This is a genomic window from Streptomyces sp. NPDC012637 (assembly GCF_042954805.1).
In the GTDB taxonomy this organism is placed as follows: domain Bacteria; phylum Actinomycetota; class Actinomycetes; order Streptomycetales; family Streptomycetaceae; genus Streptomyces.
Window position 1 is genome coordinate 815354 of the sequence record NZ_JBIBDS010000001.1, and the last position, 115343, is coordinate 930696.

Below are 115343 nucleotides of genomic sequence, written 5' to 3' on the forward strand. Positions count from 1 at the left end.
GGGACCGCCCCGGGCCGAAGGGGCCGGACGGCAGGCGCCCTTCGGAGCCCGCCGACCGGTCAGAGCAGTCCGGTCCAGTCCCCGGTCAGCTCCCCGCTCCAGTCGGGCGTCCAGTCACCGGGCCGGTCGGTCACGAACTCGCACCACACGCACTTGCCGCCGCCGCGCGGCTCCACGCCCCACAGGTCCGAGATCCGGTCCACCAGGAGCAGGCCGCGGCCGGAGACGCCGGACTCGCCGGCCTCCCGGCGGCGCGGCAGCGCGCTGGAGCGGTCCTCCACCTCGACGCGCAGGCGCCGCTCGGGCCCGGCCAGCATGCGCAGGGTCACGATCGCGCCGCCGTCGGTGTGCATCAGGGCGTTGGTCATCAGCTCGTCGGCGACCAGCTCGATCTCGTCGGAGCGCTCGCCCGCGCCCCAGGCGCGCACGGCGGCGCGGATCATGTGGCGGGCGGAGCGGAGCGCCTCGGGATCGTTCTGGCCGACGTGCTGCTGGAGCCTGCCGCCGGTCTGCGGCGGGTGCGCGCCCGCGCGGCGCAGCAGCAGGACGGCGACGTCGTCCTCGCCACCGCGTTCGTCGACGACGTCGCAGAGGTGGTCGGCGAGCTGGTCGAGGTCCCGCGGTCCCCTCTTGACCAGGGATGAGAGCCACTGCAGGCCCTCGTCGAGGTCGGCGCCCGGCTTCTCGACGAGGCCGTCGGTGTAGAGCAGCAGGGTCCGGCCGGGGTCGAGCTCGACGGCGGTGACGGGGTAGTCGAGCCGGCCGAACTCGGCGGAGAGGCCGAGCGGGAGTCCGCCCTCGACGGGCAGCCGGTGCGCGCTGCCGTCCCGGTCCTGGATCATCGGGTCGACGTGGCCGGCCCGCACGATCTGGACGAGCCCGGTGGCCGGGTCGGCCTCGGCGTAGGTGCAGGTGGCGAAGCGGTCGGTGTCGAGCTCGTGGAGGAAGACGGAGGCGCGGGCCATCACGGTGGCGGGCGTGTGGCCCTCGGCGGCGTAGGCGCGCAGCACGATGCGCAGTTGTCCCATGACGGCGGCGGCGTGGGTGTCGTGGCCCTGGACGTCGCCGATGACGGCGCCGACCCGGCCGCCGGGGAGCGGGATGATGTCGTACCAGTCGCCGCCGATGTCGCGGCCGAGCCGTGCGGAGCGGTAGCGGACGGCGATCTGCGCGCCGGGCACCTCGGGGATGCGGCGGGGCAGCATCGCCTGCTGGAGGCCTTCGGCGAGGTCGTGCTCCTGCTCGTACAGCATGGCGCGCTGGAGGCTCTGGGCGATGGAGCTGCCGAGGGCGACGAGCAGGTTGCGCTCGTCGGCGCTGAAGCCGGTGCGGTCGCTGTAGAGCAGGCCGAGGGCACCGATGGGGCGGGCCTGCGCGATGAGCGGGAGGTAGGCGGCGGAGGTGACGCCGAGCCCGCTGATGTGGGGCCACAGGATCGGGTAGGAGGCGGCGAAGTCCTCAGGGGACTCGATGAAGCGGGGCCGCAGCGTGCGGATCACCTCGCTCATCGGGTACGGCTCGTCCACGCGGGTGAACCGGGTGCCGGGCACGAAGGCGCCGTCGGGTCCCTCGGCCACCAGGTGGATGCGTCCGGACTCCAGGAGACCCATGACGAGGCTGGCCGCGCCGAAGTGTTCCAGACCCTGGGAGTCGTTGAGCAGGTCGATGATGTCCTGCACGGTGCGGGCGTGGGCGAGCGCGGCCGTCATGCCCTCGACGACGCTGGTGCGCCGGCGGCGGCCCTCGTCGAGGCCCAGCCGTGCGGCGGATTCGGAGAGCTCCTCGGAGGCGTCCCGGATGATGCCGACGATGCGGACCGGGCGGCCGTCGGGGTCGCGCCTGACGACGCCCTGGGTGTGGGTCCAGCGCTGGACGCCGGCGCGGGTGCGGATGCGGAAGTAGGCGCCGTAGCGCTCGCTGCCGTCCTTGAGCGCCTGGGCGACCAGGGCGTCGAGCCGGCGGCCCTCGTCGGGCAGGACCCGGGAGCCGAGGGTGGCGGGGTCGCCGTCGTATTCGGCGGGGTCCATGTCGAAGACGTTCAGGGCGGCCTCGTCCATGGCCATCCGGCCGGTGACCAGGTCCCAGTCGAAGCCGCCCATGCGGAATTCCTGGCCGAACTCGTGGAGGAAGCAGCAGTCCTGCCCCGACGGTCCCGCCGTGCAGCGGCACCGCTCGGCCGCCTCCCCGCCCCCTCTGCCCGCAGTCATGGGGCCACGCTAGGCGCAGCGCAGCCCGTGCGCACGGCGAAGATCGGCACAGATTCGCAACAACGTTTCGCCCGGACGGCCGGCGGGGCGGACGCCGGGGCCGTCAGCCCTCGAAGGTCTCGGGCTGCTCGGGCACGGTCTCGGCCGGGAACGGGTCCTCGAAGTCGGGCGGCGGCTCCGGTGCGGGCTGTTCGCCGGGGCCGTCGGGCACGACCGGGACGTCCGGCTCCACGGGGGCGTCCGGGGCGGGGACGGTCGTGTCGCCGTCGGGTGCCGGCGGGGCGACGGGCTCCTCGTTCGGAGCGGGTTCCCTGGGCGCGGCCGGGGTGTGCGGCGGGGGCGGGACGGAGGGGCCGGTCGGGCGGCCGGGGCTCGTCGGGGTGGCGGCGGGCGGGTCGGCCGGGGCCGGGCCGTCCGGCAGCGGTGCGGGCGGGTCGGCGACGAGGTCGCAGGAGGCCGGGGCGCAGGGCGGCAGGACGTCGGGCCTGCGGTCCTGTTCGCCGTCGCTGCCCATCCGCCGTTCCAGCCAGGTGTTGTCGGCGGCGCTGGCGATCACCAGGCTGTTGACGACGGTGCGGGTGGGAGTGATGACGACGACCCGGTCCGGACGGTAGCCGGCCCAGGGCTCTCCGGTGTGCCGGGCGTTCTCGGCGGCGGCCGGCGAGCGCAGCGGGTTGCCGCAGGCGCAGCGCACCCGCGGCGTGCCGTACTGGTCGACGAGGACCGCGGTGCCCGCCTGGAGCACGGACTGGAAGGCGGTGGGGCGCCCGTCCTGGTAGCCGTGGCTGGTGACCCGGGTGTCGGCGCGCAGGAGGACGGGCGTGAGGCCGCGCAGCCAGCCGGCCAGGTTGCTCTCGGGGATCCCGGCGGACTCGGCGAAGGCGCGGGCCTTGGCCGGCTCGGCGGTGAGGTAGGCGGCCTGCTGCTCGACGTTGCAGCTGGCGACGGCGCGGGTGCCGCCGTAGAGGCCGGGCGTCGCGCCGGTGAGGGCGCGGCCCGCGGGCGCGGGGTCGGCGACGCCGGTGACGGGCGGTGCGTCCTCCTGTACCGGAGCGCCTTCCTGCGCGGTGGACTGCGTGAAGGGCGCGGGGCCCTGGGCGCCGGCGGGCTGGAGCAGCACTTCCCTGGCGGGCGACGCGGCGGTCTGTTCCGCCCCGGGCTCGCCGGGGTCGGCTGTGGAGCAGCCCGCGAGCAGCACGGCCGTGCCGAGTGCGGCGAGTGCGCACGCGGCGGGCCGCGAGGGCATCCGTCGCGAGGGCCGTCGTCTGGATGCGTCGCGCACTGGATCTCCCACCTGTCGCCCCGGGTCGTTCCTTCATGTCTGCCGCAGGCCTCGGGGGCCCGCAATCCAGGCGCGTCCATCCGGCTCGGCGCCCACGCGCACCCAGCCACTTGAACACGTTCAAGGAAAGCCCTACGCTCACCCCGTGAAGCGTTGAACACGTTCAACAGCCTGATCCAGGGGGTGGCGGTGCCGTGTCCGTACTCGTCGGACTGATCGTGATGCTGGGCATGCTGGTCGTCGTGCCCGCCGGGCTCCGGCTCGTCGACGGACCCCAGCCCGCCACGCTGCGGCTGCTGCGCCGCGCCTGGCCCCTGCTCGCCGTACCGGGCGCGTTCTCACTCTGGCTCCCACGCTCCCCGCTCGCCGTCGCCCTGGCCTGCTGCTACGCCCTCGCCACACTGGCGCTCGCGCTGCACGCCCCGGCCCGGCTCGCCCTCACCCGGTCCGTCGCTCCCGCCGAGATCGCGGTGCTCACCGCCCTCGCCACGCCGTCCGTCGCCGGACTCGCCCTGGTCGCCGAGCGCGCCGGACACGAGCTGTTCGGCTTCGACCTCGACATCCTGGCGCTCACCGTCCCCCACTTCCACTTCGCCGGCTTCGCCGCCGCCCTGGTCGCCGGACTCGTCTGCCGTACGGCCGAGGGCCGGGCCACGCGCTTCGCCGCCCTCAGCGTCCCGCTGGGCACCCTGCTGGTGCTCCTCGGCTACTTCGTCGACGACTGGGCCGAGCTCGCCGGCGCCCTCGTCCTCACCGCCGGAATGTGGGCCGTCGCCCTCGCCGTCTGGCGCGAGCCGCGCACCACCGCGCCCGACCGGGTCACCCGCGCCCTGCTCGGCACCTCGGCCGCCGTGCTGGTCGCCACCATGCTCCTCGCGCTGAGCTGGGCGCTCGGCGAGGCCACCGGAATCCCGCACCCGAGCCTGACCTGGATGGCCGCCACCCACGGCCTCGGCAACGCCCTCGGCTTCGCCCTGTGCTCGCTGCTCGCCTGGCACCGGCTGCGGCCCCCCGCCGCCGGCACACCGGCCGCCGTCAGGCCCGGCGCCGCCACGCCTGCCGCCGCCACCTCGCCCGACCGCACTCCGCCCACCCTGACCTCCGCCGTCACCACCGTCACCGCGCACCGAACGGAGCTCCCGGCATGACCCGTCTCATCCGCAGCCTCTCGGACTCCCCCGCCGGCCCCTCGGGCCGGGCCACCGGACCGAACTACCCCGAGGTCGGCGCCACCCGCACCGGACCGCTGCCGGCCGGATACCACCACCTCCACCACACCGTCCGGATCGGCACCGGCCGGGCGGCCTACAAGGCCGCGGGCGCCGCCGTCACCACCTGGGCCATGCACCGGGCGACGGGCGCCCGGGTGGACAGCGCCGCCGAGCAGGCCGAGCCCGGCGTGACCCTCGAGGTGTCGCTGGGCCTCGGCCCGGTCCGGTTCACCGCGCCCTGCCAGGTGATCTGGACGACGTACACGGAGAAGGAGACCGGCTTCGCGTACGGCACCCGCGGCGGGCACCCCGAGTGCGGCGAGGAGTCCTTCGTCGTCGACCTGCACGACGACGGCTCGGTCTGGTTCACGGTCACCGCGTTCAGCCGCGCCGCCGTCTGGTACACCCGGCTCGGCGGGCCCGTCGTCCGGTCGCTCCAGCACTTCTACGCCCGCCGGCTGGGCCGCTCCCTCGCGGGTCTCGTCGCCGGCCGATGAGAGTTACGCTCCTTCTGTACTCACTCCGCACTCATCCGTGCACCTCTCGAAGGAGGCGGCCATGAGCAGCCCGTACGACGAGTACACCAACCCCTCGCAGGCCGAGGGCGAGCGCCTCGACGAGGACATGGACGCCCAGCAGAAGGCGCATGTCCACCCCCAGGTCACCCGCACCACGCCGTCCCAGGCGGAGGGCGAGCGGACCGCCGAGGACGACACCAAGAGCTGACGACCGCGACGGCCCGCACCACCGGACCCGATGGAGTGGTTCACCGCACCCGACTACTGGCTGAGCCGGATCGTCTTCCAGCGGGGGCTCGCCGGGCTGTACCTCGTCGCGTTCCTCGCGGCCGCGCTGCAGTTCCGGGCGCTCATCGGCGCCCGCGGCATGCTGCCGGTGCCCGACTTCGTACGGGCCGTCCCGGCCCGGCGCGCACCCAGCCTGTTCCAGTGGCGCTATTCCGACCGGCTCTTCGCGGCCGTGGCGTGGGGCGGCGCCGCGCTCGCCCTGGCGATGGCGGCAGGCGCCGGCGACGCGGTGCCGCTGCCGGTGTCGATGCTGCTGTGGCTGCTGCTGTGGGCGGCGTACCTGTCGATCGTGAACGTGGGGCAGACCTGGTACTCCTTCGGCTGGGAGTCGCTGCTCCTGGAGACCGGCGTCCTCGCCGTCCTGCTCGGCAACGACGACACCGGACCGCCGGTCCTGGTCCTGCTGCTGCTCCGCTGGCTGCTGTTCCGGGTCGAGTTCGGCGCCGGACTCATCAAGATCCGCGGTGACCAGTGCTGGCGGGAACTGACCTGCCTCTACCACCACCACGAGACCCAGCCGATGCCCGGCCCGCTCAGCTGGTTCTTCCACCATCTGCCGAGGCCGCTGCACAAGGTCGAGTGCGCCGCCAACCACGTCGTCCAGCTCGGCGTGCCCGTCCTGCTCTTCACCCCTCAGCCCGTGGCCACGATCGCCGCGGGCCTGATGATCGTCACCCAGCTGTGGCTCGTGCTGTCCGGGAACTTCGCCTGGCTGAACTGGATCACCATCGTCCTCGCGCTGTCCGCCGTGGACGGTTCGCTCCTCGTCGGCGACCACCCGCAGCCCGAGGCGCCGCTCTGGTACGTGGTCGTCGTGTGCGCCGCCACCGCCCTGATCCTCTTCCTCAGCCGGAACCCGGTCCGCAACCTGATCTCCCGGCACCAGGCGATGAACCGCTCCTTCGACCCGCTGCACCTCGTCAACACCTACGGCGCCTTCGGCACGGTCGGCCGGGTGCGGGACGAGATCGTGGTCGAGGGCACCGACGACCCGGACCCGCACCCGGGCACCGTGTGGCGCGAGTACGGCTTCAAGGGCAAGCCGGGCGACCCGTGGCGGCTGCCGCGCCAGTTCGCCCCGTACCACCTGCGGCTCGACTGGCTGATGTGGTTCGCCGCCCTCTCCCCCGGCTACGCCCGCGACTGGTTCGGGCCCTTCGTCGAACGGCTCCTCGAAGGGGACCGGGACACGCTGCGGCTGCTGCGGCACAACCCCTTCCCGGACGAGCCGCCCACGCACGTACGGGCCCGGCTCTACCGCTACCGCTTCACGACCTGGGCGGAGCTCCGGGCGACCGGCGCGTGGTGGCACCGCACGCTGGTGCGCGAGTACATGCCGCCGGTGCGGCTGCGGGCGTACGCGGGAGGGCGCCGCTGACACGGCCGTGCCCCCGGCCGATGGGATCGGCCGGGGGCACGGGGGCGAAGCGTCGGCTGCGACTCGGGCTGGGCACTCGCGCACGAGCGCTCACGGACGAGCCGGAACTCAGTCGATGCCCTGCAGGATGTGCGGCTCGGCGAGGTCGTCCTCGTAGCCGGCGAGTCGGATCGGCGCCGAGCGGGCCCACACTTCGAGGCTGCCCAGCTCCCCGGACCGGCGCGTCCGCTCGGTCGGTTCGGCCGGACGGTCTTCCTGCTTGGTCGGTTCTGGTGTCACCGCGCACTCCTTCGTGTCGCGTGTCAATGGGTTCAGGTCCGATCGGTCGCGGTGGCGCCGTTCTGCGGGCGGGACCGCGGCCTTGGTGTCAGGCCTGTCCCCAGGGCGGCCGTGAGGGTTCGGTGAAACCCCCGAGCCGACCGTGGACATCAGACTAACCAGATGAGCGAGCCAGCGCTCTATGGGGCACGAAAGTGTGACGCGATCGAGTGACAGTGGCCCGTTTCCCGAGGTCAACGCGCGATTATCGATCGTTTCGGCTGTCCCGGGAGCACCGGGGACACGGGCGGACTCCAGCGACACCGGCGGCCTCCGGCAACCCGGGCGGGCCCATCGACACCGGCGGGCCCGGCGGGCCCGGCAAACACCGGCCGGCCCGGCGGACCCGACGACACCGGCGGACTACGGCAGCCCCGGCGACACTCGACCGCCGGCAGCCGCCGAGCGTCGACGGCCGACGGCCGACGACCGACGACCGACCGCGGCCGACCGCCGCTGCTACCACCTGCCGGGCGCGTAGTCCTTCATGAAGACGCCGTACAGGTCCTCGCCCTGCTCGCCGCGCACGATCGGGTCGTAGACCCGGGCCGCGCCGTCGACGAGGTCGAGCGGGGCGTGGAAGCCCTCCTCGGCGAGCCGCAGCTTGTCGAAGTGCGGACGCTCGTCGGTGATCCAGCCGGTGTCCACGGAAGTCATGAGGATGCCGTCGGACTGGAACATCTCCTGGGCGCTGGTCCGCGTCACCATGTTGATCGCGGCCTTGGCGGCGTTGGTGTTCGGATGTCCGGCGCCCTTGTAGCCGCGGTCGAAGACGCCCTCCATCGCGGAGACGTTGACGACGTACGCGCGCCCGCTCTTCGCCTTCGCCGCGGCCTCGGCCATCGAGCCGCGCAGCTTGCTGATCAGGATGAACGGCGCCGTGTAGTTGCACAGCTGGGTCTCGAGCAGCTCCACCGGGGAGATCTGCTCGATGGTCTGCACCCAGGTGTTGGTCTCGACGACGTCCGGCACCAGGCCGCCGGCGTCGATGGCGGTGCCGTCCAGGTGACGGGCGACGCTCGCGTTGCCCGCGACCAGGGCGAGGTCGGCGACGGCCTGGGCGTCGAGCCCGCTCACGCCGGCCGGCAGGGCGGCCGGGCCGCCGAGCTCGCCGACGGCGCCGGAGTTGAAGGCGCCGATGACGTGGTGGGCGGGCAGCTCGCCGACGGGCAGCGGAGCGTTCTCGCCCTCGACCAGGGCGGCGTACGCGGAGGGCAGCCGGCGCACGGTCTGCGTCGCGTTGTTGACCAGGATGTCCAGCGGTCCGGCCTCGGCGACCTGGTCCGCGAGGGCCACGGCCTGGGCCGGGTCGCGCAGGTCGATGCCGACGACCTCCAGGCGGTGCATCCAGTCCTCGGAGTCCTCCATCGCCTTGAAGCGGCGGATGGCGTCCTTCGGGAAGCGCGTGGTGATCGTGGTGTGGGCGCCGTCGCGGAGCAGCCGCAGCGCGATGTACATGCCGATCTTGGCGCGGCCGCCGGTGAGCAGCGCGCGCTTGCCGGTGAGGTCGGCGCGGGCCTCGCGGCGCGACCGGTTCAGGGTGGCGCAGGGCTGGCAGAGCTGGTGGTAGAAGTAGTCGACCTCGACGTACCGCGCCTTGCAGGTGTAGCACGAGCGGGGGCGCTGGAGTATGCCGGCGATCTGGCCGGCCTCGGTGACCGAGGAGGGCAGGATGCCCTCGGTCTCGTCGTCGATGCGCTGCGCGGAACCGGTCGCGGTGGCCTCGGTGACCGCCTTGTCGTGCGCGGTCTTCGCGGCGCGGCGCTCCTGGCGGCGACGCTGCTTCACGGTCCGGTAGATGCCGGCGGTCGCACGGCGGACCGCGATCGCGTCCGGGTGGTCGACCTCCAGCTTGTCGAGCTCGTCGAGCACGCTCAGGCAGACGGCCAGGCGCTCGGGGTCGATGCCCGGCCCGTACTCCTGGGTCTCTTCAGTCACCGTCATGGCCTTCGTCGTTCCTCGATCACTCGTGCCGTCGCGGCGGTTGCCGTTTCCAAAGACGCAACTTTACGGAGCGGGAGGCCGCCGCTCCAAACCCGTACGGGGAGGGTGGTCGAACACACAGTCGCCGCACAGTCCTCCGGACCGGCAGCGGTAGTAGAGACAGCAACTGGTGCGGCGCAGGGCCGGGCCCGCGACCGTGCGGGCCAGGTCGGGATGGCCGAACAGGCCCTGGACGAGCGCGGCGGCGCGTCCGGCGGCCTCGGGGCGGTCGTTCGCCCGTGCCCAGCGGGTCAGCTCGCGCAGCGCACCGGCCAGCGCGGAGCCCGCGTTGCCCCACAGCAGCCGCGGCGAGATCCGGCCGTCCCGGGCGAAGGCCGCGTGCAGCGGCACGAGATGGGCCTCGTGGACGGCGGCGCGCAGCTCGGCGACGGTGGCGGGGCGCGTTCCGGGGCCGGCCCACCACAGGTCGTCGGGCGAGGTCAGCGCGCCGTCCCAGTGCAGGGCGTCCGGCGCGAGGTCGGGGAAGCGTCCGTACAGGGCGGCCGGGCCGAGGGCGGTGGACCACAGGCGCGCGGCGAGGCCGAGGTGGGCGACGGAGGCACCGACCCGGCGCTCGGGCGCGCCGAGGCGGACGGCGACCCGGTCGACGCGGGCGCTCAACGGGGCGTCGTCCTCGCCCGCGTACACGCGCGCGAGGGGCACGTGGGCATGGTCCGCCGTCGGGGGCGGGCTGGTGCGCAGGGCGAAGAAGCCGCCGATGCGGGCGCACTCGTCGAGATCAGGTTCCATCCGGTGTCCTCCCCTTCGAGGGGACACGGTACGGGCCAATGTGGACCGGGCCCGCGGCGCACTGGCTCGGAATGAGCGCGGCCGAGGGGGCGGCACGGCCGGCGGCCGGGCCGCCCGGGCACCGGAAAGATCCCATTCCACCCGTCCTGACCTGCGCGGGCTACATCCTGAGGTGTACGAGGGGCCGTCGTACTCCGTCCGCGGTACGCGCGATCGCGTTCCCAGGTACGACGACGCGAACGCCCGGAAGAGAGATCGTGGAGTCATGAGCCCCCTCCTGCTGTCCGTGCTCCTCGCCCTGGTCTCCGCGGTGGCCTACGCCGCCGCGGCGATCGTGCAGGAGCGGGTCGCGGCCTCGGCCGACGGCCCTCGTTACGCGCCGCTGCGCCGCCCGGCGTGGTGGGGCGCCGTGCTGCTCAACGGCCTCGGCGCGGCGCTGCACGTCGCGGCGCTGGCGTACGGCCCGCTGAGCCTGGTCCAGCCGCTGGGCGCCCTCACCATCGTGTTCGCGCTGCCGATGGCGGCGCTGTTCGTGGGCCGGCGGGTGGGCCGTACCGCCTGGCGCGGCGCGGTCATGGCGACGGTGGGCCTGGCCGGGCTGCTGAGCCTGACGGACGGCACCGGGACCCGGGTGCTCTCGGACTCCGACCGGCACCTGCTGGCGGCCGCGACCTTCGGGGCGGTGGTCCTGCTGTTCTTCCTGGCGCGGGTGGTGGGCCGCTCGGTGCTGCGCAGCGTGATCCTGGCCGCGGCGGCCGGGGTGGCCTTCGGCATCGCCTCGGTCTTCACCAAGGCGGTGGCGGAGGAGTGGACGGCGAGCGCGCCGCTGGCCGAGTGGACCAGCCTGCTGACCCTTTCGGCGCTCGCGGTCACCGGGCTGCTGCTCTCGCAGGCCTCGTACCGGGGTGCCGGGCTCGCCGCGCCGCTGGCCACGGTCACCGTGGTCAACCCGGTGATAGCCGCCGCCGTCGGCCTCACCCTGTTCGGCGAGTCCTTCCGCTACGGGGCGGCCGGCACCGTCGCGGCCCTGATCTGCGGCGCGGTCGCGGCGGGCGGCCTGGTGCAGCTGACCCTGGACCGGCTGACGCGGCCCGAGGACTCCCCTGCGGTGTCATCCGGGGAGCCCGGATCGGTGCCGGCCGGAGAGCGATCCGTGCCGGACGGGCAGCCGCAGGGCGGGGCGGACCGGCCGGGCCTGCTGGAAGCGTCGCCTCGATCGGACCGGTCGTCCCGGTCGGACCTGACGGACCGGTCGTCCCGGTCGGACCTGCCGGACCGCGGTTCAGATCGAGACGCCGCGGGCCCGCAGGTACGCCAGGGGGTCGATGTCGGACCCGTACCCGGGACCCGTGCGCACCTCGAAGTGGAGGTGCGGCCCCGAACTGTTGCCGGTCGATCCTGACCGCGCGATCCGCTGGCCGGCGTTGACCCGCTGGCCCTCGCGGACCGTGAGCGCCGAGAGGTGGGCGTACTGGCTGTAACGGCCGTCCTCGTGCCGGATGACGACCTGGTAGCCGTAGGCACCGCCCCAGCCGGCGGAGACGACCTTCCCGTCGGACACGGCCCGGACCGAGGTGCCGGTGGGGACGGGGAAGTCGACGCCTGTGTGGTAGCCGCTGGACCAGGAGGAGCCGGCCTTGCGGTAGCGGGTGCCGATGTCGGTGTCGGCGACGGGCGAGCTGTAGCTGTCCCGCTCGGCAGCCGGCTTCGGTGCCGGCTTGTGCGCGGGTGCCGGCTTCTGCACCGGCCTGGTGACGGGCCTGGCGGCGACCGGCTTGGTGACGGGCTTCGGCGCGGGACGCGTGGTCGGCTTCGCCGCGGAGGGCGTCGGGGCGGGCCTGGCCGGCGCCTTGGTCGCGGGCGGCTTGACCGGGGTCTTCGCGGTCGGCGGCTTCGGTGCGGGGGGCTTCGTCGACGGCCTGGTCCCGGGCTTCGTCGCGGGCTTCGGATTCGCCTGCTGCGGCGGGGCGGCGGGGGCCGTGATGCGGAGGGTGAGGCGCTGGCCGGGGAGGATGAGGTCCGGGTCGTCGCCGACGACGGCGCGGTTCGCCGCGTAGAGGCGCGGCCAGCCGCCCCGGACGTGCTCTTCACGGGCGATCTTCGACAGCGAGTCGCCGGGCGCGACCGTGTACATCTCGCGGACCGTCGGCACGGTGGTCGGGCTCGCCTGCGCGGCCTCGGCCGGGCGGGTCCGCTGGGCGGGTAACGCGGCCTTCCGGGCCTGCGGCGCCTCGGACACCGGGCGGGTGCGCGCCGTCTGGGGCGAGACCGCCGGTGCCTCGCCGTCGCGCTCGAGACCGGCGCGGGGCGCGCAGCCGGGCCAGGCGCCCGGGCCCTGGCCCTTGAGCACGCGTTCGGCGACGGCGATCTGCTGGTCCTTGGATGCGAGGTCGGCGCGCGGCGCGAAGTGCGTCCCGCCGTACCGCTCCCAGGTGGCCTGGGTGAACTGGAGGCCGCCGAAGTAGCCGTTGCCGGTGTTGATCTGCCAGTTCGACGAGGACTCGCAGGACGCGAGCTTCTCCCAGACGTCGAGCGAGGCGGCCTCCGCCGTGCCCGCGCCGATGAGCGGCAGCGCCATGCCGGCGCCGCCGACGGTGACGGTGAGCGAGGCACGGTTGATCCGGCTCGGCTGGTGGCGACGGTGTTTCCCGCGTGTTCCGCGCACGGACATGGGCCCCCCTCGAACGCATCGGCAGTCGCCCACGGTAGGGGCTGGCAACCGTGCGTGACAAGGGCTTCGGGCCGATCCCCCTGCTCGTCCGTCACACCGTCGCGCCGTCGGGCCGACGCACGGCCGGACCGCCCCACCCGCGGCCGGGCCGTCACGCGGTCACAGGCCCGCGGGTCCCGGCTGGGGCTGCGGCTCGGGCCCGGGCGGCACGGGCGCGGGGTTGGGCGGCGGAACGGGACTGGGCGGAGGCACCGGCGGAGGCACCGGCGTCGGGGCGGGGGGCGGGAGCGGATCGGGGATGGGCGGCTGGGTCATGGCTGACTCCGGGGAGGCGAAGGGCACCTGGAAGGGCGGACGGGACCCGGGTCCGGTCGTCCGTCCCGGGACCAATGTCCCTCCGTCCGTGTGCCCTCGCTCGTGGTGCCCATTCATTCGGGTGGCGAAGGAGCCCTCGCGCCGTCGCCCCCACCACCCGGGCCGCCGGGCCCGGCCGGTGTCACCAGAGTTCCGGCGTGGCCTTGAGCTGCCGCTTCGCGGCCCGTACGACGTTCTCCGGCGGCGCCGGGGCCTCCTCGGGATGCCCTGCGGCCCACCTGGCCGCGTACGGGCACAGCGGCACGACGGGCACGCCCTCGGCGGCGGCCGTGCGGTAGAACTCCCGGACCAGTGCCCCGGCGACGCCCTGGCCCTCGTGCGTGGCCTCCACGACGGTGTGGACGGCGACGAGGGCGTGCGGTTCGACGTCGAGGACGAAGTAGACGACGACACCGGCGTAGTCGCCGTCGTCGAACGCCTCCAGGCGTCCCTTCTGACGGTCGTCGCGGATGGTCGGCTCTGCCATGCTGCGGACCTCCCTCGTCACGTACGGCCGCGGCGCGGCCGCCGCCGCAGTTCAGACCTGCGCGGGCACGGCGTGCGGCGCGCGCACGGTGTCGCTCCCCGGCACCGGTGCCGACGCGTCGCCGCCGAGCTCCACGATGCGGTTGTCCGCGTCGACGTGCACGACGCTCGGCACGAGCGCACGGGCCTCGGCGTCCGTGACCTGGGCGTAGCTGATGAGGATCACCAGGTCCCCGGGGTGCACCAGATGGGCGGCGGCCCCGTTGATGCCGATCACACCCGAGCCTCGCTCGCCCTCGATGACGTACGTCTCCAGGCGGGCCCCGTTGTCGATGTCGACGATGTGGACGAGCTCGCCGGGCAGCAGATCGGCGGCGTCCATCAGGTCGGCGTCGATCGTGACGGATCCGACGTAGTGGAGGTCGGCCTGGGTCACGGTGGCACGGTGGATCTTGGACTTGAACATTGTACGCATCATCGAGGTACTCCTGGACATAGGCTCCCTGCCTGCGTTTTTGCAGGTCAAGGGCGGTTTCCCTACCCTACAACGAGTCGCATGTTCGGGCAGCATTCCCCAGGTTTTTCAGGACTCATGCTGACCACTTGCTGACTTTTCTGACGCATCATCAGGTGTTGCAGGGGAGTTCCGTCCGCTCTCCTGGACCCCACCGCGACGACCGCACAAGCCTACGCAGCACCCTCCGAAGGGTGTCCGTGATCACCGTCACTCTGGCGGCTTGGGAGGCCACTACGAGGACGGTCGCGCCAGGGACCCTGGCTGCGCACGCCATGGGTCAGTCGGCCCAGGCCCCCTCATTCCGCCTCAAGGGAGGAGGCACCCATGGTTCAACGAGAATCCGAGGGGCCGAAGCGGCGCGGCAACATAGCCGCGGATCGCCGGTTAGCCAAACCGGCGATTCTCACGACCATGGCTACAGCTCGTCCGGTGACTCCTGGCGGTGGCACAGGGCGGCCGTCACGACGTTTGGAATTAGGCCACAGCAGAGCGCGAGTCGATGCCGCGATCCGGCTCAGGCCAGCATCAAGGAGCCATCTTGCCCATGGAACCGCAGTCGCACTCCGACGAGACCCGCACCGATATCAACTCGTCGAACAGGCGCCGTAGCGTCGAGCCCGTCCTTATGGACACTTCGGAGGTCGCCACGATGCTCAACATGTCGACGAGCTGGGTCTATAGGGAGGCATCAAAACTGGGGTTGAAGGGCTACAAGCTCGGCCGAGGCAGGAACGCCAAGGTGCTGTACAAGAGGGCCGAGATCTTCAAGTGGCTGGAGCAGCAGAAGATCCATTAGAAGTGGGCGCCGGGGCCAACAGCACGGTGACTGCCTCCACGAGCCCCTCACGGCCGATTTCGGCCAGCATCCCGCCGGCCAGTGTCCTGATCAGGCCGAAAGCCCCTCTGGCTGCCCTCCTGGCCAATTAGAGTGGTGGCCGGCAAGAGCGCTGATCGGGTGAGGCGCGGTGGAAAGGTGAGTCGGTACGGATGAGCGGGGTGCCCACGCGGATCGGCCGGTACACGGTGGCGCGGGAGCTCGGCTCGGGCGGGATGGGTGAGGTCTATCTCGCCTACACGCCGGCAGGTGATCCAGTCGCGGTGAAGGTCATCCGCAACGACAAGCTCGATCCGCTGACGCGTGCGCGCTTCGAGAAGGAGGCGTTGATCGCACGTACCGTGATCGGCACGAACCGGGTGGCCCGCTTCCTGGACGCGGACCCTTACGCGGACCGACCGTGGCTGGCGATCGAGTACGTGGCCGGTCGCACGCTGTTGGCCTGTGTGGACAGCGGCGGTGTGCTTCCGCTGCCACTGGCGGCCAGCCTCGGGGCGTTGCTCGCGGAGGGCTTGTCGGCAGTCCACGCCGCGGGGCTGCTTCATCGAGACCTGAAGCCGCAGAACGTCATTCTGGGCGATGACGGCCCGATGATCATCGACTTCGGGCTGGGCGCGTTCATGGATGCCTCGCAGGAGACGCTGTCGCATAGCGGCATGATCATCGGCACCGTCCGGTGCATGCCGCCGGAGCAGGCCGGCGGCCATCCTCAGGTGTCACCTGCGGCGGACGTGTATGCGCTGGGCACGGTTCTGCTGTACGCGGCGGCTCGCCACTATCCGTACGACGGAACACGCTGGGAGGCGATCGCGGCCCAGGTCACCAATCCCGAGATCGCTCCCGATCTCTCTGGTGTGCCTGCGCCGCTGGTGCCCCTTTTGGAGTCGATGCTCGCCCACTCGCCGGAGAAACGGCCGACTCTACAAGCGGTCTCCGATGCATGCGCGAAGGTCCTCTCCGACTCCGGGGTCACACCGGCGGCCGCCCGGCTCGCTCTGATCGCCCACACCAGGGCGAGCGAGGCTCCGTCGCCCCCTGGTGAGCCGCTGACGGCGTCGTTCGAGAAGCTCATCCACGAACAGGCTGACCGTATAGAGCACGACGAACCGGCGAGCCCACTAGACGATCCTGCGCGGGCGTCACAGGCCGAAGCCGACGAGCCGGAGCCAGAGTCGGAAGAGCCTGAGGTTCTCCTGCCCGATCCCACCCCAATTTCTGCGAGGCGGAACGCCTCACCGAAGGCAGGCGCGGCCAGGGGACGCCCTCCGGCGTCGAAGCGGATCGCGGACGAGCTGCGCGCGTTGTACGCCGCCGATCCGGCTCTGTGACTGATGCGTTGACAGTGCCGGGTGAGAGTCTTTGTCGGAATGGCGCGTGGACGGCGTAGTCCGTTGTTTGAAGGCGCGTGGGGTGTGTGCGGCCGTCGGTGGCCGTTGATGATGGATCGGAGCGGACGTTGAGCGTCGAGGCGGAAGCCGTGGGCGGCCAGGGCGATGCGGTGTGGGACGCCTGGGAGCCGGAGCATGCTCCGGCCTCACGGCGGACCACCGGGTCCGCCGGCTACGCCCCGGGCTCGCAGGTCCTGATCCGCGACGAGCTGTGGCTCGTCCGTAACTCCAAGGACGTCGGCGAAGACGGGTGGATGGTGGAGGTCACCGGCATCTCGTCCTTCGTCCGAGGCACGGACGCGGTCTTCTACAGCCGACTCGACGCGATCCAGGTGCTGGACCCGCGGGAGACACGGCTCGTCCCGGACGACTCACCCAACCACCGGCGAGGCCGTCTGTTCCTTGAAGCGGTGATGCGCAAGACCTTCCTGCCGCAGACCGAGCATGGGCTCGCGCTTGCCGACGGGTTCCTCATGGACCAGCAGGTGCACCAGCTGCGGCCCGCCGAGTTGGCGCTTTCGTTGGAGAAGAACCCCCAGCCGCGGATCCTGATCGCCGATGTGGTGGGCCTGGGCAAGACCCTGGAGATCGGGGTGCTGCTGGCCGAGCTGATCCGGCGCGGACGGGGCGAGCGGATCCTGGTCGTGACCCCGCAGCATGTGCTGGAGCAGTTCCAGCGGGAGCTGTGGACCCGGTTCGCGATCCCGCTGGTCCGCCTGGACTCCACCGGTATCCAGCGCATCCAGCAGGACATCCCGGCCGGCCGGAACCCGTTCGCGTACTTCAAGCGCGCGATCATCTCTGTGGACACGCTCAAGAGCGACGTCTACGCACACCACCTGGAGCACACCAACTGGGACGCCGTCGTCATCGACGAGTCCCACAATCTGGTCAACCGGGGCACCAAGAACAACGAGCTCGCCCGCCTCCTGGCCCGGAAGACCGATGCGCTGGTGCTGGCGTCGGCCACGCCCCACAACGGTCGTGCCGAGTCGTTCGCCGAGTTGATCAAGATGCTGGACGAGGCGGCCATCGCCAACCCGTCCAAGTACGAGGTGAAGGATCTTGAGCACCTCTACATCCGGCGTACAAAGACGACAGCGGAGGTCCGAGACTCGTTGAAGGGCGCCTGGGCGGACCGTGGACCGTCCCAGCCGATCCACGTACCGGCCGGCGACAAGGAGCTCGCCGTCTTCCAGGAGCTCGCCACACGCTGGATTCCGGCCGATCCCGACCAGCCATCGGTCAGTCGGCACCAACTGGTGCCCTACCAGCTGCTGAAGTCCTTCCTGTCCTCGCACAAGGCGCTGCTAGAGACCGTGAAGACGCGGCTGGCGACGCTGGACAAGCAGCCGGCCGCCGAGTCCGCGAGAGGCGGGCAGCGGACGGCAAGTCCGGTCGACCCGACGGTCCGGGAGGCGGCCAGGCAGGCGGAGCAAGCGGCCTTGCTGGACCTTCGGGACGTGGCCGAGCGGATCCAGGACGAGGACTCGGCGAAGCTGACGGCCCTCCTGAACGAGCTGCGCACCATGGGTGTCGGACCCGGATCTGATACCCGCGTGGTGGTGTTCTCCGAGCGCATCCCCACGCTGAAGTGGCTCGCGAAGGCAGTCCCGGCAGCGCTCGGCTTCCCGCGCGGTGCCAGCCCCGACGAGAACAAGCCCTGGCTGGCCTTCGGCGGCGCGGTGCAGGTCATGCACGGGGACGCCACCAGCGACGAGGAGCAGCAGGCCATCGTCGAGAAGTTCGGGCTGCGCGACGATCCCGTACGCATCCTGTTCACCGGCGACGTCGCCTCCGAAGGCGTCAACCTCCACCAGCAGTGCCACCGGCTGATCCACTTCGACCTGCCGTGGTCCCTGATCCGTATCGAGCAGCGCAACGGCCGTATCGACCGCTACGGCCAGGAGCACCGGCCTGAGTTCCGGGCTCTGATCCTCACCAGCGACATCCCGTGGCGGACGGACGAGACGACCGGGGAGCCTCGTACGCTGGACGACCGCCTCGTGGGCGAGAAACTGCTGAAGCGCGAGGAGGAAGCGCACAAGATCGAGGGCTCGGTGGAAGCGGTCACTGGCCTGTACCGGGCCAAGGAGGAGGAGAACCGCCTCACCCAGGACCTGATCGCCGGCCGGACCGTCGAGGAGTCCATCAAGCAGTCCCAGCAAGGCGGTGCCGCGTTCCTCTCCGGACTGCTCGGCCAGGTGGGCGCCGTTCCGGAGCACCCCGAGGTCCGGCGGGCGTACGTGCCACGCCTGTTCTCGTCCACCGCTGACTACTTCGACGAGGCACTGCGTCAGGTCTGCCGCCCCAACCCCGAGGACCAGCTCTCAATGCGCCGCGACGACGACGGCACGATCGCCTTCGAACCCCCGCGCGACCTGCTGTACCGGCTGAAGGCGCTGCCGAAGTCGTACCTCGACGAGCAGCGGATCATGCCCCGGAAGGCCGAACCGGGGCGGATGCGCATCACCTTCTCCAAGGACCTCGCAGACCGACGTCTCAAGGCGGCCCGCGAGTCGTCCAAGTCGCAGTGGCCGAACGTCTCCTACGTCACCGACGTCCACCCGGTCCTGGACTGGCTGACCGACAAGGTGCTCGTCGAGGTCGGCCGCCACCAGGCCCCCGTCCTCGCCGCCTCCGTGGACTCACCGACCTTCCTGGTCCAAGGCATCTGCTCCAACGCACTGGGCCGGCCCACCATCGTCGAGTGGATGGCCGTCCACGGCGACCCGAACGACCTTCAGGTGACGCCTCTGACCCCGGAGGTCCTGGAGGACTATGGCGTGGGTCCGACAATGCCCGGCCGCGCCGCGCCGCACGACCTCGGCGGCCTGACGGAGCTCGTGCCCGCAGCCATCGACAGGGCGGAGCAGCACCTCCGGGACCTGAGGGAGGCGTACGGCGAGGAGATCGAGGTGATCCTGGCCCCGTCCCGCAAGCGCGTCGTGCACTGGCAACAGGAAGCCTTGTTCTCGTCCGACGGGATGGGCAAGCGCGGAGTGAACCTCAGCGCCAGCAGGCGGCTGAGCCTGCTCAAGTCCCTGCAGACCACGGGCGAGCCGATGCTGCGCCTGCTCGCCGTTCTGGAACCGCTCAACGCCGCTGAGGGAGGCACCGACCGATGAGCACCGACTTCGACTCCTTCAGCAACCGCGGCGAGTACTTCGCCGCGCACTACTTCGCCGAGCAACTCGGAACCGACCTGAAGAAGGGCCTGTTCGCCACCTGGACTCTGCGCGAAGGCGATGAGAACGACCCGCGGAAGACCCCTCGGGAGCTGCTCCGCTCGCTACGCGGCGCTTACCTCTCCGAGGACGTACGTGGCTACTTCGCTGACGCCGCCGAGCGTGACGCCGGGGACGAGGTCCGACCGAACACCCACAACAACCCCGAGTGGGGCAAGCGCCTCGCCGAGTGGCACCAGACGATCCTGCACGCCCTCGGCTTCGAGACCACTCCCACCGAGATCACCGTCCACCGCGCCGGACGCGACCACTCCCTGACGGTGGCCTACCACGGCCACGGGATCATCGCCCTGGACTGCGGCTGGGCCGCCGACAACGACGCCGCCCTCGACGCGACCGGAGCGGGCCGGCTGCTGCACCCACTCCAGGTCAGCGCGAGCGAGGCGTACGAGACCGGCCCAACCCTGGCGGCCTGGCTGTTCCAGAGTGAGCTCGGCGAGGCCGGCGGGCCCCGCCCCCGCTTCGTCCTTCTGTTGTGCGGCGGAGTGCTCGTCCTCGCCGACCGCCAATCCTGGAACGAGGGCCGCTATCTCGCCGTCAACCTCGATGCGGCCCTGGAACGCAACGACCGCACCCAGCAGGGCGAACTCGCCACCATCGCCGCACTGTTCAGCCTGGACATGCTCCGACCCGGCGAGAACGACCAGAGCCGGGCCATCGACGCCCTGCTGAAGTCCTCCAGCGCCAACGCCGCTGGCGTCTCCGGCGAACTGCGCCACGGGCTCCAGCGCTCGGTAGAGATCATCGCCAACGAAGTCCTCGCTCGGATGGCCGAGCCGAAGAACAACGTCACCCCGGCCGACATCGAAAGCCCCAAGATCCCGTTCGCCCGGGAACTCACCCGCGAATCCCTCCGCTACCTCTACCGCATCCTGTTCCTTCTCTACGCCGAGGCCCGCCCCGAGCTCGGCATCCTCCCCGCAGACGACGGAAGCTACGAGGCCGGCTACTCCATGGCCCGCCTGCGCGAGCTCGTCGAACGCGACGAGGAACTCGTCGAGGAGGAGGCCCGCAACGGCTTCCACCTGCACGAATCCCTGGACGTCCTCTTCAATAAGGTCAACTTCGGCCACCGCCCGTACGGCACCGAGGACGACGACGACCAGCCCGGCGACGACGAGGAGACCCGCAAGGCCAAGGCCGCCCGCCGAAGCGAGGACCGCGGCCTGCGCTTCGAACCCCTGCGCAGCGAACTCTTCGAGCCCAGTTCGGTACGCCTCATCGGCAGGGGCGTTCTCGATCCCCGCAGCGACGAGGACGACGCCCCGCGCTGGCTGGACCTGCGGCTACGCAACGCCGCTCTGCACGAGGTGCTGCGCCTGCTCACCATGAAGAAGGGCAAGCGCGGCGAGCGGGGCGGTTTCATCTCCTACCGCAACCTCGGCATCAACCAGCTCGGCGCTGTGTACGAGGGCCTGATGTCGTACACCGGCATCATCGCCGAGGAGGAGCTGTGCGAGGTCGCCAAGGGCGGCGACCCGGAGAAGGGCTCCTGGCTCATCCCCTCACACAAGCAGGACCAGTACCCCGACAAGACCCTCGTCCACTACGACGAGGACGACGCCCGCAAGGGCCTGCGCGGCGTCAAGAAGTACGAGAAGGGCTCCTTCGTCTACCGCCTCGCCGGCCGCGACCGCGAGACCTCCGCTTCGTACTACACGCCCGAGTCGCTGACCCAGGTCACGGTCGAGCTCACCCTCAAGCACCGCCTGGACCAGGAGCGCGACGCCGACGGCAACGTCATCAAGACCCGCGCGTCCGAACTGCTCAAGTACAAGATCTGCGAGCCGGCCCTCGGCTCCGGCGCCTTCCTCAACGAGGCGATCAACCAGGTCGCCGAGGAGTACCTGCGCCGCCGGCAGGACGAGCGGGGCGTCACCATCCCGACCGCGGACGCCCTTACTGAGAAGCAGAAGGCCAAGGCTTACATCGCCCTGCACAACGCGTATGGCGTCGACCTCAACGCCACAGGCGTCGAGCTCGCCGAGGTGTCCCTTTGGCTCAACACCATGCACCCGGGCATGCGCGCCCCCTGGTTCGGCCTGCACCTGCGCCGAGGCAACAGCCTCATCGGCGCCCGCCGCGCGGTCTACGCGGCCGACGACGTCACCGGCAAGGAATGGCTCAAGGCCAAGGGCGCCCTTGCTCCGACCCCGCTGCCCTTCCTCAAGAACGGCGAGCCCCAGCCGCTCCCCCAGGACGCGGTCCACCAGTTCCTCCTGCCGAGCCCCGGGTGGGCCGCGATCGCAGGCTCGAAGGAGGCCAAGGAACTGGCGAAGGAGGGTGTCGAACAGCTCGCCGCCTGGAAAAAGGGCATCCTCCAGCGCCCCAAGCGCAGCAAAGCCGGCCGGGCGAAGAAGGAGCCGGTGTCTCAGTTCACCAGCCTCCGGGACGCCGCCCGCCGAGTTGAATTCCTCTGGTCGCTTGTCGCCAAGCGTATGGAGCTCTCCGAGCAGGCAATCGCCCGTCGGATCGACGTCTGGGGCGCCGACCCGACTGACCCCGAGTACGCCTTTCTCCACCGCCCTGACCAGGCGGTTACAAAGGAGCAGGTCCTCGAAGACCTCTTCAACGCCGCGGACACCCCGTACTGGCGCCTGAAGAAAATCATGGACGCCTGGTGCGCGTTGTGGTTCTGGCCCGTCGACAAGGCCGGGCTGCTCGACGGCACGGCCGGGGAGTACGCGGCGCGACCGGAGGTGACTGGAGCAGACAGCCTCAGCCGCCTGCTGGATGGCGCGCCGCTGGTGTTGGAGTCTCCCGCTGCCCCAGTCGAACCGGAACCGGCCGCAGTGCCCACCCTTACACCTCTGCCGCAGTTCGTCGAGGCGACGGCCCTGTTCGCTTTCGGCCCCGAGCAGACCAGCTTCGAGGACCTCGAACTGAACGCCGACGACTCTGTGGTGGAAGTCAAGCAGATCAGGCCGCGGGGAAGGACCCAGACCTCAGCACCGAAGCCGAAGGCGCCGGAGCGTCGGCCAGTAGTCCCGCTCAAGGACTTGGACGACTGGCTGGAATTCCTGGAGGCCATGCTCGGCACGGCCGACGTGCCCGAGGGCACCCTCATCGACAGCTTCAAGGACCTCGAAGCCCTCAAGAGCTTCGAGGAGACGCTGCCCAGCTTCATGGGCATGGACGCCGGCAACCCGGAAGACCGCTTCCCGTGGCTCCGGGAGGTACACGACATCGCGGGGGACCAGGGCTTCCTTCACTGGGAGCTGGAATTCGCCCTCGTCTTCGCCCGGAACGGTGGCTTCGACCTCCAGGTAGGCAACCCACCGTGGGTACGACCCCGCTGGAACGAGTCGGCTGTGCTGGCGGAGCGCGAGCCATGGTTTGAGCTGGAAGACAAGGTCTCGGAGAATAAGAAGGATCTTCGGCGTCGGAAGGTACTGGCGTCTGAGGACGCGCATCGATACGTGCTCGGCGAGCTAACAAATACGACTGCCCAGGTTGCCGTTTTTGGCTCACCGCAGGTTTACCCGCTGCTCACCAGGACCCAGCCAGACCTGTACCGAGCGTTCATGTCCCAGGTGTGGGCGCACGCCTCATACGATGGGACTGTGGGGATGGTGCATCCTGACACCCACTTCACGGGCGACAAGGAGGGTGCCCTTCGGGAGGCGGCGTACCAGCGCCTTCGCATTCACGGTGACTTCGTTAACGCTGGGCAGAGGTTCTTCCCCGAACCGGTCGGCCACACCGCGCACTTCGGGGTGCACATCTACGGGCAGCCGACGGACCTCTCATTCGATCACCTCTCCTGGCTCGTCTCAACGGATGCGCTCCGGCACTCCGCCGAGCACGACGGTGCCGGTGAAGTACCAGGAGTCCGATACCGCAACGGCGAATTCGATGAACGTCCGCACCGAGCGCGCGTCGTCAGGGTTGATAAGCAGCAGCTTGCTATCTGGCAGCGCCTGTTGGACGAGACCGACCAGCCCGTCGAACAGGCACGACTACTGTTCCCTGTTAGTACCGGCGAAGCCTCAGCGATCGCAGCTCTGGCGAACTATCCGCTGCGGCTCGGTTTCCTCTCTCCACAAATCTCAGCGGGGTACCACGAAAGCGGTGCCAAGAAGGACAACCTAGTCGACTACAACCGGCCGGATTCAGCTACGGGTAACGCATATCAGCCAGATCGCTGGCGTCACGTCATTGTCAAGGGCACCCAACTGGGCGTCGCCAACCCCGTGTTCAAGCGCTACGACGCGAACAGCAACGATCCTTATGGGCGGGATCTCGTCAACCTGGCACCCGATTTCGTGCCCGATACCGCATACGTGCGTGCGCCAGGGAGGACCCAGTCCTTCCTGGCCGAGCAGGATCGCTGGATCGACCATCGCGCTCTGGCCCGATTGCGCGCAGATGGCAACGCAGTCGCCCGAGCCCGTGCGCAGGTCGCCGAGCGAGATAGGCTCGTCGAGCAGGCAGTTGATCCAGCGAAGGTCGACGCTTTGCTTGAGGAGCGGGCGCGCCGACGGTATGCCGTGTTTCCCCGCCTCGCCTGGCGCCGTCAGGTGGCGCCCAACACTGAGCGTGCACTATACGCAGCCCTGATCCCGCCCGGCTGTACCCATGTGCATGCGGTTCACAGCCTCGCCATGCCCGATCTTCGGCTAACGGCCCTGGTAGCCGGCTTCTGGGCTTCGTTGCCCTTGGACTACTTCTTGCGTGCCACTGGCCGCAGCGATCTTCAGGTCAACGGGGCAAAGGCCATGCCAGCGCCGGCCCTCCTCCACCCCCTCGCCTCCGCCCTCCTTCTCCGCACCCTCCGCCTCAACTGCCTCACCGACGCCTACGCCGACCTCTGGGCGGAGCTGTACGACCCGACCTGGCCCGCCTACGAGCCATGGGCCTACGACTGGCCCAGTCTCCAACCGCTCCACGACGTGACCCCGGACTGGCGTCCCGACACGCCCCTCCGCACCGAGCGTGCCCGTCGCTCCGCGCTGGTCGAGATCGACGCACTGGTCGCCGTGTGGCTCGGCATGGACGCGGACGCGCTCATCGCCGCGTACCGGGGCCGCTTCCCCGTGCTGCAGAAGTACGAGGCCGTGACCTGGTTCGACGCCGACGGTTGGAAGATCGCGGGCAACGCCCGCACGATCGGTCAGCGGCAGACGAAGGAGAGCTGGGCACAGTTCGAGGCGTACCGGGCCGACCCCGCCAACGCGCCCGTGCCGGAGGGGTACACCGCGCCGTTCTACAAGGCTGATCGTGAGGCGGAGATGCGTGCGGCGCACGCTCACTTCCAGAAGCGGCTCGACGAAGCCGTCGCCCGTGGCGAGTGGGATCCGGTGAAGCAGGAGGTGCCGAAGCCGTGAGGCCGACGCTTCAGGCACGCGGGCTCAAGGAGAGCCTGCTGCAGTATCTGTCGACGACGTACGCGCTCACAGACGAGGGTGCGCGTGAGGCTCTGCACCGGTTCCTCGGGGACGAGACGTCGGGGATGTTCCGTGGCCCGTATTTGCGGATCCGGACCCCGTTCACCGTGGCCGGCGAGGAGTGGCGCAAGCACCTGGAGTGGCAGCGGGAGGGCTTTAGGCCGTACGTGCATCAGGCGGTCGCCTTCGCGCGGCTGACCTCGGCGCACGGCCACATCCCGCAGCCGACGCTGGTCACCACCGGTACCGGTTCCGGTAAGACCGAGTCGTTCCTGTACCCGGTGCTGGACCACTGCCGTCGGGAGCGGGCCGCGGGCAAGACCGGGGTGAAGGCAGTCTTCCTCTACCCGATGAACGCCCTGGCCACCGATCAGGCGCAGCGCATCAACGAGCTCCTCACGGAGAACGCTGAGCTGGGGAAGCTGTCGGCCGGCCTGTACATCGGTGAGCGCGCGGCGACGCAGTACGAGAAGGTGCGAACGCGCCGCTCGGATATGCAGATGTCCCCGCCGGACATCCTGATAACGAACTACAAGATGCTGGACCTGCTCCTCCAGCGTGCGGACGACGCTCCCCTGTGGCGGGAGTCGGACATCCGTTACGTCGTCGTGGACGAGTTCCACACGTACGACGGTGCTCAGGGCACGGATGTCGGGATGCTGCTGCGTCGGCTGGCCGCTGCCGTGGGTGCGGCTAAGGACGGCCGTCCGCTGGGGAAGATCTGTCCGGTGGCGACGTCGGCGACCCTCGCTTCCGGTACGGACGAGGACGGCACGGCGCAGCTGCTGGAGGTGGCAGCCCACGTCTTCGGCACGGAGTTCACCAAGGACTCCATCGTCGGGGAGAACCGGCTCACGGTCGAGGAGTTCATCCCGCTCGGCGAGGTGACCATGCAGCCGATGCCGACGCCCGACGAGCTGCTGGCGCTGCCCGATCCGGCGATCGGCGACGAGGCGCTGCTGGATCTGATCGAGAAGGTGACGGACGTCCGTGACCTTGATCCCTTCCTCCTCGGTGAGAACCTCAAGCGGCATCTGTTCACTCGCGCGGTGATGCAGGCCCTCGGCGGCGGCGTGAAGACCAGCGCCGAGGTGCTGGACGTGATGTGGCGGGCGGGCGCGGCCGGCTGGTCCCAGGCCGTGGCGCGGCAACCCGAGAAGGCGGCCGAGGCGCTGGCGCGCTTCGTCGCGCTGCTGTCGTACGCGCGTGACCCGAAGTCCTCCCCCGCCGAGCCCCGGCCCTTCGTGCACGTCGAGGTGCATCAGTGGGCGCGTTCGGTGTCGCGACTGCTGCGCGGCGTACTGCCTTGGCCGAAGGCGGAGTTTCGCTGGGACGTGGCCGGCGCGGCCGACGCGAGCGCGGCCGACGGCGGCCGTACGGCCCCGGTGACGACGGCGACGTCGGGGCAGAGCGCGAATCTGTTCCTGCCGGCGATCTACTGTCGTGACTGCGGGCGGTCGGGGTGGGCGGTGTTCTCCCCGGAGAGTGACGACCACGACGTCCAGTTCGACACGTACAAGATCCGGCGGGCGTCACTCGGCCAGGACAAGGCCCGGGTCCGGAACCTGATCGCCGCGACAGACCGGGAGGCCCGGGAAGGTTCCGGGGCTGCACTGCTGACGGCGACGAGCGGCAAGGGAGGCTCGGCCGCGTCGCAGGGTGCCGGTGGGCTGCTGATGGTGCTGGACGGCACCCGCAAGCGGCTGCGGCTGCCCGATCCGCTCAACGACTACGACCGGGATACCAAGGAGCCCCGGTTGACGGCCCGTGACTCGGCGTTCGTGCTGGTGAACTTCGGGGAGACCGCGAACACGGCGGCCAAGGAGGACTGGTGTCCGGCGTGCGGTGAGCGCAACGCGATCCGCTACCTCGGTACGGGCGCCGCCGCGATGGCCGCAGCATCCATCACCCAGTTGTTCACTGGCGGGGAGCTCAACAAGGAGCTCCACGAGGACAAGACGCTGATGTTCAACGACTCAGTGCAGGATGCCGCGCACCGGGCCGGGTTCGTCGCCAACCGCTCGTACACCTTCTCGCTCCGTGCCCTCCTCACCGATCATTTGCGGCACGACGAGCCGATCGCGCTGAACGATCTGATCGCGAACGTCGTCACGGCCACGACGGACAAGGACACCCTCTCTGCGGTGGTGCCACCGGACCTGCACGGCTTCAAGGGCGTGGACCGACTGCTGTCCGGCCAGGGCCGCGGTGGAGACCTAAAGACGTGGCGGCTGATCGGTCAGCGGCTGGCCTTCGAGGCGCTGATGGAGTTCGGCTTCCGGTCCCGCAATGGCCGTACGCTCGAGCTGACACGGACAGCCGCTGCACAGGTCCGCATCGACGACCCGGCGGCCGTGATCGCACTGGTCAAGCGGCTGCACGAGGAGTGCGTACGGGACGGGCTGCCGCTGGTGGCACAGGACGACGCCCGCTATCTGGCGTTCGTGCGGATCTTCCTGGAGCGGCTGCGAACCCGTGGTGCGGTCGCACACCGGTGGCTGGACAAGTACATCGACGAGGCGGGCACCAGCCGGTACTACATCTGGGGCAAGCGGGCTCCGGGCATGCGGGCCTTCCCGAAGGGCATCGCCGCCCCCGTGTTCCTGCTCGGGCAGCCCAAGAACGGCAGCGAGTTCGACTTCGCGACCGGTCGGCTGTCCTGGTACGAGCGGTGGGCCGGGCGGTGCCTGGAGCTGCCGCGTGAGCTGGCGCCCGAGCTGTGGAGCCGGTTGCTGCCCGAGCTCGCCTCGATGGGGCTCCTGTCGGTGCGCACCCCGAACGACACCTCGGTGCGGGTCTACGGGCTCAAGCCCGGCAACATCGAGGCCCGGCTGCTGGACGACGAGCAGGTGCGGGTCTCGTACGTGCGGTGCCCGGTGTGCTTCTGGGAGCAGACGGTCCACCCGTCCCTGCTGGACCAGTGGCACGACCAGCCCTGCCCGTCCTACCGGTGCCGCCGCGGTCGCCTGGTGGCCGGAGACCGGCCCGAGGGCCTGGGGATACACCACCGCGACCGCGACTACAGGAACGACTACTACCGTCGGCTCTACCTCGGCGCCGGTACCTACCAGGTGGTCACCGCCGAGCACACGGGCATGCTGACGCGTCACCAGCGCGAGAAGGTCGAGGAGGCGTTCAAGCGCGGCGGCGGGTTCAAGGATCCCAACGTGCTGTCCTGCACGCCCACGCTGGAGATGGGTATCGACATCGGTGACCTGTCCGCCGTCGTGCTAGCCGCGCTGCCGCGCCGCCCCGCCTCGTACGCGCAGCAGGTCGGCCGTGCCGGCCGTCGCACCGGCAATGCGTTCCTGCTGACCATCCCCGACCGGCGGCGCCGTGACCTGTACTTCCTCGAGCGGCCGAAGGACCTGATCGCGGGCACGATCGTGCCGCCCGGGTGTTACCTGTCAGCCGTCGAGATCCTTCGGCGCCAGTACCTGGCGCACCTGCTCGACCTAGCTGCGGCCGGCCGTCTCGTCCGCGCGGACGGCATCGTGCTGCGCGCACTGCCGCACAAGGCGCCTCGCCTGTTCGGCCCGTCCGGCTATCTGACCGATCTGGTGGAGCTGGCCCTCGACCAGGGCGAGGAGCTGGTCAAGGGGTTCCTGCGGCTGTTCCCGACGGGCGTCAGCGAGGAGGCCAAGGCCGATCTGGTGGCCTTCGCCACGCACGGCCTGCGCAGCACCGCGGAGAAGGCGGAACGCGAGTGGCGGCGTGCCGAGGACGCGCTGCGGGCGCGGCTGCGCGAGATTGACGAGGCCCACGGCGAGCTACACGACAGCGACCCCGACCAGGCTCGCCAGAAGGCGGAGCTGGATGCCGAGCGGCGCGGGGTGGGCAGGCAGCTCCTCCACCTGGGCGACACCTCGGCGCAAAGCGCCCTGTGCGACCTGGGTCTGCTTCCGAACTACGCCCTCATCGACTCAACGACGACCCTGTCAGCAACCTTGTACGGCGAGGACGGCATCGACCCGAAGACGGACAAGGTGGTGTTCACGTCCGAGACTCTCTCCTACGAGCGTCCCCGCCGCCTCGCGATCCAGGAACTGGCGCCGGGCAACACCTTCTATGTCAACGGCTATCGGCACGAGATCACCGGCCTGGAGCTGTCGACGGGCGGGCGCCAGGAGTGGCGGACTTGGCGGGTGTGCCCGGGCTGCGGGTACGTGCGTACCGAGAACGCCACCGACGATCGCTCGCCTTGCCCTCGGTGCAAGACGAGCCAGATCGCCGACGACGGTTCCTGCCTGTTCCAGGTCGTGGAGCCGGCCACCGTGACGTCGCGAGACAAGCGTGAGGATGCTCGGATCCGCGACGACAAGGACGATCGCGATCGCCGCTCGTACACCGTCGTGGATGCGGTGGACATTCCTGTGGAGAGGATCGAGCGGGGCAAATCCTGGCGGCACGACCGCGAAACCTTCGGCGTGGACTACTGCCGCACGGCGATGATCCGCCGGATCAACGTCGGGCCGGTCCGCTACGACGCTCCCGCCCGTGACGACTTCGCCGGCCATCTGGTCCGGCTGAACCCGTTCCATGTGTGCACCGCCTGCGGGGCCGCGAGCGCGGACGGCCGTCCCGTCTTCGATCACGACGCCGATGCACTGGAGTCGGCAGCGGCCCGTGCCCCGCAGCTCAAGCACCACCGCCCGTGGTGCCCGCTGCGCCGCGGCAAGAAGGACGGCGTCACGCAGGAGCAGGTGCTGCTCGCCCATCAGCTGCAGACCGAGGCTCTGCGCATTCTCATCCCGGCCGCGACGGCCGACGTGGACGCGCGGGTGCATTCCTTCCGCGCCGCCCTGCGGCTCGGTGTCGACCTGCACTTCGGCGGAGACCCGCAGCACCTGGACACCACGGTGGCCTCCATGCCGGACATCGACAGCGGCGAGCGGCGCTGGTTCCTGGTGCTCTTCGACTCACTCCCGGGCGGCACCGGCTACCTGGACCGGCTCACCGATCGCCATGCCTTCCGGGACACCCTTGCTCGCGCGTACGAACAGCTCAAGGCATGTCCATGCGCGGAAGAACAGCGGCGCGCCTGCCACCGCTGCCTGCACCGCTACACTCCCGAGCAGTTCCAGGACCTCGTGTCCCGACAGGCGGCGCTCAGCATGCTGGAGTCGCTGCTGTTCAAGGGGGACGGCGAGGACGGCTGGGACGTCAGCGATGTGGAGCACACCGGCCTGGTCGGGCTGGACGCCCAGGTCGAATCCGACCTGGAGGCACGCTTCCTGGCCGCCCTGCGCGACTGGGTGAAGGTCACCGACAACGCGGCCCTGGACGAGGACGGCCACGCCAGCGGGCATCTGCGGTTCACCGACGGCTCGGACGTGATGCACTGGAGGCTGACCGCCCAGCGGCAGCTCGAAGGCACCCGCACGGACTTCACCTTCACCCGTGTCGGCGGTCCGGTGCAGAGCGTGCACGTCTATCTGGAGGGTTTCCGCTTCCACGCAAGCCGGGAGCACAACCTCATCGCCAAGAACGCGTCCCAGCGCACCGTGCTCCGCGCCGACGGAAAGACCGTCTTCCAGATCACCTGGGCCGACATCGACCTGTTCGAACAGCGTCCGGGGCGCACCAAGCCCGTCTGGCCGCCGTACCGGGGCACCGCCCAGGAGCAGGCCAAGGCCGCGTACGAGCAGTACGGCGGCAACCGTGCCCACTTCGGCGAAGCGATCTTCGCCAACCCGATCGACACGCTCATCGCCTATCTGCGGGACCCTGATGCGACCCGCTGGGCCCGGCGAGCCCGCGCCCTGGTCACCGGACTCACCGCCGTTCCCACCACGGCCCCCGTGGCCGCCACCGGCAAGCGCAGTGAGCTCGTCGCCGCGCTGCGCGAACAGCTCAGCGCCTTCGGAGCCGGCCGACGGGACGACAAGCCGGTCGTACCCGACAGTGGCGGCATCGGTCCGGTCCACGTGTTCCGCACCCAGGACGAGCACGGCCTTCCGATCGTGTTCGCGCTGGATGCCGCAGACCCCGACAACCTGCGGTGGACCGCCCTGACGGTCCTCGACGACAGCGACGCCGTCCTCGACACGGACGAACACAAGCTGCGGTGGCGGTCCTGGCTGTACTGGACGAACATCACCCAGTTCCTGTCCCTCGCCGGTGGGGACGGAGTACAGCTCGCCGCCAGTCGCGCCGCAGACTTCGAGGTCGAGGTCCTCGCCGTCTGCGGTGGCCTGGGCGAACTCGACTCACTCTCCGCCGCCCTCGCACCTGCATCCACGCCCACGCCTGCCGTACGGTCTGTGGTCTCGGAACCGAGCATCGACTCGCCAGCCGAAGCCGCCCTTCGTCAGATCATCCGGGACGCGGTCTGGGACGAGGACATCCTGGAGATCCTGCGCGAGGAACCCGACGAGGCACCAGACCTCCTTCGCCTCGCCGAGACACTCGCCGAGCACGGCAAGCAGGCTCCGGTCTTCGGATTCGAACTCGGCAACAGCCGCTGGCAGGCGGACTTCGCCTGGCAGACTCCCGACCTCAAGATCGCCGTCGTCGCCGCCCACCAAGGCGACGAGGACATCGAAGCACAGCGGCGCGACGCCGCCTACGCCGAGGACGGCTGGACGGTCCGGACCGCCGCTGCATGGATCGACCACCTCGACACCCTGCTAGAACAGCTCCCCGACACGGAAGGCACCACCCGATGACCGCCCGGCTCAGCCTGTACCGCAAAGCCGAACAGGAGCTGTACAAGCTCGACCGCTCGGTCAAGGCCCAGTTCTACGACTTCTGCCACGTCTTCCGGAACAACCCGAACCAGCCGGGCCTAAAGCTGAAGAAGCTCAAGGGCGACTCGCGCATCCGGTCCGCGCGGGTCAACGACTCCTACCGCGCCCTGCTCACACCGACCGGGGTCGACACGGACGGCACCGAGAGCTGGCTGGTCATCGCCGTCCGCCACCGCAAGGACGTCTACGAAGAGCTCCAGGTCGCGGTCAACCGCGTCACCGGCGAGATCGAGTTCGTCGACCTCGCGGTCGTCGGCGACAGCGCCCTGCGCCGCGCCGGCATCACCCTGACCCCGGCCGAACCGGACCGGACCGCGGTGCCAGCCGAGCCCGAGCCGACGCCGCAGCCTCTGCCCACGGCGGAGACCGAGGCTTCTCCCTTGCTCGCCGCGTACGGCGCCGATCAGCTGCGTGAGCTGGGTGTCGCGGACCAGCTGATCGAGCTGGCCCTCGCTGTCACCGACAGCGCCGAGCTGGACCAGCTCGTCGAGGGCGCCCCGCTGCTGTCCAAGGACGTCCTCTACGGCCTCGCCGCCGGTATGTCCATCGACGAGGTCCGCAAGGAGATCACCCAGCCCGTCGAGCTCGGCCACGAGCCCGATCTCGGTGACTTCGCCGCGGCCCTGAGCCGTACCAAGGTCACCGCCGTCGACGATGCCGTGCAGGCGGCCATCGACGAGGGAGACTTCCGGGCCTGGAAGGTGTTCCTCCACCCCACGCAGGAGCGCATCGTCCACCGCCACTACAAGGGCCCTGCCCGCGTCTCCGGCGGGCCCGGCACCGGAAAGACGATCGTCGCCCTGCACCGGGTCAAGCACCTGGCCGAGCAGCTTCCCCCCGGCAGCAACAAGGCGATCCTGCTGACCACATTCACCAAGAACCTGACCACGGACCTGCGCCTGCGCCTGGCGTCGCTCATCGAGCCCGAACTCCTCGCCCGGGTCGAGATCGCTCACATCGACCAGCTCGCCGCCCGCGTGCTGGGAGAGAACACCGCACCCGGCCGAGGCCGACAGCGTGTCTACGACCACGTGGCGCTGAACGAGATGCGCCAGCTCCTCGCCGAACTCGACGACCGCCGCTGGGAGCCCGAATTCCTCCTGGAGGAGTGGGAGCAGGTCATCCTCGGCCAGTCCGTCCCCACCCGCTCCGCCTACTTCCAGGCCCGCCGTGCCGGGCGGGGCCGCTCCCTGACCCGGCCCGAACGCAACCACATCTGGAAGCTGATCGAGCAGTTCACCGCCCGCCTCGACAAGCTCGGCGTGGAGACCTGGGGTCAGGCATCGGAACGCGCTGCCCGCTTCGAGATGGAGCGCGCCGCGAAGATCAGGGCCCGGCGCGAGTACAAGGAAGAGGTCGGCGGCAAGGACCTCATCCACCGCGACAACAGCTCCGGCATGCGCTACCTCAACCACCGCTACCGGCACATCGTCGTCGACGAGGCCCAGGACCTCAGCCCCGCGCACTGGAAGATGCTCCGTGCCATGGCCGACCCCGACCAGCCCAACGACATGTTCATCGCCGGCGACACCCACCAGCGCATCTACGACCACCAGGTCGCCCTCGGCGCCCTCGGCATCAACATCCGCGGCCGCTCCTCCCGCCTGACCCTCAGCTACCGCACCACCAAGGAGATCCTCACCGAGGCCCTCCGTGTGGTCGACCCCGTGAAGCCCGGGCAGAAGGTGAGCTACGACGACCTGGACGACGGCACCGACAACCTCGCCGGATACCGTTCCGTCCTCCACGGCCCCGCCCCAGCCTTCACCCCGTACGACACCTGGGACGACGAGCTCGCCGGCCTCGCCGCCACCCTGACCACATGGCGCAAGGAACTCTCCACCGACGAGAACGGATCGCCCAGAGACCCGAGCGGCCACATCGCCGTCTGCGTCGCCGACCGTGACATGGTCAGCCAGACCATGTACTACCTCGTCACCAAGGTCGGCATCACCTGCGCCGAACTCACCAAGGAAGGTCCCAAGGGCGACGGCGAGGTCCACGTCGGCACCATGCACCGCTTCAAGGGCCTCGAGTACCAGCGCCTCGCCATCGTGGGCGCCAGTGACGGCATCATCCCCCGCACCCACGTCATCGACCGCTACCGCACCGAGGACCCGCCCCGCTACGAACGCGAGCAGCGCAAGGCCCGCTCCCTGCTGTTCGTGGCGACTACGCGGGCCCGGGACGCACTGAACATCAGCTGGCACGGCAAGCCCAGCCCCTACCTGCCCGTCTGACACAGATGTCGGCCTCCCCTGTCCACGGGGAGGCCGACATTCTGCTGCTCGGGGATCAGAACTGCGAGAGGGAACTCGCCTCGTACCGCAGCTGATAGGCCCGCACGCCACCGCCGTTCATCCGGTAGATCGTGATCGCGGAGAGGAACTGCTCCTTCACCTCCGAGGTGCGTCGCCGCTCCTTCCCATCGATGTCACTGATCCAGTCCTCCACGTGATTCGGCAGTTTGAAGGCAAGCTCGTAAGCACCTTCCTCCCCCAGCGGCGACAGCGTCCACTCCGCCGAACCGCCACTGCCGCGTCGACGAATGCGCACCGCATGGTCCGGCTGGGCATCCGCATACGTCGTGAACGCCAGATGATCGCTGACGGCCAGCGGCAAGATGAACGGCGCCGACGGGAAGCCCAGCAGCAACTCGGCACCGCTGTTCTGCTGGAGCGCGGCCGCGAAGCCGGCGATCGCCGCCGCAGCCTCATCCCTGAACCTGCCAGTCGTCGGCGCCGCCGTCGGCAGCAGCCCCGCAGACGCAGTCCAGGTCCCCAGCTCCTTGCGCAGCTCCGTACGCACCCACGTCACCGGGAATGTCCCTGACGCCCCGAGGTGGAACTGTGCCTGCTCCAGCGTCCACGCAGTGGTTCCGATCGCCCCGAGCAGCCACGCGAACGACGCACCCGACAGATCCACCAACGAGATCTGGTGCGCCAAGGCGTATTTCTGGGCGTCCGCCGTGAACCCACTCGTCGAGAACAGCGCGTACGCGTACTGATACCGCTGCCGCGGCCTTCTGCCGGCGTGCACCATGAAGTTCTCGTTCACGTCGTGCAGCACACCGTGAGCGTTACGCACGATCTCCAGTCCGCAGCGCTCCTGGTAGAACTTCGCCTCCAGAAACAGCCGCACCGGCATCGAGAACGCCGGCGTGAACGCGAACTCCCCCAGCGCGTCCACCTGATGGAGCGCGCCCCGGCCCCGCACCCGAAGTGTGTTCCCGTCGGTCACCAGCTCCTCGGGATCCTGGCTCTCATGCACCAGCAGGCGGTAGCCGGAGGAGCGCAGGAGCCACGCCAGTGCCTCCTCCAACAAGTACCCACGCAGCGCGGCACCCTTGACCACAGTCAACCCCCTACATCGCCAAGCAAGCTCCCCCTTGATCATCTCACTGGTTCACTCGCCGTCCGTAGGGTCACTGAACCCGCCTCTGGGGCAACATGCCTCTCATCGGCAACGCGCACGTCGTGCAGTGCACCGCGGCGGCCGCGCGGCGAGGGCCCTGTGCTGTGCTGCGCCGGCACAGGTAGCACGGCAGGGGTGCACAGGGCCTCCAGGATCTTGCCGAGCTCGTCGACGGTGGGCCGGTTGGCGGGGTCGTCGAGGAGGACGGGCAGGAGGGTTTCCTGGAGGTCGGCCCAGGGTCGTTCGGCGCTGACGGGGACGCGGCCGGAGGCAATGTGTGCGCGGAGCTCGGACGGGGTGCACGCCTGGCGGTCGATCCCCGCGGCCGTGTAGTCCAGGGGCCACGTTCCGGTGGCGCAGGTCCAGTTGGCACCCCTGCGAGCACGTACACGAGGCCCATCCCCCACACCCAGCCGGTCAGCTGAGCCGGGCGCGCGACGGACTCAGCACCTACTCGCCGAGCTGCTCGATCCACGGGTGCGGCCCGTACGTGCTGCCGATCGACTGCACGAGCCATGCCCGCTCCCTGGCATCGAGGAGCGGCAGCACCGCGGCGAAGTCGACCGCGTCCTTGGGCCGCGGCTGCTTCGCCTTGTAGTAGAGCTGGACCTCCGGCCGCAGGTAGGGGATGCCGGCCTCGGAGACTGCCCCCAGGTCCGCGAGGCTGTACCGCACGTGGCGGTCCCGCCGCGACACCCACTCGTCGCCCTCGGCCTCGTCGAGCATCACTTGAATCCGCCACGGCGCCGACACAGTGGGTCGGCACCAGACGTCATGCACGCCGACCGGCAGCAGCTCGCCGGGCTGCCACGGCCGCATGTTCCCGGGCGGGTCAGCAGCCCACCACTGCCACCCGGCGAGTACCTCCTGAACGGCGAGCTGGTCTCGGCGCAGCACAAGGACGTCGATGTCATGGTGCTCGCGGAACGACAGGCCCGTGGCGAGCTCGATGGCATGACCGCCCGCGATCCACCACGGGGCAGCCGTCTTCGAGAACAGTGCGGCAACCTCACCCAGCGGTGCGGGCTGCCAGTCCTGCCCAGGGGCCTGGCCCGTCACCATTCGCGGCTCGCGCTCGGTGCGCGCCAGATCATCGCGACATCGGGCCGGACAACGAAGCCCATCGTGTCGTACAGGGGGCGGCCGTCCGTCGAGGCGTACAGATCAATGACTGTGCAGCCCTGCCCGGCTAGCCAATCACGCGCGGCCGTGACGCAGGCCCGGCCGTACCCACGGCGGCGGTGCGCCGGGTCGGTTGCCACTGACCCGATGTGCCCGGCATAGGGAGCACTGTTCCCCGGGCTGGGGAGTCGGGGAGTGCAGGTTCCTGCGGCGCACGCGGCCAGGCCGCCTCTCCCGATGTCAACGACGAAGATGGCGAACAGTGGGTCGCCGAGTCGCTGGGCGAATGCCGCTGTGCACTCCGCCGCCCATCGCGGAGCGGGCTCTGTACCAGGCGACCCGAACATGATCCATCGCAGCCTGACCAGCTCGGGCGCATCGGCGACCACGGCACGACGGGCTAACTCCCGGGCCGGCATGCGTTCTTCCCTTCACGGTGGCGTCAGCAGTGCGCGGCTGGTGCCCGGTACTGCGCACCGGCCGCATCCACATGTCGCTGGCACTCATGCGGAGGGCCAGGCGTATTCGCTGTACGTGACGCCGTCGGCGATGTGCTGCAGGGCGACCGCGAGGTACGGAGGCAGAGGCGCGGGGAGGCTGCTGGGTTTGTGCCACTGCCAGCCCTCGCATTTGTCCGGCTCGGGGTTCTCGATCTGGCCGTGCCAGCGCTCGACTTCGAAGAAGAAGGCGATCCGCCGTGACCCGGCGTGCGTGGAGACGTGGTGCATCAGGTGCACGAACCGCACGTCGGAGGGGTCGGCGGTGGCGCCAGTCTCCTCGGTGAACTCCCGGGCGGCTGCCAGCTTGGCGGGCTCGTGGTCCTCCATCAGCCCGGCCGGTACCTGGTACATGCCAGGGAACACAGGCTGATTGCGGCGTCGCCCCATCAGGATCTCGTCGCCCTGGCGGACGATCAGGTGAACGTCGGCGTAGTGAGCGGCGTACGTACGGCCGGACTCTGCGGTCTTCTCAGGCATGGCTCTCCTCCGATCGTCAAGGCCGGTCACGCTACAGGGCATTTCCGTGACCGGCGGCCGATTTCGGACGCCGGCACCGTCGCCTCATGGACGGGGGGCGATAAGGGCTTCGGTGCGGATGTGCCCCTCGGAGGGCGGACGGCGCGATACGCGCGACACCGCCACCCGTTCGCCGCCCCGTGCTCAGGCAGCGGCTTGGAGCGAGGCCCGGGCGTCGGCGAAGGCCCGGAGCTGGGCGGCCAGGTCAGCGGGACCGAGGTGGGCCAAGGCCCACAGGGCGGTGACGCGCTGGGCGGAGGACCAGATGCCAGCGGCCGGGGGCAGGAACGGTGCGACGGTGATGCCGCGGGCGGCGAACAGGGCGGGGTCGAGATAGGTCATCCCGCCGGTCCCGCACAGATAGGTGCCGGCCCTGGCCTCGTTAGTGAGGTCAGCGAGCCGCTGTGATCGGCCCGGCCGGGCGGGCAGCCGGCTGGCGGTCAGGACGCGACCTTGCCAGCCGAGGAGGTCCAGCAGGACACGGGTGGACGTCTCGGCGACGGCAGCGGTCCGGCCGCTGTCGAACGCGGCCAAGACCGGCTCCAGAACCGTCTGGAGAGCAGCCCAGTGAGGGCTGGTCCGGTATTCCTGCCGGATCATCGCCGCGGTTCGTCGCCTGGCCAGGGCGGGATCGGCGATCAGAGCGTCCCGGATGGAAGTCTGGCGGCCCTGGGGCAGGTGAGTGGGGATGGACAGCCACCTCCATCGGTCCGCGTCCTCCAGGGCCGCCAAGCGGGTGCGGTGCTGGTAGTCGCGGCGGGAGAACTGGACGTCGTCGAGGACAATCCAGGTGTCCGCCGCGAACAGTTTGGCCAGGGTCGTCAGCCTCGGGAACAGATTGGGCTGGTGGATCGCACACGGCCCGCCCCCGGGCCGGTCAGGTTCTGATGAGGCGGCTGGTGAAGCCGTCACGGATGAGGGACTCGTATGCGGCATGCACGTCCTCCGGGACATCCTGGGCGATGGCGAAGCCCTGCTTCGGATACTCGATCACCCGCTGGAGATCGCCGACGAGCATGTCCACCACGAGCTTCTCGTCGCCGATGCTCTTGAAGTAGTCGTCCAGCTCCAGCGGTTCCGACGCGCACACGATCTCGACGTCGGGCCACAGCTTGCGGGCGGTAGCGAAGGACCGCCTCTCCATATAGGGCTTGGAGACCAGCAGCACCGTCGCCGGGACGATGCCGGCCGACGCCAGCAGATCGCGGGTGAAGGTGATGTTCTGGCCGGTGTTCGCGGCGTTCGGCTCAACGAGGATCGCCTCGTCGGGGACACCGAGTTCGAGAGCGTGCTCACGGAAGTGGACGGCCTCTCCTCGGGGGAACCGGGCCCGGGTGGTGGGGCTGTTGCCGCCGGTGAACACCAGCGTCGGGAACAGGCCGCGGTGATAGAGGTCTGCGGAGGCCGCGGCAACGCCGAGGTCGTGGCTGCCCAGGCCGATCGCCACGTCGGTGGGCCGCAGCTGGTGGCCCATGAGGTGGTAGTCCCAGATCAGCTTGGTCCGGCGCCACTGGTCCTCGGTGATGGTCTGCTGGTTCTCACCCACGCTGGTCTCTCCCTGGTCACCGGATGGCGGGGCCGGACGGCCCCGTGCTCATGGCCTTGATGTTCTCGATGCTGGCCAGCTGGTGGGACAGCCCGAAGCGGGCGGCCATGGTCGCGGCCTTGTCGAGAACGTGAAGACCATCATCGCGGGTCGCGGGGTCGCTCAGCAGGATGTGTCCGTGGGCGGTGTCCAGGCGGACCTTCTGCATGGGGGCGTCGGTGGTGGCGGTGCCGCGGGCGACGGTGATGAAGTGCAGGGCGGAGGAGAGGTCGCCGGCGCCTCGGTGGGCCAGAGCGATCTTCTGGTGGGCCACCGACCAGTCCTCCGGCTCGGCGAGGTCCTCGAAGTCGCGGGTCGCGGCCAGCATCACGCGGGTCGCATAGTCGTGCTGGCCGTCCTTGCTCAGCGCGGTCCCCACCCACAGCCGGGACCGGGCCCGGTCGCGGCGGGAGAGCCGGTCGTCGACCGCGAGATGCTCGTAGTGGCGGGCGGCGTACTCCAGCTTCCCGGACATCTCGGCGACCACGGCCAGGGACAAGTCGAGCTGGGCGATGCGGCGGGGGATGTCGAGCTGGGTGAACAGCGACTTGGCGGTGACATAGGAACGCTGGGCGGACAGAGGTCCGACCACACTGCCCTGGTCACGCCGGAGGTCGCCCAGGAGGGCGGTCGAGCGTGCGAACAGATACAGGCCCCGGTCATCGAGCCCGAGCGGGGTGAAGCGGCTGGTCCACCTGCTGATGAGGCTCTCGGCGAAGGTGAAGTCCTGCCGGGACAGAGCGACCACGGCCCGGTCGAGGTCGTCGGTCCACGACTCGTACTCCCAGGCCAGTGGCCCGGCAGGCGTCACCCGCCGGCCTGCAGCCTCGGTCCCGGGGCGTCCGGCTTCGGACAGGAACGTCTCGAACCGCAGATGCGCGGCGGCGTCCGCGCGCGCCAGGGCCGTGTCGAGGATCGCCTGGGTGTCCGGGCGGGGCTCGGTTAACGCCTGGAGCTTCTCCCACTTGGAGACCGTCCTCACGCCGACACCGAGGTGTTGGGCGAAGGCGCGGACGCTCAGCCGCAGCGCGAGCCGGAGTGCCTTGGCCTCCAGCCCGGTCCAGTGGTGCACGGTCGCCACACGTCGCTCCCTTCCCACCGTCATCGAAGCACGTCGGGCCGAGCCGGGGGGACGCAAGTGCAGCGGAAGTGCAACAGGCGGTCATTCCACAGTGGTTGGGGACAGGGCCAGGCTGTCCGGTGACACCAGTTGCCGGACCTTTGGATGGTTGCGAAAGATGGAGCCCCTCACCGAGCATCGCGGCGTAAGCGGCCCGGTCGTCTATGGCTTCCTGAGGCTGGTGCGGGTCTCCGCGGCCCGCCAGGACGCCCTGCACGGCGCTTTGGCCGAGTACTGCCGCCGGCACGAGCTCGCCCTGCAGGGGATCTTCACCGAACGGACGGCGGGAACCGAGCGGTCGGCCGCGTTCACCGGTCTGCTGGACGTCCTGGAACTGCACGGCACCTACGGCGTCCTCCTGCCCGCCCTCTCCCACCTTGGGCCGAAGGCGATAGCCGCCCCCCGGCACGCCCGGATCGCCGCCTCTGGCGCCCGGCTGCTGCTCGTCCGCGGCCCCCGCACCGCGCACTCGGCCGCCACCAGCCCCGCCAGGGCTCCGTCCGAGCGAGCCCGCCGCCGCAGTGCCGGCCCCACTACCGCCCTGGACCACGACACGTGAGGCCCCCATGCCTGAAGCGACGCAGAGGTTCTTCGACCACCAGCCCGAATCAGTCAAAGCAGCACGTGACTTCGCCACCCGAACCCTGACGGCCTGGGGCCTTGACGACACCAGCGACATCCGCCTGGTCGTCTCGGAACTCGCCACGAACGCGCTCGCCCACGGCAGTGATGCCGAGCACGGATTCCTTGTCCGTCTTGAGCCCGACGCCGACGGGATCCGCCTGGAAGTCCACGACAGCCGCAACCCGCTCCAGCCCCAGCCCGAACCCGTCATCTCGGCTCCGGCGGACGAGACCGGCCGGGGCCTGGTGATCGTCACCGAACTCGCCGGCCGCTGGGGCATCGAACCCCGTCAGCCACGCGGGAAGATCGTCTGGACCCACTTCCCCACCACCCCACCGGCCTTGCCATCCGAGCCGTTCAGGGCCTGCGAGCCCACCACGCCCGCATCATCTCGCCCGGAGCGCCCATGAGCCCATGGGAGCGCAGCAGTCTCGCACTCCGGTCAAGGACACTCGTCGGCAGCCGTCCGCCTGCTCCCAGTATCAGCTCGGGAACGCGGTGCGTCTCAGGGGCGCTCGCCGGCATCCTTCCAGTAGTTCTGCAGCATGTCGGTGGGCCATTCGGGCTGGTGGACGGGCCCGCGGGGCAGCATCTCGCGGAAGACCGGCGCCAAGTCGATGACCGGAGTGCCGTCGTCGGCGTCGAGGTCCGTGACGTGCAGGTCTCGGCCTTCCACTCGCAGCAGCCGGGGGTACGAAGTGCCGATGCGGGCCGGCCGACGGTGGTTTCGATGTACGAGTCCGCCGGTGGCCGGCCAGTCCGGGTTTCCTCGCGGGCTTCGCGGTTCGAACTCGATGTCGCTGTCCGAGCCCAGGCTGAAGTGCCAGATCACTTCGAGGTGGCTGAACTCGTCGATGCCTTCCAGGGCACTCTCAGGGATGCTCGGGACGAGACGGATGATCGACTCGACGCCACCTTTGTAGTCGTCGAGGCGGCCGGTCTGGCCTCCAACGACGGTGGCGATCACGGGCACCTGAATGTACTCGTTGAACACGCGTTGCCTCTCCTGAGATGGCTGCAGTTCGGGGGCGGATACTCCCTGAACCAGGCTTCCTTACCGTACGGGTCAGCTGACTTGGAGCACTGCTCGGGCCCTTGCGTCGAGTTCGGCCCTCGGGCTTCCGCCCCGGTTGCGGAACGGGCTCAGGGCACGTGGCATCTGCACGACGGTCTCCCGAGCGCGGCCGGACTGTACTCCGGTCATCGCATCAAGCGCAGATCTCGTAGACCGGGTACGGCACGATGACTCGGTACTTGCCGGGCAGGTCGACGGTGCCGGATCGGGCGAACCCGGCCTTGGAGAGGACGCGGCCGGAGGCTGGGTTATGGGGATGGTGCTTGGCCTCCAGGCGTTCCAGGCCGGCGGCAGTGAACGCAAAGGCGACGATCTGGGTCACGGCTTCGGTGGCGTAGCCGTTGCCCCATGTGTCTTCGCGGAGGATGTAACTCAGCGTGCCGATGCCCCGCTGGGGGACACGCAAGGAGACGAGGCCCACGAGGTCCTGCGCGTGCAGGATGCCGAAGTCCCAGCGGGAGCGAGGCTCCTCGCGGGCCGCCGTCAGGGCGCGGTCGACGCGCTCGCGCGCCTGCACGGCAGAATACGGACGAGTGTGGGTGAAGCGGATGGACGCGCCGCTGTAGATGCGCTGGACGGCCAGGGCGTCGTCCAGCGTCAATTCTCGGAGGGTGATCACCTGCTGGCGAGCATGTCGGCGACGACAGCGGCCGTCGGGCGGTCTTCTGGGGCGGGGGCAAGGCAGGCGGTGACCACTTCCTCGAACTCGGGGAACGGCCACGGCCGGAACTCGGGGACCGGGAGCGTGCTGCCCTTAGCTACGGCCCGCAGCTTCTCCGACCGGTCCACGGTGTCGTCGTAGGCGACCGGACGGTGGCCGGTCCAGCACCAGAACAGGGACGCGCCCAGGCCCCAAACGTCCGCGGGCGGCTCGGCCTGGACGTGGGTGTCGGCCGGGGTGGCGAGGACGGCGGCGGCGATCTCCGGGGCGGTGGTGTGGGTGAGGGCGCCCCGGTACGGGAGGCGGGCGTCGTCACCGGGGCCGCACGCGAGGGCATAGTCAATGAGTACGGCGCGGCCGTCCGCCACGAGGGTGTTGGTGGGCTGGACATCGGCGTGGGCCCAGCCGGCAGCGTGCATCCGAGCAAGGCTGGCGGCCCAGGTGCGGGCAATTCCGAGCAGCCATGGACGCACGGAGCGCCGGTCGCCTTCGGGTCCGCGGGCGGGGGCGAGCGTGCGCCACAGCGGGGTGCCGTCACACCACCGGACGGCGATCCACCGGCCGCCGTCCCAGATGCCGGCGTCGATCCGGTAGCCGGGGCTGAGCGCGCCCGCGGCGATGAGGCGGGTGAGGTGGTTGTCCTCCTGGGCGATCTCGGCGGCCTTGTCGCGGGCGGTCTCGTCGTCGGGGTTGTTCGCCTTGAGGGCGACGGCGCCGCGCGGGCCGTGGACCTCCCAGGCGCGAGAGCCGCGTCGGTCGCTCAGGAGCCGGGTCGTATAGGGCTGACCCACGTGGTCCTGGAGGTGGGCGAGGGCTTCGCCGGGGGGAGGTGGCGTTTCGACCATGAGCGGATTTCCGTCCAGTCGTAGGAGAGGTGCTGAAAGACGTCGCGGCCATCGTCGTCAGCCACCGCGAGCGCGGCGGCCAGCTCGGGTGTCGTGTGGAGGAACTGCGGGTCGCGCCGGCGGACCGCGGCCCGTACCGGGAGGAACGAGACCGGAGAGACGGGGGTACGCTCGCCGGACCGGGCACGCTCATCCTCCCCCGCGTAGAACTTGCCGAACATGATCCCGACGGGCGCGTAAAGGTGCCGAAGGGCCCAGTACGGCCACGCCATCAGGTCCCGATGCCGCACTCCCGGAACGTCGCCCAGGAGGACGATGTTCTCGCAACGCAGGGCGCCTTGGGGGCGGCGGATCAGGGGCCGCAGCCACTCGGCCGCCTGTCCTCCCGCGTGGAAGAGCTCGGCCTCGACGGCGTCGGCGTCGGCGTCGGCGCGGTAGACGGTCCAGGTGGTGAGGCCGCGCTGCAGCGAGGGGGCCAGGTAGGGGCAATGCGCGGTCATCCGCTCGGCGTACTCGGCGATGTTCACGGTGGCCGGCCGGGTGGAGCTGGCCTCGACGAGGCGGAGCGCCCCGGCGGTCGGCCGGGGCGCTCCGTCGATGCGGATGAGGGTCACCGAGTGGCCGGTACGGCTTCGTCGTCGCCGTCTCCGCTGGTCGGGGAGCAGTCCCACTCGGCCACGACAGTGCCGGTGTCCCGGTATCGGGCGAGCGCGGCCTCGTCGAGTACGCCCTCGGCGTCGGTGAACCAGATCTCGGGCAGCGGCCCGTACGCCTCCTTGTAGGCGGCCACCCAGGCGATCGGGCCGGAGCCCTTCACCTCGCGGTGGCCCAGGACGATCCCGGCGTGCTCGGTGCTGAAGGTGGCGTACTCGGGGGTGGCGAGCAGCTTGTGCCACTCGGCGTCCACGGCCGGGGAGAACATCTCGGCGGGGCTCTCGCCGGTGTCGTACCGCTGCTTGGCGACAGCCAGGAAGCGGCCGAGCTCTCGGCGTTCGACGCTGGTCGTGCTCACGGTGGTGCTCCTCTCGATCGTGCTTCGAGTGGTGCTCGGTGGTCCCGCTGCCGGTGCCGGTGTACTGGGCACGCCGGGGCGGAAGTCCTTGAACGGGCCGACGAACCGGCCCCGGCGTCACTGCGGTTGGATGGGGCTCGGGGAAGGCGCGAGCCGGATGTTGTCGACGGCCGCCGTCCACTCGACGCCGGAGACCGGGCGGATATGCGCGACCCGCACCGTCCCCCCGCTGCTCTCCTCGTGAACGATCGCGGTCAACGTGCCCTCGGCTCCTCTGGCCACGTCCCGGACCCTCATGGTCAGCCACGGGTGGCCGTCCTCGTGGAAGAACGACCCGACCGTCGCGCTCGTGCTGGGAGCTCCGCACGGCGCGGAGTCGGCGGCCGGACTGGGCCCCGAAGCGCTTCGGGGGCGGGGCGCGGTCATCGGCTCCTCCTCAGTGGACGCAGCGGGCCGCGGTGCGTCGGGCGGGACGCGGCCCGGCCCGCTGCTCGGGGGCTACCCAGCAGCCCTTCGGCCTCGGGTGGCGACCACCACGCTAGGAACGGCCCGGGCGCGGGCTCAACGAAGTTGCCAGTTCTTGCCGAGATTCATCCGAGCGCGTCGATCGCGCCCAAAATCAGGGCGCGAGCCTCCGGACCGTGGACTGCCATGGCCGCCAGTTGAGCGAAGGCGCGGTTGTAGTCGGAGATCTCGCTGGGTTGGGTGATCCGCAGATAGCCGGAGGTCAGCTCGACAGCCACCTCGGCCTCGTCGAACATGTAGAAGTCCTCCGCGGGCAGCGTCGTGCGGCCGGCCCCGATCGGAATGATGCCGAGGCTGACGTACGGCCTGGCGCTGACAGAGATCAGGCGGTCGAGCTGCGCGGCCATCGCCTCGGCGTCACACACAGCGGCCCGCAGGACGTACTCCTCGATCACCAGTCCGAACTCGTGGCGCCCGGAGAACAGGGCCCTCTGCCTCGCCACGCGGGCCTGCACGGCCTCGTCCACGTCGTCCACGGCAACGCTTCGGTCGCGCTGGATCGAGCGCAGGACGGCAGCGGTGTACTGGCGGGTCTGCACCATCCCGGGCAGCACCCGGCTCGCGTACACCCGGAACAACCGGGTGCGCTCATAGAGTGTGGCGACGGAATCCTGGGCGGCCCGGAGCCCGTTGCCTTCCATCTGCCGCCACTCGGTGTACATCGACTCGACGGCCCGGGCGGCGGCAATCAAGTCAGGAATCTGCTCCTCGGCCCCGCACGCGGTGCACCACGCCCTGATGTCGGCCTCGGACGGGGGCCGCGACGCGCTCTGGATGCGGCTGGTCTTGGACGCACCCCATCCGCACCGGACGGACAACCCCTCCCCTGACAGCCCAGCATCCTTCCGGATGTTCATCAGGCGGCGGGCAAGGGCCTTGCGCGCCTCGGTGACGCTGGACGACGGAGACGACATGCTGACTGTCCGGTGACGTGGGGCTGACGAGCTAGACCGTGTACTCCTTGTGCGGGATGGCTCGCTCCCAGACGGCCTCGAAGGCCGTGACCACCATCTTTACGGTGTCGGGGTCCTCGGTGAACTCGTGGCCCGCCCATTCGCCGGCGCCGGTGAACCAGTGGAACAGGACACGCTCACCGTCGATCAGCCACAGGTCGTTGCCCGGCAGAGCGAGGTCGGAGGCGAGCCGGCGCGGCAGCCAGCGGACGGATTCACCGGAGGCGATGTTGTGCGGGCCGGTCAGCGCGTGCTCCCACCGGATGTAGTCGGTCACCGGCTCCGAGACGACCCGCGCCCGGCGCACGGTCACCCCGCGGGCGACGGTCTCCTCGACGAGCGCACGCCACTCCCCGTACGCGGCGGGTAGCTCGATCTCGCGGCCTTCCCGCCATGCCGCGAAAGCCTCGTCCTCCATGTAGGAGTCGCGCATCTCCAGGTGGACCGCCGAGCGCTCAGCGCTCCTCAGCAGCGCGGTGAAGTCCGGCACGTCGTTCTGCGGCATCGCACGCCTCCCTCAGGAACGGGATCATCCGGGACGGGATACGCACCACGCCCTCGTGATCGGGTATACCGATGGGCCCACCGGGCACCCATTCGGTTTCGCCGATCTCGACCTTCATCTCAGGGTCCGGGAGCCAGCCCTGGATGACGATCTCGTCCTTCTCGGTCTCGACCCACACCGTCGGGGAGCCCCCGTTGGGCGAGTTCGGATCTTTTCCGACGAACTCTAGAGCCATGATTCCCTCCCGCAGCAAGCCAGTTGCCAACTCTTGCGCACACTTCCGCTGCGAGGAGACGTGGTCAAGGCCGATCGGCACGATTGGCGCGATCACGCTCGCAGCTCTGCGAGATCCGTGGCACGGCGACCGTAGCAAGAACGCGTGCAGTCGACACCGCTAGAGGATGTTCCAACGGAGCTGCCCATCCCGCCTTCTGAGCCCAGCGACTCGACGCTGGATCTCGCTCAAGGACCCGGGAGCTGACCGGACTTTTCTGGCGTTCGTGGTGATCATACGGAGTTCTCGGATATCACGCAGAACAGGGTAGCTAGGGCATTCCGTAACGTCCCACCCGTAGGCGTTCGCGAAGGCTCCGTAGTGGGCTTGGCCGTAACCGAATCTCCGACAGTGGACCTCGACTGTGACAAGGTCCCACTCAGGCTGGCCTTGGGCAATCGTGTCCCAGTCACACAGCACGGCGGACCCGTTGGTCGTGTGCAGCGCGTTGCGGTGCTGCGGGTCCCCCTGTATCAGTCCAGCGGCAAGGGAGAAGCGGACATCCCGCAGTTCGCCTTCAAGGCGGTCCACTTCATCCTCCATGTAGCGGATCTCCTCTGCGGGGAGGCATGTGATCGAAGCCAGGGAGCGGCGGATTGCACGGATGTTGTCGTGCTCGGCAAGGGCAATCGGGGGTGCGGGCAGCGCGTGGAGCGCCTTGAGGGGCCCGGCAAGCTGCTCGGCCGCCACAGGGTGCTCAGGCTGCGGCAGGTAGGTCCAGAAGGTGACCGCGTGTCCGTCCACGACGAGCGGCTGGTCGCACGGGTGAAGTGGAACCGTGGGAAAGCCTGCTTCGATGAGCCACCGCACGAAGGTGACCGTGCGCGCCACACTCTCGACGGCGGTGCCCTTTCGGGCGATCTTGGCCACCACCTGCTCCTTCTCGAGGAGAAGGACCGCATTTGTGTGCCCGCGAAGGAGACGGGCGTCACGGCCGTCAAGGCCGGCCTTCGCACATGCGCCTTCCAGTACCTGGTACATCTCGAACTCGTCGAACCCACCGGGGGCCGGCGTGATTGTCATGTGGCACAGGCTCCCCGACAAGTGCCCGTCCTGTCACATCCGGCCTGGCGGAAGCTCGATAATCTCAAGAAGCTCGCGTGCTGCTCGGCTTGTCCGTATCGACGACGGAAGGACCTCCACGACCTCGCGGGCTCTTTCCTCCACGATGGGTGTGCGGTGGGCGGGGTCCATCCGCAGGAAGGTGGCGCCGGCCAGCTGGCACGCTTCGCCAGGGCTTCGGTCCCGCGCGTAGCAGATAGCCGCTTCGAGTCGGAGGAGAGCAGGATCGATACCGGTTTTGTCCCGGTAGAGAACGAGCGCTTGCTCCTGGACTTGACGTGCTTCGCGCGTGTGCCCGAGAGCCGTCAGCGTCCCGCTCTTATAGAGCAGGTAGCGGCGCTCCGGAAATGCGAAGGCATCGTCCGCCGAGTCCCCGCCGAACTGTTCGAACACCTTCGTCGCGTAGCGCAATGCGGCTTCGGCCTCGGCATCGGCGCCCAGCTTGGCCAGGGCCCGAGCCTCTGCTGCGGCCGCGAAGGCGTGGGTGGCGCTGGTTCGTGCTCGGCTGCTGATCGCCCTGGCCTCCCGGCACAGATTCACCGCGTTGGCGATCGGACCATAGTAGAAGGGCAGCATCGCGGCCTGAGCCCTGACGCGCGCTCGAAGCTCTGCGTTTCCGCTGTCGTCCGCAGCGGTACGCGCTGTGGCGTACCAAGATCGCGACCGCGTGAGGTCTCCGAGCTTCATGAGCGCGTCGGCAGTCAGAGTGGAGAGCATCGCCGTCAGCTCCGAGAGCCGAACCTGGACGGCAGCGGGCTGTCGGCATGCGGCCAACCCCTCGACCTCGGCAAGGAGGTCCAGAAGGCGGGTGAGCATCAGGGCCGGCGGGGTGGAGATGTACTCCTGGCTGGCCCAAAGGACCATCTCGTCGATGTGGTCCAGCTGGCTGGAGTTGACCGTCGCGGAGGCGAGGGTCCGGTCTACCGCACGACGCGCGGCGTCGACCCTGTCCGAGAGGTGCTCGGCAGCCGTCGGGATCCGCTCGCCGATGACGGACATGGGGATGACCTCGGCTCGGTGCCCATGCCTGGGCTCCGCCCGGAGGATGACTCCGGCGACCGCCTCGGTCTCGTCCAGACCTAGATCACGGGGAGAGCAGCCGTAGAAGGCGGCCAGCACGAGCACGGTGGTGCGGAGCGGTTGATGTCCTCCCGTCTCCCAGAGCCGCAGCTGTTCCACGGTGACCCGGGGGGCCCTGTCCCGGTCAGAGACGAGCTGGCGAATCTGGTCCGCTGCCTCGGCAAGGGTGAGGCCCCTGGCCAGACGCTGCGCGCGCAAGAGGGAGACGGAACAGTGCGCTTGAATCGTGCGGGCGATCTCGTCGGTTGAGTGTCCACGTTCGGCACCGCTCTCGCGTAACCGCTTTGCACAGGACGGACCATGAGGTGCAGGACCACGTCGCATGAAGTCGATTCCCTTCGAACTCGCCCATCAGCGTAGTGACATGCTGTCCGCTCCGTGTCAAGAAAACGTGGCTCCGTCGAACACGGCGCTGGAAATACGTGAAGCGTCACGCAAGCTCGTCACGTTTACGTGAGCCGTCACGGTTGCCGCCCCTGGTCCACGAGGGCAACTCTTGCCCTCCTCGGGCTTCCCGAGAACACACGCCGCTCGCCGGCCACGACACCTGACGGTTCTGGCCCGTGAGCCCGCGGGTGCCGCCGCGCTCCGCACATCGGCCGACGGCACCCGCCATCCAGGATTGGGGGTGCGCTCAATGACAACGACTCGGAGGACAGGGCAGTTCCTCTCTGCCCTGGCGCACGGTGTCGAGGCGGAACTGACTACGATCCGGCTCGCGAACTCGGAACAGGCCGTGCCCCTGTCGCGGCACTTCCTCCAGCACCAGCTGAACGCCTGGGGGTTCACCCGTAAAGACGAGCTGACGGACCGCGTCCTCCTCGCGGCCAGCGAGCTGGTTACAAACTCCGTGCTTCATGGCCGCACGCGGCCCGTCGGCGAACCCGAGATGATCGGGCTCGTGCTCTCCGTCAAGCCTAGTGCGGCCCTCGGCATCCTGGTGACCGACAACTCGCCGGACGTCCCAATACAGATCATCCGGCCCACCGCCACGGGGGACGGACATAGTCTCCGGCTCGTCTCCGCGATCGCCGACCACTGGACGGCCGCCCCGGCGACGCGCAACGGCACGGTCGTCGGCAAGGGCGTATGGGCCTTCTTCGGCTGGCCCGACGAGGCAGACCGTGAGCACGAGGCCCTTCGCTGCACCCCCTTGGAGGTGCGGTGATCGTCGCCATCGGCGGTCGTCCGCAGTCGGGGAAGTCGAAACTGGCGGGGCATCTCGCGGTTGCTCTCGACGGCGTCCTGCTCGACCTCGCCCAACTTCGAACCGCGCTGTTCCCGACGGCCCTCACCGCGTCGCGTGAGCAGGCCGCCCGACTCTACGAGTGGTTGTTGCAGGCTGCTGTGTGGAATCTCCACCAGCGCCCCGCTGCCCCCGTGGTCCTCGACGCTCACCCACTCACGCACGCCCGCGATGTGCGAGCGCTCCGGCATCTCGCCGCCGGAATAGGTCACCGCCTGCACGTCATCGAATGTGTGCGCGCAGCCCACCAAGCCGATCACGAGCCGCCCGGGGATACCCACAGCGCGGTTCTGGATCCGAAGATCGTGGTGGACACCCGCAAGCCCCTGGCTGACTGCATCACCGAGATTCTTCACGACCTCGCCCGTTCACCTGCAACTGAGCGGGTCTCGCACGTGCCGCCCTTCCCCGCCGCCGAGCCCATCCGTCACGGCTCGCACCTACCGCTGCTCGCCACACGGCGAACCGAATAGCGGTCCCCCGTCGGCCGCCAGACCGCGGCCAAGGACTGAGCCGTGCCCACCCTGCTCACGACGACCACTGCCGTCGCCTCGTACGCCTGAGGAGCCCCCTATGGCACATGAGCACTTCCCCCGGACCCCCGGACGTCCGCCGTCGCACGCCGAACCGCTGTGGAACACCGTCGAGGTGTTCTTGCCCAGCTCGCCACCGTACATCGGAATGTCGCGCCGGATCGCGGCTGGCGCCATGGAGCGTTGGGACGGCATCCCCCCGGAGGTGGCGGCCGACACGGTCCTCATCGTGTCGGAGCTGATGACGAACGCCGTCCAGCACGGGGGCGGAACCGACACCCCGCAGGCCGTGGGCCTGCGCATCGAGCACAGCGATGGCCAGTTGCTGGTCGAGGTCACCGACAGCAGCTCGAAGCCGGCCAGGCTCAAGAGCGCAGGGGTGCAGGCGACGAACGGCAGAGGTCTTCAGCTCGTGGAGAAGTTGGCCACCGCCTGGGGCACCAGCAACACGAACCGCACCACCTGGGCCCGTGTCGCGACAGAGCCGCAGGAGCTGGCGTGCTGATCGCCCGTGGCGACCAGGCCACCTTGGAAAGGCTCCAGGGTTCCCTCGCAAGATCCGTAGCACACGAGGGCATCGACGACGGGCTGATCTCCGTCCTCAACGAGATCCTGGACGGCACGCTTCCGTCGTCGCCGCCGAGCGGACGCGGTGTTCGGCCCGTCCGCTGGCTGCTCCGATCCCGTCGGCCCCCGTGCGACATGGAACCCATGCCGATCTCTGGCGAGGACGCGGCTCGGCTGGTCGTCCGGCTGCAGCGCGCCACGCCGCAGGTGATCGCCCTAACCTCGTTGCGTTCGGCCCCCGCCGCCGACATCGCTCGTCTGCGTGCCCTGCACGAAGCGAAGCCGAAAGGCATGGAACTGCTTCGGTACCTGCGGCTGTTCGCCTTGGCTCTGCTCACCGTGCTCGACGTGGTGTGCGAGGACGACGCATGACGCCTCCTTCGCACCGCTCCTTGCCCACAAGCCGTCCTCCCCGCCGCCGTACTCAAGGCGTGGCCGGGAGGACTACCAACCACAACCGGCCCACGACCGCCGCCTGAGGCGCTGCCTGGCGACTTGCTGCCGATCCGCCCTCGCGGACGGCCGGCTCTTCCGTCCCAAGTCCCCTCCGCCGGGCCCACCCGGAGAAGCGATCCCCCGTGCGAATCCGGCACCCCTCGGCGGAGGGCCATCAACTGCGAAGGAGGTTCACAGGTGAACCCGATCTCTCTGCTGATCGGGCACGGCGGCCTGGAACGCCAGGGCAGCAGATGGCGAATCGACCGCGTCTACGTGAGCCCGGAGCTCGCCCCGACGATCACGGACGTCCAGGTGGGCGACGCCGACACCGTCGGAGCACTCTCCGACCACCTCCGGGTGCTGCTCACCCTGGACCCGGACAAGGTACGGGCGCTGGTCCGGCCGCGGCTCAGTCACGGCCGGGGCGAGCTGACCATGCCCACACCCCGGACCACCGCCGAAGAGGCGGTGACCCGCGACCGACGCGCGGGTCGTGTTCCTGCCGGGCGGGCGGCTTCCTGACCGTCTTCCTGGCTCTTGCCTGCTCCTTGTCCCCATCGCCGCGGGTCATTTCCGCTTGCCCCGCCTTCTCCAAGGACCTCTCCATGTGTAAACACCGCCCGACGTGCCCGAGTTCTGTGTCTCCTGACCGTGAGGCCGCTCGCCTCACCGTTCACCACCCCGAGCAGGGGTGGAGCCTGCTGTGCAACGGGGTGCTGCTCTTCGAGGACACCGGTGAGCTGCTTCCCAACGGCGAGATCGTCGCCCCGCATCGCGTCCTGCCGCTGGCGGTGGCTGCGTGATCGGCATCCCTTCCCCGCGTACCTCCGCGCAAGGCATCCGCGCCCTATCGCAGGTTGGCCGCATCGAGGACCTCGCCTACGTCTCCGACCTGCGTTCGGGCGCGCTGGTCGACCAGGACGGCAGCATCAGCTGGATGTGCTGGCCGCGCTTCGACTCGTCGGCGCACTTTGCCTCGCTGCTGGGCACGGAGAAGCACGGCGTTTGGCGTGTCGGCCCCGCCGGGCCGAGCGGGCGGCCGTCGGCGCCGGCCGACCGGCGGCGCTACACCGATGGCACCCTCATCTTGGAGTCCTCCTGGATCACCCCCGACGGCACTGCTCAGCTCGTGGACTTCATGCCGGTAACGGGCGACGACGACGTCCTGCGTCTGGTCCGGATCGTCCGGGGTGTCAGCGGCAGGGTGCCGATACGGTCCACGCTGCGGGCACGCCCCGGCTACGGCCGACCCCGGCAGGCCCCCGGCCGGTCGCAGGTTCACGCGTCCGGCCGGCTCTCCGTCGCCGACCAGGGCGACGGACGGCTGTGGCTCGACACACAGGCCCCGAACCGGATGGACGGCTCCGACATCGTGTCCGAGTTCACCGTGTCGGAAGGCGAGGAAGTGACCTTCGTCCTGTCGTGGCAGCGCGGGCGCGACGAACCGCCGCCGACGCCGACCCCGACCGGACTGCTGAAGGCCACCCGGGACTTCTGGGTGGCCTGGGCTGGCCGGTCCACATACTCGGGCCCTCACTGGGACGCGGTCGAGCAGTCGCTGATCACGCTGAAGGCCCTCCAGTACCAGCCGACCGGAGCCTTCGTGGCCGCGGCGACGACGTCGCTGCCCGAGGAGATCGGCGGCAGCAGGCAGTGGGACTACCGGTTCTGCTGGCCTCGCGACTCCGCCATGACCATCGAAGCCCTCATGTCCTGCGGATACAAGGAAGAGGCGCGGGCCTGGGTCCGCTGGCTAAGCTCGGCGATCGCAGGCCGGCCGGAGACCATGCAGGCCATCTACCGGGTCGACGGCGCCAGGGAGATGCCCGAGACCGAACTCTGCTGGCTGCCGGGCTTCGAGGGCTCCGCCCCCGTCCGTACGGGGAACGGCGCGGCCGGACAACTCCAGCTGGACGTGTACGGCGAGATCGTCGGCGCCCTGTACGCGGCGCAGGAGCACGATCCCGAGCTCACGCCGGTCGTGGCCCCTCTCATCGTCGACCTGGTCGCGTGCCTGGAGCAGCTGTGGGAGCAGCCGGACGAGGGGATCTGGGAGGTTCGCGGGCCACGCCGGCACTTCACACACTCCAAGGTGATGGCGTGGCTCGCGGTCGACCGGGCCGTCCGGCTCATCGAGGCCGGCCGCGCCGAGGGACCCGTGAAGCGTTGGCGCGAGCTGCGCGACGCGATCCACCGGCAGGTCTGCGAGCGCGGGTACGACGAGGAGCGCAACACCTTCACCCAGTCGTACGGCTCAACGGAGCTGGACGCCTCCCTACTCCAGATCGTTACCTCCGGCTTCCTCCCTCCAGAGGACAAGCGGATCGTCGGCACGGTGGAGGCGGTCCAGCGCGAGCTGTCCACGCAGGGAGGCTTCCTGCTGCGCTACCGCACCGACGGCCAGAAGCCAGGCGTCGACGGACTGACGGGCGACGAGGGCACCTTCATCATCTGCCTTGCCTGGCTGATCGCCGCGCTCGCCGCGATCGGCCGCGTAGACGAAGCCGAGATCCACCTGGGCGTCCTGATGGGCATCCGCAGCGACCTCGGCCTCCTCGCCGAGGAGTGGGACCCCTACGCCTGCCGCCAGCTCGGCAACACCCCCCAGGCGTTCTCCCACGTCGGAATCATTCAGGCCGTTCTGGCCGTCACCGCAGCCCGTACCACGGGCAACAGCCAGCTCACCGGCAAGGCGGCCAGGGCATGACGCGCGCCGAGCAGAACCGCCACCTGGGCCACACCGCCGTCCGCCGGCACACGACCCGCCCGCCCGTCCCCCGGGCCGGGGCCCGCGATCCGCTCGTCCCGGCCGAGTGGCAGGTCGAGGTACTTGTCCGCTGGCTGGCCGACGAAGTACACGCCGGGGTCTACGCCTCGGAGGGCGGCTTGCCCGAGACCGGCGTGGTGGCACGCCTCTTCGAGATCGACTACCCGCTCGCCGACGAGGCCATCCGTCACCTCGCCGAGCAGGGCTACATCTCCACCGACCGCCGGGTCGCCTCAACCGTGTCCCCTTGGTACAGCGACATGCCCGTGGCTGCCCCACTTGAGGAAGCCCTCGACCGCGCACTGGTCGTGGCCGCCGCAGCGGACGCACTGATGAGCTGGCGCCGGCACGAGGCCCGTACCCCCCGTGCACTCGACGCGCAGCTGGCCCAACTGCGCACGATCCTACGAACCTTGACCGCAGCGCTCTCGGGCGAACCGTCACAGCACCCGACCCTGGCCCTTGCCCGAGCCCGGTTCCTTGCCGTGGTTCCCAGCCCGTTTCCCGCCTGGGCCCGGCCCTGGCACATCGCCTGGCTAGGGCTGGCCACCCTGGTCCTGCTGGAAGCCCACCCCGAGCTGCTCGCCCACCTGGAGCCCAAGGAGGGATTCGCCTTCGCGAGTCCACCGCCCGAGTGCCTGACCTCCGGACGGCGCCTTACCGACTCCGCCAAACGCGAGGCGGCCGGCACATGGCTGGCCACGCACTACCAGGCCGGCGCCTCCATCCCCGCCCTCGCCAAGGCCGCTCGGCGCTCCTACGGCCTCATTCACGCCCTCCTGGCCGAGGCCGGAACCGACTTCCGCCCTCGTGGCGGCCCGAACCGCCGCCGGCAGAGCGCCGACCTCACCGACAGGCAGCTGGAATCCTCATGACCGAGACATCCAAGACATCCCTTCTGATCCCCTCGCTCCGCCGCGTCGCCGAGCACCTCGTGCGCAACGCCGCCAACGCGGACATCGCCGTCGCCGAGGGGCTGTCGGCCTCGACGGTCCACGCGTACGCGAAGGACATCCGCCAGCACCTCGGCCTGCCGCCCAGAGCGAGCCGGGCCGTCATCGCGCACGCCTTGCTGGGACGCGGCGAGGCTACGGCGCCCGAGCCCGGAAGGCCGGCACCGGTGCTCACCGCGGACGACGAGCTGCTCCTTCGGGCCATCGGCACGCGGTCCCGGCAGGCCGACATCGCGCTCGCTGCGAGGATCGCCCCCGCCGACCTGCGCACCAAGACGGAGTCGCTCCTGTCCACGACCGGTGCCACCGACCCGGTGCATCTGATCGGTCTCGCCCACGCCTGGGGGCTCCTGGAGCCTTCGGGCGGGGACCGGGCCGAAGCCGACCACGACCAACTCGCGCCGCCTGGCGAGGCAGAACAATCCCCCGCCCGACCCGACGGCCGCACCCACACCGCCCGTACGCCTCAGCCGGGGCTGGCAGCGCGGCATCTGAGCCGCAGCCCACGGAGGACCTCCCCGTGAGAGGCCAGCCAACTCCGGTCCCTGGGTTCGCGATGGCCCGCCCGGATCATCTGTCCGCCGAAGAGCAGCCGTCGATCGCGACAGCCAACGCCACGGCCGCAGCTGATCCCGCTGTCCACGCACCGACCGCCCCCAGCGGTTCCGGCACTGCCACGTTGCGTACAGCCCCCATCACTTTCGCCTCACATCGCCCCGAAGGATGGCCCCGTGAAACCCCTGCTCGCGCCTCCCGGCGCCGTCGGCAGGTCGGGCGAGGCCCGGCCGCCAACCCACCCCGACATCGCCCAGGACCTGGTCAGCCGCGTGACCGACGCGCAAAGGACCTGGAGAGCCCCCGCACATCAGCGTGGCGTCCTGGACGACGCCAAGCCCGCCGCCCAGGACGCGCAGGCCCTGCGCCGGATCATCGAACGGCTGGGCGGATGGCCCGGACGGTCCCTGGTCGGCGACGCCGCGTGCGAGGCCGCACTGGTGATCGCCCTGAACAGCGACCACGACCTGAACTTCCAGATCACCCTGCTCCGTTCGCTCCACGCCGCCGTGCGTATGGGCGATGCCACCACCGCGCAATGGGCCCGCCTGTACGACCGGTGCCTGGTGAGAAGCGGCCAGCCGCAGCAGTACGGCACGCAGTACCAGCTGCACGATGAGCAGATCGAGATGTGCCCGGTGGCCGACCCCGAGGCTCTCGACACGCGCCGGGCCCATGTCGGACTGCCTCCCCACCATGATCGGCGCGCCGCCCTGGAGCGCCGCCACTGCCTGCCTGACGCACCGACCGTGGTCCTGAGTAGCAGTCGCGCAGCTTGAGGGACGGGTCCGCTGCGGCGCCCCAGCGGTGGCATACGGCCGGGCGCCCGTCACCCGCGGTCGTGCGCGCCGAGCTCGTCCCCCGGAGGCCGCCAGCCTCCATCCCATCGACCACCTCCTGTCTCCCGGAGCACCCTCTATGACAGCGGTACCCGAGATCCACACCCGTCCGCCCGGTCTCTTAGGCGGCCGGGTAGTGAGGTGGTCCCCCGTTCGCCGCCCGACCGCCATGGACGGGGGCGCGACGGTCACCCAGATCCCGGAGGCAGCCGCATGAACGGGTCGCCGTCAGTTCGCGGCGCCTCACAGCGGAACAGGGACCTCGAGCAGATCGTGCTGGATGAGCTCAAGTGGTCGATGTCGGGGTTCGCCAAGCGGATCCGCGAGCATTGCGCGGCCTCCGGCCATCCCCGGTCGGTGAGCACGAGCACGGTGTCGCGGTGGTGCGCGGGGGCGCAGCCGGGCCCGGAACTGGCGGCTGCGGCGTGCCACGTACTGAGCCGGGCGTGCAAGCGCCAGGTGACCCCTGAGAGCCTGGGATGGTCGTCCGAGGACACGGATGTCGCCGAGCAAGCGCTCCAGTACGGCGACCTGAGACACGCGGTGCGGATGCTGCGGCGGCTGTGGCAGATGGACGCCGTGCCCAGGAGCGCGGCGGTGCGGAGGTTGCCGTTTGCCTCGACGCCCTCCGCGGTCGAGGCCCTGGTCATGCTGCCCGACACGGAGATCGCCGGGCGCGGACAGCGGCGGGTGACCGTGGCGGACATCGAGCTGCTGGACGCGCACACCGACCTGTACGGCAGGACGGACGCCCGGCACGGAGGCGGGCAGTTCCGCTCCGTGTTCGCCGCCTTCCTCGCCGCCCACGCCGTTCCGCTTCTCGAAGGGGGTTTCAACGCCGGGCGTGGCCGGCTGCTGTACGGCAGCGTCGCCGACGCGGTGCTCGCGCTGGCGAGCATGGCCTACGACGACCAGCTTCCGGGCCTGGCTCAGCGCTACGACCTGCAGGCGATGCGGCTGGCGCAGGCGATCGGGGATCGCGGCCGACTGGCGCGCGGCTGCATTCATCAGGCCCGGCTGGCGGCGGTACGGGGCGACGGCCGGGAGGTGCTGACCCACGCCCGCAGCGCGGTGGTCGCGGCGACAGGCGCGCCGGCGCTGGTGCGGGCCTACGTCGCGGTGACGGAGGCGAGGGCGTGGGCCTACAACGGTGACGGCGCGCAGTGCCAGGCGGCGGTGGAGCGGGCGCGTGCCGCGTTCGACCGGGCAGGGCGCGGGTCGGACCCGAGGTGGCTGGCGTGGCTGGACCGCCCGGAGTTGGAGGGGCAGGCCGCGTGGGCGCTGGCCATGGCCGGGCTGGCCGACGAGGGCGAGCAGGCTCTGAAGGTGGCGATGGGCCTGTCGCCGGAGCGTACGCGCGACAGTGTGGAGCTGTTGATCACCGGTGCGGAGCTGGCGCGGCTGCGTGGTGACCGGGCGGAGTTGGAGGAGTCGCTGGCGAAGGCGAAGACGGCTGCTCAGCACCTCAAGAGTCGGCGCTTGGCGCGGCGCCTGGCCGACGCCGCCGAGGGGGGACCGCTCCGCGCCTTCTGACCCCGGGCAGGCCGGACCGGCGGGGTGAACCGGAAACCGACGGGTTCCTGAATTCTGGAAGGACTCACGCGGCGAACCCGTAGGGTTGTCCGGGGTCAGGAGCCTATAGGCCCTCGGGTTCAGAGGTCAGGAGTTGGTCGATGCCGACAGCTTTCGGGACTGCTCACCGGAGTCTTCTCGATGAGGCGGTTCCTGATATCGAGCGCTTGATCGAGTTCCATGAGAAGGAGACGGGGTCGGCCAGAGGCCGGCGGCGCCCGGAAATCCAAGTGGTTAGCCGATCGGCTGTGGTCTTGGCGTGCGCCTCGTGGGAGGCGTTCTGCGAGGACCTGGCCGCAGAGGCGTTGAACCACCTGGCAGAGCACGCGACGACAGCCGCCGACCTGCCCACCGAGGTGAAGAAGACCCTCAAGAAGTCTCTCCTAGGTGAGCCTCACGAGCTCGCCATTTGGAATCTGGCTGACGATGGGTGGCGGGCCGCCCTGCGTGACCGAGCAGTCCAGTTGGCCAAGGACGACGACCGCAGCTTGAACACCCCGAAGCCAGACCCGGTCAAGGGGTTCTTCCTCCAGAACGTCGGGATCGACGACATCACCGCAACATGGAAGTGGCACAAGAACTCGCCTGAACGAACCCGCCAGTTGCTGCTCGACTTCGTCGTGTTGCGGGGGTCGATCGCTCATCGCCGTTCGCCGAAGGGAGGCGTCCTCAAGACGGACGCGACCAAGGGGCTGAACCTGATTCAGAGGCTGGCCGAGAAGAGCGCCGAGGCCGTGAGCGCGCATCTGAAGAAGCACACAGGAGTGGCACTTCCCGAACTCCAGGAACCCGGGCTATGACCGGCCCGGTTCCGCCGCTCGTCATGGGCTGATGGGGTCGGCCCGATTGGCGGGGTGGGCCGCGTAGACGTATCTGGTCGCGGTCTCGTTGGAGAGTCCGAAGACGCGCACCATCGGACAGGGTCGGTCAGGGAGAAGGTCAGCTGCCGCGGGCGTCCCGGCGGCAGGTGGCCGCGCTTAGCCTCGGACCACATCCACTCCTCGTCCTGGCCCGCGCGATCTGTGCCCCCTGACCGCCCTGCGCCCAACGGGAGGCACCGCGGGTGCCTCCCGAACTCGGGTTCTGGCGTACAAAGCCACACGTTCGTGTGGATCGTCCTCGCAGAGCTACAACCAGCACGAACAGCGTGTATGTACGCGCGAGGTCTGTACAGGCACCCGTCGGATCTCCAGTGGTCAGTGGATCACGGAGGCGGGGGTCAGAGGGCAGTGTCGCCGAGCCAGCTGAGCTTGGAGCGGACATCGGCAGCGGCACGGGGTTGGGGCGCCTCGCCGGGAACGGGGGTGCCGACGTACAGGTATCCCAGCAGTTGTTCGCCGTCGCCAATGCCGAGCTGCTTGCGAACCTGTGGCGCGTCCGGGCAGGGCCCGCCGAACCAGACACCGCCCCAGCCGCGGGCGTCGAGAAGCAGCAGCAGGGTGGTGGCCATCGCGGACGTCGCAGCCAGCTGCTCCCAGCGTGGGATGGTCGGATGGTCACGGGGCTGGAAGACGACGGCAAGCATCAGCGGCGCGCGCAGGTGCTTGGCGGCGACCCTCTCGGCAAGGCCGGCGGTGGGCGCGGCCGCAGCGGCGGCTTCACCGAGCCGGGCTCGGGCGTCGCCGCAGATCGCGATTACCCGCCAGGGGCGCAGCTGGCCGTGGTCGGGCGCGGTGGCCGCGGCCGCCAGCAGGTCGAGGAGTTCGTCCGGGCCCGGGGCGGGCTCGGTGAGGCGGATGGTGCTGCGCCGGGCGCGGATCGCCGTCTCGACGATGCCCGCGGCGGCCCGTGCGGCGGGGACAGTGGTCATCGGGCCGCTCCCGGGTTTCCGGGCAGGACGGCGACCGGCTTGCCGGCAGGGGCCGTGGCGGTGAGGTCGGGGGCGTTGCGGGTGAGACGGTCGAGCAGCGGCGCGGTGGCGGCGGTGGTCACGACGGCCATGACGACCATCATCGTGAACAGGTTCGTGGAGATGACGCCGAGCTGGAGGCCGATGCCGAGGACGACGATCTCGGTGATTCCGCGGCAGTTCATCAAGGTGCCCATCAGCGCCGACCACCGCCAGTCACAGCCGGCGAGCCGGGCTGCCCCGGCGGCGCCGACCCACTTACCCGTCACGGCGACGGCCAGAACGAGCGCGGCCCACCCCCACTGGCCGGCCGGGAGTGCAGCGAGGTCCGTGTGCAGGCCGATGTCGACGAAGAAGAGCGGCAGCAGCACGGGGACGACCACCGCCTGGAGGCGGGCGGCGCTGCGTTCGACGGCCGGTACCCCGCGCGGCACGGTCGCGCCCACCAGGAACGCGCCGATCGCGGGGTGGACACCGATCCGGTCGGTGGCATATGCGGCCAGGAGCAGCCCGGTGACCAGCAGCACCGTCACCAAGTCGTCGGAGGTGCGGGCGGCGCGCTCCAGCGTCCGCCTCGCGACGGGGCGCGCCGCTGCGAGGGCGGCCATGAGCGCGACCGCCAGGGCGAGGGCAGTGAGCGCATCCAGTGGGGAACCGGCGGTGGCCAGGGAGGTGACGGCGATGAGCAGGCACCAGGCGAGGGCGTCGTCTGCGGCGGCGCACGCGAGCGCGAAGGTGCCCAGGCGGGTGGTGGCCAGGCCCCTGTCGGTGAGGATCCGCGCGAGGACGGGGAAGGCGGTGATGGACAGCGCGGTGCCGACGAACAACACGAACGGCAGCTGCTGCACTCCGGGCGGTGCGAGGGCCGGGTACATGGCGAGCGCGAGAGCGGCCCCGAGCGCGAGGGGCAGCAGGATGCTGCCCGCAGCGACGGAGGCGACGGCGCGGCGGGTGGCGCGCAAGGAGCCCAGGTCGAGTTCGAGGCCGATGAGGAACAGGAAGACGAGCAGGGCGAGGTTGCCGAGCAGGGAGGTGTAGGGCAAGACGGCGGGCGGCAGCAGGAAGTGCTGGAGGCCGGGGGCGAGCCAGCCGAGAAAGGAGGGGCCGAGGAGGATGCCGACGGCCATCTCGCCGATGACGGGCGGCTGGCCGAGGCGGCGGGCGGCCCAGCCGCCGGCCTGACAGGCCAGCACCACGGCGGGGACGGCGACAAGGACAAGTGAGAGGGGACTGGACAACGCAGGGATCCTCTGGGGAGGGCGGCGAAGTGCCGGCGGGCGTGCGCGAGGCCCGGCAGCCCGGAGTGGCCGAGTCGGGCGCGGGCAGCTTCGAGAAGGCGAGCTTGGTCAGGTGCGCAGCAGGGGCAGCGTGGTGCAGCGCAGGGAGCCGGGGATGCGGGTGACCTCGCCGTAGTCGACGGTCAGCACTTCGAGCCCGCGGGCGGCCAGGGCGGCAGCGATCCGGTCGCTGCCGGCGGCGACCACGATCGTCGTGGGGGCGATGGCCAGGAGGTTGACCTGGACCGCGCGGGCCTCGGCGTCGGTGACCGGGAGGAGGTCATCGAAGTGGGCGTCGAACCAGCGGTTCTGGTCGGCGGTAAACACCTCACGGTGGATGAGGGCGGTGCCGGGCGCGACCACGGCGAGGTGGTCGTCGAGGTGGACGATCCCCGTGACCGCGAAGTGCACGGAGACGACCTCGCGGTCGACGCCGTGCTGGGCGAGGGCCTCCTGGAGGGCTGTGGCACCAGCGGTGCTGGTCTCCTCGCTCAGGCCGACGAGGACGCGGCCTGTGTCGGGGAGCAGGACGTCTCCGCCCTCGATCGTGCCGCGTGCGAGGTCGACGGGCCGCAGTCCGAGCGCGGGGTCGGTGAGGGCCTCGGTCTCGCGAAGGCGGTGCGTGGAGTTCAGGCGGGCCCGGAACAGGACATGGTCGACGGCGAAGGCGATGTCGCGGGGGTAATGCTGGACGGAGCAGCCCTGCGCCGGAGGGAGCAGGACCACGTCGGCGCCGCGTTCGCGTAGCAGGCCGATCAGCTGGTCCTGCTGGGCGCGGACGGCGGCGGGGTCGTAGGGGGCCCAAGTGCTGGTGGCCTGCTGGCGGGCGAGGACCGGGTGGACGTTGGGGCCGGTCAGAGGGCGGGTGAAGTCGCTGGCGTGTCGCATGGCGACGCGGCGGAGCGTTCCGTACTCGGTGGCGACATGGGTGGTGGTGGGCACGGGTCCTCCGGGCGGTCGGTGCGGGCGCGTGGTGGTGCGGGGTGGAGGTGGCCCCAGCACGGCCCGTAGGCGGGGTGCCTGCGGGGGCGGGCGCTGTCAGGTACGCCTGCCCCCGCAGGGGTCAGGGGTCAGCCGGCCGCCGCGTGCCTGTCGGACTGGGCGAGCCAGGGGGCGGCCTCGGCGAGCCGGTTCAGGTTGGTGGGCACCAGGGCCAGGTCGGTGGCGTGGTCGTCGAGGGCGGTGGCGAGGATGCCGATGATCGTGTCGTCGCCGTAGTCGCGGGCGGCGATGTGGCTGCCGCACGCGCCGCAGAAGCCGCGAGCGGTCTTGCCGGGGTAGGTGTCGAACCAGGTCGGCTCGGCACCGGTCCACTCCAGCCCGGCCATCGGGAAGCCGACCCACCACTGGAACGGCGCGCCGGAGCGCTTGGCGCAGTGCTCGCAGGCGCAGATGTGCGGGTCATCCACCGGGCCGGTGACGGTGAAGCGAACCTTCCCGCACAGGCAGCCGCCGGAGCGGTCCTCGGGGCCAGAGCCGTTGGCGGCGACAGTCTCGGACACTAGTTCAATTCCCTTGAGCGGTAGGCCAGTTGGGTCCACCAGTGTGCCATCGCGTTGAAGATCTGCAGGAAGCCCTCCACGGCCTGCGGCAGGTCGAGGTGGAAGAGCTCACTCTGACGAATGAAGCGGGCCAGGCCCTCGATGTGCGCCTCTTCCACGCTCATGCCGCCGACCTTCGCGGCCTCGTGACCCTCGTCCAGGTGGAGCCGGTAGTAGTTGTCCAGGTTCTCCAGCTCCGCGCCGCTGGCCTGGATGGTCAGCTCGCCGTACCGGTCGGTGATCTCCCTGAGGATCTCGGTCTCGGCGACGGCGACGCCTTCGGTGGCGTAGTAGCCGCCGGCGATGAGGGAGGTCATGTGGGAGTTCACGAGGACCTGGTGCTGGAGGACCAGCTTGGCGGTCTCGTCGGCGGGAACGTGGCCGTTGACGAGCAGGCCGAGGTCGGCGAGGAGCGCGCGGGTATAGAGGATGTAGTGCGCGGGGACCTTGCCGGGCTCGCCTCCCTCCTCCAGGAAGTTCCGGTCGAACTCGTGCCCGAGGGCCGGGCAGGATCCGAAGACCTGGGCGGCGGCCAGGCGCAGGAACTGCGCGTTGTGCCGGGCGAAGACGGCGAGCTCGGCGATGTACATGCGGGCCTGGGCGGCGGTGAGGGTGCCGGGGTCGACCAGGGTGCGGATCTGCCGGTAGACCGTGTCGATCATGGGCTTGAGGTGCTTGTCGACGAGGTCGTCACCGCTGTCGCGGGTGCCCTGGAGGGTGGCGTGGATGTAGCCGCGGGTCTCCGGGTTCGCCTTCAGGTACGCCTCGACGAGGCTGGTGCCGCGCAGGGTGTCGAGCGTGGGAGTGCGTGCGGTGGTGGTCACTCGGCCTCCTCGTTCGTGGTGGTGACGGTCAGGCCGCCGGTGGCGCCGAGCGTGCGGATCGCGGCGATCACCTTCGGGTCGTCGGGAAGGGTGGTCGGGCCGTTGTTGAGGCGCTCGACCAGATCGGGGGTGAGGACGGCGGGGTCGGTCGCCGTCTCGCAGCCACGGAGGAACGCCTGCTCGCCGGTGACCATCAGCCGGTAGGGGGCGGAGACCGCGACGTTCGTGCCGGACGCGAGGCTGGCGGCGGCGAACGCGGCAGCGGCCTCGTCGCGGGCGAGGTCGTTCTCGGTCTGCTGCCAGCCGCCGTTGCTGAGGACGGTGTACCAGCGCTGGTGGGCGTGCGCCTCGGCGGCGGACGGCGCCTGCTCGGCGGCGGTGGTGAACGCAGCGGTGGTCACCGTGCTCAGGCGGCGGGCGAGCTCATCGGGGCCGGCGGTCAGCGGCTGCATCGGGGACGGCCTGCCCGCGTCGGTGTCCGGCTCGCTGACCAGCAGGGCGCCGAGCAGGTCCGGCGCGATCCAGGCCCGGGCGATCGCGGCATCGGGGAAGGTGTAGAGGGGGATGGCGACGGAGACGGAGAACTCGCTCTGCCGCCCGACGTGGAAGACCCGCTCGGGCAGGAACAGCGCGTCGCCGGGCTCCAGGGCGAAGTGCTCGCCGTGCTCCAGCAGCCACGTGTAGTCGCCGTACAGTGGGTCGCTGCCGCCGGTGAGCTTCTTGTACTCCTCGGCCGGCCAGCAGTAGAAGTGCTTGGTGCCGGGCCCGTAGTGGGTGAGGAACGCGTTCTCGTAGCCCTCGTGGACGCCGAACGCGGTCCCGCTGTAGTTGCCGACGAAGGCGACCAGCTCGGCGCCGCCGGCCGGGAGGCCCCAGCCGTCGATGAGCGCGCCGATGAACTCGCCCAGGCCCGCGGCGAGCGGCTCGCTGACGCTCTCCAGGGTGTTGAGGACCAGGCTGAACCGCTCGGCGCCGACCTGCTCCTGCATCCACGCAGTAAAGCCGCCGTCCGGCCAGCCGTCGGCGGCCAGCACCTTGGCCACGAGGTCGGGGCGGTGCTCCTCGCCCACGTACACCCGGGCGTTCGCGGTGATCTCCCGCCCGGCGGCGTGGGCGCGACGGATGGCGGCGAAGCCGTCCAGGACGGTGTCCGCGTTCGCCGCCGAGGCGGGGATGACGCCCTTGAACAGGTACGGGCGAGTCATGCCCGCGGTCTTGTCGGGCAGGGTCTCGGTCCAGAAGGCGCGGGGCGGGGGCCACGCTCCGGTGCTGCTGCTCATGGCCGGGGTACTCCTTGGGGTTCGGGCCGCGCGGGCGGCCAGACGGGCTTGAAACGGGGCGGGACAGCGCTCAGGCCGCGAGGTAGTCCTCGAGGCCGCCGTCGCGGACGGTGTCGAGGGTGAAGCAGTGGTGCCCGCCGCCGAACAGACGCCGGTGGCGGTGGCGAACCGGGACGACGGTGAAGCCGCGCTGCTCCAGCACCTCGACCAGCTCCGGGTAGAGGGAGTTGACGACCACCGTGTTCTCGTCGATCGACAGGACGTTGATGTCGATGTACCGGGACGCGGTGGGGATCACGAACCCGAACTCGTCGTAGTCCTGCTCGGGCACGGCGCTCGGCGGCGGGTAGATCGCCTCCCAGCCGCGCATCGCCTCCGGCAGGTCCTGCAGGTAGTTCGGGTCGCGCAGCAGCATCAGGCCCGGGCGCAGCGGGACGACGATGGAGTCGACGTGGTTGTCGGCGATCCCCGGCAGCCGGTGCCAGCGCAGGCCGGGGAAGTTGCGGGCGAGCCACCGGTAGGCGAGCTCGTGGTTGTGGTTGGCGACGTTGACGAGCACGTCGCGGCCCAGGCGGACGCACTGCGCGCCGTCGAAGACCATCTCCAGGCCCAGGCCGTCGATCGGCAGGGCATCCTCGCTGGCCATCGCCGCGGTGACGTCGATGTCCTTCTGGTCGAAGTAGGCGGTGTCCAGGGAGCCGGCGGCGAGCGCGGGGCGCGGCATGGACAGCCAGTTCGCGCCCTGCTCGAAGTAGCGGGCGAAGTGGGGCTTGAGGTGGTCGTTCTCGAAGATCCGGCCGCGGATGTGCGGCGCGGTCTCCACGATCGTCTCCCCGAGGATGATGGCGTTGTCGCGGACGTTCAGCGGCGGTGTCGCTCCGCTGCTCCACCACGGGGAGGACACCTTGACGTCCTTGCCGGGGGCGGAGGGGCGCAGCACGCGCACCCCGCAGCCGGCCAGGGCGTCGGCGAAGCCGGCGACGTCCTCGTTCAGCTCGTCGACGATCTGCTGTGGTATGGACAACTGCCGCTGTCCATCGGCCAGGTGCGGTGCGACGTTCTCGAAGTAGAACAGCCGCCAGCTGATGTCGGCGTCGTGCGAGGTGTAGTGGTCGGCGCGGCCGACGACGACCTCGCGCAAGCGGGAGAAGTCGTCGTAGCTGTGCACACCCTTGGCGGGCGGGTTGAGCTGGGGCTGAGTCATGGTGGCCGCCTCCTCGGCGGCGGGGTGCAGGCACGGCCCGGGCGGACATGGGGTGTCGCCCGGACAGAACTGCGGCGGGCCGGTCGTGGACAGGACGAAAGGGATCGGTCAGGCGGCCGTTCGCTCGGCGGCCACTGCCTGCCGGGGCGCGGGCTTGGCGGTGAGGCGGGCGATGATGTCCTCGATCACGCACAGCACCTCGGGGGTGGAGCGGCGGCGGAAGAAGTAGCCGGAGCACCACGGCACCTCGTCCCAGCGCTCCAGGCGCTCGGAGAGGAGGCCAGTGGCCTCGGGCAGGCGCCGCCAGGGGATCTTGGGGCACCAGTGGTGCACAGGGTGGAACATGTCGTCGAGGTGGCCGCCGAGAAGGTGCCGGGTGAGCCAGTGCGAGGACCAGCCGCGGGTCTGCAGCAACACGTCGTCGTCCTCGATCAGCCCGGCGTGGTTTCCTAGGTCGGTGATCCAGGTGACCACCGGCCGCACGAACACCAGCGGGACCAGCCAGTACAGCAGCAGGTCACCGAGGACGCCGAACGACCAGCACGTGACCGCGATGCCCAGCCACAGCACCGCACGAGCAGCCAGCGCCCACCAGCTCTCCCGCGGGCCGCGGGTCACCAGCACCCGCACCGCCGACGTCGGCAGCCGCCAGAGCGCAGCCTTGACGATCACCCGCAGCACGAACCCGCTCCGGCTCATCGGCGCCCGGACGGTATGAAGGCGCCCGGCCTGGTACGACTGGAACATCGGATCGCCCGCGCTGCCCAGCTGCGCGTGGTGGACCCCGTGGGTGGCCCGGTAGGGCCGAAGCCCCTCACCGAGCATCCCGGTCAGCAGGTACCCCACCAGGCGGTTGCCGCGCGCCGTGACCAGCAACTTCGCGTGCACACATTCGTGCGCCAGGTTCGACAGGTGCCGCTGGCGCACCCCGATGTACAGCACAGCGAGCAGCGGCCCGACGGCGTACCCGACCTGGGAGCCAACAAGCGCCGCCACCACGATCGCGCCGACATCACACGCGACGTCCCGCAAGCCGACACTCGGAGCGCCGCACAGGCCCTCCAGCTCGCCGATCAGCTCCGGCCCCAGCGCCTGCCGGACCGGACCGGACGCGCCGGTCGAGTGCCGGGTGCGCCGCGGTGTCCTCTCGCGCCGGCGTACCGGCCACCGGCTGGGCCTGCCCATCTGCTCTCCTCCGGACATCACTGCACTGGAACTGGACATTGGCCTTCCGTGAACCGCTGCCGGTGGGCGGGGCGCCCCGCCCACCGGCAGCAGTCGCACGTCAGCCGATCAGGACGATCGCGGTCAGGCGGCGCCGCCGGGGCGCATACCGAGCTTGATGCCCGGGCGCATGCCGAGCTTCACGGCGACCGCGCCGGGCCGCATGCCGAGCTTGACGCCCGCGCCCGGGCGCATGCCGAGCTTCAGGTTCTGGTCCATGTGCTCTCCTCTCGGGCCGCGGGCATGCCGCGGCCACGCGTGGTGAATCGGATGGTCGAGCCAGAGATGAGCGCGGCTCGAAGAAGCCGGCCGGGCGCTGCGCCGAGGGCGCTGGTGAAGCCGTCGCGCCGAGTGGCCGTGCCAGCACGCTAGGGCCGCACCAGGGGCACCGGCAACGGTTCGTGACGTTGCGCCAGGTGCGCCGGGGCGTTGCGTACCCGTTGCGTCCGCCTTGCCGCTGACCTGGGAATACGCATCTGCGAGCCGCTGGAATCGTGGCCACGTGCCGCGCATCGACCGCTCGGCCGGTGTGCGCGGGTCTTCTGTGCGTCGGCGGCGTGCGGCTAGCTTGAGGCGCTCCGAGGGGGCCGCGCCGCCCAGGCCGCACCCCGGTTCACCAACTCCCTTCCTATGTAGATGAGTTGAGAGGACACATGTATGTCCGCACTGTCCGGTCCCATCCGCGCCAAGGCCCACGTCCTGCGCGGCCTGCGGGCCGTGCTGCACGACGAGGGCTTCACCGAGGTTGTCACCCCCGTCGCGCGCCGCGCCGACCTTGGGCCTGGCCGCCGCGCACCCGCCGGCCTCCACGAAGGCCGGTACCTGCGCGCGATGATCGGCCCGGCTCTGCGCGTCAACGTGAGCACCGACCTCCCGCGGGTGTACGAGATCGGCCCGTGCTTCCGGCCCGAGCCCCCGGACGCCCTCCACGCCGCCGAGTTCACGATGCTCGACCTGTACGCCGCGCACCTCGGCTTCGAGGACCTGATGGGCCTCGCCTGGCGCCTGGTCGGGCCGCACCTGCCCTCCTACGCGCCGGAGCGGCTCTCGATCGCCGACCACGTCCTCAACGAGTTCGGCCTAGACCTGCGCAACGAGCCCATCGGCGACCTGCTCCCGCGCATGGCCGCCCGGATCGGCGCCGACGCGGGCGAGCCGTTCCGCGACGTCCTCGGCCGCTACATCGCTCTCGAACTGGAGGCTGGCGCCGTCGGCCGCGCGGTGTTCCTGACCGAATACCCAACCGGCGGGGACGAGCCGTGCGCCCGCCTGGCTCCCGGCACCACCGCAGTCCTGGAGCGGTTCGAGCTCATCGTCGACGGCATCGAGCTCGTCCACGGGTACACCGACGAGACGGACCGGCATGCCTTCACCGAACGTGCGAAGGCCGTCGGCCTCTACGACGACGAGCAGCAGCTCGCCCAGGAAGCCGTCGAGGCAGGGGCCGTACCCGCGGACACCGCCGGCCTCGGCATCGGCATCGAGCGGCTGTGCGCCGCCTCCGCCGGGCTGCGCGACATCACGCCATTCCTCCAGTCCCCGCAGTTCTAACCGTCTGCTCCTCGGCCCCGGAGGCACGATGGACCTTGCGATCACCCCGCTGCCCGGCGGTTTCGGCGCCCGTGTCGAGACCGACCTCGCCCGCACGACCGGATCCGCCGCATCACGCGCTCTCACCAACGCCCTGCACCGCCACCGCGTGCTGGTCCTGCCCGACCAGCACCTCAACCACGCCGACCTGCTCGACGCCGCCTCTCTGTTCGGCACCGTCGACACCGCCACCGACCGCCGCTACACCGTCCCCGGCTTCCCCGGCCTCACCGTCGTCTCCAACATCCACCAGGACGGCACGCCGATCGGCATCTACGACGGCGACGAGGAGGAGGAGTGGCACGCCGACAACTCCTTCAAGCCGCAGCTGACCGCCGCCACGCTGCTGTACTCGGTCGTCACCCCGCAACGGGGCGGAGCCACCAGGTTCGCCGATGCCACGCGGGCCTACGACGACCTGCCCGAGGAGCTCAAGCAGCGCCTGCAGGGCCTGCGCGCCGTCCACTCGATCCGCCAGCTCATCACCCTGCAGGCCCAGGCCAACAGCGGGCAGTCCTCCACCGCGGCCGGCACTCTCGCGACCGTGCCCGACGTGGAGCACTCCCTCGTCCTCACCCACCCCATCACCGGCGCCAGCTCCCTTCTGCTCGGCAGCATGGTCATCAAGAGCATCACCGGCCTGGACCAGAACGAGGGCCGGAAGCTGCTCGACAATCTGCTCGCCCACACCACCAGCCCCGGGTACGTCCACACCCACCAGTGGACCCAGGGGGACCTGGTGGTCTGGGACAACCTCGCCGTCCTCCACACCGCTTCCGCCTGCGACAGCACCCGCCACCAGCGGCTGCTGTACCGCACGTCCATCCGCTAGCTCCGCGCCCAAACCGCCCCGCCCGGCCCGCCACACGCGGCCGAATCGCGCGGGTCGGCGGCGCGCCGTCACTAGGGTTCCCGCATGGCCGAGAAGGAACAGGCAATTAGCCCCCAGCGCATCGCCAGAATCGCCGCGGAGGTGAAGGCCGTCTGCCCCACCTTCGACGATGACGCCTTCACCCGCGAGGTCTGCGCCGACCTGCCCGGCCTCAAGCTCAAGGAACGCATCGCACACACCAGCGAAGCCCTCCGGCACCACCTGCCCGGCTCGCCCATGGAGGCGCTGGAGGTTCTGCTGCGCTCCCTGCCGCCCACACCGGAGGCGGCCGGCATCACCAACGGCTCCGGCCTGCACATCTACTCCCCCCACACCGACTTCGTCGCCCGCTACTGCCGTCACGGCGGAGACCTGGAGCACTCCCTGGATGCGCTCCGGCGCCTCACCCAGTACTTCACCGCCGAGGACGCCGTCCGCTACTTCCTCAGCGACTTCCCCGAAGAGACGCTCAAGGCGGTCGACAGATGGGCCCGCAACCCGGAGTTCCGTGTCCGCCGGCTGGCGAGCGAATCCACACGCCCGCGGCTACCCGGATCGATCAACATCCCGCTCGACGTTGAGGTGGCCCTTCCCGTTCTCGACCAGCTCTACGCCGACCCCCACCGGTACGTGACCACGTCGGTGGCCAACCACCTGCACGACATCGCCACCACACGGCTGGACCTGGTCCTCCAGACCCTGGGCCGGTGGATGTCGGAGGGCCGCGCCCGTGACACGGAGCTCGCCTTCATCATGCGCGGAGCCCTGCGCAGCCGACTGAAGGACGGCGACACGAAAGCGTTCACGTTCCTCGGCTACCCGGCCGAGCCACCGGTCGAGCTCAGCTCCCTACGGCTCGAGGCGGCCACCCTGCGCGACGGCGACCACCTGTTGTTCGCCGCCGCTCTTACGGCCTCCGCCCCGGCTCGGCTCCGCATCAGCTACGTCCTCACTTCGCCTACCGCCCGGGGCAGCACACGGCGCAAGGTGTACGAGCTCAAGGACGTATCGGTCGACGCCGGCCAGGTCCTAGATCTGGTCAAGGCTCACCCCTTCCGGTCCACAGCCACCCACACCATCCGCCCTGGCACGCACTCGCTCGAGATCCAGGTCAACGGCCGACGGTTCCCCGCCGTCACCTTTACCGTCGTCGAGAGCGCTCCGTAGGGCCGCCGCTGCCTTGATGACAGCAGTCCGCCAGACCGCGCGCTCGTCATGCTGCGCCCGGGCCTGCCGGCCGCCTGGTGCTATGTCAGGCATCAGCTGCGAGCTCCTGCTGACCGCGCAGATTCGCAATGCCTCAGCATCGGCGTTTCGGCCAACCCACCTCCGTCCGCATGCTCTTGCGAGGCAAGGGTCGGTGCACTGCCCACCTTCGAAGAACCGCTGAATCGCAGGGTGCGCAACCCGACCGAAAGACACGTGTTCGAAATCGCGGCGGCGTCGTTGGACACGCCGACACCACCACCACGCCCCCGAGAGGGAACACATTGACGCGAGTCGAACCAGGCAGCGAGGAGACCACGAACCCGGTGAAGGCCGCGGCAACGACCAGGGCCAGCGTCTCGGACGCCGAGCGGGAGCTCTTCGGCGGCCGACTGCGCTACGACCAGTCCTACGTCCGGCACGAAGGGCCGCTCACCCGGCTGGGCTTCGGGCACATGGCGGCGGCGCTGCCCCGGATGGTGGGCATGGTGCTGCGCACCGGCTGGGAGACGGACCCGCGGGCGCTCACCGGCGTCGTTGTGGCGCAGCTCGGGCAGGGTGTGACGGCGGGCTGGGGGCTGGTGGCGGTCAACAGCGTCCTCACCGAGCTGTTCGCCGACGGTCCGACCGGGGACAAGCTCCACGATGCTCTGCCGTCGCTGGTGGTGCTCGCGGTCGCGGCGGTGGCAACGGCGGTGCTGTCGGCATGGTCGACGGCGATGTCCGGCCAGCTGGAGCCGCAGGTGGAGCGGGCGGTCTCCGCCCGGTACTACACGGCCGTCACCCACGTCGAGGTGGAGGCGACGGAACGTCCGGAGGTCCAGCGGGTCTTGGAGGCGGGGAAGTTCGGTACGGACTCGGCCCGCAGCATGCTGCGGCTGTCGGTGGGCGTGGGCAGCGTGGTGATCGGCATGGTGGCAGCCGCGGTGGTGCTGGCGTCGCTGCACTGGGCGCTGCTGCCGATGCTGCTGGCCGTCGCCCTGCCCAAGGGCTGGGGGGCGGTCCGATCCGCACGCCGTGAGTACGTCTCCCGCCTGAACTGGGTCGACCACCGGCGGGCGATCGCGTCCCTGCTGGCCTACCTGACCCGCCCGCACGCCGCCGGAGAGATCCGCGTGCACGCTGCCGGCACGAAGCTGCTGTCCAGCTACGAGGAGATGTCGCGGCAGACGGAGGCGGAGCAGCGGCGCCTCGCCCGGGCGCAGGCTTCCACGGATCTGGTCGCCGGCGGTTTCGCGGGGCTCGCGTCGCTGGCCTGCTACGGGTTGCTGTGGTGGCTGCTGGCGTCCGGTGGTCTGCCGCTCGCCGTGGGCGGCACGGCGGTGCTCGCCATCCGCACTTCGACGGCACGGCTCACGTCGCTGGTGCAGCAGGTCAACCGGTTGTACGAGGAGCTGCTGTTCCTCACCGACACCGAGGACGCCATCAAGGTGGCGGGCGAGAACGCCATCCCGACCTCCGGCACGCCGCTGCCCACCCCTACCCGGGAGGTGCGGACGGAGGCGGTGTCGTTCACCTATCCGGGAGCAGACGGCCCGTCCCTGAAGGGCGTGAGCGTGCGGGTGCCCCGGGGGAAGGTGACGGCCCTGGTGGGTGCGAACGGCTCGGGGAAGACCACGCTCACGAAGGTGCTGGCCGGGTTGCTGATGCCCTCCGAAGGGGACGTGTGGTGGGTGGGTGAGTCGGGCGAACGGGTCGAGCTCCGCGAGGCCGACCGCGCCCAGGTTTTCAGCGCTGTCGGGCTGCTTGCGCAGGACTTCCCGCGCTGGGAGATGACGGCCGCCGCCAACGTGGCCATCGGCGCCGGAGACCGTCCCCGGGACATGGACCGCGTCCGCAAAGCCGCCCAGGACGCGGGCGTGCTCGACCTGATCGAGAGCCTGCCGCACGGCTGGGACTCGATCGTATTCAAGGGCTACGAGCGAGGTGTCCAGCTCTCGGGCGGACAGTGGCAGAACCTCGGGTCCGCTCGGTTCCGGTACCGGCAAGCACCGTTCCTGCTGGTCGACGAGCCCACCAGCGCCCTGGACCCCCACGCCGAGATCGCCGCCTTCCAGGGGCTCTGGTCCCTGGCCGAGGAAGGGCACGCGGTCGTCCTCGTCACCCACCGGCTCGCCGCGACCATGCGCGCCGACCACATCTACGTCCTCGACCAGGGACGCGTCGTCGAGGACGGCACCCACGACGAGCTCATGGCCCACACGGGCGGCCTGTACCAGGGCATGTTCATCGCTCAAGCCGCCCAGTACGGGCTCGCGCCCGCGACCGACACGCTTCCCGGCCCCCGCGGCATCCAGCCGTCCGACCACGAGACGGCGAACTGACCCACCAGCGCGACCTCCACAGCCCCACCCCAGCACCCGCCCCCTACGTCGAAGGCGAAACGACGCTCATGCCCCCCAGCTCCTCCTCGATCCGCGAGACCATCACCGCATATCTCGGCCGCCACCCTGACGAGCGTGACGTCCTCGCCGCCGTGCTCGCCGCGCTGGACCGGCCCGTCGACGTCACCGCCCGGACGACGCTGCCCGGACACGTCACCTGCAGTGCCGTCGTAGTCGACCGCCGCTGCCGGGTCCTGCACATCCGGCACCGAGCCACCGGCGGCCTGATGCTCACCCCCGGCGGCCACATCGAGCCCGAGGACCGCACGCTGCTCGCCGCGGCGCTGCGCGAGGTGGCGGAGGAGGCCGGGATCGAGCCCGGGGTCCTGTGCCTGACCCGGCAGACGCTCGGCTCACCGATCGATATCGACGTCCACGACATCGACGCCAACCCCTCGAAGGGAGAACCGGCACACCGGCACTACGACTTCCGCTACGTGTTCTACGTCGTCGGCGACGAGCCGCCGGCGATCACCCTGCAGAACGAGGAGGTGTCCGGCGCTCGGTGGCTCGCCATGCCGGAGGTCACCTCGCCGACACTGCGCGCGAAGCTCCTCCAAGCCCAGTTGGACGGGCAGCCGGAGCCGGTGAACGCATCCGCCCTGATCCATGACGGGGGTGGCAGGTACCTGCTCCATCTACGCGACCACAAGCCCGGCGTCATCTGGCAGCCGGGGGCGTTCGCCCTGCTCGGCGGCGGCCGCACGCACGACGACCAAGACCTTGAAGGCACGCTGCTGCGGGAGCTGTCCGAGGAGGTCCCCGACCTCCTCCTGGAGGACGTAAAGCCGTACGCCGTGGAGACGGCCACCAGCGTCGACGGCCTCAGCGTCCCGATCCAGGTGTTCACCGGCATCTGGCGTGGCGACCCCGACCGGCTCCGGCTGCACGAGGGCGTGCTGCTGCGCTGGGTCACCCCCGACGTACTGGACCGGCTCCGTCTGAGCCCCGCGACGCGGGACCTCATCCGCCGGCACGCGGCCGAGAATCCTCCGGGCGGCACGCCCGGCGCCGCCACTCCGTTGCAGGAGGGGGGCAGCCGGCCCGTGCTCAACGGCATCGGCGTCCACCTCCACCTGGAGGACGACGACGGACGGGTGCTCCTGGGCCTGCGCCACCCCGACTCGGCTTTCGCGGGGAACACCTGGCACTACCTGGCCGGAAAGTGCGAACAGGAGTCCGCGGTCGCGTGCCTGGTGCGGGAGGCGCGGGAGGAAGCCGGGCTGGTCATCGACCCCGCGGACGTGGATCTCGCGCACATCGTGCACGTCGTCGACGCCCCGGGCGGACCGCCGTTGATGCAGCTCGTGTTCCGCGCCCGGCGCTGGAAGGGAGAGCCGAAGGTCCTGGAGACCGACAAGTGCCTGGCCTGGAAGTGGTGGCCGCCTCACGAGCTCCCGGACCGGCTCGTCTCCTACACCCGGACGGCCCTGGCCGGCATCGCCGAAGGCCGCGTCTACTCCCAGTTGGGCTGGTGAACGGCGTGAGCACGCCCACCGGGAGCGGGGCGCGCCCTGTCTGTGCGCGGGCCGGGACCGCTGGGGGTGCCGGGATGAGTGCCGAGTCCGATGTCACGGCCGTGGCCGGGGTCCTGGCGCTGCTGTATCGAATCACGCCGGCCGCGGTTGTCGAGGGCCCGGCGGGAACGGCGACCCGTAACTACCTGGCCGAGGATCGCGAAGGCGGGCGGTGGTTCGTGAAGGCGTACCCCCGTGGGACCGACCTGGCCGAGGAGCGGCAGGCGCTGGCCCTGGGTGAGGCGGCCAGGGCGGCCGGGGTTCCGGTGCCGGCCGTGCGGCGGTCGGTGTCCGGGGAGGTGATCGCGTCGGCCGGTGGGCCGTCGGTGTCCGTGGCGAAGTACGTCGCGGACGCGGAGACGGCCGAGGGCGGGTTATCCGGTGGCCGGTGGGATGCGGTGGGCGAGGCCGTGGGCCGTCTGCACCGGGCCCTGGCCCGCCACCCCGCCGGGCCACCGCGCCCTGTTCCGGCCCGCGAGGTCTGCGACGTCGCGCGGGCCGGACGGCGGCTGGAGGAACTGCTCGCCCGCTGGTCCGCCGCACCGCCTGCTCCGGGAGGGTTCGCCGCCTGGTGCGCGCAGACCGCAAAACAGCGGCTTGCCGCTCTTCCCGAGGTGGCGGCCCGACTTGAGAAGCTGCCGGTGACGCTGACGGCGCAGGTCGTGCACGGGGACCTGGCCTCACCGAACCTGCTGCTGCGCGGTGAGAGGGTCGCAGCGGTGATCGACTTCCGGCCCCCGGGGCATCGAAGTGCCGCCTGGGAGCTCGGCCGGATCGTGCTGGACCCGCGCACCGTGCTGGCCCGCCCGGACGAATGGATCCCGGGCCTGGCCCGCGCGGTTGGCGCCTACCGGGCGGCGAACTCGCAGCTTCCGGCCCAGGACCTCCTCGCCGTGCCGCGCGTCGCCGCCGGGTACCTGGCCTGCTCCGTCTATCCCCTGTCCGAGCCGCTGAACGACCCGGACGCGCTCACCCCGGCGCTGGAGGCGTACGGGCGCGCCCGGCACGAGGCCGCAGGCGTGCTGTGGGAGCGCCTGGACGAAGCCGAGGAGGCGCTGCGTGACGTCCTGCGCTGAGCCCCCCGCCCCACCTGCTCCCTCCGGCGCTTCGCTGTGGCGGCACCGGGACTTCCGCCGGTACCTGACCGGCCAGACCGCGAGCGTGGCCGGCAGCTCGATCACTCAGATGGCGCTGCCGGTGCTGGCCGTGCTCCACCTGGACGCCACTACCGCCCAGGTCGCGTGGCTGGCGTGCCTCGGGCAACTACCGCCCGCGCTGCTCGCCCTGCACGCCGGCGCGCTCGCCGACCGGTACTCCAAGGGCCGGCAAATGATCACCGGTGACCTGGTCAGCGCCGCTGTGCTCACCACGGTGCCGGTGGCGGCCGCGCTGGGCACGCTGACCCTGACGCAGCTCATGATCGTCGCGGTGGTGCAGGGAGCGGCGAGCGTGCTGCACGACGCGGCGGCCATCAGCCTCCTTCCCAGCCTCGTCGACCGGTCCTTGATCCAGCGGAGCAACAGCCGCGTGGGTGCGCTGTTCGCGATCGCCGCGACCGCCGGAAGCCACCTCGGCGCCGTGCTGACCGCGGTGCTGGGCCCCGCCCGGGCCCTGCTCGGCGACGTCGTCTCCTTCCTGATCAGCGCCGGATGCACCGCCCGCATCCAGGCCCGAGAACCCGCCCGGGCTCGCCCGAAGTCCCGTCGGCTGCGTGAGGAGATCGGCGAGGGCCTGCGGTACGTGCACGGCGATGAGCGGCTGCGGGCCCTGACGCTGGTCAACGCCACCACCTCCTTCGCACTCGGGCTGCTCAACACCCTGTGGGCGCTGTACCTGCTGCGGACTCTCGCGGTGAGCGCGACCGCCTTCGGAGTCGTTCTCGGTCTGGGCGCCCTGGGCGCGGCCGCCGGGGCACTGACCGCCCCGGCCCTCGCCCGCCGGTGGGGACCGGGGCCGATGATGCTGACCGCGCTCGCAATCACGCCGCTGACCCAGATCCCGCTGCTGCTCGCCTCCCCCGAGCTCGGCTGGCAGGTCGCGATCGCAGTGGCGCTGTTCCTGCAGCTGGCCTGCGCCGGTGCCGCGGGCACCACCCAGCGATCGATCCGTCAGATCATCACCACGGCCGGGATGCAGGCGCGGATGCAGGCCGTGAGCACGTGGCTGACGGCCGGCGCCCGCCCCGTTGCCGCGCTGCTCGCTGGCGGCCTGGGTACATGCATCGGGGTGCGGCCCACGCTGACCGCCGGGACCTTCTTGCTGTTCGTCCCCCTCGTGGTCCTCGCCCGCTCCCCGCTGCGCGCGCTGCGGCACATGCCCGGCTCGCCTCCCGCCCCGCCGGGGACGGGCGACGCTCCCGTGCCGTCGCCGCACGCGCCGCGGACGGCTCCTCCGGCCGTGCCCACGCCCGCTCGGGCGGAAGACGACCGTCCCGACCGCTCGCCCGGAGGAGATGCCACGTGAACAAGGTGCCGCACGCCACGGCGGTGACGGCTGCCGTGCCCGCCCCAGCCGAGCCCCTCGGATGCGACGGGCGCCGTGACTCCGCCCCGCCCGCCGGACCCTTCGTGCCGCCGCACTCCGCCGGTGACACACCCGGGGCCGCAGACGCCCGGGCGGCGATGGTCGCCCGGCTCGAGAAGACCGGAGAGCTGCGCTCCGGCCCGGTGCGTGAGGCCCTGCTCGCGCTGCCGCGCCAAGTCCTGATGCCCCAGGCGTACGTGCGGCGCAGCGCCCCGGACGAGATGCCGCCGCGCTGGGGTCTGCTGGACTGGTCCCGCCCGGGCGACCGGGACGAGCTGCTGGAGCGGCTGCACAGCGGGGAAAGCGTCGCGATCCAGCACGACGGGGAGCCGATCCTCGGCCGTACTGGCGAATCGCGCCGCGGGGGCGCCATGACCGCGATGTCGAGCACGATGGGCATGACCGCGGACCTGCTCCAGCTCCTGGACCTGCGGCCCGGGCAGCGCGTGCTGGACGTCGGGACCGGCGCCGGGGTGACCGCGGCGGCGGCGTGCTTCGTGTGCGGCGACGCAGGCGTCGTCACCCTCGACATCGACCCGCACGTCACCGCGGCCGCCCGCGAGCGCCTGCCCGCGCTCGGCTACCAGCCGACCGCGGTGACCGGGGATGGCACCACGGGCTGGCCCGAAGTGGGCCCGTACGACCGGGTCTTCGTCTCCTTCGCCGTCCCCCGCGTGCCCAAGGCTCTTGTGGAGCAGCTGGCGCCGGGCGGGCGCGCGCTGATGACGCTTGGGACGTCGTCACCGTCGTGGCCGGGCCTGGCCGTGATCGACAAGCGGCCGGACGGGACTGTGGAGGCGGAGCTGCGCGCGGTCGAGTTCGGGCACCGCGCCGGTGCCGGGTTCGACCGGCTGTTCCTGTCCGCCTCCTTCCGCGACAGGATCACCACGGCCGACGGGCCGACGCGGCGCACCCGGCTCGCGCCGCCGGCGGACACGGCGCGCGGCATGTGGCTGGCCCTGGACGCGCTGTACCCGGGGCTGGTGCGCCACTTCGGCGCCAAGGACCTTGCGATCGGGGCGCCCGAGTGCGGGTCGTGGATGCGCGTGCGAGCCGCCGGCCACCGCTGGTGGGACGTGACGACCTGCGGCCCCCGGGACATCTGGGCGGAGATCCAGGATGCCGCCGCCCGCTGGCGGGCGGCCGGCGAACCGGCCGCCTACCGGCTCCACCTCAAGGCCGACGACGTCCAGCGGGCCACCAGCCCGAACGGCGCTCTGACCTGGCAGTTTCCGCACACTCCTGGAGATTCACAATGACCCGCCCCGACCAGCCAGCCGCTGCGGCAGCTTCGGACGATGCCCTGTTCGGGTCCGAGGCCGCCGACTACGCCCGCTACCGTCCCGGTCTGCCGGACGCGGCAGTCCACCTCCTGGCTGCCACCCAGCACGGCGTACCCGACCCCGTCCTGCTGGACCTCGGCACCGGCACCGGACTGGTGCCCCGCGCGCTGCTGCCCGTCCTGCACCGACTGGTTCACATCGATCTGGTCGACGTGAACCAGCACATGCTTGAGACGGCCCTCACCGCGCTCGAACCGGTCCGCGGGGCCTGCACGGTGAGCGCCTTCACCGGCGAAGCGCACACCTTCACCCCTACCGAGCCCGGCCGAGCACCCAGCTTGATCACCTGCTGCCGGTCCTTCCACTGGATGTCCCGCCGGGAGGTCCTGTCCATGGCGGACCGGGTGGCCGCGCCGCACGCCGTCGTGGCGATCATGGGAGACGGCAGCCTATGGACCCACGAATCGGACTGGACCGCCGGCCTTCGGAGGCTAATCCAGACCTACCTCGGAGACGACCGGCGCGCGGGCACCCGCGGCACGTACGCCGGGCCCGGCCGCTCCTACGAGGACGACCTCGCCGACTCGGCGTTCAGCAACGTGGCTGAGCACCACTTCCCCGTCGCCCGCGCCTGGACACCCGAGGACGTCCTCGGCTACCTGCGCACCACGAGCTTCGCCCGTCCCGCCCTGTTCGCCGGACGTCACCACGAGTTCGAGGCCGAGGCGCTCGGTCTCCTGAAGGCCCATGCGCGCGGCGGGGTCCTGAAGGAGGACGCAGAGTTCACGGTGCTGCTCGCCCGCCGCCCCGGCGGTGACGCGTGACCGGCCCCCGGCGGCACACCGAGCCGCTCGACGTCCACCTCATCGCCCTGCGCGAAGGCCCGGCGGGGCCCGAGGTGCTGCTGTCCCGGCGGGCCGGCGACGTGTACGCGGCGGGATGCTGGCATCTGGTCAGCGGGCACCTGGACGGTCCGTGGGAGGACATGGTCACGGCCCTGGTGCGCGAAACCCTGGAAGAGGCCGGCATCGTCGTCGATCCGGCCGACGTCCGCGCGGCCGTCACCGTGCACCACCGCTCACCCGCAGGGGCTGCCCGACTTGGGGTGTTCTTCGAGGTCCGGCGCTGGGACGGCACCCCGCAGGTCATGGAGCCCCAGGTGTGCGACTCGATGGACTGGTTCGCCCTCGACAAGCTTCCGGAGCCGATGGTCGCGTACTGCCGGGCCGGACTGGATGGCTACCGGGCCGGTGCGCGGATGGCCGTGCACTTCCAGGAGCCCGGCGACCCGATCGCCTACACCCCGGCCGCCGACCGGCTGGTCCTGGTCCCCGAACCCGGCAGCCCCGGCGCGGTCCCGGAGGAGGAGGTACGTGCCTTCGCCGAGCGAGCGGTGGGCCGAATCACCGCCTGGACGGATGTCTCCTGGGCCCGTGAGGAGAGCCGCGTATGGCGGGCGCGCGGCGCCGAGGGCGGCGAGTGGTACGTCAAGATCCACCAGAACGACCGCTTCCACCAGCGTGAAGTCGCCGCGCTCCGCGGCTGGGTGCCCGGTCTGGGTCCTGCCGCGCCCCGCCTCGTGGCCGCCGACGCGCAGCTGCGGGCGGTCGTGCTCACCGCGGTGGGCGGCCGGTCCCTGCACGGCGCCACCTACTCGCCCGAGCAGCAACGTCGGATCTTCCACCGCATCGGGCAGCTCGCGGCGGCCATCCACACCAGCGCCCCACCGCGCCCGGCCGCCGGCGCCCTTCCCCTGGGGAAGCTGGAGCGGCACCTGGACGGAGCCCGGCTCCACCTCGCGCCCGGGGACGAGGAGTTCATCCGCGCCACCGCCGAGAAGGCCGCCCACCTGCCCGCCTCGGACGTGGTGCCCACCCACGGCGACTTCCAGCTCCGCAATCTGCGATGGGACGAAGACGCCGATGTCCTGTACGTGATCGACTTCGAGCGGTCGGAAGAGGGCCCGGCGATCAGGGACTTCGTGCGCCTGTCCGACGCATGGCATGGCCGCCCCGACCTTCTGCAGGCCGTGATGGACGGCTACGGCCGCCCCTTCACCCCGGAGGAAGAAGCCCAGCTCACGGTCCTGTCCGTCCTGGATTCCGTCTCCGGCATCTCCTACGGCACCGCCCACGGCGACCCCGAGCTCGTCGAGCGCGGCCGGCGCACACTGGCCCGCCTCCGCGCCGCATAACGCCCCTGAGCACGACCGCACCTACATACGAGGAGCAGCACGTTGACGTACACCGCCCGCGACCAGTGGGAAAAGCACTACAGCGACGGCAAGAACTTCCGGCAGCTCGGCGAACGCGAGCGGGAACTCCTCGCCGAGCACACCCCCGCCCCCGAAGCCGGCGGGCGGGCGCTTGACGTGGGCTGCGGTACCGGGGAGCTTGCCGCCTACCTCACCTGTCTCGGCTACCGCGTGGACGCCTGCGACTTCGCGGACAGCGCGATCGCCCGGGCCCGCGAGGAGCACGCCGCCATCGAGGGCGTGCGCTGGCTCCACCTGGACATCGAGCGCGACGACCCGGCCCCGCTGCACGAGGCGGAGTACGACCTGATCACGCTCCGGCTCATGTACCCCTTCGTGCAGGACAGGGGGCGCGTGGTTCACACGCTGGGCGAGCGGCTGCGGGACGGCGGCGCGCTCGTCATCATCACCCCGGTGGCCGAGCACACGCCCGAAGAGCGGCGCGGCATCGCGCTGGCACAGGACGAAATCGCCCTGGTCGGCACCGGATGGGAGACGGTGGAGCGGCTGGACGCGGACGGCCTGGCGTTCCTGGTCCTGCGCGGCCCCTGCCACACCGACACCCGGGCCGCCGAGAAGAGGCCACCCACCGCCCACGCCCTGACCGGCGCGCTGGCCGTCGTCACCGACGACGCCGGGCGGGTCCTGCTCGGCCGCTCCCGGCGCGGCATGCTCGAACTGCCCGGCGGCAAGACCCGTGGCCCGGAGGACTTCGCCGCCGCGGCGGTCCGCGAACTCGCCGAGGAGACCGGCCTGCTCGCCGACCCGGGCGATGCACACGTGGTGACGATCCTGGTCGACGACAGCCACGGCATCCCGCGGCTCACGGCAGTCGTGCGCATCTCCGCGTGGACGGGCACCCTGACCAACCAGGAACCGGAGCTGTTCGACCGATGGGAGTTCTTCGACCTGCACGCTCTGGCCTGCGTCGGCCCCGTCTTCGTCCCCGCCGCGTCCGCGCTGGACGCCGTATGGCCCGGCGTCATTCCGGCCCTGCCGCCCGTGGTCTCCTACCCCCTCGCCGTCGAGCAGCCGCCCGTGCCGGGTGAGCCGGCCGAGGCGTTCCGGCTGCGTCAGGCGATGGCCCAGACGGTGATCGACGGCGGCTGGGCCCCGTCCGAGGCGATCCAGCAGGCGCTGCGGACCGTGCCCCGCCACCGCTTCGCCCCGGAGGTGAACCTCGCGGCCGCGTACGACGGCGGGGACCGGGCCGTCATCACCCGCCGCGACGAGACCGGAGCGGCGATCAGCTCGGTGTCCGCGGCCTGGCTCCAGGCCGACATGATCGAGCACCTGCGTCTGAAGCCGGGCGCGATCGTGTTCGAGGCGGGGTCCGGTGGCTACAACGCCGAGCTGATTGCCCACGTCACCGCCCCTGACAGTCGTGTGGTGACCGTCGACATCGACCCGTGGGTCGTACGCCGCACCCGCGCCTTCCTCACGGAGGCCGGCAGCGGACGCGTCACCGCCGTCGAAGCCGACGCCGCCCTCGGCGCCCCCGCCCACCTCGTGCCCCGCGGCGGCTTCGACGGCAGCATGATCACCTACAACTGCTGGGACATCGCACCGGCCTGGCGGGACCAGCTGGCCGAGGGCGGACGCCTGGCGTTGCCCCTGGAGATCGGCGGCTACACCAGGGCGGTCACCTTCGAGCGGCGCGGGCAGGTGCTGGAGGCCCGGCACTTCACCTATTGCGGCTTCGTGCGGGACCAAGGACAGCAGGCCCGCACCATTCCCGTCACCGGTCTCCTCGACGGTGAGCTCACGCTCCGCTTCGAGCACGGCACCGCCGCCGAGACCGCGGGCCTGCGCCTGGAGGAGGCGTTGCGCGGGCCGCGGCACGAGATCACCACCGGCGTGACCATGGGGACGGGCGCCTACTTCGGCTCCCTGCAGCTGTACGCGGCCACCACCCTGCCTGACTTCTGCCGGCTGGCCGCCCACCGGGACACGGGCGTCACCGCCATCGCGAAGGACCGGGACGCACCGGCCGTCGTCGCCGACGCCTCGCTCGCCTACCTGACGCACGTCCAGACCCGGCACGGCGAGCTCCCCGAGGACAAGGAATGGGAATGGGTCGTCCACGCCTTCGGCGAGCAGGGACTGCAGCTCGCCGAGCAGTTGGCGGCCACGGTGCGGGCCTGGGACCGCCACGTACGCGCCGACGACAACGACAAGCACGCTGACCCCCTCCTGACCGTCCACCCGGCCGGCACACCCGACGATCTGCTGCCCGCCGGTCACGTCCTGGACAAGGAGCACTGCCGCCTGGTGTTCCAGTGGCCAGACCGAGACGGGCACCTGCCAGGTCCGGCTCGGCACCACCGGGTGGCCCCCGTCCCCGCACCGGTGCTGGAAGAGAGGTGACCAGGCCGCGCGATACCGCCTGATCGACATTGCTTCCCGACCACATCTCACCGCCGTACCGCAACGCGCACGCCTCACCACACGGAGACCAGCACCCGTCATGACCGCCGACCCCTCCCCCCGCTCCCTCCGGCTCGGCACCCGCCCGAGCCCGATGGCCATGGAGCAGACCGACCGGTTCGCCCACGCCTTCCGCACCCGGTACCCGCACATCCCCCTCGACATCGTCACCATCACCTCCGAAGGGGACCAGCACCGCGGCCCGCTCGCCCAGATCGGCGGCAAGGGCGCCTTCACCCGGCGCGCCGACGAACACCTCCTCGACGGCCGCGTCGAGGCCACCATCGCCTGCGCGAAGGACCTGCCAGGCCCCCACGACCGCAAGCCGGGAATCTCGACCTGCGCGGTCCTGCCCCGGGAAGACGTCCGCGACGCCCTGGTGCTGCCCGCCGGATACCCCCCGGCCACGCTCGCCGCACTGCCGCCCGGCACCCGGGTCGGCACCAGCGCTCCCCGCCGCGCCGCCCTCCTCAAAGCCCTCCACCCCAAGCTGGTCGCGGTGCCGATCCGGGGGAACGCCGACAGCCGCCTCCGCGACCTGGATTCCGGCGTCCTGGGCGCCGACGTGATGATCGCCGCCCTCGCCGGTCTGCGCCGCCTCAACCTCGCCGACCGTGCCAGCGAGATCCTCGACCCCACCGTGTGGCTACCCGCCTCCGGCGCCGGGATCGTCGTCATCGAGCACCGCACGGACGACCACGCCACCGGCAACGTCCTCGCCCCGCTCACCCACGCCCCCACCCGGATCCTCCTCGACGCCGAACGCGCCACCCTCGCCGCCCTCCACGGCAACTGCCTGACCGCAGCCTCCGCCCACGCCACCCTCAATCCGACAGCCGACCTCGTCACCGTGCACGCGGTCGTCCTCGACCCGGAAGGCGGCACCCCGATCCGCACGACCACCACCGGCCCCGCCAACCACCCCGCCGCCGTCGGCCAACGGGCCGCCCAGCACCTGCTCGACGCGGGAGCCGCCCAACTCCTGGGAGCCCGGCCATGAACCGCAGCGCACCACCCACCCACCAGGTGGTGTTCACGCCGCCCAGCGAAAAGGCCGACCAGCAACGGATGCGTACGGCACACCGAGCCGCGGCCCGGGCGTTCGCGGTGAGGGCGGACGGGCCGGAGGCATGGGGCTGGCAGGGCCGCACTCTCAGCCGTCGGGCCGGCCGCTGGTGGCTACGTCTGGTCTGCGCGCCCGAGGACAAACGCGGAAGCCGGCTATGGGAGGGAAACGCCTCTGCCGACGCGTCCCTTCCCCGCACTGTGCCGCGGCCCCGCCTCCATCAGGTCAGCGAGTGGACCCGTGGCGGCCACGCCTACCGCGCCGAGCTGTCCGAGTACATCGCTCAACCGGCCCTCCAGACCGACGGCCCCGTCCTCACGTCCGAGGCCAACCTGCCGAACTCATGGTGGGGTGACCTACGCACCGCCCTCGCCACCACCGCGACGGTCCCTACCGACCGCCAAGCCGTACGCCGGCAGTGGATCGACCGCAACTTCGCCCGCTTCCTTGGCATCCCCACACCCGCAGCCATCTCCTGGACCACCGGCCACGGCGACCTGCACTGGGCCAACCTCACCGGCCCACCGCTGGTCATCCTCGACTGGGAGGGATGGGGCCTGGTGCCTGTCGGCTTCGACGTCGGGCTGCTCCACGCGTACAGCCTCGCCCGGCCGGCCACGGCCGCCCGGATCCGCGCCGAGTTCGCTCACGTCCTGGACACTCCCGCCGGGCGGGCCGGTGAACTCGTCGCGCTCGCTCAGCTCCTCCAGGTCGCCGGTCGTGGCGGCCACCCGGACCTCGCTCCCCACCTCGCCCGCCACGCCGAGCACCTCACCGGCAACCCCGTCCCCGTACCGTGACTGTCCCGGAGATCCCCGTGCTGCCCAGCCTGCTTGCCGTCTTCGCACACCCGGACGACGAGTCCCTCCTCGCCGGGGGCGTCCTCGCCCAGCATGCCGCGGCCGGGGCCCGAACGGCGGTCGTCACCGCCACCTGGGCGCCAGACAGCCGCCGGGCTCCCGAACTCGCCGACGCCCTAACCGTCTTGGGTGCCGGCACCCCACGCCTCCTCGGCTACAACGACGCCCGCAACCCCGAGGCGGCCCCCAACCAGCCCCGCCTCGTCGATGCTCCCCTCGACGAAGCAGTCGGCCACCTCGTCGCCCACATCCGTGACTTCAAGCCCGACGTGGTCATCGGCCACGACGCGGTAGGCCAGCTGACCGGCCACCCCGACCACGTACGCACGCACCAGATCACACTGCTCGCCGTCGAGGCAGCCGGCCTCGCCCACCTGCATCCCGAAGCGGGCCCGCCCTGGCAGCCGGCCGCGCTGTACGCCGCCACGCACCCCGAGTCCGGCGTCGGCCTGCTCGGCCCGCTGCTGGAAGGGGTAGGCAAGGCCGTCTTCGCGGTGCCGGACTCGTACGTGACCACGAGCATCGACGTCACGCCCTGGGCCGACGTGAAGTGGCGCGCGATCCTCGCACACCGCGGCGAGGTCGCACGCGAGCGGCCCCTGCCCGGCATCCTCGCCCGCCTCCCCGAAGCCGACCGCAACCAGATCATCCAGACCGAACACTTCACCCGCCTCACCCCAGGCCCCGTGAAGGGCGACCCAGACCGGCTGACCATCTGAAACCCCGGCCCCGTGCCAGCCACCCCTTCACCGCCAACCAGCAAGCACTCACCGATCGGAGAGAAATGACGCCGACTTCTGCGCCCGACGAACCTCCCAGCGTGGCGATGAACGAGGCGGCGTACGGGGCGTTGCGCGCCTCGGCCGCCCTGTGGGCAGGAACCTCCGTGCTGATCACCAACCAGCGCGGGCAGGTCCTGATCCAGCGCGTCGGCTACCGCCCCACGCGCCTGCTGCCGGGCGGCGCCGTCGACAAAGGCGAGTCCCCCGCCCAGGGCGCTGCCCGCGAACTGAAGGAGGAACTCGGCATCACGGCGACGATCAACCGCGGGCTCGCTGTCGACTGGGTCTCCCCCGCCGGTCGCACAACACCCCCCGCCATGAAGTTCCCCGGCGAGCTCCTGCACGTCTTCGACGGCGGCGTCTGGGACAAGGATCAGATCGCGGAGATCCGGCCCGCGCCGGGCGAGATCGAGGCCGTCGAGTTCGTCGAGCCCGCCGACCTGCCCTCTCTGATGGCTCCGGGCGACGCTCGCCGTGCCCTGTCCGCGCTCCGCGCCCGCATCGCCGGCGCCGGTCCCGCCTTCCTTGAGGACGGACTCCCGACGGCCCCCACCGTGCTTGACCGGGCCGGCGTCCTGCGCACCGCCCGAGCCCGTCACCACTTCCCCTTCCACCCCAGCCCCGTCCCCGACGGCCTCACGGTCCGCCAGTCCTGGGCGTGGACCTTCGCCCCGGACGGGCGCGTCCTCGTCCTCCTCGACCCCGACACCGGCGCGGCCTGCCTGCCCGGCGGCACTCCGGAACCCGCGGACCACGCAGATTCCGAGACCACGTTGATCCGTGAAGCCCGCGAGGAGGCCGCCGCCGAACTCGCCGGAACCCGGTATCTCGGATACCTGTCCGACACCGACGAACCCTGTGCGCGCGTCCGCTACACCGCCGCCCTCACGAGCCTCGGCCCGGGCCCTGTCGATCCGGCCACGGGCCGCACCTATGTCCGGATCCTGGCCACCCCGGAGCAGGCCCTGGAACTCTTCGACTGGGGGCCATCCGCGGCCGAGCAGCTCCAGGCGGTCCACCAGGCCCGCGTCCTCCTCGGCATTCCCCAGGCCGGTAGCCAGCCCGTCACCGAACTCAGCGCCCCAACCGCCTGGTAACTCAGCACCGCCCGAAGAGACACCAGCCGAATCGAGGAATCCCATGCCCGACGCCGCGCCCTCGGCCAACCAGCCATCTGCGCACCTGCGCCCGCTAACGAAGAGACGCTCCCATCGGGGCACCGCTCCCGGCCGGCGCGGCCGACAGCACCACCCGCCCCGCCGGGCGAGGAGACACGCCCCACGAGGCGTGCGGGTCCGCACGCTGCCGACGAATCGAGGAGCCCTGTTGAACACGAACCCGCGGGATGCCGCCGGTCCACTCATCCTGATGAGCGACCCACGCGTGGCCGCCATCCTCGTCGCGGACTGCGGCGAACCGCTCGTCGACGTCCGCGGGAACCTGCTGGTCGACGACCGCAGGTCCGACCCGGCGGACGCCTTCGCTCAACTCCGCCAGGGAGTTCTTGACCGGCTCCTTCACGCCCAGTCGCTCCTGCCCGACGGCCTGCGCCTGCTGTTCATCGAGGGCTACCGCCCGCCTGACCTGCAACTGCGCTACTTCGAGGAGTACGCGGACGAGCTCCGTGCGGCCAACCCGGCCTGGACACAGGACCAGATACACGAGGCCGCCAGCCGATACGTGTCCCCTCCGGAGATCGCGCCGCACAGCGCCGGCGCCGCCGTCGACCTCACCCTCGTGAACGCCGACGGGATCGAGCTGGACATGGGCACGCGACTGAACGCCAGCCCGGAGGAGTCCGACGGCGCGTGTTACACGCACGCGGCCTCGATCAGCAGCCAGGCCCGAACAAACCGGACCACTCTGGCCACGGCTCTGTCCGCCGCCGGCCTTGTGAACTACGCGACGGAGTGGTGGCACTGGTCTTACGGCGACCGGTACTGGGCGCTGATGACGGACCAGCCGACCGCCCTGTACGCCCGCCACCCCTAACCGTCAGAGAGCCCCCCTCAGGAGTTCCCATGAGCACCATACGCATCGTCACCTTCAACACCCTGTTCGGCGGTCACACCGACTTCGGCTCCGGCACGGCAGACCGATGGGACGGGCAGGTCGAGTTCCTTCGCGCGCTACGCCCGGACATCCTGGCGCTCCAGGAGTGCAACTTCTGGGACCAACTCGGTGGGCGGCGCCTGCACCGCATGGTGAACGACGTCGGCCTGGCGCAGGGCTTCCTCGCCGAAGCCAACCCGACGACGGCAGGACACCGCTTCCACTCGGCGATCCTCCTCAGCGACCACATCCGGGTCGATGCGGCGGGTTCCGATCACACCCGCTACCACCACGTCATGGGCTGGGCCCACCTGATCCTGCCGGGCATCAAGCAGCTGTTGGAGGTGCGCAACCTGCACCTGGATCCGTTCGACCCCCGGAATCGCGCCCGCGAGGTGGCACCGCTGGAGGTTCTGGCAGCACCGGACCGCCTCTCCCTCCTGCTGGGAGACATCAACGCGATCGGCGTGGGCTTTCCCGAGCCCGACTGGTCCCGGCTGCCGGCCCACCTGCTGAACGGGCACCTGCGCTCGCCCGGCGAAGAACCGCGCTCCGACCGTGAAGCCGTCGAGCTCCTGGCCCGCGCCGGCTTCGTCGACGCGAGCGCCTCCGCCGGGAAGGAGGACGTGCCGACGGCGGCGTTCGCCGACGGCGACGTCCCCCGCCGCCAGGACCTCATCCTCGCGAGCCCGGCTCTCGCCCCTGCGGTGACCGGCTACGAGGTGCATATGGAGCCGGTCGACAAGGACCTGTCCGACCACGCCGCCGTCAGCATCGACCTCGACCTGACCCGGATCGGCTGAACAGGATCAGCCGCCGGCCGAGGCGGCACCGAGGTGATGGTGGGTCAGCGAGTGCGCGGCCCACCTCGCCGCCGCGCCCATCAGGGTGCCGCCCGGCCAGCTTTCCATTGAGGGCAGCTCCAGACCTCCCGCCGAGTAGGCCATCGGCTCCCGGTATTCGGTCAGCCATCGCACCAAGCTGCTGAGCTGAGAATCGTCGTCGAGGTCGTGCCGACGATCGGTCAGCCCGTGCCGGATCACGTCCTCGAGCGCTGGCTCGCGCGTCGTCAGCGCCTCGACGATCCGCTCCACGGGGAAGTCACGGGGTTCGTCGTCGGTGGGCCGCGTGTAGAGCAGCAGCGCCACCGTGGGCAAGGCGTACGTGAATGGCCCGCCGCTGTACTCCTTCGGCCAGGCCGGTTCGAGCAGCGATGCCGACCGCCGCAGGGAGACGTGCCATCGAGCGTTCATCCAGTCCGTCGACGACACGTCGTAGGCCAACCGCCCCGCCGCCCACCAAAGATCACGTATATCTGGCATGCCCATCAATCTACGGACCGCCCTGCTCCCCGTCCGCCGAACGCGTGCTCTCGGCCTCTCCGGGTGACACAGACCCATCAAGCTGACGCGACCTGGGCCCAAGCGGCAGATCGGCATCTCAACCGCGAGTGCACTCCGTTGGCGCACACGGCGCGAGCGTGGAGGAGTCCGGTCCTCGCCCCCGTTGAGTTCCGTTCCTGAGCCGCGGTGCCAGCGGGTACGTAGACAAGGCCGTTCCAGCAGGCGGCGAGCGGGTCGTCGGTCGATGCTCGGGGACGGCGCGGGACGCCTGGTCCGGCGGTCATGGACGGGCGTGCTTGCTTGCATGGTCCGGCCGCGGGACTGCCCTCTCCGGCAGCTGCCCGAAGGTCGCCCTGCGGGCCCGGCATTCACAGGATCGGAAAGCGTGTGCCTGTCAGGTCAGCTTCGTGCCGTTCCCGCTCAGGAACTCACGGGCGCCGCGGAGCCGGGTACGCAGCTTCTGCTGGGATGTGCGGCTGTCGAGGCGTACGTCGAGCCCGCCGGGCAGTCTCGTTTCGGAGCGGCGTGCGGAAGGCAGTCGGGCGGGGTCGAGTCCGTCGCGGCGGGCGATGAGTTTGCCCAGCTCGTGGCGACTGAGGGCGTCCGGGCCAGCGAGGTGGAAGACGCCGGCGGCGTCGGACCGGGTGATCTCCCACAGGGCGGCAGCCAGATCCTCGAGGTGGACGGGGCAGCGGATGTCGTCTGTGAACAAGGCGCCCTGCTGGGTGCCGTCGGCCAGCGCGTGCACCAGCCGCTCGTGCTCGGATCGGCCGTTGCCGATGATCAGGGAGGTGCGGGCGACGGCCGCGTCGGGGCACAGGAGACGTACGGCGGTCTCAGCAGCCGCCTTCGCGGCCCCGTACGGGGTAAGCGGGTCCGGAAGACAGGACTCGTCATAGCGGTTGCGGCCCGTGCCGGAGAAGACGGCGTCGCTGGAGACGTGCACCAGGCGGATACGGCGCTCGGCCGCGGTTAGGGCGAGGCGGATGCCGCCTTCGGCGGTGACAGTCCAGTCCGCTCCGCCGCTCGTCGTGTTGATAACCGCGTCCGGAGCCACCGAGGTAACCACCTCCTCCAGGTGGAGGGGATCGCGAAGGTCGAGACGATGCCATGCCGTCCCGTCGCAGTCGCCGGGGCGGGAATGGAACGTGGCGGCCGGGTGGTGGCCCGCAGATACCGCCTGGCGTACCAGCTCGGTCCCTAAGAAGCCGCTGCCGCCGATGATCAGCACGGTCATGGCAACTCACGCTACGGCCGAGCGCCACCGCACAGAGCCGTTTCAGCAAACCTCACGCGCAATGCAGAAGAGAGCGGTCTCCTGCCTGTTGCCTGCCGCCCCTGACCTTGCCTTACCCGACGCTGGCCGCGACCTGCTCGATGTACCTCTCCAGCGGCTGGAACCCCCAGGCGGCCCGCAACGCCTCGACCTCGTCCGGGTTCGCAACAGGGTACGGGACGAGCGTGCCGTCGGGACCCTCTGTCAGCTGGGTGCCGAAGATCTGCTGCTGTCCTCGGGCGATCCGTACCCGGTCTTCCAGCAGGGCGCCGTGCTGCGGGTCGGCATCGCCCGCGGTCACGGCGGCCGAGAGCAGCTCCAGACACCCCTGCTGGAAGTCGGGCTGCCGGTCGGCATGCTGCGCGAGCAGCCAGGCGGCCCCGGCGGCCTGACGACCGACCATCGCCTCGCCTGGCCACCCGCGCTCGGCGATCAGCTCGCGCAACCAGCCCGTGTTCTCCTCGTCCACGGCCAGCCACCGCTCCATCAGATCCGGCGTTCGCTCGGCCACCGGAACCAGCCGTACGGCCTGGTCTTCCTCCTGCCGCCGCAGCAGCTCTGCGGCCAGGCCCTCGTCGACCGCAGGTCGAGGCCGCACAGCAGCAACGCGGTCGATCATCTCGAACAGCTCGCCGGCCAGCACCCGCGTGTCCTCGGGAAGGCTGAGCCGGTCGAGCGCGCTGCGCTCCACCCAGTGGACCGTGTGCTCAGGCGTCCCGTACAGGGCGAACGGTCGGTCGACCACACCGACGGCGATGTGGTCCCGGTGCACGTGGCGCTGATCGCAGCGGCTGTCCGCGGCGGCCGGCATCGACACCACATGCCACACCGACGGGGTCGCCGGATGCGGATACCGCTCAGGAAGCGGCGGCGGCAACAGGCGCACTCGGTGCCCCGTCTCCTCCAACACTTCGCGCACCGCGGTCGCAAGCGCGTCCTCACCAGCCTCGGCGTGCCCGCCGGGGACGAGTTCACCCCCGAGGCGCGGATGCTCGGTCACGCACAATCGCCACCGCCGGCCGAACCGCGCGAAGGCGTAGCAGCTCGCCGTGTCATGCACCACCAGATCACACATGCGCCCGATTCTCAGGCCCAGGGGGCACCAGCCGAACCGCTTCTGAACAAGCCCCGTCGGTTCAACACGGTTCCTTCGGGCCCGCGGAGAAGCCTTCCCAGGCACCGGTGCTACGGGTCGAGCGGTGAAGGTGGCGACTCTGGTCACCACGCGGCACGCGCAGGCGGACCGATCTCACCTTAGAACCATTCAAAGATCTCTCTTGGCACAACCGCCAATTCTCGATCTTGGAATCCATATTGTGAGACATTTTCCCTTGGGTGACCTTCACAACACCCCATCTCGCATGGGCCAGGCTTTCCACCTTGTACGATCAGAGGGAAAGGCGTGCCGGCCGAGTGCCGCACGCCTCAAGCGCAAGCTCCTGGCCACTAGCGCCCCGCATGTGAGTATCGGGATGGGGCTGGCAGTGAAAACCTAGCGGCATTTTTCAATGGAGCGACCATGCGTTGGCGTAGGGACCCGTCACGGCGCGCACTCATGAAGGAATGCGAGCGACTGCTCGCCGATCTCCCCATCCCCGCTCCTTTCAGCGTCGAGGCACTGGTGCGGAATATGGAGAGCGCGCTGGGTCGCCAGATTCGGCTGGTGCCACTGGATGATCCCGACGGGGGCCTGGGCACAGCATGCGGCCTTCGGGTCAAAGCGCCAGAGTTCACGATCATTCTCTATCGCCGCCGTTCCAGTCGGAATCAGACTGAACACATCATTCTCCATGAGCTCGCGCATGAATGGCTGAACCACGGGACGTCCCTAACGGATACCGAGATCGAACAGTATGTCCCTGAGCGCATACGTCGGGATGTCCTTCGACGTTTCCCGTCGACCGTGGTCCAAGGGCGCGTAGATTTTGGCAGTCCCGAGGAAAAGCAGGCCGAGCTTTCGGCCTCATTGATAAAGCGGCTGGCGCGCCGTAATTCGTTCACGGGAGATGACATGGTCAGTCTCCTGGAGCATTCACTCGCTCACCCAGTCGCTGCTCCCCCACGGCGCCGACACTAGCCGCGATCGACTGGCGACTACCGAGGCACAGTTCCCGGCCGTACGACTTCCGCCACATCGCGCAGTGCACCTATTGGCAATTCAGGCTGCGACCGGCTGACCTTCCGGGCCGGCGAAACGTGCAGCCGACGCAGATACCCATTGGTTCCGTGTTCGACTACATTAAATACCTTACTGCGGCCGTGATGACCCTCATCGCCGTATGGCGATTCCCTGCAGTTCGGTACGCCGATGCTCACCGCCGGGCGCTCTGGGGCGGTTATGCAGGATTCGCCATAGCCCTGTGGCTCTACACGCCAGCAGCAATGGATGCGGTGGATCGCATTCCTGTAGTGGACCTGAGCGCCCTACTCAGGCACTTTGCCAGTACCGCGGCGATCATCGCGGCCCTGACCTACGTCGCCACCAGCTACGGGAAGAGCTCGGAGTCAGTCGTACCCCGGCACGTAGCGGTCTCCCGCTGGATCGCCCGCGCGTCCTACAGGGCAGGAGCGATAGGCGTCATTCTGCTCACGGTCCTATTTTTCACCGTGGTGGACCGCGACAGGCCGAGCGAAAACTTCCTCATCGACCATGCTGGGCAATGGGGGGTCGCGGTCTACATGACCGTGTTCTACTTCTTCCCGCTCATCACGACCGCAGTTTGCGGCTACCAGTGGACGAGGGCGGCGCGACGGGTCGAGAACACGAGCATGCGTGTTGGGCTGGGCTTGATGGGGATTTCAATGTGGATGGGGCTGACCCACACATTGGCGCGTATCACCATCCTTTGGGCTGCGGTCGCATTCCCTCTAAGACCCTCCACAGTCCAGCTCCTTGTAGACGCCACAGCGATATGGATGAACCTGCTCTTCCTGATCGTTGCCGTAGGTGCGAGCATTCCCACCACTCGCGCTGCGGCGGCCCGGTGGAGAACTTGGCGCACCCTGTATAGGACTTACCCGCTCTGGTTTGACCTGGTGGATGCTTTTCCCGGGACGAGTCTGTATCCACCAGGGCGGCGCCTCTCGGAACTCAGGCACATAAGCGTCCCCATCGATGTTCGCCTGGACCGATGGACTCAGGACATTGCTGACGCTTGCGAGAAGCTGCGCTATTACGCTCCACGAGACTTGATGTTCGCCGCCGAGGACATCACCGCCTCGCACCCCGACCCTGAGCCGGCCGCGGAAGCGTACTGGATTAAGGCCGCGCTCCAGGTCGCTGACACCTCGCAGGCCAACCCGTGCGCCCCTGCCCCTCTGAGAGAGAAACCGTTCGTTGACACCGATTGTGAAGCGGCGTGGCTTGCGCGAGTCAGCACGGCTTACTCGCACATCACCACGGATCAAGCCCGGGAGCTTCTCCTGCACTCCATAGAGGTGGAATCCGAACCGGGTCGCTAGCCTGCGCTTCACAGTCTGATTTCTCGGTTAAGGCCCTATTTACCGAGATCGGAACGAGGCTGCATAGCGATCTTGACTAGCGGGCTGGTGCGTGAGATTCGGCACCATCTACCGCATGAACTGGGCTGGTACCGTGGTCATGCGGACTGATAGGTCTTGCTCCGCCTCGTAAGTGCACCCCGGCCTGCGACGCACCTCTACGCCCGTCGCCACATGTAGCCGGGCAGTGACGCTATCCGGTCTGGATGGGCGTCCGAAATCTCAGCAATCTGGAGTTCCCGCATGTCCAACCGCCGCACCGGCCTCATCCTCGATTTCGGAGGCGTTCTCACAACTCCGCTGCTGCCCGCAGTGCTTGCCTTCGAGCAGCGCGAGGGCCTCCCGCAGGGCGCCTGCCTCACGGCCCTGTACAAGCACGAGGAGGGCGTCCGGATCACCAGCGACCTCGAGCGCGGAACGGTCTCCCAGACTGAGTGGAACGAGTTCGCCGGCAAGATGCTGGGCGTGCCGGCTGACAACTTGATGGGCCGCATCTTCGGCGAACTTCGCCCCGAGCCGCTGATGATCAATGCGGCAGCCGCAGCGAGGCGAGCCGGGATCAAGGTGGGCATCCTGTCCAACAGCGTGGGACTCGCCCCTTGGGACCTGTACGACGGCTACGAGCTTGAGCGGCTGTACGACGTCGTGGTGATCTCCGAGCAGCACCTGCTGCGCAAGCCCGACCCGGAGCTCTTCGAGATCACGCTCAAGCTCATGGATCTGCCGGCCGAGGAGTGCGTCTTCGTCGACGACACCGAAGCGTACGTCCAGGCAGCAGAACAGCTCGGCCTCGCAGGGGTCCACAACCAGGACCCCCGGCAGACGGTGGCCACTGTCTCCGAGCTGCTCGGCGTGGACCTCACGGCGTCGTAGCCCGGCGCCAGACGCGCGGCGGTCCAACCGGTCTCGATGCCGAGCCGAGCCAAGCCGCCGATCCTGCTCTCCCACACCTCGGTACAGCAAACTCGCCCAGGACGTCGACGCTCGCCCGCCGCAGCAGGCGGTCAGGGGGGCAGTCGGCGCGGAGGGTGAGCGAGCTTCCACCCTCGGCGTTGGAGCGCCAGGAACACGAACAGCGAAGGGACTGCGGCGATACCCGTTACCGGGGTATCGCCGCAGTCCCTTTCGCTGCTGTCGGCCACTGACACGGCTGCCGAAACGCTTGTACTGGCCTGCTCCACGCAGGGCCGACGATCCTCGTCAGACGCCAAGACGGCAGACCGAAAACACCTCAGACAACCAAACCCCGAAGAGCACTCGCCGACGGCGTCACTGCCCGTCCTGCACCTCTGGCAGCTTGTGCTTCAGCTCTCCGACGAGCTCGTTGATGTGGGCCATCATTTCGGCTGACAGGCCCTTGCTGTTGCCGCGCGCCGCCAGACCGAGGATCTGCCCTCGGTGAATCGAGGTGAGGAAGCGGAGCCCCTCCATGAATTCGCGGGCCTTGGGGTCGACCTGGGCGTCGTCCTGGAAGAGGGCCGCGTCGACCTGGAGGGCATGGGCGAGGCCGGCACGCACCACGTCTGAAGCCTCCGTCGTGGCACCCGTGCGAAGAGCAGCGATGTCGTCGGCGGTGACGGCCGCCACGCCCGCACGCTCGTTGACGAGGCGTGCGATTTCCTTATCGGAGGGCGCTTCCTGGCCGACGTACCCGTACTCCAGGAGATAGTTGATCTTTTCTCCGACCGTGCGGGGTGCGGACGACTGCTGGTCGCGCGAGGGCCGGGAGCGAAGCCCGAACGAGCAGTCCTGGGCGTCCAGCAGCTCCTGCTCGGTCACACCGTACGCCTGCGCGAGCGGATGCACGTAAGCATCGCTGAGCCGACGCCGGCCGGATTCGGCGTTGCTCACCGGCACGCGGCTCGCGCCGATGATCGCAGCGGCCTGCGCGACGCTGAGGCCGGCGTCGCAGCGCAGGAGCTGGAGGTCCGGCGGACCGTCGTGGGGGAAAAGGACCTCGAGCGACTGACCGAGCGCCGCTGCAATTGCGGGGAGCTTCTCACCCTTGGGGAAGTCCTGGCCGCTCTCCCATCGCGCGACCGTGGGGGCGCTGACGCCCACCTTCTCGGCCAATTCCTTCTGATGGAGGTCCTTGGCCCGCCGGACAGCACGTACGCGGCTGCCGTCGAACTGACGTGGCACATGAACTCCTGCAGGGTGGCGATCGGGCCGGTGGTGGCGGCCTCTGGAGAGCACTGTAGCCCAGGCTTGATGCGTTTGCGCAACTGACGTACGTTTCCGTATCGTGCCTGTTGGCCGGGCTCCGGTTCTCTATGGTGCCAGCCTCAGGAAGGACCCCTCCATGCATGTTGCGTCGTTGACGCCGCTTGCCCAACGCGCCGCCGGATTCAGTACCTGGCTGAGAGCGGCAACTCTCAGGCGGACCCGGTGCGAGTCGGCACTACGGGGCCCAAGCGCAAAGGCAGGGGTTCCTTCGTGACTCTCTGCAACCAGTACAGAGTTTAAGAACCAACTCTGGATCTTGACACGGGTTCGTGCGTATGTTTCGTCGCCCCCGGGCACACAGCCTGGCACCACTGACGCAAGGAGCGCAGCAGACATCGACTTGTAGGTCCGTATACAGCGACGGCGCCCGGGAGCGGGAACTCCCAGACGCCGAACGCTAAATGGCATGTCCGCCCCGGCAAGGGCGGATGTTGCCCACCATCACCACGCTGAGTCCTTCCGAGGGGCGCGTCAGCGTGGCAATACTGCAACGAGGAGTATCGCATGCCTCCTGCCCTGCGCAAAAGGCACTTCTGCCTGGCCTGCGCGGCAGTCGCCTCCGTCTCTGCGCCTCAGCGCCCCGAGCGGGAGCACACCCTCCCGGCCTCGGCGGGCCGCCAGAGCCGTTCCGTGATCAGGAGCGGCCGATGAGCAGCGAAGCCCGCGAGTGGGTGTGGGAGAACAGCTCCAGCCGGGGGACCGCGCGCCTGGTCCTGCTGTCGATCGCCGACCGGGTGGCCGACGAGCAGTGCGTCTCCTGGGCCTCGCTGTCCAGCCTGGCCCAGCGCACACGCGCATCCGTCTCCACGGTGCGCGAGGCCATCGACCGTCTGGTCCACGCCGGTGAGCTGGAGCAGCTCGACGACCTCACCGGCCCGCAGCGCAGCACGGTCTACCGCCTGCCCCTCGCCGCCCAGGCCCTGGCAGAGACCGCGGAGGACACCGACCAGGCGCCGGCGGGCAAGCCCGAGGCCGCCCCCACCCTCCGGATCTCGGCCCTGCGGCGGTACGGAATCCGCCCGCGCGAGGTGCCGGAATCCCCCACAGGGGTCCGGAAACCGGCAGTACCGGAAACCGGCAGGTTGCGGCGGAAACCGGCACCTCGACGTACCGGAAACCGGCAGAGCGATGTACCGGAATCCGGCATACAGAACCGTAGTGAACCGGATTTGAACCGCAGGTACAGCAGTGGTGCTGCCGTCATCTCGGCTGCCGGGTGGCAGGTCGACCCAGCCACCCACACCTGGGCCCGCCAGCAGGGACACCTCGACCGCCTCGGCGAACAGGGCCTGCAGGCGGCCGACGCGAAGTGGCGTGCGCACCGCGCCGACTTCAAGCCCCGGCCGGCAAGTGCCTGGGCTGCCGACTGGCGCTCCTGGATCGCCCGAGAGCATGCCCCGGGCCGACCGAACCTCTACGCGGTGCCCGGCAACGGCACCGCCTCGAAGGGCGGCATGACCCGCGCCGAGGCCCACACCGCAGCCCTTCTCGCCGCCCTCGACGAGCCGACCGGAACGGAGTAGCCACCCCGTGGATCGCCGCGAAATCGCCGCCCTGCTGGCCTACATCGGCCGACTCGACCCCCGCACCATCCGCACCGACCAGGGCGAGGCCCGTGACCAGCTCGCCCAGTGGCACGAGCTGCTCGGCGACGTGCCGATGGCCACGCCGTACGGCTGGGACGCCCGTGTCGCCGCCCGGCAGCACATCAGGATCTCCCCGTACCAGATCCTGCCCGCGGATATCGCCCGCCCGTGGGAGACCTACCGGCGCGACCGTCTGGGCCGGCACACCGACCCGACCCCGTCCGTCGACCCGGACGACCAGGCAGCCTGGACCGCCGAGCTGGCCGGCACCCGGCGCGCCGTAGCCGCCGGCACCGCTCAGCCCGCGCAGTACCGGGCCATCACCAGCGGCCGGATCGACCCGGCACTGAAGGCGCGACTGAGGGAGGTCGGCTCCTGCATACCACCGGAGGCCCGGGCCGCCCTCGCCCCCTACCGACCCGCGCGCGCCGCACGCGAGGCGGCCGTCGCCCAGGGCCAGCCCGACGCCCTTGGCGTCCGATGCGACTGGTGTCAGGCCCAGGTCGGCGAGCCGTGCCGCCGCCGGCGGATCGACCGCGACGGCTTCACGCGCGGCAACGCCCCGCGCGCCACGCCGCACCCGGGCCGCCTCGACCTCGCCGCCGCCCTGCGGGCCCAGGAGCTCGAGCAGCTCCGACAGCCCGCAGCGGCCTGAGGTCCGCCCCGTCGGTGCACCCCGTCCGCTGCACCGCCACCAGACCACCGTCCCCCGCCCCGGCTGCGGCGCCCGCCTCTGCGCCGCGGTCGGCACCCGACGCCGCGTCCGTCCACCGCCTGGCCTCGACCGGCCGGCGCGGCAGCACACCGGAGACCACCTTGCGCCACATCACCACCCACGACGCGCCGGCCACCGGCCTGCGCGGCATCGGCGACACCAGCTGGCAAACCCGCGGCGTGTGTCATGGCATGGACCCCGAGGACGCCGACGCTGTGTTCTTCCCGCTGCCCCGGGATCACGAGGCCATCGCCGAGGCGAAGGAGCTGTGCGGCTGGTGCCCGGTCCGCCGCGACTGCCTCAATTACGCCCTGGAGAACGTCCTCAAGGAGGGCATCTGGGGCGGCCTCACCGAGGCTGAGCGGCGCCCCTGGCACGACGGGCTGCACCAGCGCCTCGACTACAGCCGCGTGATCGCGTTCTTCACCGGACGCGACGTGCATCTGACCGAGGCCGAGCGACAGGTCGTCATCGACCACGCCTACGTCCGGGGCTGGCGCCCCAGCCGACTCGCCGCCGCCCTGCAGATCAGCCACAAGCACGCCCGTGACCTGCTGCGGCAGGCCGCCAACAAGGTCTCCGACAGGGACCGGACCTTCGGCGTGCCGAGGCAGAAGAAGAGGACGCGGACGGCCCCGGCTAAGGGCCGGCCCGCGACCGCCAGACCCGGCACGACTCAGCCGGCAGTCCGTTCGGTGACGTCGATCTCGGCGCACGCTCGTCTCGGAAAGGCAGCATGACCCACCCCGTCCTGTCCCTCGGTGCCGCCCCGGACCTGTCCCTTCTCCTCGCCCTCGGCGTCCCCGCCGCCCTGCTCGCCCTGGGCCTTACTGGCTGGGCGCTCCGCCGCCGGGAAGCCGGTTTGCAGAAACGTCTCGGCAGCCCGGCGGTCAAGGTCGCCGCACTCGCCGCGCTCGGCTGCACCGCCTACAGCGCGGACACCAGCTGGCGGTTCGCGGCCGACTACCTCGACATGGCCGGCACCGCCGAGCGGGTCGGTATGTTCGCCGCCGCTGAACTTGCACTCTTCGCGACCGCGCTGATGGCCCGCCAGAACCTGGCCACGCAGGGGGCGCCCGGACTGCCGGGCACCCTGGTCTGGGTCATCACCGGCGTACAGGTGATCCCCGCCTACGCCGAGAGCGGCCCGGTCGGTGGCACGGTCCGCGCCTTCGTCGGCCCGATCATGGCGGCGATGCTCTGGCACCTCGCCATGGGCATCGAACTGCGCCTGCGCACTCCAGGTGCCGCCTCCCGCGGCCTGATCGCCACCCTTGGGCGGGAAGTACGCGAGCGTCTACTCTCCCGCCTCGGTATCGCCGCACGCGACCGCGACGCCGCGCAGATCACCCGCGACCGCGCCACCACCCGCGCCGTCACCCTCGCAGCCCGCCTCGCCGAGCGCACCCCCGAACAGCGAACGGGCTGGCGCGGCAGACGACTCGCGCGGCGGCTGTCGAAGGCGATCGGCAGGGCCTCGGTCGGTACCGACCCCGCCCAGCGCCGCGTGCTGCTCGACCAGCTCGCCGCCCGTCGGCACGCACTCACGCTCGCCACGGTCCCCCTGCCCTCCCCATGGTTCCCCCTCCACGAAAGCGTCACGACCGCCACGGTCCCGTCGCGGACCGCCGAGGGAACCATGGTCCCCGACACCCCACACACTGACACCGGAGCGATCGGGGACCGGGGACCGTGCGAGGAATGGGGACCGGTCCCCGGAGAACAGGACCGTGACGCGTGGACCGGGGACCGTGGCCCGGGCACAGAGCCCGTCAAACCAGACCCCGACGAGGGGACCGCCGGCGGCGCTGGGACCGAGTGCCCTGCTCTTGAAGTGCCTGCTCAGGCGCGTGATTCGCACCCGGGACCGAGGGGCGCCGAGTCGGGGACCGAGCCCACCGGGGACCGGGGACCGAACGACCCCGACACGGGGACCGAGCCCACCGGGGACCGGGGACCGAACGACCCCGACACGGGGACCGAGCCCACCGGGGACCGGGGACACATGGTCCCCCTCCGGCGGAAGCCGACGGCGAAGGCCAAGGGCAAGCGGGGCGGCCGGTCCCGCAGCCCGCAGCCGCAGCGTCCGCCCCGGGAGCCGGAGCAGTCCGTGGAGCACCTGGTCCAGCAGGTCCTCCCCCACGTACCCGCCCTACTCGCGCGGGATGGCAACGAGGCCATCACCCGGGTCCAGCTGCGGGAGATCCTGCGGCGCGAGGGCCTCAAAGGCGGCCGGAACGACCGGCTGAGCCTCGTCCTCCAGCAACTGCGGGACGACACCCACAGCACGAAGGCAAGGAGCGCCTCCCGATGAAGACCTGTCCCGAACTCGCGTCCCTCCGTCGGGAATACGAACGGGAGATCGGCTTCATGACCGCTCACTCCCAACTGCACGCAGGCAAGCCGGCCGCGAAGGTCAGCGCGACGCAGGCCGCTTCGACGAAGCAGCGGATGGCCCGGGCTCTCAGCAGGCACGTCGGGCGCTGCCCCAAGTGCGACACACGAAGCAGCAGGTCATAGCGCCTGTCGCCCTCGGTGGCCCGGCTACGTAGCGGGCCACCGCCCCGCTTCAGGAGGCCCCGTGCAACCCCGTACTCGCTCGTCCGCTCCCACAGTCGCCGAGGCTGGCGCATGGGCGGACGTCCTGGTCCGCCGAGGGCTGCTGCACCGCGCGGTCCTCGTCCCGAGCGGCCAGTGGCTCGTCCAGTACGAACCCGAAGGCCCCGTCCGCGTCGTCGCGGGGCCAGCCGAAATCGTCGAGCTGGCCGCAGCCATCCAGTACCGAATCCGCTCCAAGGAGCCCAGAACCCGATGACGAACCCGAGCTCGAACGGCAACGCCCTGGGGCCAGCCGCGTCCTCCAACTCGGTCTCAGGGCGAGCAAGTTATCCCCTTGGATACTCCGCCTTGAGCGGAGTATCCAAGGGTTCCCCTACCCCCTCGGGGCAGGGGCTCGTCCGGCGCCGGGGGACGCCTGACGAGGAGGCCGCGACCGAGGGCGGATCGCAGCCACAGGGACAAGAGGGGAAACCTGAGCTCGCCACGCCAGATCCTGCCGTCCCGCCACCTCGTACGCGACGCCGCAAGTACCAGCGCCGCCAGCGCCCCCATGTCCGCAACACCCGCTTCAGCGACGACGAACTCGCCAGCGTAACTGCCGGCGCCCAAGCCGCCGGCCTCACCGTCGCCGGGTTCCTCGCCCGCGCCGCCCTCAGCGCCGCCCGTGACCTCGATCGGACCGCCAGCGCGGTTGCCGGAGAGCGCGAGGTGATCGCCGAGTTCTTCGCCGCCCGCCGACACCTCGGTCACGTCGGCAACAACCTCAACCAGATCACCCGAGCGATCAACGCCGGAGCCCACCCGCCCGAACTCGCCGCCGTCATCGCCGCCACCGACCGAGCCGTCCAGCGCGTCCAGCACGCCACCGACCAACTGCTCCACCAGAACTAGGAACCACCACCGGCATGATCCCCAGGATCCAGAAGCGCGGGCAGCGCACCCTCGGCCTCCTCTACTACCTGTACGGGCCGGGCAAGTACGAGGAGCACACCAACCCGCACCTGGTCGCTTCCTGGGACAACAACGCTCCCGACCCCGGCCGCGACGAGACCGCCACCCTCAAGCAGCTCCAGCAGCTCCTCGACCAGCCCGTCGAGAACATCGACGCCTCAGAGCGGCCGAAGAAGCACGTCTGGCACCTGTCCGTCCGCAACGCCGCCGAGGACCGCACTCTCACCGATGAGGAGTGGGGCGACATCGCCCGCCGCATGGTCGCCGCCGCCGGTATCGACGATCCCAAGCAGGGTGCGGGCTGCCGCTGGGCGGCCGTACGCCACGCCGACGACCACATCCATATCGTCGCCACGCTCGTCCGCGAGGACGGCTACAAACCCGACCTCGACCACGACGCCGCCCACGTCCAGGCCCAGGCCCGCGCCCTCGAAGCGGAGCTGGGCCTGCGCCGCCTCAACAAGGGTGACGGCACCGCCGCCCAGCGGCCGACCAGCGCCGAGCGGCACAAGGCCCAGCGTCAGGGCCGCGAGCGCACCGCACGGGAGGAGCTGCGCGAGACCGTACGCCGCGCGGTGGCCGGCGCGACAAGCGAGGAAGAGTTCTTCGACCGGCTGGCCGCCTCCGGCCTGCTGATCCGCAAGCGCGTGGCACCGTCCGGCGACCTGCTCGGCTATAAGGTCGCCCTGCCCGACGACCGCAACAAGGACGACGAGCCCGTGTTCTACCCCGGCGCGCGTCTCGCGCCGGACCTGTCCCTGCCCCGGATCCGGGAGCGCTGGACCACCGACGCTGCCCCCGATCCGGACCCCGCTGCGACAGAGCCGTCTTCGCGTCCGGTGAGGGAGGGCCCGGCCGCCGCCCGCCGACGGGCCGCGTCGGCCGCGTGGACTGCGGTGCTGGTCGTCGAGCACGGCGACGAAGCGGTCGCCGCCGCGTACATCGCCGCCACCGGCGAGGTCCTGGACGCTCTCGCGAAGACCTCCGCCGCCCACACCCGCCGCGAACTTCGTGACGCCGCCTTCGCGTTCGAGCGGGCATCGCGTTCCCATGTCCGGGCCGAGCGCGGACACGACCGCGCCCTGCGGCAGGCCGCCCGCGACCTCGTCCACGGCGGTCCTGCCCTCGGCCGGGGTGAAGACGGCGCGTCGACCGCCATGGCGATCGATATGCTGCTCTTCCTGATCACCGCTGCGGTCCACTGGCACGCGAAGAAGGGCCACGCCCAGCAGGCCGCGGCAGCCCGCCAGGCCGCCGAGCACCTACGCGCCGCCTACCAGGCCGCCGCCGCCCAGCCCCTCGGGGCCCTCTACCAGCGGGGACGACACCTTGGTCGGCCCCTGCTCCAACGGCAGACTGCGATGCTGCGCGAGGCGCTGCCCGAACTGGCTGTGCGGATCTTCGCCGAGCCCGGCTGGTACGCGCTCGCCGCCACTCTCGCCGACGCCGAAGCCGCCGGCCACGATCCTGCCGCGCTTCTGGCCGACGCCGCTGGGCGGCGAGAACTCGACACGGCAGAGTCCGTTAGCGACGTCCTGGTGTGGCGACTGCGCCGGACCGCGGAGCTGCCGGCAGACACGGGCGACATGGTGAGCGGCGGCCCGGCAGCAAGGCCGTCCGCACGCCGTACGGGCCAGCAGGCACCACGGCAGTCCCGGCCCGGGCGCGGAGGGCCGCAACTGTGAACTTCGTGAATTGAAGCAGGTCAGCAACCTTAGGCACGATCATGACGCGAGCAGGACGGACGAAGGAGGACGCCAGGGTGTTTCACCGGATACGCCGCCGCCGAGAGGCGGAGATCAGCGAGATGCGCCACCGACACGACATGATGTGGGCGGACCTGGAGGGCAGGGTGCCGCCGAAGGCAGAGCAGACGCAGGCTGCGGCGCAGCCCTCCGAGCCGGTGCTCGTGGTGGATGACTTCCTTCCACCGGACCTGCGCGTGCCGAGCCACGACCAGCTCGACGGCCGGATGATGCCCTGGACGCAGCCGATCGTCCTCGACGGCGAGCTCGTCGCCTGCGCCGGCTGCGGCGCGTACCGAGACTGGCTCATCATGTCCACGCGCGATCAGATCTGGTTGCGCTGTCGCCACGGGCACCAGCAGCCCGAGACGCGTCTCGACACCGCCTGGTACAACCGGCACGCCGGCCCGGCGGACGCGACGCACGCCACGTTCGAGGACTGCCTGCGGCACCTCGGTCACTGACCCCTCATCCCTACGACCCCACCGGGCTACGGCCCGCACTGACCAACCGTCGCCAAGCACCAAGGGGTCAGATCCACCATGCGCGTTCGCGTCGCCACCACTGCCGTCGGCCTCACCGCCATAACCGTCCTCGCCCTGCCCGCCTGCTCCCCCGACACCACTAAGGCCAAGCCCGCTTCTGCGGCCTCCGCCCGCGGCAAGGGGCCTGCCACCGCCGGCCAGAACGATCGTCCCCTGTCCTCGGCCGCGCTGGAGGCGCGCCTGCTGAACGAGGGCGACCTCGGCACCGGCTATACCCGTAAGCCCGAGCGCCCGACCCGGCAGGACGACGTCACCGTCCTCGGCTGCCCTGCCCTCAGCGACCTCGGCGGGGACACAGCCACCGGGGGATCTCTCGACTTCCCCCGCAAGGCGAAGGTCGCCTTCACCTACACCAGCAGGAGCAACTCGGAAGTCTCCGAGGAGCTGTACAGCGGCACGGCCGCCAAGCTGTCCGAGGGCACCGGCCGGATCTTCGACGCCATGACCGGCTGCCCGCAGTACCAGGTCCTCGTCGGCGGCACCGCCATCGACATGACCACGCAAGAGGTGGCCGCGCCCCAGCTCGGAGACGAGCGGTGGAGCCAGCTGCTGACCTTCTCCACCGGCGGGCGGGAGAACGTGGTGAAGCAGACCGCGATCCGGGACGGAAACGTGCTGCTGATCGTCTCCGGCTCGCCAGCCCTCGTCGACCTACACCTCGACAGGGCTCACGCCAAGGCGACAGCAGCCCGCTGACGCCCTGCCACATGACGACACCGGCGCCCTCGATCTCTACGGTCGGGGGCGCTGGCGTACTCGCCCGCTGGACGGCTCAGCTGGGTGGGTTACGTAGGTCGTGTCAGCCTCCGCGTTATGTCAACCTGCTGGCGCGAAGGCATCTGGCACGACCACGTCAGCCACCAGGCCAACAACGAGATCAACACACCCACCGAGAGGCCCCTGACGGCATAAAGGTTGACTTAGGAACTCACGCGGGTCACCCCGGGCCGCCTGCCGGGCGGCCCGGATACTGGCCGCCGTGGCCGTCAGGGAAGGAGCGCGTTGAGCCGGGTGAACAGCTTGCCCGCGCGGAGGGCGGTCGCCGCGTCGATCCGGTCGAACAGGTCCGCCTGTTCCCTCAGCAGGGTGGCCGACGGACGGTAGTGGTTGAAGCGGCCCTTGGTGAGGTTGCGCTTCTTGAAGACGGCTTCGACCTGTCGGACGATGCGCGGGTCGTTCGGGTTGAGGTCATCGGCTGTGATCGGCTGGGTGAGGTCGTTGCGGTAGGCGCGGTTGACCAGCTCCAGGTAGAAGGCCGGGGCGAAGAGGTCTTCGATGTCCGCGTCCGCAGTGCCGGTGAACTCGCTGACCTGGACGAGGCCGCCGGCAGTCAGCTGGCCGTTGTCGCGCAGCCGCTGGACGGCACCGGTGTCCTTGGTGCTGGAGTCCGTCAGCACGGCGACGTGCAGCTTGTTCGCCCCGAGGAGGGTGACGAAGGTGGAAAGCTTGCCGGCGCCGCCGATGGGGGTCTTCACCCAGCGCGGGTCGAGCCCCTCCAGGCCCTGGGCCTCGGCGGCCTCACTCAGCACGTCGAGGTAGATCAGGTCGCTCGGGCCCTCAAGGAGCAAGGTGTACTCGCCGACGAAGAGCGTCTGGGTCATCTCGATGCCCATGGCGGTCAGCAGCGGGAACGCGGTGTCCTCATCAGCGCGGAAGATGTCCTCCGACACCTTCGTGCCGGCCCGGTCGTGATCGATGACGGTGCGGACCCGGTGCAGGCTGCCGGGCGAGATCATGAACGGCGAGTGCGTGGTGTAGAGCACCTGGTGCTTGGGCGCCAGCCGCTCGTCGATGAGCCGCAGGAAGTCCTTCTGGGCGCAGGCGTGCAACGACAGCCCGGGCTCGTCCAGCAGGATCACCAGGTCGCTGCTGGCTCCCTCCTCGAGCTCGTTGAAGTAGGCCAGGAAGGAGAAGAACCAGACGAACCCACGTGAGCGCTCGTCGAAGGGGACCGAGGCGCGGTGCCGCCGGTTGTGGACGCGGATCTGCAGGATCGGTCCCTGGTCCAGCGGCGGTGCGGCACCGCTTTCCGGCGGGAGGATCTCCAGCTTCACTTCCAGCTCGTCGCTCTGCGACCAGTACTCGAACACCTCGTCGGAGATGACGTTGCCGGCGTTCTCCAGTTCCCGGATCAGCCGTTCGTGCTGTGCGGTCTCCTGGAAGTCCTCCGGCCGGATCCCGGCCATGCTCAGCAGGCTGAGCAGGGCCCGCTCGCCCCGCGTGATCGTGCCCCCGTCGCGGCGGGCGATCAGATCGGGGATCGAGATCTTGCCGGGCATCGCGTCGTAGTCGTCGAAGTAGACGAACTTCGGCATCTTCGGCGCGATGTACTCGTCGATCACAAAGAGCGCGACGTCCTGCCCCCGCCAGCCGCGGACGCGGGAGGCGAGGGCCTGCGCGGCCGCCGAGATCTCCTCCGGTGTGCCGAGCGCTTCCAGGCCCTCCAGCAGGGTCTTGATCGTGGTGGCCTGAGCTACTGCCGGGTCGGTGGCGGAGGGTTGGTCCAGCTTCGTGCGCAGGTGGGCTGTGATGGCCGCTTCGTCGCAGTCGATGTCGAACTGCTCGGTGGCGTCCCGGTAGCCCTTGGTGACGGTGAACTCGCGGCTCTTCAGGGCGCCCGGCCCCAGGTCAGCCTCGATCGCTGCGAGTTCGACGTCGTTGAGGCGGAAGGACGCCTCGACGACCGGGATGAGCTGGTCGGCGGGGGCCTGCTTGCGCTGGCGGGTCAGCCGGGCGGGGTAGTCGATCACCTCGTCGAACCCGGCCGAGGGCTCCACCGGCCGCATCCGGTAGAGAACCCGCAGGAGGTTCGTCTTGCCGGACTCGTTTTTGCCGACGAGGGCGGTGACGTCGGGCTCGACGCGGAATTCCTCGGAGTCCTCCACCGAGCGGTAGCTGGAGACGCGGGCACCGGTCAGTTCCATGTGGGGCGGTCCTTCCTCGAAGTGCGAGGGGACCGGGACGGTCTCGAGCAACGGCCCACCGGTGCCGGGCGGCCAGCAAGCCGCCCGCCCGTCCGGGTAGGGTCCAGATGTCAGTCAGGAGTGTCCCCGGGGCCGTCACCCGAGACGGCCCCGGGGCCTTCTCATGTGCTTCTGCTGAGGGTAGCCCTCAGCACTGACACTCCCGTGGCGGTTTTCACGCCCCCTGCCAGCCCGACGAAGGCAGGGGAGAACCGCGCAGTCCCAGGAGAACCGGACCAACGCAGGACGGATGGTTCAGGAGCGAGACGACTCCCGCCGCCTCAAGACAGACTGCGCAGCGGGTCCGGGAGCCCCATGCGGCACCGAGCGCGATGTTTGTCGCCGCCCGTTCGGGCGGCGACATCCCAGTACGCACGAAGCTCGGCCACGCCAATTCGGGGTGGCCGAGCTTCGTGCGTGCCAGCGTGACGGACCTGCCCTGCGGCGGCGGTTAGCCAGCCGGGGCACGGAGGAGGCGATCCTGTGTGCTCTCGGGCAGGACCCGGCGCAGGACCGGCGCGGTGGAGCTGAGCGAGGCCGCGAAGGCGTGGACAAGGTCGTGCGGCACGCTTGCGCCGAAAGACGCAGCCCAGAGATACCGTGCCCCGAGTACGGGCTCGGCCCATGCCTGCCATCCAGCGGGGCCAGCCTCGTCGGCCTCGGCCGTCAGGGCGCGCGGGTCGCTGTCCTGGATGAGAGGCGGTACCTCGCCCAGGCTGAGGTGCGAGGTGAAGGTCGGGTCCATCGCCCATGCGTCGGGCTGATCTATGTGGCGGAGCCAGCCGTGCGTAGTGACGGCATCCAGGACCAGCTCTGGCCCGGCGAGGGGCACGGCAGGCTCGTCGCGCGCGTCGAGCGCGACGAGGAAGTCGACGAGGACCTCGCCCGGGACATCGGGGGTGAAGTACGCGGACCACATCGCGAGCGGGCTGCTCGTGTCCGCGCGAGCCGAGACCTGCCAGGCGATCGGCAGGCCACCGAGATGGAACGGCTCGTCCGCGAGGACCCACTGGGCCCACCGGAGGGTGTCAGGGCTGATGTGCAGGACGGTGCTGCGCAGGACCTCTCGGTCCTCGTCCGGTTTCTGTCGCCCGCGGACGATCGTCAGGCTCGTCCAGCCAAGGTTGGCGAGCGTGTCGGCCACGGCGTCGTAGAGCCGCCCGTCGTCACCGGCCAGGTGCCGGGGACCGACCCAGCACGCGGACTGAGTGCTGTTCGCGGCGGAAGGATCGAGCGGGAAGTCGGGGTACAGGGGCGCCTCCAAAGACTGGTGAGGATCTACTCGCCGCCGGCACGACGGCGAGGGCGGCGCGGGGGCGCCTGGACGGGCGTCTGCCAGGCCAGGGCGACAGCGACCTCGGGCGGCAGATGACCGAGCTGCGTGTTCGCGTCCCGGCCCTCAGCCAGATAGACGACGGGTCGCCCGGTCTCGTCCACAGCCTGGATGACCTGTTCGAGGCGATGCGCCATCGGGAAGAACGGGTTTATCGCCAGGCGCAGCGGAGTGCTGCGGTCGTGGACGGACAGGTGGTCGATGAGATCGCCGACGGTCATCTCCGTGTGTTCCACGGGAACTCCTTGCACGAGGAAGGCAACTGAGGATGGAGGGCGCAACGCCGCCGAAGAGCCGAGAAAGAGCCGCCATCGGGAAGGTCCCGCTCGGCGATCTGGCGTTACACGCGCCGTGAGGTCTCAAGCACCCGGGCCACGGCGGCGGCCACGATCTCGGCCGGCGTCTCAATGTCGAAGGACACGTGATATCCGCGCACTTTGGCCGTGCCGGTGACGGCGATCTTCCATCCCTCCCCGTCTGTGCCGGGGCGGCCGAGCGGGAACCAGCCGAGGTAGAAGCGACCGTCCTTCGAGTTGACGTGCACGTCCGCGCGGTCGTCCACGACCAGATGGAAGTCGTCCGCGGAGAACTGGTCCATGACGAGCGTGGGCTGCCCCGGGCCGAGCTGCCAATCACGCAGCCGCAGCGCCTCGACGGTGGTGGAGAATCCGGGATCCACGGGAGCCACGGTCACAGGCAATCACCTCTCTCACCTGGGGTTTCTCGGGAAGGTCGTCTACGTTGACATGCTCGCGCACCCGTTGGCCAGTCTTTCCGGGTTCTTTCCTGTCTGCCGCGGGCGAACTGCTGTCCCCTGTCATCCAATCGAGGCGTTTGACATCGAACCCAGCCGTACCGGCTGGGGAGGACGGGGCCATACCGCACGTCGAGGCGTCGTGTGTGGATGTACGCGAGCGTCGGCCAGCGGAGGCTAGACGGCGCTGAACTGAGCCCGCAGGATGGTTTTCCTAAACATCCGGGAGGGATCGTGGCGGGTCGCGTCCGTTTATGGCTCGCGTATTTTGTACTTGCCGTGCTCGCTGGCCTGGCAGGAGTCATCGCGGCGATTTGGATGCCTCCGGAGCGAGCGGCCGCTGTCGCGGCCATAGCCGCAGCGATCACGGCGTTGCCCGTCACCCGCGTATCGGCCCGCATCGACACGGCTACCCGGCAGCGCGAACTCATGTCAGCCAGCCTCTACGCGGCCAGTGCTACTGGCCGACTGCCCCGCGTGCGCGATCTGATTGACCCGATCGCGTTGGGCGTGCACGCCGCCGAGACCGTTGTCAGGGACGGTGTCACAGACCGCGTGGCGCCGTTCATTCAGCGGGACCGAGAAGCCGACGTACACGCCGCCGTCACAAAAGGCGGCTTCGTTCTGATCGTCGGCGAGTCCACGGCCGGGAAGACACGGCTTGCCTACGAGGCCCTGCATACATTGCGGCCGAACCACGCCTTCGCCTACCCCGCCCCATCAGCGCTGCATGCCCTCCTACCCGCCGCACAGAGGGAGAAGAATTGCGTCGTGTGGCTGGATGACCTCGAACGCTACCTCGGCGCACAGGGACTCACCGCCCAACTACTCACCCAACTACTCGGCGACAATTCACGGAACGTGCTTGTCATAGCCACCATGCGAGCTCACGAGCATCAACAGTTTCTCTCTCCCCACACTGAGGTACCTCCAGAAGAGCGGGCGATGCGCGAGCGGACAACTCGCGAGCTGCTGCAAAGCGCTCGAACCATCAGAATCGACCGCCACTGGTCAGCAGCCGAACGTGCGCGCGCCGCAGAGCATGCCACCGATCCACGACTCGCCCGTGCGGTTGAAGATGATCGTTTCGGTATCGCGGAAACCCTCGCCTGCGGCCCGACCATGCTTGAGTCCTGGCGAAACGCCTGGGCGCCTGGCGGGCATCCACGAGCTGCTGCCGTTATGGCCGCGGCCGTTGACTGCCGACGTCTGGGAATGCACGCCCCTGTGACATCCGCCGTCCTGGCGGACTTGCACTGCCGCTACCTGGAAGACCGCGGCGGCGACCGACTTCGGCCCGAGCCCATGGAGGAGGCGCTCGCCTGGCTGTGCACTCCCGTGCACGGTGCGACCGGAAGTCTGCTGATCAGTGCGGCCGGCGGATATCAAGCGTTCGACTACCTCCTCGATGTCCCTGATCTTCAGCCCGTTCCGGAGGGAATGGCGCTGGCTTTGGCCTCGCTTCTCGATCCTGAACATGCCCATAACGTGGGGCTCGCTGCCGGTCGGCTTGGCCACTGGGAAGAGGCATATCAAATCCACCATGCTGTCGTCGCCGAGCGCGTCCATGTACTGGGCTCCGACCACCCCGACACCCTTGCCAGCCGCTACGAGGTCGGCTTCGCCCTCAGCCGCACCGGCCGCGCCGCCGACGCACTGCGCGAATACAGCCGCGTCACGGAGGGCCGCGAGCGCACCCTCGGCGCCGACCACGCCGACACCCTCACCGCCCGCCAGGAAACGGCCTACGTGCTCGGCCAGCTGGGCCGCCACTTCGAGGCCCACCAGGTGTACGCCTCGGTCCTAGCCGCTCGCGAACGCTCCCCGCGCCTCGGCCCCGACCACCCCGACACCCTGCGCTGTCGCCACAACCTCGCCTACCACCTCAGCCGCCTCGGCCGCCCCGAGGACTCCTACCACATGGCCCGCAACGTCGCCGCCGCCCGAGCACGCGTGCTCGGCGCCGACCACCCCGACACCCTCAGCACCCGCTACGAAGTCGCGCATACCCTCGGCCAGCTCGGCCGCTGGAACGAGGCCCTCCAGACCTACTGCGAGGTCGCCGAGGCCCGCCACCAGGCCCTCGGCGCTGACCACCTCGACACCCTCGCCGCCCGCTACGAGGTCGGCGTCAGCCTCGGCCGCCTCGGCCGCAGCGCCGAAGCCCTCACCCTCTACCGCGACCTCATCGACGACCGCACGCGCGTGAATGGCCCCAACGCCCCCGAGACCCTGCGCGCCCGGCACGGCCTCGGGGTCAACCTCGGCCGCCTCGGCCGCTGGGAAGAAGCCCTCGACGAAGCCCGCAACGTCTGCGCCATCCGCGAGCGCGTGCTCGGCGCCGACCACCCCGACACCCTCGTCAGCGGACGCGAAGTCGCCGTCGGCCTCGGCTGGCTAGACCGCTGGGCCGACGCCCTCACCGAATACCGCAAGGTCGCCGCCGCCCGCGAGCGCGCCCTCGGCCGCGACCATCCCGACGCCCTCGCCAGCCGCAACGATGAGGCCCACTGCCTGGAACAACTCAGCCGCAGCCAGGAGGCTACCGAGGGCGAAGATCGTCACTGACGGTCACCTGGTTCGTGGCTATTTCATCCCGCCGAGCAGCCGTGAGCGGAGAATCAAACGACCACCATCATCCTCCCGTTGACATCCGACCATGTCGGCCCAATTCAAAGCGCTGCACACGACTAACTTCACCGGCGAAGGACAGCTGCCTGTCCTGCGAGGCTGTCACTTGGCGGAGAGCAACTCCCGAGTTTCTTCGGCACACCCCCACGACAGCGTGACGCCAGCACCCCCGTGCCCGTAGTTGTGGACGACCACGGTGCCGACCTCGTCATCTCGCTCCGCCTCCACGCGGACCGTGGCACGGGTCGGTCGAGAGCCGATCCGGTGCTCCAGGACGCGGGCCTCGGCGAGGCGGGGTTCGACCTCGGCACAGCGGGCAAGGATGTCGGCCGCCGCCTTGCCGTCAGGAGCGAGGTCGCCTTCGCCGTCGACGGCTGTGCCGCCCAGGACGACGGTGTCGCCGTGGGGATAAAAGCACAGCAGGTCCTGCGAGAGGCCCGTGTCCTCGGAGAAGAACTCGGTCAGCCCTGGGTTGGTGACGACGACGTGCTGGCCGCGGATGGGCCGAAGGTCAGGGTCCTGGACCAGCTCCTGGGCACCGAGGCCGGAGCAGTTGACGATCAATGTGGCCGGGTCGGCGTCCGCGAGCGAGGACAAGCGTCGGCGTTCGACCGTCCCCCCAGCAGCGTCGAGCCGACGCAGGAGGTAGGCGAGGTAGGCGGGCATGTCTATCAGCGGCACCGTGAACCGGTAGCCGGCCGAAAACGCGGCCGGCAGTTCAGCCGGCTCGCACGGCCGGAAGCCGGGCAGGGCGGTGGCCCAGTCCGGTGGCGCCTCGGCCGTGCGGGATGCCTCGATGCCGCTGGTGAGCCGGACGCCCGTGGCCGGGTCCTCCGCCAACTCGCGGAAGATCTCCAGGGACCGTTGCCCCCACTGGTCGACCCTGTCCTTCGGTTCGACCAGATACGGCCCCCACATCGCCCCGGCGGCCAGCGAGGTGGCACCCGGAACCTGCTCGGCAATCACGTGCACTGAGGCTCCAGCCTCGGCGAGAACGACGGCAGTGGTGAGCCCTGCCACGCCGGCCCCGACAACAACAACACGTCCCTGGCGCCTCAAGGGCGTTGACCCACCGGAGTTCACGGCAGTAGAGCAGCGTCGAGGTAGTTCTGCACCGGCTCGAACAGCCCGTACGGCACGTATTGCGCGATCTCGTTGTGCGCGGCCCAGGCCAGGCCGGCCACCTCATCAGCCCTCGCGATGGTTGCCTCGCCGCCAACAGGTTGACATGCTATGTAGTGGATCTCCCGACCCGTCATGGGGTGAACCCGTTGCCCCAGCACGCTCTGCGGGGTCACCAGGAGTCCGGTCTCTTCCTGGGTCTCACGCTCTGCGGCCTCTTCGGGGGTTTCGGCAGGTTCAACCTTCCCTGCCGGGAACTGCCACGAGAGTGCGCCTTCCGCCACGCGTCGTCGCACGAGCAGGACGCGCCCGTCCTGAACGACGACGGCAGCGGCAACGGCCACCTCGGACTCACTGGTCACGGAGATTCCCTTCTGAGCGCCGTCGTCGTCGCATCACGCCAACGTGTTCTCAGCCCTTGGTGAGTAGTTCCCTGGCCGCATAGTAGGCGTGCAGCGCGGCCTCGCTACCGGAACCCAGGGCGGTCATGATCCGTTGGAAGCGGGCGGAGCGGAGGTCTCCGGCCACGATGACGCGGGGGTGCTGGTCGGTAGGCGGGCAGTATCCGTCCGGACCACGGGTCAGGTCTCCGGGCGGGGCGGTCGGCGCGTTCCCGATGCTGAGGTAGGCAGCATCCGCCGGCACGGGTTGGTAACTCGCTCCGCTGCCCTCCCAGTTCGACACTGTCCGGTCGCTGACGCCCAGGTAGGCGGCGGAGTCCCGCAGGCTCATGCGCAGGGCGTCGCGTAACAGCCTGGGCTTCCCGGCCGGACCATCGCTGCACCGTGCACCGTCGTACCCCCTGTCCGTCACCCGGTGGAACGCCGAAACGCCCAGCGCAACCGCCCTTGTTCAGCAGTGGTGCAGCACCCGTACGTCACGCCCCGCCATCGGCCTCCACCATGCTGGGTCCACCGAGCCGGGGGTGCCCACCGCCACCAGGCAGCCCTCCGCCCGTTCTCTCCTGTACCACCACCAAAAGGAGCAAACGCCATGACCGACATCGTCAAGCGCAACGCCCGCGCCATCCTCCTCGACGGCGACGAGCTGATCCTGATCAAGCGCACCAAGCCCGGGAGGGAGCCGTACTTGGTGTCCGTCGGCGGAGGGGTCGAGGCGGACGACGCGACCATCGAGGCAGCCCTGCACCGGGAGGTGTTCGAGGAGCTGGGCGGCAAGCTGGAGCGCGCCGAGCTCGTCCACCTGATCACCGACGAGCTGGAGGGCGGCGTCGGCATCCAGCACATCTTCACCGCGCGCCTGGAGTCGATGGACCTGGCCGCGCGAACGGGGACGGAGTTCGCCAAGCCGGAGCGGGGCGGGTACGAGGTGGTCCGCGTGCCCTTCACCGCCGAGGCCGTCCGCGAGCTGAACCTGATGCCGCCAGAACTCGCCGATTTCATCGCCGCGAACACGGACGCGATCGTCTCCGTCCTCAACACCCCGATCCGCGAGGCGTGAGCGATAGCGCAGGTCCCGGACTTCGTCAGCCTCAACGGCCCTGACAACGTGGCCAAGACGACCCACCTGGTACGGCTGACCAAACGGTGGGACGGCTTCCAGCCGCTGGGCGCGGTCCACGAGCACGACCCCGAGCCGTGGGTGCGGGTGGCCGCTGGCGGCTGGCGACTACGCCCGGTGGTGATTCGAGACGTCCCTGACCGTCGAGCTGACCAAGATGCTGCTCGCCGGCCACGCCAAGCGGGCCGCCGCCCGCGAGGCCAGGCGCACGGGCCTGCTCGACCGGGGCCTGCCCATGCTCCTCGCCGTGGCCACCGCGACCTGCGTGGTCAAGGACGGGCTGACGGGTCGGTGAGGCGCTCAAGACCGTGAGGGGCATCGCCGGTTCACGAGCGGCTGAACCGGAGACCTCGATTCTCCTGCTCCCGTCACTCGACGCCGAGCGCAGCTACGCCATCACCAGCGCCCGCGAGAGCCGCCCCTGGACCGGGATCTACCCGGCCTACCAGAAGACGCTGCACGCGGCCCTGGCAGTTCGCCGAGCACCGCCTCTCCACCACCCGCCAGTCAAGACTCGCCACGTGCCAATTGCCAGCGACATGCCGGAGCTTGATGGCCTCGACAGATCACCCACACGAAGCTACGAGAGGCTCCGTCCGGAGCCCACACGACACACAGTCCAGCCGAATCCAGAGGATCGATTGC

103 protein-coding genes and 1 pseudogene are annotated in these 115343 nt (G+C 70.4%); 57 read left to right on the forward strand and 47 right to left on the reverse strand.

Features of this window, described 5'->3' with window-relative positions; all coding sequences use genetic code 11:
* Window positions 1-59 precede the first annotated feature (59 nt).
* Together ACFY8W_RS03705 and ACFY8W_RS03710 are read right to left on the reverse strand one after the other, a co-directional pair.
* Window positions 60-2207 carry a SpoIIE family protein phosphatase gene (locus tag ACFY8W_RS03705; protein WP_391099740.1) on the reverse strand — a complete coding sequence of 716 codons (2148 nt, stop codon included), beginning with the start codon at window positions 2205-2207 and terminating at the stop codon, window positions 60-62.
* Window positions 2208-2310: 103 nt separating this feature from the next.
* Window positions 2311-3453 carry a DUF6777 domain-containing protein gene (locus ACFY8W_RS03710; protein ID WP_391099742.1) on the reverse strand — a complete coding sequence of 381 codons (1143 nt, stop codon included), beginning with the start codon at window positions 3451-3453 and terminating at the stop codon, window positions 2311-2313.
* 230 nt (window positions 3454-3683) lie between these two features.
* Here ACFY8W_RS03710 and ACFY8W_RS03715 point away from each other — a divergent pair, with 230 nt between their 5' ends.
* The 4 genes from ACFY8W_RS03715 to ACFY8W_RS03730 all read left to right on the forward strand — a co-directional run bounded on the left by ACFY8W_RS03715 (window position 3684) and on the right by ACFY8W_RS03730 (window position 6884).
* Window positions 3684-4637, forward strand: coding sequence for a YndJ family transporter (locus ACFY8W_RS03715; protein WP_391099744.1), 954 nt, complete (start codon window positions 3684-3686; stop codon window positions 4635-4637).
* Window positions 4634-5197, forward strand: a complete 564-nt coding sequence (locus ACFY8W_RS03720) for a DUF1990 family protein (protein WP_391099747.1) — start codon at window positions 4634-4636, stop codon at window positions 5195-5197. The genes ACFY8W_RS03715 and ACFY8W_RS03720 overlap by 4 nt, the downstream gene beginning before the upstream one ends.
* Window positions 5198-5258: 61 nt before the next feature.
* Window positions 5259-5426, forward strand: a complete 168-nt coding sequence (locus ACFY8W_RS03725; RefSeq protein WP_391099750.1) for a hypothetical protein — start codon at window positions 5259-5261, stop codon at window positions 5424-5426.
* Window positions 5427-5456: 30 nt separating this feature from the next.
* The gene (locus tag ACFY8W_RS03730) at window positions 5457-6884 is read left to right on the forward strand and encodes a lipase maturation factor family protein (protein ID WP_391099753.1); all 1428 of its coding nucleotides are present in this window, start codon (window positions 5457-5459) and stop codon (window positions 6882-6884) included.
* 108 nt (window positions 6885-6992) lie between these two features.
* Here the strand turns inward: ACFY8W_RS03730 and ACFY8W_RS03735 are convergent, their stop codons facing one another.
* The 3 genes from ACFY8W_RS03735 to ACFY8W_RS03745 form a co-directional block, all read right to left on the reverse strand.
* Window positions 6993-7163 (reverse strand): hypothetical protein, encoded by a 171-nt coding sequence (locus ACFY8W_RS03735; protein WP_391099756.1) that lies wholly within the window; start codon window positions 7161-7163, stop codon window positions 6993-6995.
* A 498-nt stretch (window positions 7164-7661) separates the two neighbouring features.
* Entirely contained in the window at window positions 7662-9146 is a 1485-nt protein-coding gene (locus tag ACFY8W_RS03740; protein ID WP_391099758.1) for an SDR family NAD(P)-dependent oxidoreductase, read from the reverse strand.
* A 63-nt stretch (window positions 9147-9209) separates the two neighbouring features.
* Window positions 9210-9935, reverse strand: coding sequence for an IucA/IucC family C-terminal-domain containing protein (locus ACFY8W_RS03745; RefSeq protein WP_391099761.1), 726 nt, complete (start codon window positions 9933-9935; stop codon window positions 9210-9212).
* 265 nt (window positions 9936-10200) lie between these two features.
* On the opposite strand from ACFY8W_RS03745, the gene ACFY8W_RS03750 reads away from it, so the two are divergent.
* Window positions 10201-11337: a DMT family transporter gene (locus ACFY8W_RS03750; RefSeq protein ID WP_391099763.1), complete on the forward strand. Its 1137-nt coding sequence runs from the start codon at window positions 10201-10203 to the stop codon at window positions 11335-11337.
* Here ACFY8W_RS03750 and ACFY8W_RS03755 read toward each other — a convergent pair.
* From ACFY8W_RS03755 to panD, 3 genes are all read right to left on the reverse strand, one after another.
* Window positions 11218-12606 carry a peptidoglycan DD-metalloendopeptidase family protein gene (locus ACFY8W_RS03755; protein ID WP_391099766.1) on the reverse strand — a complete coding sequence of 463 codons (1389 nt, stop codon included), beginning with the start codon at window positions 12604-12606 and terminating at the stop codon, window positions 11218-11220. The two genes, ACFY8W_RS03750 and ACFY8W_RS03755, sit on opposite strands and share 120 nt — an antisense overlap.
* 496 nt (window positions 12607-13102) lie before the next feature.
* Entirely contained in the window at window positions 13103-13447 is a 345-nt protein-coding gene (locus ACFY8W_RS03760) for a GNAT family N-acetyltransferase (RefSeq protein WP_391099769.1), read from the reverse strand.
* Between the two features lie 51 nt (window positions 13448-13498).
* Window positions 13499-13924: an aspartate 1-decarboxylase gene (gene panD, locus ACFY8W_RS03765; RefSeq protein WP_391099771.1), complete on the reverse strand. Its 426-nt coding sequence runs from the start codon at window positions 13922-13924 to the stop codon at window positions 13499-13501.
* 583 nt (window positions 13925-14507) lie between these two features.
* Between panD and ACFY8W_RS03770 the strand changes: the two genes are divergently transcribed.
* The 6 genes from ACFY8W_RS03770 to ACFY8W_RS03795 all read left to right on the forward strand — a co-directional run bounded on the left by ACFY8W_RS03770 (window position 14508) and on the right by ACFY8W_RS03795 (window position 33810).
* Complete coding sequence (locus tag ACFY8W_RS03770) at window positions 14508-14759, forward strand: helix-turn-helix domain-containing protein (protein WP_391099773.1); 252 nt, start codon at window positions 14508-14510, stop codon at window positions 14757-14759.
* Between the two features lie 191 nt (window positions 14760-14950).
* A complete protein-coding gene (locus tag ACFY8W_RS03775; RefSeq protein WP_391099776.1) occupies window positions 14951-16126 on the forward strand; it encodes a protein kinase in 1176 nt (391 codons plus the stop codon).
* A gap of 128 nt (window positions 16127-16254) precedes the next feature.
* The gene (locus tag ACFY8W_RS03780; RefSeq protein ID WP_391099778.1) at window positions 16255-19314 is read left to right on the forward strand and encodes an SNF2-related protein; all 3060 of its coding nucleotides are present in this window, start codon (window positions 16255-16257) and stop codon (window positions 19312-19314) included.
* A complete protein-coding gene (locus ACFY8W_RS03785) occupies window positions 19311-24761 on the forward strand; it encodes a hypothetical protein (RefSeq protein WP_391099779.1) in 5451 nt (1816 codons plus the stop codon). The genes ACFY8W_RS03780 and ACFY8W_RS03785 overlap by 4 nt, the downstream gene beginning before the upstream one ends.
* Window positions 24758-31489, forward strand: a complete 6732-nt coding sequence (locus tag ACFY8W_RS03790; RefSeq protein ID WP_391099782.1) for a DEAD/DEAH box helicase — start codon at window positions 24758-24760, stop codon at window positions 31487-31489. Before ACFY8W_RS03785 ends, ACFY8W_RS03790 begins: the two co-directional genes overlap by 4 nt.
* Window positions 31486-33810, forward strand: coding sequence for a UvrD-helicase domain-containing protein (locus ACFY8W_RS03795; RefSeq protein ID WP_391099784.1), 2325 nt, complete (start codon window positions 31486-31488; stop codon window positions 33808-33810). Before ACFY8W_RS03790 ends, ACFY8W_RS03795 begins: the two co-directional genes overlap by 4 nt.
* Window positions 33811-33865: 55 nt before the next feature.
* On the opposite strand, the gene ACFY8W_RS03800 is transcribed toward ACFY8W_RS03795, so the two are convergent.
* From ACFY8W_RS03800 to ACFY8W_RS03830, 7 genes are all read right to left on the reverse strand, one after another.
* Window positions 33866-34966 carry a hypothetical protein gene (locus ACFY8W_RS03800; protein ID WP_391099787.1) on the reverse strand — a complete coding sequence of 367 codons (1101 nt, stop codon included), beginning with the start codon at window positions 34964-34966 and terminating at the stop codon, window positions 33866-33868.
* A gap of 468 nt (window positions 34967-35434) precedes the next feature.
* A complete protein-coding gene (locus ACFY8W_RS03805; protein WP_391099790.1) occupies window positions 35435-36046 on the reverse strand; it encodes a nucleotidyltransferase domain-containing protein in 612 nt (203 codons plus the stop codon).
* Window positions 36040-36525 (reverse strand): GNAT family N-acetyltransferase, encoded by a 486-nt coding sequence (locus tag ACFY8W_RS03810; RefSeq protein WP_391099792.1) that lies wholly within the window; start codon window positions 36523-36525, stop codon window positions 36040-36042. Before ACFY8W_RS03810 ends, ACFY8W_RS03805 begins: the two co-directional genes overlap by 7 nt.
* Before the next feature lie 84 nt (window positions 36526-36609).
* On the reverse strand, window positions 36610-37083 hold the full coding sequence (locus ACFY8W_RS03815) for an NUDIX domain-containing protein (protein ID WP_391099795.1): 474 nt from the start codon (window positions 37081-37083) through the stop codon (window positions 36610-36612).
* A 183-nt stretch (window positions 37084-37266) separates the two neighbouring features.
* Window positions 37267-38076: a WbqC family protein gene (locus tag ACFY8W_RS03820; RefSeq protein WP_391099798.1), complete on the reverse strand. Its 810-nt coding sequence runs from the start codon at window positions 38074-38076 to the stop codon at window positions 37267-37269.
* Window positions 38000-38668 carry an ElyC/SanA/YdcF family protein gene (locus ACFY8W_RS03825; protein WP_391099801.1) on the reverse strand — a complete coding sequence of 223 codons (669 nt, stop codon included), beginning with the start codon at window positions 38666-38668 and terminating at the stop codon, window positions 38000-38002. Before ACFY8W_RS03825 ends, ACFY8W_RS03820 begins: the two co-directional genes overlap by 77 nt.
* 16 nt (window positions 38669-38684) lie before the next feature.
* Entirely contained in the window at window positions 38685-39788 is a 1104-nt protein-coding gene (locus ACFY8W_RS03830; RefSeq protein ID WP_391099805.1) for a helix-turn-helix domain-containing protein, read from the reverse strand.
* 157 nt (window positions 39789-39945) lie between these two features.
* Between ACFY8W_RS03830 and ACFY8W_RS03835 the strand changes: the two genes are divergently transcribed.
* Window positions 39946-40386, forward strand: a complete 441-nt coding sequence (locus tag ACFY8W_RS03835; protein WP_391099808.1) for a hypothetical protein — start codon at window positions 39946-39948, stop codon at window positions 40384-40386.
* 7 nt (window positions 40387-40393) lie between these two features.
* Window positions 40394-40861 carry an ATP-binding protein gene (locus tag ACFY8W_RS03840; RefSeq protein ID WP_391099810.1) on the forward strand — a complete coding sequence of 156 codons (468 nt, stop codon included), beginning with the start codon at window positions 40394-40396 and terminating at the stop codon, window positions 40859-40861.
* A 95-nt stretch (window positions 40862-40956) separates the two neighbouring features.
* Here the strand turns inward: ACFY8W_RS03840 and ACFY8W_RS03845 are convergent, their stop codons facing one another.
* From ACFY8W_RS03845 to ACFY8W_RS03895, 11 genes are all read right to left on the reverse strand, one after another.
* Window positions 40957-41445, reverse strand: coding sequence for a TrmO family methyltransferase (locus ACFY8W_RS03845; RefSeq protein WP_391099813.1), 489 nt, complete (start codon window positions 41443-41445; stop codon window positions 40957-40959).
* A 214-nt stretch (window positions 41446-41659) separates the two neighbouring features.
* Window positions 41660-42145: a GNAT family N-acetyltransferase gene (locus ACFY8W_RS03850; RefSeq protein WP_391099816.1), complete on the reverse strand. Its 486-nt coding sequence runs from the start codon at window positions 42143-42145 to the stop codon at window positions 41660-41662.
* Window positions 42142-43032 carry a protein kinase gene (locus tag ACFY8W_RS03855; protein ID WP_391099819.1) on the reverse strand — a complete coding sequence of 297 codons (891 nt, stop codon included), beginning with the start codon at window positions 43030-43032 and terminating at the stop codon, window positions 42142-42144. Before ACFY8W_RS03855 ends, ACFY8W_RS03850 begins: the two co-directional genes overlap by 4 nt.
* Window positions 42948-43646, reverse strand: coding sequence for a DUF6875 domain-containing protein (locus ACFY8W_RS03860; protein ID WP_391099822.1), 699 nt, complete (start codon window positions 43644-43646; stop codon window positions 42948-42950). The genes ACFY8W_RS03855 and ACFY8W_RS03860 overlap by 85 nt, the downstream gene beginning before the upstream one ends.
* Window positions 43643-44044: a hypothetical protein gene (locus ACFY8W_RS03865; protein WP_391099825.1), complete on the reverse strand. Its 402-nt coding sequence runs from the start codon at window positions 44042-44044 to the stop codon at window positions 43643-43645. The genes ACFY8W_RS03860 and ACFY8W_RS03865 overlap by 4 nt, the downstream gene beginning before the upstream one ends.
* Window positions 44045-44161: 117 nt before the next feature.
* On the reverse strand, window positions 44162-44302 hold the full coding sequence (locus ACFY8W_RS03870; protein WP_391099828.1) for a hypothetical protein: 141 nt from the start codon (window positions 44300-44302) through the stop codon (window positions 44162-44164).
* 332 nt (window positions 44303-44634) lie between these two features.
* Window positions 44635-45483 carry a Scr1 family TA system antitoxin-like transcriptional regulator gene (locus tag ACFY8W_RS03875; RefSeq protein ID WP_391099831.1) on the reverse strand — a complete coding sequence of 283 codons (849 nt, stop codon included), beginning with the start codon at window positions 45481-45483 and terminating at the stop codon, window positions 44635-44637.
* 31 nt (window positions 45484-45514) lie between these two features.
* Window positions 45515-46027: a DUF6879 family protein gene (locus ACFY8W_RS03880; RefSeq protein ID WP_391099834.1), complete on the reverse strand. Its 513-nt coding sequence runs from the start codon at window positions 46025-46027 to the stop codon at window positions 45515-45517.
* On the reverse strand, window positions 45978-46358 hold the full coding sequence (locus ACFY8W_RS03885; protein WP_391099836.1) for a hypothetical protein: 381 nt from the start codon (window positions 46356-46358) through the stop codon (window positions 45978-45980). Before ACFY8W_RS03885 ends, ACFY8W_RS03880 begins: the two co-directional genes overlap by 50 nt.
* Window positions 46359-46421: 63 nt before the next feature.
* On the reverse strand, window positions 46422-47324 hold the full coding sequence (locus ACFY8W_RS03890; protein WP_391099839.1) for a phosphotransferase: 903 nt from the start codon (window positions 47322-47324) through the stop codon (window positions 46422-46424).
* A 33-nt stretch (window positions 47325-47357) separates the two neighbouring features.
* A complete protein-coding gene (locus tag ACFY8W_RS03895) occupies window positions 47358-48641 on the reverse strand; it encodes a helix-turn-helix domain-containing protein (protein ID WP_391099842.1) in 1284 nt (427 codons plus the stop codon).
* Window positions 48642-49179: 538 nt separating this feature from the next.
* Here ACFY8W_RS03895 and ACFY8W_RS03900 point away from each other — a divergent pair.
* From ACFY8W_RS03900 to ACFY8W_RS03955, 12 genes are all read left to right on the forward strand, one after another.
* Window positions 49180-49611 (forward strand): ATP-binding protein, encoded by a 432-nt coding sequence (locus ACFY8W_RS03900; RefSeq protein ID WP_391099845.1) that lies wholly within the window; start codon window positions 49180-49182, stop codon window positions 49609-49611.
* Window positions 49608-50162, forward strand: coding sequence for an AAA family ATPase (locus ACFY8W_RS03905; protein ID WP_391099848.1), 555 nt, complete (start codon window positions 49608-49610; stop codon window positions 50160-50162). Before ACFY8W_RS03900 ends, ACFY8W_RS03905 begins: the two co-directional genes overlap by 4 nt.
* A gap of 100 nt (window positions 50163-50262) precedes the next feature.
* Window positions 50263-50727: an ATP-binding protein gene (locus ACFY8W_RS03910; protein ID WP_391099851.1), complete on the forward strand. Its 465-nt coding sequence runs from the start codon at window positions 50263-50265 to the stop codon at window positions 50725-50727.
* Complete coding sequence (locus tag ACFY8W_RS03915) at window positions 50721-51161, forward strand: hypothetical protein (protein WP_391099854.1); 441 nt, start codon at window positions 50721-50723, stop codon at window positions 51159-51161. The genes ACFY8W_RS03910 and ACFY8W_RS03915 overlap by 7 nt, the downstream gene beginning before the upstream one ends.
* 261 nt (window positions 51162-51422) lie before the next feature.
* Window positions 51423-51749, forward strand: coding sequence for a hypothetical protein (locus tag ACFY8W_RS03920; protein WP_391099857.1), 327 nt, complete (start codon window positions 51423-51425; stop codon window positions 51747-51749).
* 83 nt (window positions 51750-51832) lie between these two features.
* Window positions 51833-52030, forward strand: a complete 198-nt coding sequence (locus ACFY8W_RS03925) for a DUF5999 family protein (RefSeq protein WP_391099860.1) — start codon at window positions 51833-51835, stop codon at window positions 52028-52030.
* A complete protein-coding gene (locus ACFY8W_RS03930) occupies window positions 52027-53934 on the forward strand; it encodes a glycoside hydrolase family 15 protein (RefSeq protein WP_391099863.1) in 1908 nt (635 codons plus the stop codon). The genes ACFY8W_RS03925 and ACFY8W_RS03930 overlap by 4 nt, the downstream gene beginning before the upstream one ends.
* On the forward strand, window positions 53931-54869 hold the full coding sequence (locus ACFY8W_RS03935) for a helix-turn-helix domain-containing protein (RefSeq protein ID WP_391099866.1): 939 nt from the start codon (window positions 53931-53933) through the stop codon (window positions 54867-54869). Before ACFY8W_RS03930 ends, ACFY8W_RS03935 begins: the two co-directional genes overlap by 4 nt.
* Complete coding sequence (locus ACFY8W_RS03940) at window positions 54866-55471, forward strand: DNA-binding protein (RefSeq protein WP_391099869.1); 606 nt, start codon at window positions 54866-54868, stop codon at window positions 55469-55471. The genes ACFY8W_RS03935 and ACFY8W_RS03940 overlap by 4 nt, the downstream gene beginning before the upstream one ends.
* Before the next feature lie 207 nt (window positions 55472-55678).
* A complete protein-coding gene (locus ACFY8W_RS03945) occupies window positions 55679-56281 on the forward strand; it encodes a DUF6624 domain-containing protein (RefSeq protein ID WP_391099872.1) in 603 nt (200 codons plus the stop codon).
* A 273-nt stretch (window positions 56282-56554) separates the two neighbouring features.
* On the forward strand, window positions 56555-57874 hold the full coding sequence (locus ACFY8W_RS03950) for a transcriptional regulator (RefSeq protein ID WP_391099875.1): 1320 nt from the start codon (window positions 56555-56557) through the stop codon (window positions 57872-57874).
* A gap of 140 nt (window positions 57875-58014) precedes the next feature.
* Window positions 58015-58713, forward strand: coding sequence for a HEPN domain-containing protein (locus ACFY8W_RS03955; protein WP_391099878.1), 699 nt, complete (start codon window positions 58015-58017; stop codon window positions 58711-58713).
* Window positions 58714-59132: 419 nt separating this feature from the next.
* On the opposite strand, the gene ACFY8W_RS03960 is transcribed toward ACFY8W_RS03955, so the two are convergent.
* The 9 genes from ACFY8W_RS03960 to ACFY8W_RS04000 all read right to left on the reverse strand — a co-directional run bounded on the left by ACFY8W_RS03960 (window position 59133) and on the right by ACFY8W_RS04000 (window position 67331).
* Window positions 59133-59723, reverse strand: a complete 591-nt coding sequence (locus ACFY8W_RS03960) for a nitroreductase family protein (protein WP_391099881.1) — start codon at window positions 59721-59723, stop codon at window positions 59133-59135.
* Complete coding sequence (locus tag ACFY8W_RS03965; protein WP_391099883.1) at window positions 59720-61000, reverse strand: cation:proton antiporter; 1281 nt, start codon at window positions 60998-61000, stop codon at window positions 59720-59722. The genes ACFY8W_RS03960 and ACFY8W_RS03965 overlap by 4 nt, the downstream gene beginning before the upstream one ends.
* A 108-nt stretch (window positions 61001-61108) precedes the next feature.
* Window positions 61109-61981: an arginine deiminase family protein gene (locus tag ACFY8W_RS03970; RefSeq protein WP_391099886.1), complete on the reverse strand. Its 873-nt coding sequence runs from the start codon at window positions 61979-61981 to the stop codon at window positions 61109-61111.
* 128 nt (window positions 61982-62109) lie between these two features.
* On the reverse strand, window positions 62110-62541 hold the full coding sequence (locus ACFY8W_RS03975; RefSeq protein WP_391099889.1) for a GFA family protein: 432 nt from the start codon (window positions 62539-62541) through the stop codon (window positions 62110-62112).
* Window positions 62541-63404 carry a DUF3865 domain-containing protein gene (locus ACFY8W_RS03980; protein ID WP_391099891.1) on the reverse strand — a complete coding sequence of 288 codons (864 nt, stop codon included), beginning with the start codon at window positions 63402-63404 and terminating at the stop codon, window positions 62541-62543. The genes ACFY8W_RS03975 and ACFY8W_RS03980 overlap by 1 nt, the downstream gene beginning before the upstream one ends.
* The gene (locus tag ACFY8W_RS03985) at window positions 63401-64684 is read right to left on the reverse strand and encodes a hypothetical protein (protein WP_391099893.1); all 1284 of its coding nucleotides are present in this window, start codon (window positions 64682-64684) and stop codon (window positions 63401-63403) included. Before ACFY8W_RS03985 ends, ACFY8W_RS03980 begins: the two co-directional genes overlap by 4 nt.
* Window positions 64685-64754: 70 nt before the next feature.
* Entirely contained in the window at window positions 64755-65888 is a 1134-nt protein-coding gene (locus ACFY8W_RS03990; protein WP_391099895.1) for an inosamine-phosphate amidinotransferase 1, read from the reverse strand.
* Between the two features lie 108 nt (window positions 65889-65996).
* Window positions 65997-67073: a fatty acid desaturase gene (locus tag ACFY8W_RS03995; protein ID WP_391099897.1), complete on the reverse strand. Its 1077-nt coding sequence runs from the start codon at window positions 67071-67073 to the stop codon at window positions 65997-65999.
* Window positions 67074-67196: 123 nt separating this feature from the next.
* Window positions 67197-67331, reverse strand: a complete 135-nt coding sequence (locus ACFY8W_RS04000) for a hypothetical protein (protein WP_391099899.1) — start codon at window positions 67329-67331, stop codon at window positions 67197-67199.
* 438 nt (window positions 67332-67769) lie between these two features.
* On the opposite strand from ACFY8W_RS04000, the gene ACFY8W_RS04005 reads away from it, so the two are divergent.
* The 17 genes from ACFY8W_RS04005 (at window position 67770) to ACFY8W_RS04085 (ending at window position 88730) form a co-directional block, all read left to right on the forward strand.
* Window positions 67770-68663 carry an amino acid--tRNA ligase-related protein gene (locus ACFY8W_RS04005; protein ID WP_391099901.1) on the forward strand — a complete coding sequence of 298 codons (894 nt, stop codon included), beginning with the start codon at window positions 67770-67772 and terminating at the stop codon, window positions 68661-68663.
* Between the two features lie 28 nt (window positions 68664-68691).
* Window positions 68692-69534, forward strand: coding sequence for a TauD/TfdA family dioxygenase (locus ACFY8W_RS04010; protein ID WP_391099903.1), 843 nt, complete (start codon window positions 68692-68694; stop codon window positions 69532-69534).
* Window positions 69535-69618: 84 nt separating this feature from the next.
* The gene (locus tag ACFY8W_RS04015) at window positions 69619-70740 is read left to right on the forward strand and encodes a hypothetical protein (protein WP_391099904.1); all 1122 of its coding nucleotides are present in this window, start codon (window positions 69619-69621) and stop codon (window positions 70738-70740) included.
* Window positions 70741-71063: 323 nt separating this feature from the next.
* Window positions 71064-73103, forward strand: coding sequence for an ATP-binding cassette domain-containing protein (locus ACFY8W_RS04020; RefSeq protein ID WP_391099905.1), 2040 nt, complete (start codon window positions 71064-71066; stop codon window positions 73101-73103).
* A 68-nt stretch (window positions 73104-73171) separates the two neighbouring features.
* Window positions 73172-74641: an NUDIX domain-containing protein gene (locus ACFY8W_RS04025; RefSeq protein ID WP_391099906.1), complete on the forward strand. Its 1470-nt coding sequence runs from the start codon at window positions 73172-73174 to the stop codon at window positions 74639-74641.
* Window positions 74642-74715: 74 nt separating this feature from the next.
* Window positions 74716-75756, forward strand: coding sequence for a phosphotransferase (locus ACFY8W_RS04030; protein WP_391099908.1), 1041 nt, complete (start codon window positions 74716-74718; stop codon window positions 75754-75756).
* Entirely contained in the window at window positions 75740-77143 is a 1404-nt protein-coding gene (locus ACFY8W_RS04035) for an MFS transporter (protein ID WP_391099909.1), read from the forward strand. Before ACFY8W_RS04030 ends, ACFY8W_RS04035 begins: the two co-directional genes overlap by 17 nt.
* The gene (locus ACFY8W_RS04040) at window positions 77140-78462 is read left to right on the forward strand and encodes a methyltransferase domain-containing protein (RefSeq protein ID WP_391099912.1); all 1323 of its coding nucleotides are present in this window, start codon (window positions 77140-77142) and stop codon (window positions 78460-78462) included. Before ACFY8W_RS04035 ends, ACFY8W_RS04040 begins: the two co-directional genes overlap by 4 nt.
* Window positions 78459-79310 (forward strand): methyltransferase domain-containing protein, encoded by an 852-nt coding sequence (locus tag ACFY8W_RS04045; RefSeq protein WP_391099914.1) that lies wholly within the window; start codon window positions 78459-78461, stop codon window positions 79308-79310. Before ACFY8W_RS04040 ends, ACFY8W_RS04045 begins: the two co-directional genes overlap by 4 nt.
* Window positions 79307-80680: a phosphotransferase gene (locus tag ACFY8W_RS04050; RefSeq protein ID WP_391099917.1), complete on the forward strand. Its 1374-nt coding sequence runs from the start codon at window positions 79307-79309 to the stop codon at window positions 80678-80680. Before ACFY8W_RS04045 ends, ACFY8W_RS04050 begins: the two co-directional genes overlap by 4 nt.
* Window positions 80681-80722: 42 nt before the next feature.
* The gene (fxlM, locus tag ACFY8W_RS04055; RefSeq protein WP_391099919.1) at window positions 80723-83107 is read left to right on the forward strand and encodes a methyltransferase, FxLD system; all 2385 of its coding nucleotides are present in this window, start codon (window positions 80723-80725) and stop codon (window positions 83105-83107) included.
* 100 nt (window positions 83108-83207) lie between these two features.
* Window positions 83208-84167, forward strand: coding sequence for a hydroxymethylbilane synthase (gene hemC, locus ACFY8W_RS04060; RefSeq protein ID WP_391099922.1), 960 nt, complete (start codon window positions 83208-83210; stop codon window positions 84165-84167).
* On the forward strand, window positions 84164-85033 hold the full coding sequence (locus tag ACFY8W_RS04065) for a hypothetical protein (RefSeq protein WP_391099925.1): 870 nt from the start codon (window positions 84164-84166) through the stop codon (window positions 85031-85033). The genes hemC and ACFY8W_RS04065 overlap by 4 nt, the downstream gene beginning before the upstream one ends.
* An 11-nt stretch (window positions 85034-85044) precedes the next feature.
* Complete coding sequence (locus ACFY8W_RS04070) at window positions 85045-85812, forward strand: PIG-L family deacetylase (protein WP_391101695.1); 768 nt, start codon at window positions 85045-85047, stop codon at window positions 85810-85812.
* A gap of 107 nt (window positions 85813-85919) precedes the next feature.
* Window positions 85920-86972 carry an NUDIX domain-containing protein gene (locus ACFY8W_RS04075; RefSeq protein WP_391101700.1) on the forward strand — a complete coding sequence of 351 codons (1053 nt, stop codon included), beginning with the start codon at window positions 85920-85922 and terminating at the stop codon, window positions 86970-86972.
* A 271-nt stretch (window positions 86973-87243) separates the two neighbouring features.
* Window positions 87244-87867, forward strand: a complete 624-nt coding sequence (locus tag ACFY8W_RS04080) for a M15 family metallopeptidase (RefSeq protein ID WP_391099926.1) — start codon at window positions 87244-87246, stop codon at window positions 87865-87867.
* A gap of 29 nt (window positions 87868-87896) precedes the next feature.
* Window positions 87897-88730: an endonuclease/exonuclease/phosphatase family protein gene (locus ACFY8W_RS04085; protein WP_391099928.1), complete on the forward strand. Its 834-nt coding sequence runs from the start codon at window positions 87897-87899 to the stop codon at window positions 88728-88730.
* 6 nt (window positions 88731-88736) lie between these two features.
* Here ACFY8W_RS04085 and ACFY8W_RS04090 read toward each other — a convergent pair whose 3' ends face one another.
* The 4 genes from ACFY8W_RS04090 to ACFY8W_RS04105 form a co-directional block, all read right to left on the reverse strand.
* A complete protein-coding gene (locus ACFY8W_RS04090) occupies window positions 88737-89249 on the reverse strand; it encodes a hypothetical protein (RefSeq protein ID WP_391099930.1) in 513 nt (170 codons plus the stop codon).
* Window positions 89250-89664: 415 nt separating this feature from the next.
* The gene (locus ACFY8W_RS04095) at window positions 89665-90507 is read right to left on the reverse strand and encodes a sugar nucleotide-binding protein (protein WP_391099933.1); all 843 of its coding nucleotides are present in this window, start codon (window positions 90505-90507) and stop codon (window positions 89665-89667) included.
* A gap of 112 nt (window positions 90508-90619) precedes the next feature.
* Window positions 90620-91621 (reverse strand): DUF6624 domain-containing protein, encoded by a 1002-nt coding sequence (locus ACFY8W_RS04100; RefSeq protein ID WP_391099935.1) that lies wholly within the window; start codon window positions 91619-91621, stop codon window positions 90620-90622.
* Between the two features lie 465 nt (window positions 91622-92086).
* Window positions 92087-92350, reverse strand: coding sequence for a hypothetical protein (locus ACFY8W_RS04105; protein ID WP_391099937.1), 264 nt, complete (start codon window positions 92348-92350; stop codon window positions 92087-92089).
* A gap of 422 nt (window positions 92351-92772) precedes the next feature.
* On the opposite strand from ACFY8W_RS04105, the gene ACFY8W_RS04110 reads away from it, so the two are divergent.
* Window positions 92773-94008, forward strand: coding sequence for an MAB_1171c family putative transporter (locus ACFY8W_RS04110; protein ID WP_391099940.1), 1236 nt, complete (start codon window positions 92773-92775; stop codon window positions 94006-94008).
* Between the two features lie 282 nt (window positions 94009-94290).
* Window positions 94291-94920: an HAD-IA family hydrolase gene (locus ACFY8W_RS04115; RefSeq protein ID WP_391099942.1), complete on the forward strand. Its 630-nt coding sequence runs from the start codon at window positions 94291-94293 to the stop codon at window positions 94918-94920.
* A gap of 396 nt (window positions 94921-95316) precedes the next feature.
* Here ACFY8W_RS04115 and ACFY8W_RS04120 read toward each other — a convergent pair whose 3' ends face one another.
* Window positions 95317-96189, reverse strand: coding sequence for a helix-turn-helix domain-containing protein (locus ACFY8W_RS04120; protein WP_391099944.1), 873 nt, complete (start codon window positions 96187-96189; stop codon window positions 95317-95319).
* Window positions 96190-96920: 731 nt separating this feature from the next.
* Here ACFY8W_RS04120 and ACFY8W_RS04125 point away from each other — a divergent pair.
* The 10 genes from ACFY8W_RS04125 (at window position 96921) to ACFY8W_RS04170 (ending at window position 105070) form a co-directional block, all read left to right on the forward strand.
* Entirely contained in the window at window positions 96921-97796 is an 876-nt protein-coding gene (locus ACFY8W_RS04125; RefSeq protein WP_391099947.1) for a helix-turn-helix domain-containing protein, read from the forward strand.
* Window positions 97797-97803: 7 nt separating this feature from the next.
* Window positions 97804-98514, forward strand: a complete 711-nt coding sequence (locus ACFY8W_RS04130) for a hypothetical protein (RefSeq protein WP_391099949.1) — start codon at window positions 97804-97806, stop codon at window positions 98512-98514.
* Between the two features lie 161 nt (window positions 98515-98675).
* On the forward strand, window positions 98676-99314 hold the full coding sequence (locus ACFY8W_RS04135; RefSeq protein ID WP_391099951.1) for a WhiB family transcriptional regulator: 639 nt from the start codon (window positions 98676-98678) through the stop codon (window positions 99312-99314).
* The gene (locus ACFY8W_RS04140) at window positions 99311-100888 is read left to right on the forward strand and encodes a hypothetical protein (RefSeq protein ID WP_391099954.1); all 1578 of its coding nucleotides are present in this window, start codon (window positions 99311-99313) and stop codon (window positions 100886-100888) included. Before ACFY8W_RS04135 ends, ACFY8W_RS04140 begins: the two co-directional genes overlap by 4 nt.
* The gene (locus tag ACFY8W_RS04145; protein ID WP_391099956.1) at window positions 100885-101094 is read left to right on the forward strand and encodes a hypothetical protein; all 210 of its coding nucleotides are present in this window, start codon (window positions 100885-100887) and stop codon (window positions 101092-101094) included. Before ACFY8W_RS04140 ends, ACFY8W_RS04145 begins: the two co-directional genes overlap by 4 nt.
* Before the next feature lie 61 nt (window positions 101095-101155).
* The gene (locus tag ACFY8W_RS04150) at window positions 101156-101389 is read left to right on the forward strand and encodes a hypothetical protein (protein WP_391099958.1); all 234 of its coding nucleotides are present in this window, start codon (window positions 101156-101158) and stop codon (window positions 101387-101389) included.
* A 92-nt stretch (window positions 101390-101481) separates the two neighbouring features.
* Window positions 101482-102024 (forward strand): plasmid mobilization protein, encoded by a 543-nt coding sequence (locus ACFY8W_RS04155; RefSeq protein WP_391099960.1) that lies wholly within the window; start codon window positions 101482-101484, stop codon window positions 102022-102024.
* Window positions 102025-102038: 14 nt separating this feature from the next.
* Complete coding sequence (locus ACFY8W_RS04160) at window positions 102039-103769, forward strand: relaxase/mobilization nuclease domain-containing protein (protein ID WP_391099962.1); 1731 nt, start codon at window positions 102039-102041, stop codon at window positions 103767-103769.
* Between the two features lie 122 nt (window positions 103770-103891).
* The gene (locus ACFY8W_RS04165) at window positions 103892-104293 is read left to right on the forward strand and encodes a hypothetical protein (RefSeq protein ID WP_391099965.1); all 402 of its coding nucleotides are present in this window, start codon (window positions 103892-103894) and stop codon (window positions 104291-104293) included.
* Between the two features lie 78 nt (window positions 104294-104371).
* A complete protein-coding gene (locus tag ACFY8W_RS04170; protein ID WP_391099968.1) occupies window positions 104372-105070 on the forward strand; it encodes a hypothetical protein in 699 nt (232 codons plus the stop codon).
* A 290-nt stretch (window positions 105071-105360) separates the two neighbouring features.
* Here the strand turns inward: ACFY8W_RS04170 and ACFY8W_RS04175 are convergent, their stop codons facing one another.
* From ACFY8W_RS04175 to ACFY8W_RS04190, 4 genes are all read right to left on the reverse strand, one after another.
* A complete protein-coding gene (locus tag ACFY8W_RS04175) occupies window positions 105361-107298 on the reverse strand; it encodes an AAA family ATPase (protein ID WP_391099970.1) in 1938 nt (645 codons plus the stop codon).
* A 490-nt stretch (window positions 107299-107788) separates the two neighbouring features.
* Complete coding sequence (locus tag ACFY8W_RS04180) at window positions 107789-108601, reverse strand: DUF317 domain-containing protein (RefSeq protein WP_391099973.1); 813 nt, start codon at window positions 108599-108601, stop codon at window positions 107789-107791.
* Between the two features lie 14 nt (window positions 108602-108615).
* Entirely contained in the window at window positions 108616-108906 is a 291-nt protein-coding gene (locus ACFY8W_RS04185; protein ID WP_391099976.1) for a hypothetical protein, read from the reverse strand.
* Window positions 108907-109010: 104 nt separating this feature from the next.
* Window positions 109011-109364, reverse strand: a complete 354-nt coding sequence (locus ACFY8W_RS04190) for a DUF317 domain-containing protein (protein WP_391099979.1) — start codon at window positions 109362-109364, stop codon at window positions 109011-109013.
* 210 nt (window positions 109365-109574) lie between these two features.
* On the opposite strand from ACFY8W_RS04190, the gene ACFY8W_RS04195 reads away from it, so the two are divergent.
* A complete protein-coding gene (locus ACFY8W_RS04195; RefSeq protein WP_391099982.1) occupies window positions 109575-111992 on the forward strand; it encodes a tetratricopeptide repeat protein in 2418 nt (805 codons plus the stop codon).
* 165 nt (window positions 111993-112157) lie between these two features.
* Here the strand turns inward: ACFY8W_RS04195 and ACFY8W_RS04200 are convergent, their stop codons facing one another.
* From ACFY8W_RS04200 to ACFY8W_RS04210, 3 genes and pseudogenes are all read right to left on the reverse strand, one after another.
* Window positions 112158-113114: an FAD-dependent oxidoreductase gene (locus ACFY8W_RS04200; RefSeq protein ID WP_391101702.1), complete on the reverse strand. Its 957-nt coding sequence runs from the start codon at window positions 113112-113114 to the stop codon at window positions 112158-112160.
* A 20-nt stretch (window positions 113115-113134) separates the two neighbouring features.
* The gene (locus tag ACFY8W_RS04205) at window positions 113135-113545 is read right to left on the reverse strand and encodes an NUDIX domain-containing protein (protein ID WP_391101704.1); all 411 of its coding nucleotides are present in this window, start codon (window positions 113543-113545) and stop codon (window positions 113135-113137) included.
* Between the two features lie 43 nt (window positions 113546-113588).
* A pseudogene (locus ACFY8W_RS04210) lies at window positions 113589-113819 on the reverse strand (pyridine nucleotide-disulfide oxidoreductase); the annotation flags it as partial.
* 351 nt (window positions 113820-114170) lie between these two features.
* On the opposite strand from ACFY8W_RS04210, the gene ACFY8W_RS04215 reads away from it, so the two are divergent.
* Together ACFY8W_RS04215 and ACFY8W_RS04220 are read left to right on the forward strand one after the other, a co-directional pair.
* Window positions 114171-114638: an NUDIX domain-containing protein gene (locus ACFY8W_RS04215; RefSeq protein WP_391099985.1), complete on the forward strand. Its 468-nt coding sequence runs from the start codon at window positions 114171-114173 to the stop codon at window positions 114636-114638.
* 217 nt (window positions 114639-114855) lie between these two features.
* The gene (locus tag ACFY8W_RS04220) at window positions 114856-114993 is read left to right on the forward strand and encodes a hypothetical protein (protein ID WP_391099988.1); all 138 of its coding nucleotides are present in this window, start codon (window positions 114856-114858) and stop codon (window positions 114991-114993) included.
* Window positions 114994-115343: the final 350 nt, after the last annotated feature.

Coding starts and splice junctions, on each gene's coding strand:
- ACFY8W_RS03705 (WP_391099740.1), bottom strand. CDS start 2,207: ATGACTGCGGGCAGAGGGGGCGGGGAGGCGGCCGAGCGGTGCCGCTGC.
- ACFY8W_RS03710 (WP_391099742.1), bottom strand. CDS start 3,453: ATGCCCTCGCGGCCCGCCGCGTGCGCACTCGCCGCACTCGGCACGGCC.
- ACFY8W_RS03720 (WP_391099747.1), top strand. CDS start 4,634: ATGACCCGTCTCATCCGCAGCCTCTCGGACTCCCCCGCCGGCCCCTCG.
- ACFY8W_RS03725 (WP_391099750.1), top strand. CDS start 5,259: ATGAGCAGCCCGTACGACGAGTACACCAACCCCTCGCAGGCCGAGGGC.
- ACFY8W_RS03730 (WP_391099753.1), top strand. CDS start 5,457: ATGGAGTGGTTCACCGCACCCGACTACTGGCTGAGCCGGATCGTCTTC.
- ACFY8W_RS03740 (WP_391099758.1), bottom strand. CDS start 9,146: ATGACGGTGACTGAAGAGACCCAGGAGTACGGGCCGGGCATCGACCCC.
- ACFY8W_RS03745 (WP_391099761.1), bottom strand. CDS start 9,935: ATGGAACCTGATCTCGACGAGTGCGCCCGCATCGGCGGCTTCTTCGCC.
- ACFY8W_RS03750 (WP_391099763.1), top strand. CDS start 10,201: ATGAGCCCCCTCCTGCTGTCCGTGCTCCTCGCCCTGGTCTCCGCGGTG.
- ACFY8W_RS03755 (WP_391099766.1), bottom strand. CDS start 12,606: ATGTCCGTGCGCGGAACACGCGGGAAACACCGTCGCCACCAGCCGAGC.
- ACFY8W_RS03760 (WP_391099769.1), bottom strand. CDS start 13,447: ATGGCAGAGCCGACCATCCGCGACGACCGTCAGAAGGGACGCCTGGAG.
- panD (WP_391099771.1), bottom strand. CDS start 13,924: ATGATGCGTACAATGTTCAAGTCCAAGATCCACCGTGCCACCGTGACC.
- ACFY8W_RS03770 (WP_391099773.1), top strand. CDS start 14,508: ATGGAACCGCAGTCGCACTCCGACGAGACCCGCACCGATATCAACTCG.
- ACFY8W_RS03775 (WP_391099776.1), top strand. CDS start 14,951: ATGAGCGGGGTGCCCACGCGGATCGGCCGGTACACGGTGGCGCGGGAG.
- ACFY8W_RS03785 (WP_391099779.1), top strand. CDS start 19,311: ATGAGCACCGACTTCGACTCCTTCAGCAACCGCGGCGAGTACTTCGCC.
- ACFY8W_RS03795 (WP_391099784.1), top strand. CDS start 31,486: ATGACCGCCCGGCTCAGCCTGTACCGCAAAGCCGAACAGGAGCTGTAC.
- ACFY8W_RS03800 (WP_391099787.1), bottom strand. CDS start 34,966: ATGATCAAGGGGGAGCTTGCTTGGCGATGTAGGGGGTTGACTGTGGTC.
- ACFY8W_RS03805 (WP_391099790.1), bottom strand. CDS start 36,046: ATGGTGACGGGCCAGGCCCCTGGGCAGGACTGGCAGCCCGCACCGCTG.
- ACFY8W_RS03810 (WP_391099792.1), bottom strand. CDS start 36,525: ATGCCGGCCCGGGAGTTAGCCCGTCGTGCCGTGGTCGCCGATGCGCCC.
- ACFY8W_RS03815 (WP_391099795.1), bottom strand. CDS start 37,083: ATGCCTGAGAAGACCGCAGAGTCCGGCCGTACGTACGCCGCTCACTAC.
- ACFY8W_RS03820 (WP_391099798.1), bottom strand. CDS start 38,076: ATGTCCCGGAGGACGTGCATGCCGCATACGAGTCCCTCATCCGTGACG.
- ACFY8W_RS03835 (WP_391099808.1), top strand. CDS start 39,946: ATGGAGCCCCTCACCGAGCATCGCGGCGTAAGCGGCCCGGTCGTCTAT.
- ACFY8W_RS03840 (WP_391099810.1), top strand. CDS start 40,394: ATGCCTGAAGCGACGCAGAGGTTCTTCGACCACCAGCCCGAATCAGTC.
- ACFY8W_RS03855 (WP_391099819.1), bottom strand. CDS start 43,032: ATGGTCGAAACGCCACCTCCCCCCGGCGAAGCCCTCGCCCACCTCCAG.
- ACFY8W_RS03875 (WP_391099831.1), bottom strand. CDS start 45,483: ATGTCGTCTCCGTCGTCCAGCGTCACCGAGGCGCGCAAGGCCCTTGCC.
- ACFY8W_RS03880 (WP_391099834.1), bottom strand. CDS start 46,027: ATGCCGCAGAACGACGTGCCGGACTTCACCGCGCTGCTGAGGAGCGCT.
- ACFY8W_RS03890 (WP_391099839.1), bottom strand. CDS start 47,324: ATGACAATCACGCCGGCCCCCGGTGGGTTCGACGAGTTCGAGATGTAC.
- ACFY8W_RS03910 (WP_391099851.1), top strand. CDS start 50,263: ATGGCACATGAGCACTTCCCCCGGACCCCCGGACGTCCGCCGTCGCAC.
- ACFY8W_RS03925 (WP_391099860.1), top strand. CDS start 51,833: ATGTGTAAACACCGCCCGACGTGCCCGAGTTCTGTGTCTCCTGACCGT.
- ACFY8W_RS03935 (WP_391099866.1), top strand. CDS start 53,931: ATGACGCGCGCCGAGCAGAACCGCCACCTGGGCCACACCGCCGTCCGC.
- ACFY8W_RS03940 (WP_391099869.1), top strand. CDS start 54,866: ATGACCGAGACATCCAAGACATCCCTTCTGATCCCCTCGCTCCGCCGC.
- ACFY8W_RS03950 (WP_391099875.1), top strand. CDS start 56,555: ATGAACGGGTCGCCGTCAGTTCGCGGCGCCTCACAGCGGAACAGGGAC.
- ACFY8W_RS03955 (WP_391099878.1), top strand. CDS start 58,015: ATGCCGACAGCTTTCGGGACTGCTCACCGGAGTCTTCTCGATGAGGCG.
- ACFY8W_RS03960 (WP_391099881.1), bottom strand. CDS start 59,723: ATGACCACTGTCCCCGCCGCACGGGCCGCCGCGGGCATCGTCGAGACG.
- ACFY8W_RS03985 (WP_391099893.1), bottom strand. CDS start 64,684: ATGAGCAGCAGCACCGGAGCGTGGCCCCCGCCCCGCGCCTTCTGGACC.
- ACFY8W_RS03990 (WP_391099895.1), bottom strand. CDS start 65,888: ATGACTCAGCCCCAGCTCAACCCGCCCGCCAAGGGTGTGCACAGCTAC.
- ACFY8W_RS03995 (WP_391099897.1), bottom strand. CDS start 67,073: ATGGGCAGGCCCAGCCGGTGGCCGGTACGCCGGCGCGAGAGGACACCG.
- ACFY8W_RS04000 (WP_391099899.1), bottom strand. CDS start 67,331: ATGGACCAGAACCTGAAGCTCGGCATGCGCCCGGGCGCGGGCGTCAAG.
- ACFY8W_RS04005 (WP_391099901.1), top strand. CDS start 67,770: ATGTCCGCACTGTCCGGTCCCATCCGCGCCAAGGCCCACGTCCTGCGC.
- ACFY8W_RS04010 (WP_391099903.1), top strand. CDS start 68,692: ATGGACCTTGCGATCACCCCGCTGCCCGGCGGTTTCGGCGCCCGTGTC.
- ACFY8W_RS04015 (WP_391099904.1), top strand. CDS start 69,619: ATGGCCGAGAAGGAACAGGCAATTAGCCCCCAGCGCATCGCCAGAATC.
- ACFY8W_RS04025 (WP_391099906.1), top strand. CDS start 73,172: ATGCCCCCCAGCTCCTCCTCGATCCGCGAGACCATCACCGCATATCTC.
- ACFY8W_RS04030 (WP_391099908.1), top strand. CDS start 74,716: ATGAGTGCCGAGTCCGATGTCACGGCCGTGGCCGGGGTCCTGGCGCTG.
- ACFY8W_RS04045 (WP_391099914.1), top strand. CDS start 78,459: ATGACCCGCCCCGACCAGCCAGCCGCTGCGGCAGCTTCGGACGATGCC.
- hemC (WP_391099922.1), top strand. CDS start 83,208: ATGACCGCCGACCCCTCCCCCCGCTCCCTCCGGCTCGGCACCCGCCCG.
- ACFY8W_RS04065 (WP_391099925.1), top strand. CDS start 84,164: ATGAACCGCAGCGCACCACCCACCCACCAGGTGGTGTTCACGCCGCCC.
- ACFY8W_RS04075 (WP_391101700.1), top strand. CDS start 85,920: ATGAACGAGGCGGCGTACGGGGCGTTGCGCGCCTCGGCCGCCCTGTGG.
- ACFY8W_RS04080 (WP_391099926.1), top strand. CDS start 87,244: ATGAGCGACCCACGCGTGGCCGCCATCCTCGTCGCGGACTGCGGCGAA.
- ACFY8W_RS04085 (WP_391099928.1), top strand. CDS start 87,897: ATGAGCACCATACGCATCGTCACCTTCAACACCCTGTTCGGCGGTCAC.
- ACFY8W_RS04090 (WP_391099930.1), bottom strand. CDS start 89,249: ATGCCAGATATACGTGATCTTTGGTGGGCGGCGGGGCGGTTGGCCTAC.
- ACFY8W_RS04095 (WP_391099933.1), bottom strand. CDS start 90,507: ATGACCGTGCTGATCATCGGCGGCAGCGGCTTCTTAGGGACCGAGCTG.
- ACFY8W_RS04100 (WP_391099935.1), bottom strand. CDS start 91,621: ATGTGTGATCTGGTGGTGCATGACACGGCGAGCTGCTACGCCTTCGCG.
- ACFY8W_RS04105 (WP_391099937.1), bottom strand. CDS start 92,350: ATGCGCGAGCTCATGGAGAATGATGTGTTCAGTCTGATTCCGACTGGA.
- ACFY8W_RS04115 (WP_391099942.1), top strand. CDS start 94,291: ATGTCCAACCGCCGCACCGGCCTCATCCTCGATTTCGGAGGCGTTCTC.
- ACFY8W_RS04125 (WP_391099947.1), top strand. CDS start 96,921: ATGAGCAGCGAAGCCCGCGAGTGGGTGTGGGAGAACAGCTCCAGCCGG.
- ACFY8W_RS04140 (WP_391099954.1), top strand. CDS start 99,311: ATGACCCACCCCGTCCTGTCCCTCGGTGCCGCCCCGGACCTGTCCCTT.
- ACFY8W_RS04145 (WP_391099956.1), top strand. CDS start 100,885: ATGAAGACCTGTCCCGAACTCGCGTCCCTCCGTCGGGAATACGAACGG.
- ACFY8W_RS04160 (WP_391099962.1), top strand. CDS start 102,039: ATGATCCCCAGGATCCAGAAGCGCGGGCAGCGCACCCTCGGCCTCCTC.
- ACFY8W_RS04165 (WP_391099965.1), top strand. CDS start 103,892: ATGCGCCACCGACACGACATGATGTGGGCGGACCTGGAGGGCAGGGTG.
- ACFY8W_RS04170 (WP_391099968.1), top strand. CDS start 104,372: ATGCGCGTTCGCGTCGCCACCACTGCCGTCGGCCTCACCGCCATAACC.
- ACFY8W_RS04175 (WP_391099970.1), bottom strand. CDS start 107,298: ATGGAACTGACCGGTGCCCGCGTCTCCAGCTACCGCTCGGTGGAGGAC.
- ACFY8W_RS04195 (WP_391099982.1), top strand. CDS start 109,575: ATGTACGCGAGCGTCGGCCAGCGGAGGCTAGACGGCGCTGAACTGAGC.
- ACFY8W_RS04215 (WP_391099985.1), top strand. CDS start 114,171: ATGACCGACATCGTCAAGCGCAACGCCCGCGCCATCCTCCTCGACGGC.
- ACFY8W_RS04220 (WP_391099988.1), top strand. CDS start 114,856: ATGCTGCTCGCCGGCCACGCCAAGCGGGCCGCCGCCCGCGAGGCCAGG.